The sequence below is a fragment of the Rhodococcus sp. WS3 genome (genome assembly GCF_003797085.1).
In the GTDB taxonomy this organism is placed as follows: Bacteria; Actinomycetota; Actinomycetes; order Mycobacteriales; family Mycobacteriaceae; genus Rhodococcus_F; species Rhodococcus_F globerula.
The window spans coordinates 748989-864331 of the sequence record NZ_RKMA01000002.1 but is presented as its reverse complement, the minus strand read 5'-3'; the positions used below and the strand labels follow the sequence as shown (position 1 = coordinate 864331).

Genomic DNA, 115343 nt, shown 5'->3' with positions numbered 1-115343 from the left:
GCCAATCGCGGCATGATCCTTCCGCACCCCGACAAGGTCTCGCACTTCCTCAACGACGTACATTTCGGTGAGCCGGACGGCACCAATCTTGTTGCCGGGCACGTCGACGACGGCGACCGCACCCACGGCGCGCTCTGGCCGTTGCACCAGATCAAACCGGGAACGCCGATCTACGCCACCGACGACGCGGGCACCATGTACACGTACACCGCGGCGAGTCTGAAGCTCTACGAGAAGGTGGCGTTGCCGGCCGAGTTCTTCGAGGACACGGGTGCACCGAGGCTGGTTCTGGTTACCTGCGGCGGCCCGACGGTTCCTGATCCGTCGATGCCCTCCGGATTCACTTATGAGCACAACCTGGTGGTCACGGCCTCACCGGCGTAAGGGTCCGGTAGGTCCGGATAGGATGGCGCCCATGGATTTCAGCAAGGGCCACGGCACTCAGAACGACTTTGTCGTGCTTCCCGATCTCGATGTCGCGATCGATCTCGAGCCGGCGCGCGTCGCCGCGCTCTGTGACCGTCGTCAGGGATTGGGCGCCGACGGGATTCTGCGTGTCGCGCGGGCCGGTGCACTCGCCGATGCCGGTGTCCTGACCGAGATTCCGACGGGAATTGCCGACGACGACTGGTTCATGGACTACCGCAACGGCGACGGCTCGATCGCCGAGATGTGTGGCAACGGTGTTCGGGTGTTCGCGCATTACCTGACTGCGTCCGGCCTCGAGAACCGTCGCGAGTTCGTGGTCGGCAGCCGGGCCGGAGCGAGGCCGGTGGTAGTTCACGCCACAGGCGCCACCGCGGGTGATGTGACCGTAGGCATGGGAACCGTCACCGAGCTGGGGACCAGCAGCGCCAGCATCGAGGGCAGGGCCTTCACCGGGCTGGGAATCGACGTCGGCAATCCGCACCTGGCCTGCGTCGAGAAAGATCTGCACGCCGAGCAGTTGGCGGCCCTCGATCTGTCTATCGCACCGGCATTCGATCCGGCGTTCTTCCCGCATGGCGTGAACGTTGAATTCGTGACGCCACTCGAAGACGGCGGCGTCAGCATGCGGGTGTACGAGCGCGGTGTCGGCGAGACTCGCTCGTGTGGCACCGGAACTGTTGCCGCAGCCGCTGCGGCGCTGCGCCACGACGGTCGCAGCGACGGCACCGTCACCGTCAAGGTTCTCGGCGGCGCGGTTCAGGTTGCGATCGACAAGGGTGTTGCCGAGCTTCGCGGACCGTCGGTTCTGCTCGCAGCCGGATCGATCAGCGATGACTGGTGGCGATCACTTGCGTGAGCTGCGTATGCCGTGCGCGAAAAGCGGATGCGCCGCTGTGAGGTTTCGTGGGAACATGGATCTTGTATGACGAAATCACATGACAATCAAGAATCCACTGCAGACGAGTCTGCAGAATCGTTTGCTGCCGACTCAGGTGCCGACTCTTCACCGGCAGGCGAGCAGGCCGAGTACACAGCCGACGAGTCCGACTACGCAGCGTCCTCCGGTTCGGGAAACCCGTCGGTTGGCGAGATGCAACTTTCCGAGCGTGGTGCATTGCGCCGCGTTGCGGGACTGTCCACCGAGTTGGAAGACGTCACCGAGGTCGAGTACCGCCAGTTGCGCCTCGAGCGTGTTGTCCTGGTCGGTGTCTGGACCCAGGGAACTGCTGAGCAGGCAGAGTCCAGCATGGCCGAGTTGGCTGCACTGGCGGACACGGCCGGATCAGAGGTTCTGGACAGCTTGGTACAGCGCCGCGACAAACCCGATACGGCTACGTACATCGGTTCCGGCAAGGCCCAGGAACTACGTGAAATCGTGCTCTCGACCGGCGCCGACACGGTCGTCTGCGACGGTGAATTGACACCTGCGCAGCTCACCGCGCTGGAGAAGATCGTCAAGGTCAAGGTCATCGACCGCACCGCCCTGATTCTCGATATCTTTGCTCAGCACGCCACGTCCCGCGAAGGTAAAGCTCAGGTCGCTTTCGCTCAGATGGAGTACATGCTTCCTCGCCTGCGTGGTTGGGGCGAGTCGATGTCGCGCCAGGCTGGTGGCCGTGCCGGCAGCAACGGCGGTGTGGGCCTGCGTGGTCCCGGTGAGACCAAGATCGAAACCGACCGTCGACGCATTCGTGAGCGCATGGCAAAACTGCGGCGCGAGATCAAGGCCATGAAGGCGGCCCGCGACACCAAGCGGACGCGTCGACTGCGCAGTGACATCCCCGCTGTTGCCATCGTCGGCTACACCAACGCCGGTAAGTCGAGCTTGCTCAATTCGCTCACCGGGGCAGGCGTACTGGTGGAAAACGCACTGTTCGCCACCCTGGATCCGACTACTCGTCGGGCGTCGCTCGAAGACGGCCGCGAGTACGTACTGACCGACACCGTCGGTTTTGTTCGGCACCTTCCTACCCAGTTGATCGAGGCATTCCGCTCGACCCTCGAAGAGGTTGCCGACGCGAATTTGCTGATGCACGTCGTGGACGGTTCCGATGCGTTGCCCACCGAACAGATCAAAGCTGTTCGGGAAGTGATCACGGACGTTCTGCGCGAGACCAATTCGCCTGCGCCGCCTGAGTTGATCGTGGTGAACAAGATCGACGCCGCAGATCCGGTGACGCTCACGCAATTGCGTGCGTTGCTTCCCGGCGCTGTGTTCGTCTCCGCCAAGACGGGCGAGGGAATTGCGGAATTGCGGGCCCACCTGGCCGAGGTTCTGGTGCGCCCCGACGTGGAAGTCGACGTACTGGTTCCGTACCACCGCGGCGATCTGATGGCCAAGATCCATTCCGACGGAACAATTCTGGAGTCGGCTCACGAGGAATCGGGAACCCGGGTTCACGCGCGCGTTCCACAGATGTTGGCGTCGGCTCTGGTCGAGTACGCACCGAGTGCGTAGTTGGTCGAGTACGCACCGAGTGCGTAGTTCTTACTTCGCAACTGCCGCTGCTACCGGCGCACTGGTAGTCCTGCTGTCCGGAAGTGCTGGAGCGCAATCGAATACACCCGCCCCGGAGACGGGTGTATTCGAGCCACTCTGCACACCGACCGATCCCGGACTCGAGGAACTCTCCGGCATGGTGGCCGTCGGCAACCGGATCTACGGGGTCGGCGACAGTGGAAACGACGAAGTTGTCCTGGAACTGGACACCGATTGTGTTGTGCGAAACTGGATTCCCGTGCCGATCGACCCGTACGACATCGAGGATCTCGCGTGGTACGACGGATCGCTGATTCTCGCGGACATCGGCGACAACCTCAGGACCCGCGAGACCGTCGCGTTCATCACGCTCGACCCCGCGTCGGGTAGCGCGTCGTTGCATCGCGCGACCTACCCAGACGGACCGCACGACGCCGAAGCAGTGCTGGTCGATCGAAGTGGCCGCGTATTCGTCGTCACGAAGGAACTTTTCGGAACGAGCAGTATCTACACACCAGCACAGGGCCAGAGTATTTCCGCGCTGGCCGAACCCGGGCCGACACCGCTGACGCGAGTCGGAACACTCAGCACAGGGGACGGGACTGCCGCTTCGATGTTCACCGGCGGCGCGGTGTCCGCAGACGGTTCGGTGGTGGCCCTGCGGAATTATTCGGATGTCTATCTCTACCGGGTCGGCGAGAAGGGGATCGGCGCCGCACTCACCGAGGGGCGGCCGCTACGCATCCCGACGCCGTATCAACCTCAAGGTGAGTCCGTCACCTTCACGGAAGCCGGCGATCTGGTGATCGGTTCCGAGTCGAAGGGTGAAGCGCTTCCGCCTCTGTACGTCTTGCGCGGCGCAGTCGAGATGGCACTCGCGTCGCAAAACGGAGAGTCAGCGGGCGAAGAGTCGAGCAACGCAGCGGTGTGGGGCATTGCCGGCGGTGTTGTTGTGATCGCCATCGGTGGTGGTCTGCTCGTCCGCTTCCGAAGGCGCAGATAGAAACACAGCAGATAGAAACACCAAAGCCGGACACTCATACGAGCGTCCGGCTCTGGTGACGGATATTCAGGCGTCGAGGTCGGCAGCAACCAACTCGGCAACCTTCTCGAGGGCGTCGATGTCGTCGGATTCGATGGTGACTTCGGCACCCTTGGCGGCGCCGAGCGTCATGATCATCAGCGCCGAGCCTGCGTCCACGGGTTCTTCGCCGGCAACGGCGAGAGTCACGGTGGCTCCGGAGGCGCCCACCGCTTCGGCGATGAGGGCAGCGGGGCGCGCGTGGAGGCCAACTGCGGAACCTACGGCAACTGTCTTACTTGGCATGAGAACTCCTCAGGGTGGTGGTGGGTGTGATGTCGATCATGCCGCAGCGGGCACGATTTCGGGGTCCAACTCGGCGTCTGTCGGGCCACTGCGGATGAACTGTTTTGCGCCGATGACCGCCAGCGCAGCTACGACGGTTCCGGCGGCGAGAGAAACCAGGAACCAGCCGATTCCGCCGACTGCGAAGAATACGAAGATTCCGCCGTGCGGAGCGCTCAGTGTGACGTCGAATGCCATGATCAGACCGCCGGTGATGGCGCCGCCGGCCATCATCGAGGGAATGACACGCAACGGGTCGGCAGCGGCAAAGGGGATGGCGCCTTCGGAGATGAAGGCAGCGCCGAGCAACCAGGCAGCTTTTCCGTTTTCACGTTCTGCTTCACTGAACAACTGGGGGCGCAGGACGGTGGATGCAAGTGCCATCGCGAGCGGCGGGACCATGCCGGCCGCCATGACGGCGGCCATGATGCGCAGCGATGCGGGGTCGTCGACGTTCAGACCGGCTACGGCGAAGGCGTAAGCAGCTTTGTTGACCGGTCCGCCCAGGTCGAAGCACATCATCAGGCCGAGGATGATGCCGAGGAAGATGGCGGAGCTACCCGAGAGTCCGTTGAGCCAGTCGGTGAGTCCGGTGGTGATCGCGGCCAAGGGGCGACCGAGGACCAGGAACATCAGTGCGCCGACGATCATGGTGGCGAACAGCGGAATGATCACGACGGGCATCAATCCGCGGAGCCACTGCGGTACGGAGATCCGGCCGATGTACAGCGCGACCACACCGGCGATCAGACCGCCGACGAGGCCGCCGATGAATCCGGCACCGACAAAGACGGCTACCGCGCCGGCCGTGAAACCGGGGGCGATACCTGGCCTGTCGGCGATGGCAAAGGCTATGTAACCCGCGAGCGCCGGCACGAGGAAGCTGAAGGCCAGCGAACCGATCTGGAAGAGTACGGCGCCGAGGTAGGTGGCGAGGCCGCCGTCAGGCAGGTTTGTCAGTGAGTTGTTGAGAACGATGTCCCCGGCGGGACCGGAGATTTCGTAACCGCCGAGGAGGAAGCCGAGTGCGATGAGCAACCCACCGGCGGCGACAAACGGAATCATGTAGCTGACACCGGTCAGAAGGACCTGCCGCAGGTGCGTGCCGAACCCGACGTCGCCGGTCTCGCCGTCATCCGCGCCGGCAGCGACAGTCCCGTCCACCGTTGCCGCTGAGGGATTGTCAGCGGCGCGGAGTGCTTCGGCCAGCATCTTGTCCGGTTCGTTGATCGCCCGTTTCACTCCGGACGCCACGACGGGTTTACCGGCGAACCGCTCGCGGCCCTTCACCCCGACATCGGTGGCAAAGATGACGGCCGCGGCACTTGCGATCAGCGACGGAGAGAGCGGTGTGCTGCCGCTCGAACCCTGTGTTTCCACGTGGACCGTGACACCGGCGCGTTCACCGGCGGCAACAAGCGAGTCAGCGGCCATGTACGTGTGGGCGATTCCGGTGGGGCAGGCCGTGACGGCAACGACGTGACGCTCGGCAGCGGCAGGCGGGGCCGGTTCCGGCGGCGTCGGCTCGGCTGAGTGTTTCGCTGTGGAAACAGCGGCAGCTGCCGGCTCTGGAGTAGACGGCTTTGCCGGTGCCGGATTGAGCACCTCGTCGACCAACCGCACGATCTCATCCGGCGTCGGGGCTTCCCGAAGGGATGTGACAAATGCGGGTCGCACCAGGGCGCGAGCCAGCGACGACAGGAGCTTCATGTGTTCTGCGCCGGCGCCCTCGGGGGCGGCGATCAGGAACACCAGGTCGGCAGGACCGTCCGGGGCTCCGAAGTCGACCTTCGGATCGAGGCGCGCAAACCCCAGCGACGCCGACGTCACGGCCTCGGCGCGGCAATGCGGGATCGCGATTCCGCCGGGTAGGCCGGTGGCGGACTGCGCTTCGCGGGCCAGGGCGGCGTCGACCAGACCGTCGGCGTTGTCGGCGCGTCCCGCCGCGGTCAGTCGCGCGGCCAGCGCACGGATGACGTCCTCTTTCGAGGCGCCGAGGTTGGTGTCGAGTGAGATCAGTTCTGGGCTGATGATCGGGGAGCCGGAACTGCGTGCGGTGGGTTCGGACATGTCGATTTCCTTACGGCGTCAGGCGAGTTCGGTGGGCAGGGCGGGTGCGGATGTGGCAGACGAGATCGTGACGCCTGCAAGATCGACTTGATCTGGAGTCGGGAGGGTAGTGCCGGGGAGGGAGGCGGCAGCGCTTCCGTAGGCGACAGCGTGGCGAAGGCATTCCCCTGGATCAGCCCCGGCGGTCGCGGCGAGGATGTATCCGGCAAGCGAGGAATCGCCCGCGCCGACGGTACTGACCGCGACGATCGGGGGAGCGGTGGCAATCCAGGTGCCTTCGGCGGTGACCAATACGGCTCCCGCTGCTCCGAGAGTTGCGAGCACCGCGCCGACACCGCGTTCGACCAGAAGAGTGGCCGCAGCGATCGCCGGCCCCGGATCGCCTTCTTGTGCAGCATTTTCCAGGGCATTGCCGTCGACGCCGGTGAGTTGCGCCAACTCCTCGCCGTTGGGCTTGAGGAGATCCGGCGCCGTGAGCGGAAAGTTCTCGGCAAGAGCGGACAGTGGCGCGTCGGAGGTGTCGACCGCGACCTTGCAGGGGTGATCGCGCAGTGCCGCAACAAGTTCGCCGTACCAGCCGGGATCGACGCCAGGTGGAATGGAACCGGACAGCACAATCCAGCTGGCTACATCTGCTCGTGAAACGAGTTCGCGTGCCAGGTTGTCGAGTGTTGTGCCGGAGAGGGCCGCGCCAGGTTCGTTGATCTTTGTTGTGGTTCCGTCCGGTTCGGCGACGGTGATGTTGGTGCGAGCGAGGCCCTCGGTTGCGACGCCGAGGTGGGGGATTGCGCCATCTGCAAGTGTGCTGAGAAGCGGGTCGCCCGGGTTTCCGGGAAGAATCGCGAGAACCTCGAGTTTCGCCGCGCTCAGGACGCGTGCCACGTTCACCCCCTTGCCGCCCGGATCGCTGCGCGTGGAGTGGGCTCGCAGGACTGAGCCACGCTGGAGTGGTTGCTCCAGTTGCACCGTTCGGTCGATGCTCGGGTTGGCTGTCAGGGTGACGATCATGCGATGACTACCTCGATTCCCTGGTCGTGGAACTCGGACGTGTCGGTCGGGGTGATGTCCTCGTCGGTGATGAGGACGTCAATGCTGCTCAACGGCGCGAAGCTGATGAGATGCTCGCGGCCCACCTTGCTTGAATCTGCCAGTACCACTACGTGATTGGCGGCCTTGACCATTGCTCGTTTGACTGCTGCCTCCTCGCTGTCCGGGGTGGACAGTCCGTGTCCGAGGCTGATGGCATTTGTGCCGATGAAGGCGACATCGACACGCAAGGTGCCGAGCAGTCGTAGTGCGTCCTCGCCGACCGCTGCTTGGGTGACTCCGCGAACCCGGCCGCCGACGAGGATGAGCGATACCGAGTTCATCGACGCGAGTCGCGCTCCGATCGGAACGGAATTGGTGATCGCAGTGAAGTCGAGATCGGTCGGAATTTCGGTAATCATCCGACCGGTGGTGGTGCCGGCGTCGAAGAGTGCGCTACCGCCGTTCGGCGGCAGGTACGACAGCGCGCAACGGGCGATGCGGTCTTTCTGTTCTGCGCGGGTTTGATCACGTTCGGCCATGCCGGGTTCGGTGACGTGCAGTGAAGCGGTGGGTACTGCGCCGCCGTGGACGCGTCGTACCTGCCCGATTCGTTCGAGGAAGGCCAGATCGCGTCTGACGGTTTCGGTGGTGACGCCGAAGGTCTCGGACAGTGCCGCCACGGACATGCGTCCTCGCTGCGACACCATCGTGCCTATCGCTTGTTGGCGTTCTTCCGCGTACACAGTCTCTCCGTTGCTGGTGCCGGTCGTGATTCGCGGGTGCGGTGCGAGTCACAGTCAATGTTGCTTTATGTTGTTTTACGCCCGAGTGTGTTGACATGTCAAGAGTTGCGAGTAATCTTCGTCACAACAAAGCTGAACAGGAAGTCGGCGCGGCGTGGGACCTACGGTTGGTGGCCAGTCGGGCAAATCGTTTCTAGGAGGACCGATGACCGAACAGATCGATATCGCGAGTGTGCATGGAACACCGGTTGTTCCCGGAGTCGCTTACGGCCCGGCAATCTGGCCTTCCCGGCGCCCCGAGTTGATCGCAGAAGCCCCACCGCTGGACGAGTCGGTTCGGGCAGCCGCCCAGGACGATTTCATCGCCGCGGCCAAGACAGTCGAAGGTCGACTGCTTGCCCGAGCGGCCTCTGCCACTGGCGCTGCCGCAGAGGTGCTGACGGCAAATGCGGCTATGGCAGCTGACCGGGGCTGGATCGGGATAGCGAAGAAATCCATCGCTGCCGGGGTGCCTCCGGTTCAGGCCACCATCGCAGCGACCGAACAGTTCGTGACGATGTTCACGAAACTCGGCGGGGTGATGGCAGAGCGTGTGACGGACCTCAAGGATATTCGCGATCGGGTGATCGCCGAGCTGTCCGGACTGCCGGAACCCGGAATTCCCGCGCCCGAGACGCCGTCCGTTCTGTGCGCCGACGATCTTGCGCCGGCTGACACGGCTGGTCTCGACGCGACCAAGATCATCGGGCTCGTCACGGTTCTTGGTGGTCCCACCAGCCACACCGCGATCATCGCGCGCCAACTGGGGATTCCGTGCATCGTGGCAGTCAAGGACCTAGAGACGGTGCAAGCCGGTACTCCCGTACTGATCGACGGGACCACCGGTGAGGTGATCAGCAACCCCGATGCAGACAAGGCAAAGGCACAGGTCGAGCAGTCCAGACTCGAGCGTGAACGGGTCAGCACCTGGGTGGGCCCAGGGCGCACAGCCGACGGTCGGCCCGTCGACGTACTGGCCAATGTCCAGGACGGTGCGGGTGCCCGGGCGGCAGCGCTCACCGCTGCCGACGGTATCGGACTGTTTCGGACCGAACTGTGTTTCCTCGGACGTGAGACGGAGCCGACGGTCGACGAGCAGGCGGCAATCTACACCGAAGTTCTGGAAGCGTTTGCGGGCAAGAAGATCATCGTCCGCACCCTCGATGCCGGGTCGGACAAGCCATTGAAGTTCGCCAATCATCAGGAGGAGGCGAATCCCGCTCTCGGTGTTCGAGGCGTCCGAATTGCCTGGCAGGACATGGGAATTCTCGATCGGCAACTCGACGCGATCGCCGCTGCAGCAGCTCGTACGGGCTCGTCGCCGTGGGTCATGGCGCCGATGATCGCGACCCCGGCGGAAGCCAAGCGCTTTGCCGAGGCCGTCCGAGTCCGTGGCCTCGTTCCCGGCGTCATGGTCGAGGTCCCGGCTGCGGCTTTGCTCGCTGATCAGATCCTCGAGCACGTCGAGTTTCTCTCCATCGGCACCAACGACTTGGCTCAGTACACGATGGCCGCCGATCGGATGTCGTCCGAACTCGCGGAGCTCACCGATCCGTGGCAACCGGCGGTGCTCGCATTGGTTGCTCGTACCGCGCAGGCCGGTCAGGCAGTCGGCAAGCGCGTCGGTGTGTGCGGAGAGGCGGCGGCGGACCCGTTGTTGGCGTGCGTTCTTGCCGGACTCGGTGTCTCGTCACTCTCGTGTGCTGCCGCGTCCGTTGCGGGCGTCGGCGCCAAGGTCGGTTCCGTCACCATGGAGCAGTGTGTCGCTGCGGCTGCCGCAGTACTTGCCACTGGCGATCCGGCGTCGGCACGAAAGGCTGCTGCACTCGCCCTGAGTTGAACCGAATGAGGTCGCAGTACCAGTACTGACCTAGTATTTCGGGCTGTGACTAAACGAGAAACGACGACCGGGGTCAGCGGAATCGGTTGGACTGTCCACGGTGACGGTAAACGAATTGCCGACGGCGCCGTGGTGCGCCCGGACGAACGGCTCAGTTGGCCCCGAACCGTCGGCATCGGGATGCAGCATGTCATCGCGATGTTCGGTGCGACACTGCTCGTGCCGACGATTACCGGCTTTCCGGTCACGACCACTTTGCTGTTCTCGGGTATCGGTACCGCGCTGTTCTTGATCATCACCAAGGGACGGATTCCGAGTTACCTCGGTTCGTCGTTTGCGTTCATCGCGCCGCTGACCGCGTCGGCTGGGTCCGGCCCGGCCGCGCAGCTCGGTGCGGTCATGGCGGTCGGTATCGTGCTGATGCTCATCGGTGTAGCCGTGCGCGTGATCGGCGGACGGGTGATCGACGCGGTCATGCCCCCTGTGGTGACCGGTGCTGTCGTGGCGTTGATCGGTCTGAACCTGGCGCCGACCGCAGCCGCGTCGTATCAGTCGCAGCCCCTGATCGCGACTGTGACGTTGTTCTCGATTCTTCTGGTCACCGTGGTCGGACCGGGCTTGCTCGGCCGGCTCGGAATCCTGGTCGGCGTCGTGATCGGCTGGGTTTTTGCCGCAATCTACGGTGGCCTCGACAGCGAGCGTGTTACTGCACTGCGCGAGGCCGACTGGTTCGGTGTCCCGAGCCTGCACGGCCCGTCGTTCGACTGGTCTGTCATCGTATTGGCGCTGCCTGTCGTGATCGTTCTGGTGGCCGAGAACGTCGGACACGTCAAGGCTGTGTCGGCGATGACCGGAAAGTCGTTGGACGACCTCGCCGGAAACGCACTCTTTGCCGACGGCCTCGCAACTACGTTGGCCGGCGCGGGCGGAGGATCGGGTACTACGACGTATGCCGAGAACATCGGCGTGATGGCGGCTACCCGCGTCTACTCGACTGCGGCGTACTGGGTCGCGGCGGCCACGGCGGTCGTCCTGGCTTTCTCGCCCAAGTTCGGCGCGCTGGTGTTCACGGTTCCCAACGGCGTCATCGGTGGCGCGACCATGGTGCTGTACGGCCTCATCGGCATTCTCGGTGTTCGGATCTGGATGGAAGCGAAGGTCGATTTCACCGATCCGGTGAATCTCACCGTGGCCGCTGCCGCACTGGTCGCCGGTATCGGCAACCTGACACTCACCATCGGCTCGGTGGAACTCGGCGGCATCGCCTGGGGCTCGATCGGCATCCTCGTCGCCTACCCGGTCATGCGCTATCTAGCTAAATTCCGTACTTCGAGTAACAGGTAACCGGTACAGTCACGAATCGTGATCGTTCGAGTCATCGACGCGTGCTCGCAGGAGTTCTACCGTCAGAACGACAGTCAGGTGGGACGAGTGGACATCCGTTCGCCCCGTGATGCATCGAAGCAGTAGGAGCTGGCGTGGAACGTACCCTGTTCGAACCGGAGCATGACCTTTTCCGGGAGTCCTTCCAGAAGTTCTTGGCACAGCATGTTGCACCCTTCCACGATCAGTGGGAGGAGCAGAACATCGTCGATCGTGGCGTGTGGGTCGAAGCCGGAAAGCAGGGCTTTCTGGGAATGGCCGTTCCCGAGGAATTCGGTGGCGGCGGTGTAAAGGACTTCCGCTACAACGCGATCATCACCGAGGAAGCCACCAAGGGTGGGTACAGCGGGCTCGGCTTCACCCTTCACAACGACGTTGTGGCGCCGTACCTACTCGATCTGTGCAACGACGAACAGAAGCAGCGCTGGCTACCGGGATTTGCATCGGGCGAGCTGATCTCCGCGATCGCGATGACCGAACCCGGCACTGGCAGTGACCTGCAGGGCATCAAGACCAAGGCAGTTCGCGACGGTGACCACTGGATCCTCAACGGGTCCAAGACGTTTATCACCAACGGCATCAACGCCGATCTCGTCATCGTGGTGGCATGTACCGATCCAGACAAGGGCGCACAAGGCTTCAGCCTCTTTGTGGTCGAGCGCGACATGCCGGGCTTCGATCGCGGACGCAACCTCGACAAGATCGGCATGAAGGCACAGGACACCGCCGAACTCAGCTTCACCGACGTTCGGGTGCCCGCTGCCAACTTGCTCGGTGAAGAGGGAATGGGCTTCCTCTACCTGATGAAGAACCTTCCGCAAGAACGTCTTTCCATCGCAGTGGTAGCTGCCGCGGCCATGGAATCCGTTCTCGAGAAGACCATCCAGTACTGCCGAGACCGCAAGGCATTCGGCAAGTCGATCGGCAGCTTCCAGAACACCCGATTCGTGCTGGCCGAATTGGCGACGGAGACCACCGCCGTCCGTGTTCTCGTCGACAAGTTCATCGAGCAGCTCAACGCCGAGAAACTGACGGTTCAGGAAGCCGCAATGGCCAAGTGGTGGACCACCGAGGCCCAGGTCAAGCTGATCGACCGTTGCCTGCAGCTTCACGGCGGCTACGGATACATGAAGGAATACCCGGTTGCCAAGGCGTACATGGATTCCCGCGTGCAGACCATTTACGGCGGCACGACTGAGATCATGAAGGAAATCATCGGACGGTCCCTGAACCTCTGATCGAAGCAGCGACAACTATGGCCCCGGCATCAGCCGGGGCCATAGTTGGTTTTTGATCTGTACGCGTCAGATCTTGCGCATCACGGTGACTACCTTGCCGAGAATGACGGCGTTGTTACCGGAGATGGGTTCGAACAGGGGATTGTGCGGCATCAGCCACACGTCCTTCTTGACCCGCTTGAATGTCTTGACCGTCGCCTCGCCGTCGATCATCGCAGCAACGATGTCGCCGTTCTCGGCGACATTCTGCTGACGCACGACTACCCAGTCACCGTCGCAGATCGCAGCTTCGACCATGGATTCACCGACAACCTTGAGCATGAACAGCGATCCCTGCCCGACCAATTCGCGGGGGAGCGGGAACACGTCTTCGACGGCTTCTTCCGCAAGAATCGGCCCGCCGGCAGCGATGCGACCGAGGACCGGCACAAATGCAGGCTCAGGAAGCGGATCGCCCGCGGCGCTACGAATCTCCGACGCATGCCTCGTCACCGAAGCGATAGCGGTGTCGGCGGCAACCTCGTCCAGTCCTCGGACATCCACCGCTCGAGGGCGATTGGGGTCGCGGCGAATGAAGCCCTTGCGCTCGAGTGTGCGGAGTTGATGCGCGACCGACGACGTCGACGTCAGTCCCACCGCATCGCCGATCTCCCGGATGCTGGGCGGGTATCCACGCTCGCTCACCGAATCCCGGATCACTTCGAGAACGCGGCGCTGCCGCTGGGTGAGAGCTTCGGCTGACGTCGCGGCAACGCCTGCCGTTGCGGCACTTGTGGAGCGATCGTCCTTCATGGCGTTGAGCCTTCCGTGTTTGCGGTGATTGCGGTGATTGCGGTGATTGCGTGTCTGCGGTGATTGCGGTGATTGCGTGTCTGCGGTGATTGCTTGTGGACGAGCGGTGGATATCAGGATTATCGGCGGTGCTGTGACTTATTCGGTCGAACTTTGTTGTCTCGGTCGAGCTTTGTTGTCGGTGGTGCGTGGTTCTCTGTGCGTACACGTCGCCCCGGGAGTCCCAGTTCGGAATTCCCATTGTGTGACCTGACACGAATCTAGTCGCAATTGCTCGCGGTTTCAAACATCTGTTCGACCTGTGTCGCTCGAATAGAAGACTTTGTCAGTCAGACGTGGTAGAAATTCGAACATGCGTTCCATCGAACGCAGGTTCGAACCGCTAACGAGTTCGAATGAGCCGGTGTAGATCCGCGGAGGTCAAGATGGGCAACGCAGCACTGAAGTACGACGCAGCTTTCGAGTACGACCCAGCTTCTGATCAGGCACTTCCGGATCCTCGGGTGGCGCCCAAGTATCACGCGTCGTTCTACGATGCCGCGCCATACGACGAGGCCGTCGGGGCGATGGCTTACCGCGTCCGCCGCGAGACGCCGGAATTCCGCGGACGTCGTGACTCCGTTCGTGAGCCGGTTGGTGATCGCCGATTCGATCGAGATTCGGATTCTTCACGGCCACATAGCGGGAACTTCGAACACCGCAATCGAGTGGGAGTGTCGCGGGCGCCTCATATTGTCCATGTCGATCGTGTCGGTTCCGACGGGGTTGGTTGGCGGAGCATGGCCACGGGAGTGCTGTTGACGGCCGTCGCGGTGCTCGGTTTGGTAGGGCTCGCGGCTGTGTCCACAAGTGGTGCTTCGGATCCGGTCGGTGCTACCTCCGTTGTGCGCGTCGCAGCGGGTGAATCGTTGAGCGACATCGCAGCCGATATTGCTCCCGGTCAATCGGTGGGGGTCGTCATCGAGCGGATCATGGATCTCAATGCAATGAATGATTCCAGGCTGAAGGTAGGCCAGACGCTGATTGTTCCTGCCGCGCAGGGGCGTTGACGTAAGCGCAGTGCAAGTCGAGGTCTCGGAGTGCGCGGGTGATCGGCACTCGGTGGCCGGAGAAGGACCGAGCATGCGTTCGGGTGGTGTCGAACGAGTAAGCTGTGAGCTTGACAGTCACACCACCTCGGGTGGTCGCGCATCTGCTCTGTGGATCCTCCGAAGATTTGCAGTTGGTGGGAATCTTCAATTGCGGCCATTCCTGGCAACGAAGAAGGAACCGCGATGCATTGCCCGTTCTGCCGGCACCCTGACTCCCGAGTGGTCGACTCGCGTGAGGCGGATGAAGGTCAGGCAATTCGCCGTCGTCGTTCGTGTCCCGAATGTGGTCGTCGCTTCACGACTGTCGAGACAGCGGTGCTGTCAGTTGTCAAGCGCAGTGGTGTCACCGAGCCTTTCAGTCGCGAGAAAGTCGTGAAGGGTGTGCGCCGCGCGTGCCAGGGTCGTCATGTCGACAACGATTCGTTGAATTTATTGGCTCAGCAGGTCGAGGATGCCGTGCGTGCTTCCGGTTCGGCCGAGATTCCGAGCAACGAAGTGGGATTGGCGATCTTGGACCCCTTACGCAACCTCGACGAGGTGGCATATCTCCGGTTTGCGTCGGTCTACAAATCCTTCAGCTCCGCAGAAGATTTCGAGCGAGAAATTACCGATATGCGTCATCGCGTGGATGCCAAGGCGTCCGGTGAAGAAGCTGTCGCCGTCGACTGAGTCACGTCGAGGGATCGTCCTTAGATAACGCTCCGAGAACAAATAGGGCTTTTGTCCCTATTTTTCGGCGACAGACGCCTACGCTCGACGAGTACGTTCAGCGGTCCGAGTCGGAATCGCAGCATTCGGGCCGAAAGTCCGCATCTGTCGTTACGGAGGCGTTATGCCCTTGAACGGAATTCTCGCAGTAGTCAACAGCCTGGTCACGTTAGGTCTGGCCAACACTGTCGCAACAATTGGTGGCTCGGTCGCCAATGTGAACATTGTGCAGTGAACCCCTGACGGTCAGCGTTTGATCGCCTCGATTGCTTTGAGCACCCGCTTCTCCGAGACTGGAGTTGGGGTTCCCAGAGACTGTGCAAAAAGTCCCACCCGAAGTTCCTCGATCATCCACGAGATGGCGTCGACATCTTTGGCAGTTCGACGCTCTTCCGGCAGCGAATTCAGCAATCTGTCGTACGCGGCGTACACCCGATCGAGAACGTCCATGGCTTGGTGGTCGCGATGAGCGCTGGCAGGAAGCGCTTCGAGCCGGAATGTCGCGGCCGCCAGGTACCGGGGTAGCTCGCGTAGTCTCGCCGAACCCAATTCTGCGACAAAGCCGGGGAAGAGGAGCGATTTCAGTTGCTCGCGAACGTCTTCGGCGGCTTCTCCGCGCGATCGCTGGAGGACGACATTCAAGCGGTGTGATTGTTCGAGGATTGGAACGATCATGCGCAGTATCGCGGACACGCGCCCGGCCAACTCCGATCGGGCTGCTTTGACGAGTGCCTCGAAAGCCTCCGGTGTCCGTACCGGTCCACCTTTGGCAGCGATGATCTCGTTGGCTGCGGCTACACGGCAGTCCTCGACCAACGCTTCCAGGCTTCCGTCCGGATTCTGTCCCAGCATGAGTCGGTGTGTATTCGACAGCCCTGATGTGACTGCCTTGAGTTGGGTTGGCACCGCCGTGAGAAGAAGAGCCCGAGTGCCCTCGCGCATCGCCTGTGCCTGCGCTGCAGGGGTACTGAGAACCCGTACTGCCACACCGCCGTTTTCCGGCACCAGCGCCGGGTATCCGGTGACCTGCTGGCCGCCGATGCTCCTGGTGATGGTCGGCTCCAGTGCGCCCAGCGTCTCGGAGGTCCACACCGTCGAGGCTGCCCGCTCGGTACCGGTCGCTGCTTTGGCAACTTCCTTCTGAACTCGCGGGGCGAGTGTGCGTCGTAGCTGAGCCAGATCCTTGCCCTTGGCCAGAACTTTTCCGGATTCGTCCTCGACCACAAACGTCATTCGAAGGTGATCAGGAAGGGCGCTCGGATCAAAATCCTTCGCGTCGATGTGCGTTGCGCCCAGACGCGACAGCTCGCGCGCCATTGCCGTGAGCAGTGGTTCGGATCGTGGTTTCACGGAAGCCAGTGCTGCGCTTGCATAGTCAGGCGCCGGAACAACCTGCCGCCGGATGGTCTTGGGCAGCGTCTTGATCAATGCCGACACCAATTCGACACGCATGCCCGGTACCAGCCAGTCGAACCCGACGGGTTGGAGTTGTGCGAGGAGACCGACGGGAATGTGCGCGGTGACGCCGTCGTCGTCCTTGCCTGGTTCGAATTGATAGGTCAGTGGCAACAGCATGTCGCCCTGACGCCAGGCATCGGGGTATTCGCCGCCCAGAACCGTTGCGGCATCGGAATTCACGACGGTTTCGGGCGTGAACGTCAACAGGTTCGGGTCTTGCCGGCGTGCTGTCTTCCACCACTTGTCGAAGTGTCGCGCGGACACAGCTTCGGCGCCGACGCGTGAGTCGTAGAACTCGTAGAGCGTCTCGTCGTCGACCAGGATGTCGCGTCGGCGGGCCCGGTTCTCGAGTTCTTCGACGTTGTCGAGCAGTGCGCGATTTTCGTGGAAGAACTTGTGCTGTGTAGTCCATTCGCCCTGCACCAGCGCATGGCGAATGAACAATTCGCGCGAGGTTTCCGGATCGATCGACGAGTAGGTGACAGCGCGTCCGGTGACCAGGGGTACGCCGTAGAGCGTCACGCGCTCGTACGCCATGGCCGAACCACGCTTGGAGGACCAATGCGGCTCGGAGTAGGTCCGTTTGACCAGGTGTGGTGCCAGTTTTTCGGCCCATTCCGGTTCGATGCGCGCGGACATGCGGGCCCAGAGCCTGGTTGTCTCCACCAGTTCGGCGGCCATTACCCAGCGGGGTGGCTTCTTGAACAGGCCCGAGCCGGGGAAGATCGCAAAACGGCTTCCGCGAGCACCGAGGTAGTCGCGCTTTTCGCCTTCGCGAAGTCCGATGTGGGAGAGCAGGCCGGCCAGCAAGGATTGGTGGACCGAATTCTCGGATGCGGGAAGTTCGTTGACCGACCAGCCGAGTCCGCGAGTAATCTGACGCAACTGCCCGTGCAGATCCTGCCATTCGCGGATGCGTAGCCAATGCAGGAACTCGTTGCGGCACATCTTGCGGAATTGGCTCGAGGACAGATCGTTTCGCTGCTCGCGGAGGTAGTCCCACAACTTCAGATAGGCGAGGAAGTCGGAGTTCTCCACCGTGAAGCGGGCGTGCTTCTCGTCGGCGGCCTGCTGGAACTCGGCGGGCCGCTCTCGTACGTCCTGAATGGACAGTGCAGCGACGATGACGAGCGTCTCGTGCAGCGCTCCGTTTGTCTTGGCTTCCACCAACATTCGAGCCATGCGAGGGTCGACGGGAATCTGCGCCAGTTCGCGGCCGATCGGAGTCAGTTCCGGATGCGACGCGTCGGATCCTCGTGCGATAGCGCCCAGTTCTTCGAGTAGTCCGATGCCGTCTTTGATGGCTCGCGAATCCGGGGGCTCCACAAACGGGAATGCGGCAATATCGCCGAGACCCAGCGCCGTCATCTGCAGGATCACAGACGCGAGGTTGGTGCGCAGGATCTCCGGTTCGGTGAACGCCGGCCGGGCTTCGAAGTCCTCTTCGGAATACAGACGGATGCAGATGCCCTCGGCGACACGGCCGCAGCGACCGGACCGCTGACGCGCCGACGCCTGGGAAATCGGTTCGATCGGCAACCGCTGCACCTTGGTGCGGACGGAATATCGCGAGATGCGCGCTGTTCCGGGATCGACGACGTAGCGAATGCCGGGAACCGTCAGAGATGTTTCGGCGACGTTGGTGGCCAGGACAACTCGTCGGCCGGTGTGCGGAGAGAACACTTTGTGCTGTTCGGCTGCCGACAGGCGTGCATACAGTGGAACGATTTCGGTACTGCGAAGTCTGCGGTCGCGCAATGCATCTGCGGTGTCACGAATCTCGCGTTCACCAGACAGGAAGACGAGGATGTCACCCTCGCCCTCTGCGCTGAGTTCGTCAACAGCTTCGCAGACGGCGTCGACCGGATCTCGGTCGTAGCTGATATCTCCGGATTCGACAGTCAATGGGCGGTAACGCATTTCCACCGGGAAGGTTCGCCCGGACACCTCGACGATCGGCGCGGGCTTCCCGTCGACGGCAAAGTGCTGAGCGAACCGCTCGGGGTCGATGGTCGCCGAGGTGATGATGACCTTGAGGTCGGGTCGGCGGGGGAGTAGCTGCGCCAGATACCCGAGGATGAAGTCGATGTTGAGGCTGCGTTCGTGAGCCTCGTCGATGATGAGAGTGTCGTACCGGCGCAACATCTTGTCGCGCTGAATCTCCGCAAGCAGAATGCCGTCGGTCATCAACTTCACGTACGTGCGGTCGGAAACTTGATCGGTGAATCGCACTGTGTAGCCCACGGCGTCGCCGAGTTCGGTGTCGAGTTCTTCGGCTATTCGCTCGGCGACCGTTCGCGCGGCAAGGCGCCGGGGCTGAGTATGGCCGATCAGGCCGCGAACTCCGCGTCCCAGTTCGAGGCAGATCTTCGGGATCTGAGTGGTCTTGCCAGAACCTGTCTCGCCGGCGACGATCACCACCTGGTTTTCGGAAATCGCGCGGGCAATGTCGTCTTTGCGTTGACTGACCGGCAGTGCCTCGGGGTAGGACACTGCGGGCACGTTCGCCGCGCGTTCGGCCAGCCGGATGCGCGCGGATTCGATCTCCTGGGCCAGTGTTGCCAGGTTCTCCGGCGTGCGGGCGCGGTCGAGTTTGCGCCGCAGACGGTTCTCATCACGGAATGAGACTTCGGACAGGGCGCGTTTCAGGTCGCTTCGTCGTGGTGAGAGCGGGGCCGGTGGTGTTGTAGACATGCTGACGGACAGCTTATCGAACGCCGGGAAATCTCACTCCCGCAGCGTGCGTTGTGACACGATCGGGCAGTGACGACATTTGCGACATCCACTCCGATGGCGGTACGCATTCTCCGCCTTGCGTTTGCGGTCTACGGGCTGACCGCCTTGTTATGGATCCCGCTACGCAACGCCGAGGGATTCTCCCTGGTGAACTATCTCAGCTACTTCACTATCGAGAGCAATATCGCCGCAGCCGTGGTACTGATTGTCGGAGGGCTGCGGGATCCGCAGTCGTGCACCTGGCAGACGGTTCGAGGCGCCGTGACGCTCTACATGGTGATCACAGGCATCGTCTACGCGGTGCTGCTCTCGGATGTCGATGTGACGCTGAACGACACCTGGATCAATGTCGCCCTGCATCAAATACTGCCGTTGGTGATGCTTGCCGACTGGGTGTTTTCGCCCTCGCGCCACCGCATCTCCGAAGGGTCGGCGTTGACCTGGCTCGCCTTTCCCGCCCTGTATGCCGTGTATTCGCTGGTTCGCGGAGCGATCGCCGACTGGTACCCGTATCCCTTCCTCGATCCGCGAGCCCATGGTTACGTAGCCCTGGTGATCGGGCTTGTTGTGCTTGCCGTGGCAATGGCGCTGATGGCGCTGGCGGTCAACGCCGTCGGCAAGCTGGGGGCGCGGTGGCGGTACGGCGACGCCGACCGGGACTCTGTCGCGATGTGAGATGTGGACCGCGGGCTGCTACTCCGCCGGAACTTCCTGCAGCCCGAGAGTGTTGCCGCTGGCAAGAACCTGATCGAGACGGTCGATGTTGGGGTGCTTGCCGCGGTTCGCGCGGGCATCGTCTGTGTGCTCGGCAAAAATCGCCAGCGCAGCCGTTGCGGCCTCAGGAGTGATTGCGCCGTAGACCTGGGCGAGGTGGTTGTAGACCTTGACCGAACCGGATTTGCCCGGCTTGTTCTCCACGGTGTCGATGACGGTGCCGTCGGTGTCGAGCACGTTGATGGCGGCGAGGTGATCGATCGAGGGGAGGGCAGCAAGATTCTCGGCAAAAGTCATGGTGATGAGATTACGTGCCCAGGGCGGCGATCCCCACGCAGGGCAGCATCACGCGGGAGACGATTTGTGGTGTCGATATAGTTGCTGCACATCGTGTGCACACCAGCATCGTTGGTATTCGTTTGGACTCGAAGGGGAAAAAGATGGCTTCGGCACTGTGGCACGGGTTCGCGGATATGGGCGCGGTCGAGAAGAACGGCGCATTTGTCGTCTCTCGCGGTGAAGGCGCGTACATCTGGGACTCGCAGGACAATCGGTACCTCGACGCAACTGCCGGGCTCTGGTTCACGAACGTGGGCCACGGCCGCACCGAGATCGCCGACGCCGTTGCCGCTCAGCTGTCGAAGATCGCTCACTTCTCCAACTTCGGCGATTTTGTCCCCGAAACCACGCAGGCACTGGCTGAGCGGCTCGCGAAGATCGCGCCGGTTGCAGGCAGCAAGATCTTCTTCACCTCCGGTGGTTCCGATTCCGTCGACACCGCAGCGAAGTTGGCGCGTCGGTACTGGCATGAGGTCGGCCAGCCCGACAAGAACATCATCGTCGGACGCCAGAAGGCCTACCACGGAATGCATGTTGCGGGAACAGCTCTCGCCGGTATCCCCGTCAATCGCGAGGGGTACGGCGAGCTGATGGCCGATGCTGCCACCGTCGGCTGGGACGACGCCAAGAGCCTCCTCGAACTGATCGAGAAGGTCGGCGCGAACAAGATCGCCGCATTCTTCGCCGAGCCCATCATCGGCGCCGGCGGGGTGTACCTTCCGCCCGAGGGATACCTGGCCGAGGTCCGAGACATCTGCCGTGAACACGACATACTGTTTGTCGTCGACGAGGTTGTCACCGGTTTCGGTCGTATCGGTGGCGAGTGGTTTGCATCCACTCGCTTCGATCTGCAGCCCGACATGATGACCACAGCAAAGGGTTTGACCTCCGGATACGTTCCGATGGGTGCCGTGTTCATCGCACCTCGCGTCGCCGAGCCGTTCTACAACGGTGCTTGGTGGCGTCACGGCTACACCTACGGCGGGCACGCCGGAGCGGCAGCTGCCGCCATGGCAAACCTCGACATTCTCGAGCGTGAGAACCTCCTCGCCGAGTCCAAGCGGCTCGAAGCGTCGTTGCACACGCACTTGCAGCCGCTGGCCGAGCATCCGCGGGTTTCCGAGGTCCGGAGTGGGCTCGGGGCCGTCGCCGCCGTTCAGCTGGCAGACCCGGCCGAGGCACTGCCGTTCGTGAAGACGCTGCGCGAGCACGGAATTTCAGGTCGCGCGGCAGGTCAAGGAGCTATGCAAATTTCCCCGACCTTCGTGATGACGGACGATCAGGTGGCCGAGATGGCTGCGGGAATCCTCGCCGCTCTCGGATAAATTTGCGAACTAGCTGCGGCGTCGGAAGAGCTTCTTCATCCGGCGTCGCAGTGTGCTCGGTACCGGCTCCAGTTCGATAGTGTCCTGCTCCGACGCCCTGGCATACGCCTGTGTGTATCGCTCGTGGAGGACGGAGCGAATCTCTTCGGGGGAGTACGCCCGACGCGCACGCTCGTTCCGCACAGCGAGGACTCCGGTGGCCGCGACCCCCATAGCGCCGGCGAGGCCCACGAGCTTCCATATGTGCGAGGCACGAAGTGTCATGCCTCTAGGCTAAAGGTTATGGACCGACGATCACGCTCTCAGGTGACCCTCGACGAGGCGGCCAGTGTTACCCGCACTGGCGATATCTGGATCTTCCGCGGAGATTCCACGGCCGACAAGGCAATTCAGACGCTCACTAACAGTCCGGTCAACCACGTCGGCATGTCGGTGGTGATCGACGATCTGCCACCGCTCATGTGGCATGCAGAGCTCGGTCATTCGTTGCAAGACATGTGGACCGGTCGTTTCCAGCGTGGCGTTCAGCTCCATGATCTGAAGGCCGCCGTGCAGGTGTGGGGAGCCAAGTACGGGCAGCAGGGTTGGCTTCGGCAGCTCGACACCCCGGTGACCCGTGAACAAGAGGATGCGCTGCTGCGCACCATAGCCCGCCTGGACGGCACGCCGTTTCCCTCCACCGCCAAGCTCGCGTCACGATGGTTCGGCGGGCGCGTCCCGAAGTTCCGGAAGAAGCCCGAATCGCCTGCGTCGGGCATCGAAAGTGCCTACTGCGCCGAGGTTGTCGCGCAGACGTACGAGGCAATGGGCCTGATGGTGGGAAACCGTCGCATCAACTGGTTCGATCCCGGCAAGTTCTGGAGCGGCGATCAACTGCCGCTTGCACCCGGAGTGGCACTCGGCGACGAAATTGCCGTGACGCTCAGCGCCGCAGACCTCGAGGCAGGACGGAATCCGGCAGGGCAGTCACAAAGTTCGTGACTGCTCGGCAACCACGCGTCCGCCCACTTCGAGCCATCCTTCGGGTGAGTAGGTGGTGTGCAGGATCGATCCCCGTCCCTGGGTGATCCGAAGCGATTTTCGCAGGTGATCAGTGATGCGCAGGGCTGCCGAGCCGGTAGCTTCGTCCTCGGGGATTCCCGTTTCCGGAGCGAACATCCGTGAGCGGATGGACGATTCGAGTTTGTCCTGCCACGCCCACAGGTAGGAGTGATCGGTTTCGTAGTCCGACGGAACCGCGTCGATTACGTCATCCACCGTTTCCAAGGGGTAGAGAGCAAACTCCGGTGCCCATTCGGCGCGGGCGCGAACCCATGTGAGGTTACTGCTGCGGCGTACGTCGAGTTCGCCGGCGGGGACACCGAGTGTGGTCACCGGCCGTGCCTGATCGTGCAGCCACCAGGTGAGGCCGACCGTGGGATGACCGGCAAAGGGGAGTTCTGCTGCCGGAGTGAAGATCTGGGCACTCGCCCGAGCGGCGCCCACTTCGGGGAGATCGACAAAAATCGTTTCGCTGTACCCGAGCGTCGCGGCGACTTCTTGCCGTTCGGATAGTTCGACCAGTGATGCGTCGACAATCCCGAGTGGGTTGCCGTGCTTTCCGTTCTCGTCCGTGAAGACCCGGACCACACTCACTTCGATGCCCATCGGTCCAGGGTAGCGCGCCGGAAAAACGAATAAACCCTCCCCACCATGGAAGGCGGGGAGGGTCTTTCGTCTACTGCGTCGGTCTGGGATCAGACCTGTGCGGCAGCGAGGATTTCATTGGCCTCGACAGCCTGCGCGACACCCATGACGATGGAACCGGCACGGATCGCTTCGAAGATGACCTCGCGGGAAACGCCTTCCTGACGGAGGGTGTTCTCGTGAGCTTCGAGGCAATGGTTGCAGCCGTTGATCGCGGAAACCGCGAGCGACCACAATTCGAAGTCGGCCTTGTCGACGCCCGGGTTGCCGATGATGTTCATCCGCAGGCCCGCACGAAGGTCGTCGTACTTACCGTCAAGGTAGCCCTTGGTGCGGTAGAAGACGTTGTTCATGCCCATGATCGCCGCTGCGCCGAGCGCTGCGTTGTACGCCTCAGCGGACAGGTTGTCTGCCGCCTCGGCTGCGATTTCCTTGAGCGTGGTCGCCGACTTGGTTGCAGCGGCCGTTGCGAGGAGGGTGCCCCACAGCTGCTGCTCGTTCAGAACCGTGGTGCGCGCAATGGAACTCAGGTTGAGCTTGAGATCCTTGGCGTACTCGGGAAGCGAATCTTTCAGGTTGTCGACGCTCATGATCAGACGCTCGCGTTCAGCAGCTCGCCGGCGTTGATCGTCGGGTCGCCCTTCTTCCAGTTGCATGCGCACAGCTCGTCGCTCTGCAGAGCGTCGAGAACGCGGAGAACCTCGTCGACGTTACGGCCGACGGAACCGGCTGTGACGGAGACGAACTGGATCTCGTTGTTGGGGTCGACGATGAACGTCGCGCGGTCTGCAACGCCGTCAGCGTTGAGGACGCCGGTGGCCTCGGCAAGCTCGCGCTTGAGGTCCGAGAGCATCGGGAAGGGGAGGGTCTTGAGCTCGTCGTGCTGTGCACGCCACTGGAAGTGAACGAACTCGTTGTCGACGGAAGCGCCGAGAACCTGTGCGTCGCGGTCTGCGAACTCGTCGTTCAGCTTGCCGAATGCTGCGATCTCCGTGGGGCACACGAACGTGAAGTCCTTGGGCCAGAAGAAGACGATGCGCCACTTGCCTGCGTAGTCGTCGCTCGTGATCTGAGTGAAGTAGTCGTCGGGCTGCTGAGCGTCGACCTTGGAGAGGTCGCCGCCGATAACGGCCTTCAGGTTGTATGCCGGGAACTGGTCGCCGATTGTCAGCAGAGCCATATGTCTCGTCCTCCTACTTGTCTTGTGAACAGGTTTTTCTCACACGCACGATCACGAATGTTTGTGATCGAAAGTTCTCGATACCGTCGAAGCGGGTCTCACCGTCATGGTGCGTGACCGGCGCTTTTTGGTATGAGTCCATTCTGCATCAAAGTGGTCAAAAGGTAAAGGTGATAGGTGGCACTACACTGATAGCCATGGCTGATCAGACTTATCAACCTTCCTTGTCACAGCTGCGTGCCTTCGTATCGGTGGCCGAACATCGGCACTTCGGCACCGCCGCAGCACGTTTGAGTGTGAGCCAACCCACACTCTCGCAGGCGTTGGCCGCACTCGAATCGGGCCTCGGCGTGCAATTGATCGAACGCAGCACCCGGCGTGTCCTCGTCACAGGCGACGGTCAGCGGCTTCTCAGCCAAGCGAAACTGATTCTCGAGGCTGCCGACGGATTTGTCGCGAGCGCCGCCGGAATGGGGGATCGATTGGCCGGCCCACTTCGGATCGGGCTGATTCCCACTGTCGCGCCGTACATCCTGCCGTCACTGCTGCCGGCATTGCGGACGTCCATGCCAACGGTTGCACCTCACGTCATCGAGGACCAAACCGCACGACTGCTCGACTCGCTCCGCTCCGGTGCCCTCGATCTGGCCTTGCTCGCCCTGCCGGCTGGTGCGCCTGGGTTGATCGAGATACCGCTCTACGACGAGGATTTTGTTCTGGTCGTCCCAGCAGACCACGCGCTGGCAGGACGCAGCGATCTCACCGCTGACGTCCTCGACGAACTGCCCTTGCTGCTTCTCGACGACGGGCATTGCCTGCGGGACCAGACACTGGATCTGTGCCGTTCCGTCGACGCCCACCCGCTCTCCGGGGATACGCGGGCAACATCCTTGGCGACGATCGTGCAGTGTGTTGCCGGCGGGCTCGGGGTGACCTTGGTCCCTGAATCGGCTGTGCCGGTGGAGAGTCGGCGGGGTGAACTCGCCACGGCGACATTCACCGCACCCGCCCCTGGTCGGACTATCGGACTGGTATTTCGCTCGTCCAGCGGCCGCGCCGAAGGGTTCAGGCAGTTGGCGGAGCTGGTGAAATCCGTGGCGCCGGGGCAGCCGATCCCTCAGTGACACTGTCATTGAGGCCGGAACCAATACTGTTTGATTCCCTCAGATCAGTATTTGACGGGTTTGGCATCCGGAAACCCCGGAAGAAACTCCGGAGCCTTGTGGAAATTCCACATCTCTCCGGGTTCAATGGTCTTGGCGTCGAATGTAGCCGGATTGGCCTCGAGGATTGGCCGACGAGGTGCAGTGTTGCTGTTCAGTCGGCGAATAGGCCTATTTCGTATTCGCGGTTCTCTGTTATCTCGATGGGTTTACAAGTGTATTTCGCGAACTCGAGTACTTTGTCGAGGGGAAAGCCACTCTGACGGGAAATTTGGAGTCGTGTCGTCGATCCCGAGGATTTCCTTCACGACCTCAACAGCCATATCATGCAGAGCGTAATCTTTGACTAATCGATTATTTCCATTGTCGAAAGCTTCGAGATGCCACATGTTTCACTTTCCATGTCTGCGGCTGGCGTCGGCGGGTTTAGTCGGGCGATCCGGCATTGGAGTCGAAATCGCCTAGATGCGTGCCGTTCTTACAGTACTCAGTCAGCGAATAGTCCAACGAAATATTCGCAGTTTTCGATTACGTCGATAGGTTCGTGGGTGTACTTCGCGAACTTGAGAACTTTGTCGAGTTGAACGCAACTGAAACGTGCGACGACGGGTAGATCGAAGTTGTTGTCGTCGATGCCGAGGATTTCCTTCACGATCTCGGCAGTCATGTCGTGCAAGAGGTATTTTTCGGTGCGAAATTCGGTCTCGTTGTCGAAAGCTTCGAGGTACCACATGTTTCACTTTCCTGCTCGACGACTTGGTGCGGCGCGGATGGTCTGGCCGCATCAATTGAACTTGTCGGGTTCGAGCTGACAATCGAGGCCCAGGCTCGGTTCAATCCGTTAGATCTGAGACTTCAAACTCACTATTTCGGTCTATCTTGAAGGGTTCGTTAATGTATTTAGTGAACTCGGGCACTTTGTCGAGGGGTACGTCATTCTAGGATCCAGACGGGTAAGTCGAAGCCGCTGTCGTCAACGCCGAGAATATCTTTCACGATTTCGGCAATCATATCGTGCAAAAGGTAGATCTCGGTTTGTAATTCGGCGTCGTTGTCGTAGGCCTGGAGATGCCACATAAACTTCTCTCCTGGTTTGCGGGTGGAGTGGCGGGTCCGGAGTCGTGAAGTCGATCTGATGAACCGTCGGGCTCGACTGGTATTCGAACTCTCGATGGTTGTTACTCAGTTAAGAATGCTACTTCGTATTCACAATTTTGGTCTATCTTGAAGGGTTCGTTAATGTATTTAGCGAACTCGGGAACTTTCTCAAGAGGTACGTCATTTTGACGTATCCCAACGGGTAATTCGAAGTCGCTGTCGTCGATATCGAGAATTTCTTTCACGATCTCAACGGACATTTCGCGTAAGAGGTACTCCCCGGCTAATAATTCAGTATCGTTGTCGAAAGCTTCTAAATACCACATGTCTCACCTTTCTGTTCGGCGGCTTGGGTCGGCGGGTTTGGTCTGTGTGCCTGTATTCGCATCGTATTCTCCTAGATGCGTGCCGTTCTTGTTGTATTTCTCGACGGCACCGTGCTGATAGTCCCATTCGTAGATGTTGCCTTTGTCATCTTTCCAGCGCTTTCGCTCGTTCATTCTTTTGACTAGTTTGGCATTCGGGAATCCGGGCAGGTGCCGCGGTGCGGGATAGTAACCGAGCGTGTTTCCTCCGCCGCCGGTGTTGGCATTGAAGGTAGTCGGGTTGGCTTCGAGCAGTGGTTGCAGCTCGTTGACCGCACCCACAGCAGCAGCCCCCGCCGCGGCGACGCCACCGACCACCGCTACGGCGACCGCGTCCACGGCGCCGAGTACCCCAACGACGCTGGCAGCGATCACACTTCCCGTCGCTCCGGCCGCGGCGACGGTACCAGCACCGAGGGTAAAGAGTGCGGTGACTGCGCCGGCCAAAGCCCCGACGATGATGGCTTTGCCGACGATGTCGAAGATCTTGCGGTGAGCCTCCTCGATTGTCTGTGCCCACTCGTCGCAGGCGGCGGCGAGTGTGTCGTACTGATCGGCGACGGCGTTGGTAGTGACGAAGACATTGTCGAGTTGAGCCAGGACCTGCGGCATCTCGTCGGAGTCGAGTTCCTCGAGGGCGACCCACGCTGTACCCGTTGCATCGTTTGCATCGCGCAACCCCTCGGCGGCTGTGCGCCACGCTCGCCCGAGTGCTTTCAATTTGTCGGGGTTCCCGTTGGGCCACATGTGTCCCTGCAGCCACGCAGTAATCAACTCCCACCCGAGCGGCAGGTCGGTATCGCCGCCGAGCGCCCCGTAAAACGCCGGCGCCGACACGGTCGGAAGCTGCGACGCCGGCCCCTCCGGGGGCTCCGGCGGGTTGGTATTCGATCGCTCGGTGTTGGCGTGGTTGACACCGGTCGCCGCGAGTAGATCGTGCAGTTTGCTGAACGCGTTGACAATGTTTGTTCCGGCGGCGACGGCATCAAATGCGGCGGGGTCATAGCTCGCGGCCCACCCGGCTCCCGCGTTGTCGGTTCCGGCGCACCCCCAGTTGGTTTGGAGCGTTTCACCGAGCAGACGGATCACACTGTCAGTGCTGTTGCTGACCGTTTTGTACTGTGTGGCAGCGTCGATGAGGACTGCGGGGTCCATTGTGATCGGCGCCATCAGGGCCACATCCCACTGTTGTGTCGCGCGTTGGCGAGATAGCGATCGTGCGCGCCCTGGGCCATCGATTCGAGTTCGGACAGTGCAGTGCGCATGTCTTTCAGTTCGCGGTGCAAGGTTTCGTGTTTGGTGCGGTGGGCATCGGCGGCATCGCCGTCCCAGTCGACGTTGAGGGCCACGACTTCCCGTTCGACGTCGGTGATGCGGGCTTCGACGCGCATGCCGATCTGCTTCGCCCTGCCGACGAGACCGAGGATTTGCTCGGTGTCGGCAGAGTACCGGCCCATCAGAAGTCCATGTTCAGTCGAGTACCCGAAATGCTGCCGGCATTCTGGTCGTCGGTCCTTCTGTACTCGGTAGCTGCTTGATGCAGCAGTCCGGCGTCCTCGGTGAGTGCGCCCGCGACCTGGCGGGCGGAGTCGACCCACTCGGCCCACAGTGCGGCGTGGGTTCGGGACGCGTCCCCGGTCCATTCGGCTGTCATCAAGGATTCGGCATCGCGGCGCAACGTTTCCACGTCGTCCCAGAATTCGTCGGCGAGGTCTGAAATTCGAGTCGCTGTTGCGTGCATCTGTTCGGGATCGCAGCGCATCATTGCCCGCCAATTGATTTCTGGTACAGGTATTTTGCCTTTTTTGCGCTGGTAATGCCCACGATGGATCTACGCATTTACTGGTCCCCCCGGTCAGTGTAAATCTCGATGGAGTCTAGACCAATGTCGTCGCATGTCACTAACGCGAGGTGTTTGTCCGGAGTGTGCGGGCAGAGGTTTGGGCATGCACATTTTCGCCGACGGGTGTCAGCGAAAGTGGACTCGAGATGTGTGACTACTTCGCAGCGATGACCGCTCCGGGATTGAGAATCCCTAGAGGATCGAGCGCATCTTTGATCTTCCGGTTCAACGCCATGACGTCCTCGCCAAGCTGAGCTGGCAACCAGTCGCGCTTGATCCGGCCCACTCCATGCTCGCCGGTAATGGTGCCGCCCAGTGCAATTGCCAGATCCATGACCCGACCGAATGCGATCTGGGCGCGCTCGGTCATATCGGGATCAGACGGATCGAACACGATCAGTGGATGAGTGTTTCCGTCGCCGGCGTGCGCCACGGTGCAGATAAGGACATCCAGGTCCGCGGCGATGGCTTCCACCCCCGTGATCAATCGTGGCAACGCTCGCATCGGAACGCCGACATCTTCGAGGAGCAGATTCCCCAACGCCTGAACAGCTGGAAACACCGCGCGTCGGGCCGCAGTGAATGCATCACCCTCGGCCTGGTCGTCTGTCGCGAAAACTTCGGTGGCCCCGTTGTTTTCACACGCTGCGACAATGCTCTCGATCTCGAGTACACCAGCGGCGCCGTGGGCATCGGATTGGGCCAGAATCAGTGCGCGAGCCTTCCGGTTGAGCCCCATCCGCACAGAATCCTCGACAGCGTTGATGCTGGCGTGATCCATGAACTCGAGCATCGCCGGACGCATTTTGCCGGTGATCGCCAAGACTGCGTCGGCAGCTTCCTCGACGGAATCGAACGACGCGACGACAGTTGAAGCGGGCGGCTGCGCCGGAATCAGACGCAAGGTGATCTCAGTGATGATGCCGAGAGTGCCTTCGCTGCCGACAAACAGTTTGGTAAGTGAGAGTCCTGCAACATCTTTCAGGAGCGGGCCGCCCAGTGACACTGCAGTGCCGTCGGCGAGCACTACCTTCAGGCCGAGCACATAGTCGGTGGTGACGCCGTATTTCACACAACAGAGTCCACCGGCGTTGGTAGCGGCATTGCCACCGATGGAACAGATCTCGAACGACGACGGGTCAGGCGGGTACCAGAGCCCATGCTCTGCGGCAGCTTTCTTGACCTCGGCGTTCATCAAGCCGGGCTGAGTTACGGCCACCCGAGCTACCGGGTCGATGGTGATCTCGCGCATTCGCTCGGTGCTGACCATGATGCAACCGTCGACGGCGCTGGATCCACCGGAGAGTCCTGATCCGGCACCGCGCGGAACCACGGGAATGCGATGTTCGGTGGCCCAGCGCATCACGGCCTGGATATCTTCGGTGCAGGTGGCCCGGACAACGGCCAGCGGGTTGCCTGCATTCGGATCGGCTGCCCAGTCTTGGCGGTAACCGGCCGTCAGGTCCGGATCGCGCAGGAGCGCACCATCCGGCAGCGCAGCGATCAGTTCTGCCAGGACCGTCGAATCAACCGAAGTCATAACTCCATCATGCGCGCAGAACTTGGGGATGCGAGGTGAGTTGGCGGAACTCCCCGCTAGCGGCCCTTCGGTTTGCCCGTGAACCGGCCACCCGAACTCTTGGTGCCGCCCGACTTGCCGCTACCCGCTTTGCCGCCGGCCTTGGCTTTGCCGCCGCTGGTATTGCGGCCCGAGACGCTCTTTGCCGTTCCGGCACTCTTGGCTTTGTGATCGGCTTTCGCGGCCTCGGCACGACGTTCCTTCGCTGCCTGCTTGGCCTTGACCGAACCCTTGATCTTCTCGGCGGGCTGACCATTGCGTCCGCGTGAACTCTGAGCGGTACGTCCTCGCACGATGCCGATGAGTTCTTCGACCAATTCTGTGGTCTTGGACTCCAGCCAAGCCAAAGCAATAGGGGACTCGGGAGCACCGGCAACAGGACGGAAAGTCAGATCCTTGCGGTGGTGCAACCGCGCCACCGAATGCGGAACAACAACAACGCCGATGCCGGCCGCAACCAACTCGATGGCGTCGGCGATCGTTTCCGGCCGCTCGGCTGCTGCCTTACCTGGACGCGTCGGCCACTCGAGGGTGTCTTCGAGAGGGTTGAGCACAATCTCGTCGCTCAGATCGGCGACGGAAATCTGGTCTACAGCGGTGAACACGTGATCTTTGGGGATCACCACGACCGGCGTCTCCGCATATAAGGAGATCGCGCTGAGCTCAGTGCGATCGATCGGCAACCGAACCAGGCCGGCGTCGGCTTCGCCCGCCCGTAGCGCTGCCACAACCTCGAGAACCGGAAACTGGATCAACTCGAGACGGACGTCCGGAAGCCGCTCGTGCCACACTCGAATCCACTTGGTCGGCGTTACCCCGGGGGCATACGCGAGTCGAAAAATTGCCGGACTATCCGCGTTGCTCACCCGGCAAGGTTACCGCCTTGGTAAAACGCGACGCGATGGCTGGCTACTCTTGTTGCATGACGTCGAACAAAACGCCCCAGACGATGAAGCCGACGACGGCTGCCAAGAAGCTGGGTGTGTACCTGGAAGCAACACCGAAAGAGTTCCAGGAAGGCGACGTGACCCGTGAAGAACTGACCGCGCTTCAGACCGAAGCTCCGGAGTGGCTGCTGGAACTGCGCCGCACCGGCCCGCACCCGAAGCAGGTCATCGCCGCAAAGCTGGGCATCTCCATCGCCGGGCTTGCTCGCGGCGGCGTCGAAGAGGCGCTCACCACGGATCAAGTTGCTGCCCTGCTGGAAGAAAAGCCCGAGTGGCTGGAGAAAGAACGCGCACTGCAAGCGGAGGTGCGCGCCGAGAACCTCCGTATCAAGGAGAAGCGCGCTTCGCGCCGCAATCAGCCGCGCAAGGCTCGTAGGGGCTAAAGCCCCCGTGCGCCTTTTTGGTAGTGCCCACTACCAGAAAGGCGCACAGGGTGTCAGCCCTCGACGATGCTGAGCTCGTCGAACACGATTTCACCCAACGCGTCGGACTCCGGGATATCGACGACACCGAGCAGTGCCCAGCCGTGATCACCTTCCGGGTCCTCGAGCACCTGACGCACTCGCCAGAACTCGCCTTCCTCGACGACCTGGAACAACGCCGGCCCACGCGCTGACGGTCCCGTTCCGATCGAGCTGTACTCCTCGAAGTAGGGGAGCAGTTGCTCTTCCCACTCGGCGGCGTCGATACCGTCGTCGAGGTTTTCCAGTTCGTTCCACTGTCGCCGCGACGCGAGGTCGATCCGACGGAACATCGCGTTGCGCACCATGACGCGGAACGCGCGCGGGTTTGCCGAGATCGGGCGCGGAATGTCGGCGCCGAATGCAACCTCTTCGGTGTCGGCTTCGGCTCCGGGGTCGGTCAGCGACTCCCACTCGTCGAGCAGGCTCGAGTCGACTTGTCGGATCAACTCACCCAGCCACTCGATGATGTCTTCGAGTTCTTCGGTGCGCGCTTCGGTGGGCACGGTCTGGCGCAGGGCGCGGTAGGCGTCCGCGAGGTAACGCAGAACCAGTCCTTCGGAGCGGGTGAGCCCGTAGTGACTGATCAATTCGGCAAAGGTCATTGCACGTTCGATCATGTCGCGTACGACGGATTTGGGGGAGAGCGCAAATTCGGTGATCCACGGATGGCCGCCGCGGTACATCTCGAAGGCGGGGAACAGTAACTCCGCCAACGGTTTCGGCCAGGTGACCTCTTCGAGGAGTTCCATGCGCTCCTCGTACTCGATGCCGTCCGCTTTCATCTGGGCAACAGCCTCACCGCGGGCGAAGTGCTGCTGACCCATCAACACCTGACGGGGGTCGTCGAGCGTCGATTCGATGATGGACACGACATCGAGTGCGTACGTATCGGATTCGACGTCGAGGAGTTCGAACGCAGCGAGAGCAAACGGCGAGAGTGGCTGATTCAAGGCGAAGTCGCGCTGCAAGTCCATCGTCAACCGCGCCATCCGGCCGTGCTCGTCCGGTTCGTCGAGGCGTTCCACGATGCCGGCGCTGAGCAATCCGCGGTACAGCGAGATCGCCTTGAGGATGTGCTTGCGCTGCGCCGGACGCGATTCGTGGTTGTCCTCCAACAGATGTCGCATCGCATCGAAGCAATTACCCGGTCGGGCAATGACATTGAGCAGCATGGAGTTGCTGACGGAGAACCGCGACACCAAGGGTTCCGGTGATGCCGCAACCAGGCGGTCGAATGTCGCTTCGCTCCACGAAACAAATCCTTCGGGAGCCTTCTTGCGTTGAATTTTCTTGATCTTCTTCGGATCGTCGCCCGCCTTGGCGACTGCTCGCAAATTGTCCACTTCGTGTTCCGGCGCCTGCACCACGACGGTACCCATCGTGTCGTAGCCGGCGCGGCCGGCGCGACCTGCGATCTGATGGAACTCACGAGCCTTGAGGTGGCGGGTGCGGACGCCGTCGTACTTGGCCAGACCCGTCAGCAACACCGTGCGGATGGGAACGTTGATGCCGACGCCGAGTGTGTCGGTGCCGCAGATGACCTTGAGCAGACCGTCCTGGGCAAGGACTTCGATGAGCCGTCGGTACTTGGGCAACATGCCGGCATGATGAACGCCGATGCCGTGGCGAACCAGGCGGGAGAGTGTCTTACCGAATCCCGTCGTGAAGCGAAATCCGCCGAGCGCCTCGGCAATTGCTTCCTTCTCCGTTTTGGAACAGAAGTTGACGCTCGTCAGCGCTTGCGCTCGTTCGAGAGCTGCGGCCTGCGTGAAGTGCACGATGTACACGGGGGCCTGGTTGGTGGTGACCAACTCTTCGATGGTCTCACCGACCGGCGTGGTGGCGTACGAGAACATCAGGGGGACAGGGCGTTCGGTACCAGACACGACGGTGGTGGGCTTGCCGGTGCGACGCGTGAGGTCCTCGGAAAAGAAGTCCACCTCTCCCAGAGTTGCGGACATCAGCAAGAACTGGGCGTGCGGTAGTTCGATCAGCGGGACCTGCCACGCCCACCCGCGATCCGGTTCGGAGTAGAAATGGAACTCGTCCATCACTACCTGGCCGATATCGGAATCGGGGCCCTCTCGCAGCGCGAGATTTGCGACGATCTCCGCTGTGGCACAGATGATGGGAGCCGACGAGTTGACGGCAGCGTCGCCGGTCATCATGCCGACGTTCTCCGCGCCGAACACCTCGCAGAGCGCAAAGAACTTCTCGCTCACCAACGCCTTGATGGGCGCGGTGTAGTACGTGCGCTTGCCCTGGGACATCGCGTAGAAGTGCGCGCCGATCGCCACCATCGACTTTCCGGAACCGGTTGGGGTCGCCAAAATGACGTTTGCACCCGAGACCAGTTCCATCACAGCCTCTTCCTGGGCAGGATAGAGCGTCAAACCACGCTCGATCGTCCAGGATAAGAAGGCGTCGAAAACGGAATCGGGATCCGCGTTGTCGGGGAGCAGTTCCGTCAGCAGCACTTGTACAGGTTAGCCGCTGGCGGTGATCAGGTTGCGCTGCGCTCGTCCGAGCCCATCGCATCGAGTACCGCCATGCGTGTCGACGACGAACCGGTGATGGTGTTTTCACCAACCCCGGCAATCAGCATGTGCCGCCAGTGCGCCTCGTCGAATACCAGTGGCGCGGTGCTCGCGAGGAACTCCTCGATCACCTGAAGGAAATGCATGGGGTCGTCGCGGAAGGGAAAGTGTCCGGATCCACGGAAAACTTCGAGTCGGGAGTTGGGCATCGCCGCATGCGCGAGGTGCGCGTGCGAGACGGGAATCACGGAATCCTCGTCACCCCAGATCAACTGAACCGGCAGATTCTCGGTCAGGTAACACCGATCGAGCATTGTGACGACCTGACCTCGCCAGTCGACTACCGCGCGCAACGTCCGCAGGTATGCCTCGTAGGCAGTGGGGTCTGGTAGTTCGGCGAGAACACGAATCAGGTCAGGAGTGTCGTGCAGCATGGTTCCCGGGCGCAGGTTCGATCCGTGAACGGCGCCGGCGAGACTACCGGCGAAACGCACGATCGGCATCGCTCCGGGAATGCGCAGAAGTTTGAGGACCTCGTTGACCACCGGCACCGACATCAACCGAAGAATCGGATGGACGTCTTTGGTGATGCCGCCGGTCGAGACCAACACGAGTCGATCGACCATGTCGGGGAACTGGTATGCAAATTGCATCGCCACGCCGCCGCCGAGTGAATGCCCGATGACACTGACGTGTTCGATGCCCAGAGTGGACAACAGATCGCGCATGCCGTTGGCGTAGGCCGCTACCGAGTAATCGGCACGAGGCTTGTCGGAGCGACCGTGCCCGAGAAGATCGGGGGCGATGACGGTGTAGTTCTTGGCCAGATGGGGGATGATCTCCGTCCACGTGGACGAGTTGTCGCCAATGCCGTGCAGGAGCAGAACTGCAGGGCCGTCGCCGGCAATGCGAAAAGCTCGACGGTAACCGTGAATCGTCCGAAACATCATCCGCGGTTCCTCGTCGGGAACTGGCCGGAGCTGCCGCGTTCGGGGTCTGCTCATGTCGCCTCCAGTATCAGCGCGTGACCGCTGTTGACTGAATCGCTCCGATTTGTTGAGCCGTCAACAAAAGTCACGCAGAATTTGAGGCTATCCGACAGATGTATCGAGAACAACATCTCAGGTAACGACGAGGTTGCGGAATGCGCACGATGTGCGCAATTCCGCAGCTCATATGTCAGTTTCGGTCGGATTCGCCGTCATCCGGCGTGTCGAACTCTCCATTGCCTGCCTGTTCGGCCAGGAACCGCTCGAATTCGGCACCGATCTCGTCTCCACTGGGAAGGTCGGCCTCACCCGCGAGCAGTGACGCCTGCTGTTCCTGCGCTGTCACGAAGGTGTCGTACTGGCGCTCGAGAGCGTGGACCACGGTCTGAACTTCTTCGTTTCCGGCAATGTGCTCGTTAACCTGTTCGAGGACGCGCGCCGAAGCCTCACCCAAAGCGGCGAGTGGCAATTCGAGCCCGGACACCTCTGCGACATTCTCCAGCAAGGTCTCGGACGCAGCCGGGTAATCGGTCTGTGCCAGGTAATGAGGAACGTGAACGGAGAAACCGACGGCTTCGTGGCCGTGCTGGCTCATCCGGAATTCCAGCAGCGACGACGCACTGCCGGGAACCTGAAGTTCGCCGGACCAGCGCTGGTGGTCGCCGATCAGGTCCTTGTTCGTGGAATGAGCCGTCAAGCCCAACGGGCGGGTGTGCGGAATCGCCATCGGGATCGCATTGAGCCCGATGGTCTGGCGTACGCCCAGCTGTTCGGCGAGCAAGCGGACAGCGGTGGTGAATCGCTCCCACTTGAGATCGGGTTCCATACCGGCGAGCAGCAGGAAGGGCGTTCCCACCGTGTCACGAAGCGCGTAAAGGTTCAGAGAGGGGGCGTCGTAGTCCGAGAAGTGATCGGCCTTGAACGTCATCGTGGGGCGGCGTGATCGGTAGTCGATCAACTCGTCCACGGCAAACGACGCGACAAGTTCGGTTTCGAGGCTCTCGCGCAAATGCTTCGTCGCAAGTTTCACGGCGTGACCCGCGTCGGAGTAGCCCTCGAGTCCGTGGATGAGAACCGGGCCCTGGCCGTCGGCAGCCGACAACTGGGGCGCCGGGAATTCCAGCTCGTACATTTTCGACTGGTCGTCCATCGCAGTCCCCTTCTTTCACGGTGCTTGTTTCCAGTGTCCACTATCGGCGGTTGCCGATTCGCAGTGGAGTCGGCAGTGGAGTCGTCTTTCGCCGAGGTTCCTTTGGTGGAACGTGTCCGGCATGCTCGGGCATTCCCGAATTCCGACGCGGATGCGTTCGCCAGGAGCGAAGCGTGCGGGTCAGGGTTCGACTTTTGGGGTTCGACTTTTGGGGTTCGACGTTCGGGGTTCGACACCGTCGCGCAGTGGGCGGAGATCCACGATCCGGGAGATAGGACATGGCAGAGTGACGAACAGGTACTGCCGTGGTGGATTTCTCCCATTCGGCTGCAGCCGAATGGAGGCACACGTGATGGTCGGTCGGGGATCGGGCAGGTCGAGGCTCGCAGACGTCGTGGTTGTGGTTGCTGCGCTCGGATTGTTATCGGGGTGTTCCTCGTCGATTTCCGGGGAAGCTCAGCCTGATGCCGGCGGACAGACACCCGCCGTAGCGGGGTCGATCGCTCCCAGTGCGGCAGGGTCGACGCCACCAAGCACAACGGCTTCATCCAAGGCTGCGCCGCTAGCGGACCTGTTGCTGACTCCTGCAGAGTTTCCGCCGCCATTCGACGCGGTAGTACTTCCCGCGCAAGCTGTTCCGATGGCCGCGCCGGATCTGGTGGGTGTTCCGCGCGGAGCAACCGTCGACCCCGCAGACTGCGCCCCACCCGAACAGGACTACGGGCCGACGGGCACCGTCATGGCTGTTGGCACCGACAATGCGAGTAGGTCGACAATCTCGGTGGAGCTCACTCGGAGTGACACCAGCCTGACCTCGTTGGAAGCGCAGACCGAAGACTGCACCTCGATGAAGGTGACCGCAAACGGAGTGACGTCGACGGTCACGACGGTCATTTTGCCGCCTTCGCCGATCAATGCCGATCAGACGTTGTCCTTGCGGCGGACGGTATCCACACCATCCTCGGCCACCGGGGACCAAACGATGTTGACGCTGATGGCCCAGGTCGGTGATGTGCGCATTGCTGCCACGCTGATGACATTCGGTGCAACCGAGCCGTCCACCGCGCCGCTGGACGAGGCTTTCACCGCCGCTGTTCAGAAGGTTCGCGCGGGCAGCTGAGAATCATGCACGACGCACCGACACTCATCGCGTAGTCGGTGCCTGTGTTCGTGATTCATCCACAACAAAATTGGTTCTGCACAGCTGAGCTTCATGAGCTTCGTTTTGCCAGGTCGAGCGCCGCGGGCTGGTGGTTGCTCTTGACATGGTCTACCCATGACAACATCACCGTTTTCCCGGGAATTCGAATCCTCCGACGACCAGGCGCAGAGTTGGGCGTCGCGTGAGTCCGAACACCTTTCGGAACCAGGCGAGCTGATCGCTGCGATCCCAGCGTTGATGGGGTTCAGCCCCGAAGATTCCGTCGTCGCGTTGTGCCTGATGGACACCACACCAAAAACACTCGGACCGATCATGAGGCACGACTACTTTCCGAACATCGGCTCCGAGCTCGCTCCGGCGATGCACTCGGCCCTCGAGCAATTTGTTCGAGTCTGTGCGACAGAAGGAACAGTCGCGGTGATCCTGGTAATGATCGGAGACCATCCGTTGGGGGAATTATTCGACATCGCAGCGGAATTCAACGACATGCTTACCGGCAATGGCGTCGAACTCGTCGATGTGTTCGCAGTACCGGTGATCGCGAGGGGTCGCGACTGGATGAGCATCCTCGCGCCGGATCGGCATGGGCGCCTGCCCGATCCCGGTTCGTCCTCTGTTGCGGCCGCCCAGGTCCTCGGCGGCCGTGTCATCCGAGCGTCGCGGAGCGAGTTGGTGCGCTCGGTTCGTGGGCAATCGAGTAACCACGCGACGATCGGGTCGTTGATCGACCGGGGGCGCGCGCAGATCGCGTCGGCGCGGTGCGAGGCGCACTGCTCGAACGATCCCTTCGCTCAGGTGCGCCGGGAGGTCGAGGAAGTTCTGGCGTTTGTCGAGCGGATGCGGCGCGGAGTATTTCCCGACGCCCGTGAATGTGCGCACCTGGCACTGGTGTTGTCGGACGTGCGCGTCCGGGACACTGTCATGGGTCTAGCGGCAACGGAGTACGCAGATTCCGCGGAAGCGTTGTGGATGATCTTGACGCACGAACTTCCGGTTCCCGAATGTTCTTATCCCGCTACACTTCTGGGATTCTTTGCCTATGCCCGCGGTGATGGCCCACTCGCCGGTATCGCGCTCGCATATGCACTGGAAGCGGACCCTGAATACAGTCTGGCCGGCTTGCTCGACAACTCGCTGCAGGCCGGCATGCGACCGGACGGAATTCGCAGGCTGGCGGAAGTCGGACTCGACCTCGCCCGGGACTTCGACGTGAGTGCGATGCCCGAGGCGAGGTGAGTTGGACCTGGAGGACTTAAGCGTCGCAGATCTACCGAGCGGAGTGCGATGCAGAACCGAGGTCTTGCAGGAACTGCCAAGCATCCGCGACGATCACATCGAGATCGGTGCGCGTCGGGGTCCACCCGAGTTCGGCAATTGCCTTGTCGCTGGACGCGATCAAGACGGCCGGGTCGCCGAGACGGCGTGGAGCGTCCTCGACATTGATCGGAAGTCCGGTCACCCGAGCACACGAAGCAATGACCTCGCGGACGCTGAATCCGGCACCGCTACCGAGGTTGTAGATGCGATGCTCGGACGGCGTGGACTTCTCCAAGGCGAGGAGATGAGCCTCGGCGAGATCGAGCACGTGGATGTAGTCCCGCACGGCAGTTCCGTCGGGCGTGGGCCAATCGGTGCCGAAGACCGAGATCTTGTCCCGCTGCCCGAGTGCAACCTGCAGCACCAACGGGATCAAATGTGTTTCGACAACCCGGTTTTCACCGGCAGACTTGTACGCACCGGCGACATTGAAGTAGCGCAAGCTGGTGGCGGCAAGACCGTGTGCGACGGAGTACGACGTGATCGCGTGGTCGATGGCGAGCTTCGACGCTCCGTACGGATTGGTAGGCCGAGTCGGAGCAGTCTCCATGATCGGAGTCTGCTCCGGCTCGCCATACGTCGCCGCAGTCGACGAGAACACCAACCTCGGAGTCCGAGAGTCGCGGATGGCCTCGAGGAGCGCGAGGGTTGTTACTACATTGCCCTGCCAGTACTTTTCGGGATGCAACACCGATTCGCCGACGAGTGACTGCGCGGCAAAATGCAGAACACCGTCGAAAATCGGGGAGTTGCCGAGGACCTTCGCCGCCGTCTTGGCTACGTCACCTTCGATGAAGTCGGCGCCGGCTGGGACGGCGTCGGCATTTCCGGTGGAGAGGTCGTCGATCACAACGACCTCATGTCCGCGTTCGAGTAGCACTGTGCTGCAGACACTGCCGACGTAGCCGGCGCCGCCGGTAACCAAAAGTTTCATGAAATTCCTCAGACCAGCTTTACCTGTACGGCGTGCGCCATTTCTTCTGCCAACTCCACACCGTCGTGTCCGGGCACGATGATCGTCACTGAACCCGGGCGGGTTTCGACGGTCACCCTGGCGTCCGGAACGACGCCGGCGTCTCGCAGTTGCGCGATCACATCGGGATCGGACTGCACGTGCTCGGCGAGCCTGCGCACAACCACAGCCGTCGGCTTGCCCGCCGGAACATCGGTGAGGCGCATCAAGGTTTCGGCGGGATTGCTCGGCCCGTCCAGGCCCAATTGATCCAGCCCGGGAATCGGATTACCGTACGGCGACGTGGTCGGGTTGTTCAGAACGACGACGAGTCGGCGCTCGACGTCCTCGCTCATCACATGCTCCCAGCGGCACGCCTCTGCATGCACGTCTTCCCACTTCAAGCCGATGATGTCCACCAACAGGCGTTCTGCCAAGCGGTGCTTGCGCATGACCGAAACGGCCAAGTCGCGGCCCTTGTCGGTGAGCTCCAGGTGTCGATCGCCGGCAACCATCAGCAATCCGTCGCGCTCCATGCGCGCAACGGTCTGGCTCACGGTGGGTCCGCTCTGCTCGAGCCGTTCGGCGATCCGCGCCCGGAGTGGGACAACGCCCTCTTCTTCCAAGTCGTAGATCGTCCGGAGATACATCTCCGTGGTGTCGACTAGATCCTTCACACTCAACCCCTTCGTCAACGGCCATTCTACCGTTCGGTTCCGGAAACTTGTGCCGCTCCATCAGCGGCGAGTCCGGCTGTTCGGCCGGTGGCGACATCCCTGGTGTGACGGGCTGGACACACTTTCGAGATCAGTGTGGTGCACGGCACCACACAGTGTGGTGCACGGCACCAGTCGAACACGAAGTAGCGTGTTCCCATGACCGCCTCGATCAGATCTGACGAGGACCCCACGATGCCTCGAGCGAATCGAGTTGTGGTGTGGAGTCCGGAGTACCTGAGTTATCGGTGGAGTAACGATCACCCGATGAATCCGACCCGCCTCGACCTGACGATGGAACTCTCGCGTGGCCTGGGACTGCTCGAGGGAATCGAGTTCCTCGAGCCGACACCTGCCAGTGACGTCGACCTCCTCCGCATACACACGCCCGCCTACCTCGCCGCCGTCAAATCAGCGGGCCACTCAGCATCCAACGGTGTTACCGGTGCGGATGTTCCCCACGGTCTCGGGACCGAGGACAACCCGGTCTTTCCGCAGATGCACGAGGCGAGCGCAATTCTTGCCGGTGGTTCCCTGGCCGCTGCCAAGGAAATCGCGTCGGGCCGCACACGTCGGGCGGTCAGTATCGGGGGCGGCATGCACCACGCGATGGCGGACTGGGCCTCGGGATTCTGTGTCTACAACGACGCGGCTGTCGCAATCTCCTGGCTGCTCGACAACGGGTACGACCGCATCGCGTACATCGACGTCGACGCACATCACGGTGACGGCGTGCAGCACGCTTTTCTCGGCGACCCACGAGTTTTGACGGTGTCTCTGCATCAGCATCCGGCAACGCTGTGGCCCAATACCGGTTGGTCCAGCGAAGTCGGGGACGGCGCGGCGGAGGGTACGGCTGTCAACATCCCGGTGTTGCCGGGAACCGTAGACGCATTGTGGCTGCGGGCATTTCACGCGGTGGTGCCCGGTGCGATCGCCGCGTTCCGGCCCCAGATCATCATCAGCCAGTGTGGTGTCGACTCGCATCGGGAAGACCCGCTCGCTGATTTGGCGTTGACCGTCGACGGTCAACGAGCAGCGTTCATCGCGATGCGTGATCTTGCCGACCGCTACTCCGAAGGACGATGGCTGGCGGTCGGTGGTGGTGGGTACGGGCTGGTGCGGATCGTTCCGCGGGCGTGGACGCATCTCATCGCGGCAGCGCTTGATCGTGACATCGATGTGAACACGCCACTTCCGGACGGTTGGAAGGAAAAGACCGGGGCGATGGCACCGGGCGTCGAACTTCCCGAGGTCATGGGGGACGGCGGCGACATCAACTTCTCGAAGTGGGACGGGCCGGGCGGTACGCCCGAAACCGGAGTGGCGTCGGTAGACAGAGCGCTCACCCGCATCGATTCCGCCATCATCGCGACGCGCCGCGCTGCGTTTCCCCTTCTCGGACTCGACCCGGAGGATCCCCGTGACTGAACAGTCCGACCCCAAGTCCGACCCTAAAAAATCCGACACCGAAGCCAAGACAGACGCTGCGGTCGACGCGGCACACAACTATCCGCACGAGTGGGTTGTCGACGTGCTCGCCTCGGACGGCGGCGCGGTTGCCCTGCGGCCGATCGTCCCCGAGGACGCGGACAAGCTTGTCGAATTCCACGGCAAGCTCTCCGAGCGCACGCGGTATCTGCGGTACTTCGGCCCTTACCCCACAATGTCAAAGCGCGACGTCACGAACTTCACGACGGTCGATCACCACAATCGGGTCGCGTTTGTCATGATGCTGGGCGACGAGATCATCGCCGTCGGCCGGTACGAGCGTCTCCTCGACGTCGGTGACGGCAAGTCGGCGGAAGTGGCATTTGTTGTCGCCGACGCTCATCAGGGTCGCGGCCTTGGCCCCATCCTGCTCGAGTACCTGGCAGCGGCAGCCGCGGAAAACGGGCTGACGATGTTCGTGGCGGAGGTCCTGTCCGAGAACCGCAACATGGTCACCGTCTTCCGCGAGGCCGGATATCAGGTCAGCCGAACGTTCGACGGGGGAGTGCTGCGCCTGGAGTTCGCGATCGACCCCACAGAAGCCCTTGTCTCCGTGCGTAATTCCCGTGAGCGGGCGGCTGAGGCCAGGAGTATGGGCAACGTGCTCAGTCCGCGGTCCGTTGCCGTGATCGGAGCGTCGGCCGACCCGGCGAAGGTCGGCAACGCCGTACTGACCAACCTTCTGCGTGGCGGGTTCACCGGCCCGGTCTATCCGGTCAATGCCGAACATCGTTCCGTACACGGAGTTCGGGCATACAAGACTGTTCGCGAGATTCCCGACGACGTCGATCTTGCGGTGGTTGCCGTCCCCGCCGAATCCATCAGTTCGGTTCTCGACGACTGCCTCGACAAGGGTGTCAAGGCGCTGGTTGTCGTGTCGTCGGGTTTCAGCGACAGCGGCCCGGACGGTCGCGCATCGGAGCGCAAACTTGTCCATGCGGCCCGCGCGCACGGGATGCGTCTCATCGGACCCAATGCGCTGGGGGTGGCAAACAACGATCCAGCGATTTCCCTGAACGCGACGCTGGCGCCGGTTCTTCCGGCGGCAGGCAACGTCGGGTTCTTCTGCCAGTCTGGTGCTTTGGGAATCGCGATCCTCGACGAGGCCGCGCGCAGTCGAATCGGGTTGTCGGCCTTCGTCTCTGCCGGTAACCGTGCCGATGTGTCCGGCAACGACCTTCTGCAGTACTGGGATTCGGATCAGTCCACCGAAGTGGTTCTCCTGTACTTGGAGAGCTTCGGTAACCCGCGAAAGTTCTCCCGGATCGCAAGGCGCGTGGCGCGTAAGAAGCCGATCGTGGCAGTCAAGAGCGGACGCCACGCAGTGCCACCCGTGCTGGCGGCCACCGGAGTCGAGATCGACGATTCCATTGTCCGCGCGCTGTTCGAGCAGGCCGGTGTCATCCAGGTCGGGTCGATCTCCCAATTGTTCGACTGCGCACTGCTGTTCGGTTATCAACCGTTGCCGGCCGGCCCGCGTCTGGCAGTCATCGGTAACTCCACTGCTCTTGGTGTACTGGCCGCAGACGCAGCCCGTAGCGAAGGGCTCCAAGTCAGCGATCCGATCGACCTGGGCGCGCAGGCCAGTCCCGAGTTGTTTGCGTCAGCGGTGCGTGATGCCTTGGCGTCCTTCGACGTCGACGCCGTCATCGCGGTCTTCGTTCCACCGGTCGCCATCCCGGTCGAACCCTTCGCGAAAGCGCTCAAGGATGCGGTAGCGGGATCGGACAAGCCCATTCTCACGACGTTCCTGGCCGCGGAGGGAGTGCCGGAGGTGCTGACTGTCCGCGATGACGCCGGCAATCCGACTCGGGGATCGGTGCCGTCGTATCCGGGACCGGAGCGTGCGGCACTGGCGTTGGCGCGGGCCTGGCGATATGCCGAATGGCGAAGCAAGCCCGCGTCCAAGGTGGTGCGGCCAGCCGGCATCGACTCCGAGCGGGCTCGCCAGATGGTTGCCGCCTGGCTCGAAAACTCGCCCGGTCGTTGGCTTTCCGACTTCGAGGCATCGGAACTTCTGGCGTGCTACGGCGTCGACGTCGTCGAATTCCGCTCGGTCCTGAGCGAAGACGAAGCCGTAGAGGCAGCAGACGCACTCGGGTACCCCGTGGTTGTGAAGGCAACCGGCGAACTATGGCGCCATCGCCCGGATCTTGGTGGTGTGCGCCTCGACCTTGTCGGGCCGGATTCGGTTCGACTCGCGTACAGCGACCTTGCTGCCGCGTCGGGGGAGCCGCTCCTGCATGTGCAGAAGATGGCGCCAAAGGGCATCGGGTGTGTTGTGGCCGTGCAGGACGACCCGTCGTTCGGTTCACTGATCTCGTTCGGCCTGGCCGGCGTGATCTCGGATCTCCTCGGTGACCGGGCTTACCGAGTCCTGCCGCTGACCGAGGACGCCGCCACCGAATTGATCGACGCTCCCAAAGCCGCGCCGCTGCTCTCCGGCTACCGCAACGCCGTCCCCGTCAACAAGGGTGCGCTGGTGGATCTAGTGCAGCGGATCTCGACGTTGGCCGACGATATCCCCGAAGTTCGGGAGCTTGCCTGCGAGCCGGTACTGGCGTCCGCTGTCGGCGCCGAGATCACGGACGCCCGGGTGCGCATCGGACCGGAACCGAGCGCCGTGGACCTGGGGCCCCGCCGACTGCGCTGAACCTCGCGTTCGACACCCAGCGTTCAATACGAAAAAGCCGGCCACCGTACGTTCCCGATGGGAGAACATACGGTGGCCGGTGAGTGTCACACGGCGCCGCGATCAGCTGGCGTAGGAGCGCAACTTCTCGGCACGATCGCCGACACGGAGCTTGCCCATAACCTCGCGCTCGATCTGGCGCACCCGCTCGCGGGAGAGCCCGAAGAGCTTGCCGATCTGGTCGAGGGTGCGCGGCTGGCCGTCGTCGAGGCCGTAGCGCAGGCGGATAACCTGCTGCTCACGCTCGTCGAGGGTGCCGAGCACGCTGCGGACGTCGCTGTGCAGCAAACCGGCGATGACGGCGTTCTCGGCCGACGTTGCCTCGGCATCTTCGATGAAGTCACCCAAAGGTGCTTCTTCGTCACTGCCGACGGGCATGTCCAGGCTTACCGGGTCGCGGCTGTGGTCGAGAAGATCGGCGATCTTGTGTGCCGGGATTCCCGACTCCTCCGCCAATTCGTCGTCGGTCGCTTCGCGTCCGAGCTGCTGATGGAGTTCGCGTTTGATGCGTGCCAGCTTGTTGACCTGCTCGACGAGGTGGACTGGCAGGCGGATGGTGCGGCTCTGATCAGCCATTCCGCGGGTGATGGCCTGGCGAATCCACCAGGTGGCGTACGTCGAGAACTTGAAGCCCTTTGCGTAGTCGAACTTCTCCATCGCGCGGATCAAGCCGAGGTTTCCCTCCTGAATCAGATCCAAGAGGGGCATGCCGCGTCCGGTGTACCGCTTGGCCAGCGATACGACGAGTCGCAGGTTCGCTTCCAGGAGGTGGCTGCGTGCCGACTCTCCCTCACGAACGATTGTTGCGAGATCCCTCTTCTTGGCAGCTGTCAGGCGCTTTCCCGTAGCCAGAACGTGGCTGGCGTACAGCCCCGCTTCGATCCGCTTCGCCAGTTCGACTTCGTCTGCTGCTGTCAGCAGTGCGGTGCGACCGATTCCGTTCAGATAGACACGGACCAGGTCTGCTGACGGGCTCTGGGCGTCCAGATCCGCAGCGCTCGGACGAATGCGAGTAGTGGTGCTGGGGCTTGTCATGACTTGCCTCCCTATCGGCGGTCTCTCACAAGGTTCAACGCGTGAGAGTTCCGAGATAGTTCCCGCAGCGATTTCGTCGAAATTGCTCTGACCTGCTGTGTTCCCCGGGCCGTCCTGAGAAGTTGCTGAGAACCCGAAAATCTGCAACCCAATCGGAACTCGACTAGGTGACCGGCAACACCAATCCGTGACGTACGAGTGACACGAGCAGAGTGACGACGCCGGCACTGAGAACTTCGGGGTCTTCACCGTTTGCGGCGGCAAGAAGCTCGACCAATTCCTCGACCACAAGTCCGTCGGCCCGCAGGCCCGCCAGTAGTGCGGCACCGAGGTCGTCGATCTCATGCTGCCAGTGTGGTCCGTTGCCACGGTGAATCCGAGTGACAACCTGCTGCCACCCTTCTTCGCCGGGAAGATAGACGCGTTCGAGGGCGGTGTTCGGATCGACGACAAACCGCTCCTGAAGCACGTCGTGTTCACGCAGCCAGGCAACCCGGTCGAAGTACGCCAGCGCCTCGGGCCCGAGCGGGTCGGAGAAACCGTGCAGGAGATCTTCGGCCATCAAGTCCGTCGGCGAGTCCGTTCGGCGCAAGAAGACGAAACCGAATCCCACACCTTCCACGTGCGATTCCTCGAGATGATCGAGCCACGCATTGGCGCGTTCCTCGGTGGCGGGGTCCCGCGGGTCCTGGCCGCCGTCCTTGAGCCACGTCCCGACGTACAGCGCGGGATCCGCGACGTCACGCTGCACCACCCAGGCGTCGACACCGTGTGCCGGCAGCCACGACGCGATCCGCGATCGCCAGTCTTCGCCCTCGACATGGACCCACGACGCCAGCAGCGCTGCGGTGCCACCGGGATTCAGATAGTCGACGGACCGCGAGATCATCAGTTCGCTGGCCCCGTCGAGATCGAGACCGGAATCTCGATATGTGTGGTGAACGCGGGCCTCGCCGACGACAAAGGGGGGATTGGCGACAACCTGGTCGAAGGTTCGTCCCTCGATCGGTTCGAACCACGAACCCTGATGCAATTCGACGTCGAGGCCGTTGAGCGCCATAGTTGCTGCGGTGAGATCGATCGCGCGCTGATTGATGTCCGTCGCGGTGACGGAATCAGCGTAGGTCTTGGCGTGCAGGGCTTGGATCCCGCAGCCGGTGCCCACATCGAGAACCGTTCCGACGCGAGACGTCGGTGTTGCCTGCAGCAAGGACAGTGAGGCGTGTCCAACACCGAGGACATGGTCGGCGGTCGTGGACTGCTTCGGACGAATCCCACCGTCCAGGTCCGAAATCACCCAATGATCGCCGGCACCGACGTCGATGGGCCGCAGATCCACGGCGGCACGCACAGCGGAGTCGGCTGAATTTTCGAGCAGACCGGCTTCGATCGCATCGTCGACGGTCAGCGGCGCCAACGCGGCGGCGACGTCCTCGCGAGCACAGTCGTCGGCGAGAAGGAACAACCGGATGAGAACACCGATTTCTCCGTGCTCACGGCTCGCGCGTCGCACCGGAACCGGTTCACTGCGACCGAGCGCTGCGTGAACTTCCGGACCGAGCAGCTCGAGCAGGGTGTCGGTGTCGAACCGATTGCGCAGCAGAGCCGTGCGCAGCGCAGGGGTGATGGACAGGAGAGTTGTGCTCACCCGGACATTCTCGCAGGCGACGAATTTCTACCAGGTGATGCGTCAGCTCTCGATGATGTGATGCGGACTCGACTCGATCTCGCCGGCGCCCCGGCGTCGGCCGTCGTAGCGACTCGGCTCGTCCTTCGTGCGCGGTGGTCGATCATTTGCGATGAGGACCGCGATCCACGGAAGTGGGATGGACGCACCGATAATCAGCATCGAGACCCAGCCGTTCTCCCAAATGCCATACGCGATGGCAGCCAGAATCAACGCGGGGAAACGGAAAGCCATGATCGTCATGTACTTCCGCACGCGCGCTTTGTGCTGCTCGTCGATGGACAGCTGTGCTTCGGTGATCAATACGGGATTGTCGGGTGTTCCGGCTTCGTCGGGGTGACCGAACGCGCCATTTCTTGCCATAGCTCCACTGTTCCACTCTCGGCCGACAATTGCACACGCGGCCCGACGCTCGCACCGCTGCCGCGTAGACGGCATTATTGGAGGTATGAGCACCCAAACCAAGGAACGTCCCGACGTCTCGACCGACGAAACGACCGATGACGACACCCCGAAGGTCTTTCACTACGTCAAGAAGAACAAGATCGCCGAAAGCGCCGTGATGGGCACCCATGTGGTTGCACTGTGCGGCGAGGTCTTTCCGGTCACCAAGTCTGCGAAGCCGGGATCGCCCGTGTGTCCCGACTGCAAGAAGATCTACGAAGGACTTCGCAAAGGCGAATGACCGGGCAATCGGGAACGGCGTCGTTGCGCCGGATCCGATCCGCAGTCCGAGCTCGGCGACTCGACAGTGTCAGTGCAGTCGGTCGCCGGGTTCGTTTCTGCTCCGATGCCGTCGCAATCCTTGACGTCTGAGCTGGCACGGCCGTCCGAGCTGGCACAGCCGTCCGAGTTGGCGCGCCGACTTCGCGGCCGACCGTAGGTCGGCACTGCCGCCGGATCGGACTTGTCACCGGACACCCGAATCGGACTTGTTGCCAGGTGCCACGTCAGAGTGGTCACCGGCCCGGCGCTGTTGTCGTCGTCCTGCTGTGCGGCCAGCCACTCGCGGACCTGTTCCAGGCGCGTCGCTCGCGCCGGCCAGAATTCTTGCACCGTCGCGTTGAACTCGGCGCCGAGCACCACTGCAAAGCCGAGGAAGAATGTGAACAGCAGGAAGGCGATCGGCGTCGCCAAGGCTCCGTAGGTGTAGCCGGTGCCCGTGACAAATCCCAGGTACCAGCGCAATCCGGTGCTCGCGGCCATGAAGAACACACCGGCCACCAGTGCGCCCGCGAGAAGTCGATGCCACGGCAGGGACTTCGGTAGCGCGACTTTGTACAGCGTTGTCAGGCCGATGATGACCAGCAGGCCTACGGCCGGGTAGTAGAACGTGTCGACCAGGTTGGAGCCCACGTCGTACCACGACGGCGGCAACACACGTCCGATCATGGTCGGGCCGAGCGCGACCATCGGCAGGATGAACACGGCCATCCCGAGGAACATCACGTAGAGCAGTAGCGCAAAAATTCGCTGCCAGATCGCGTTACGGGCATCCTTCTGCCCGTGCGCTTCGACAATCGAATCCACGAACGTCGAGATCGCCGACGAACCGGCCCACAGCGACAGCAGGAAGCCGACCGAGATGATTTCCGGCCGGCCGCGCTGGAGAACGTCGGTGACCGTCGGCCTGATGATCTGATCGACGACGTTTTCGCTGAATATCGTCCCGCTGAACGTGACGATCTTCGACTCGATGATCTCGACCGTGTTCGGTCCGAACCAGCCGCCGATGTAACCGATCATGCCGAGCAATCCCAGCAGTAGCGGCGCCAGTGAGAGTGTCTGCCAGAATGCAGCCGTTGCGGCTTTGCCGAAGATCGAGTCGTCCCAAGCCTTGCTCAGAGTGCGGCCGATCAGCTGGCCCGTGCGGCGCAGCGGATGCCATCTGCGGTGATGCAGATCACTTTCGTGCGTTTTCGGGCCCGCCTTTTCACTCATAATCACTCCAGCATTCCTGATGACACACCTCGTTGCCCAACCGTGGCGTCGCCGTGTCGCATATTTTTCCGCGGTGAGGTTGTGTCTCCGATCTCGCGAAACCTCGCCGCGGGGAGGGGATCGACAGTGAATCCGGCCATGCCCGGGCGCTTCGGGTGCGGCTTTCGTCGGTAGCGACAGTTAGGCTCGTCGCCGGACATTCATGAAAAATCTAGGAGCGCGAGGCAACAGTGCGATTCCAGCGGAGGCGCGCTTATGACGTCTGAGACAACGACGACAGAAGTGACAGGGGCAGCCGAAGTGAACAACTCGACCGAGAGTGCCGGAGCGCAACCGACGGCCTCGACAGGGTCGCTTCGCGCGTGGCAGCGGCGGGCACTCACCAAGTACTTGGCGAGCAGTCCTCGGGACTTTCTCGCGGTGGCAACACCGGGTGCAGGTAAGACGACATTTGCGCTGCGAGTGGCGTCGGAACTGCTTCGCGACCGGACTGTCGACCAGATCACCGTCGTTGCGCCCACCGAGCATCTGAAGCATCAGTGGGCGGAGTCGGCGCAACGTTCGGGCTTGTCGTTGGACTCGCGGTTCTCCAACTCCACCGGCCAGACGTCCAGCGACTATCACGGCGTCGTTCTGACGTATGCCCAGGTGGCGGCGCATCCTACTAAGCACCGAGTCCGGACCGAAGGTCGCAAGACCCTCGTGATTCTCGACGAGATCCACCACGGCGGTGACGCAAAAAGTTGGGGTGAGGCAATTCAGGAGGCGTTCGGCGACGCCACCCGGCGCTTGGCACTGACCGGAACTCCGTTCCGAAGTGACGACAGCGCAATACCTTTCATTCAGTACGAGCCCGACAAAGAGGGATTGCTCCGATCCAAAGCCGATCATTCCTACGGCTACTCCGACGCGCTCAAGGACGGCGTTGTCCGTCCGGTTGTCTTTCTCGCGTATTCCGGTGAGGCCCGCTGGCGCAACAATGCCGGCGAAGAGTTCACCGCCCGACTGGGTGAGCCGCTCAGTGCCGAGCAGACCGCCCGAGCCTGGCGCACCGCACTCGACCCTGCCGGCGATTGGATTCCCGCCGTCCTGCAAGCAGCAGACACCCGTTTGGGGCAGCTGCGTTCCACCGGTATGCCCGACGCCGGTGGGCTGGTCATCGCCACAGACCAGACTGTTGCTCGCGAATACGCCAAGGCGTTGACCGCGATCACGGGGGAGGAGCCCACCGTGGTCCTCTCCGACGATCCCACCGCGTCCAAGCGCATTGCGGAATTCGGTGCGAGCGACCAGAAATGGATGGTCGCCGTGCGCATGGTGTCGGAGGGCGTCGACGTTCCGCGTCTGGCCGTCGGCGTGTATGCGACCAGTGCATCGACACCGCTGTACTTCGCGCAGGCCATCGGCCGATTCGTGCGCTCACGGCGTAAAGGCGAGACCGCAAGCGTCTTCCTTCCGTCGGTACCGGTCCTGTTGGACCTCGCCGCTCAGTTGGAGGCCCAGCGCGATCACGTCCTTGGTAAGCCGCACCGCGAAAAGGACGGCCTCGACGACGATCTTCTCGCCGACGCCAACAAGCAGAAGGACGAACTCGGCGAGGAAGAGAAGGCGTTCACGTCCCTCGGCGCCGACGCCGAGCTCGACCAGGTGATCTACGACGGTGCCTCGTTCGGAACCGCCACGTTCTCCGGCAGCGACGAGGAAGCCGATTATCTCGGTCTGCCCGGTCTGCTCGACCCCGATCAGATGCGTGCACTCCTACGGCAACGCCAGGCAGAACAGGTGAACAACAACTCCGCCAAAGCGTCGGCTCCGGCGCCGACTGCCGCAGTGGTCGCCGAGCGCGCTGCTACCGCCGATCAACTGGGTGCCTTGCGACGCGAGCTCAATGGTCTGGTCGCGATGAATGTGCACCGCACCGGACGGCCTCACGGAATCATTCACGCCGAACTGCGTCGCGTGTGCGGTGGCCCGCCGACGGCAATCGCGACGGTCGATCAGCTCACCGAGCGCATTGCGATTCTGCGTAGCTGGTAGCAATCCTGAAGACGGCAAAACGGGCGATCACAGTGATTGTGATCGCCCGTTTCGGCGTTCATGGTGCGCCTCGCGAAGAGGCCACCCCCGGCTGACAGGTTAGTTTGCGGGTTCACTCTCGGAGACGACGGCATTCATCTCGCGAAGTCGATCCGCGTGTTCGGTTGCGTGGTGTCCGCAGAAGAGAAGCTCGCCGCCGGTGGGAAGCACGGCGCGTACGCGTGCTCCGGCACCGCACCGGTCGCACCGGTCGGCAGCGGTCAACTGTGGGCTGGTCAGTGTTCCGGGCATGACTCCTCCGTACTGGCTTGACGGCTTTCGTGCCGCGTGCCTGGGGCCTGGTCCGCCGCGTCGGAATGGCGCGGTAGATCCACTCTTACAGACGTTTGGCGTTCATGGGTTGTTCCCAGAAGAGTTTCTTAGTGTTGTGTCTCACTGGAAATGCGCTGGGCAGGCATTCTGTGTGCAGAATTGTTCGCTGAGAGCTGATTCAAATCCGCGTGTACAGAGCGATATTCTGGGGCGATGAACCAGGAAACCGGAACGGGCGCCGACGCATCGGCCGAGTTGCTCCATATGTGCACACGCGACGAATGGGAGCGTGCGCAAGAGGTCGGGCAGCGCGTTCCCGACGGATTTGCCGCCGAGGGTTTTGTGCATATGTCGACGCCCACCCAGGTTCATCTACCGGCTAACCGGATCTTCGCGGGCCGAGACGACATAGTGTTGCTCTCCCTGGATCCGGCTCTGCTGGGAGCTGAAGTCAAGTGGGAACCGGGGGTGCCGTCGGATCCTGATTCGATGCGTTTCCCGCATCTGTTCGGGCCGATTCCCGTCGCGGCTGTCACTGCCGTTACTGCGTACATTCGCGACGAGAACGGTGCATTTCCGTCCCTGCGGTGACGCGATGGAATACGCAGCGCAGCACCGGTCGACGATAATTTCGCCCTCCTGCGAAACTTGTCACAGATCGGCGCTACCGTTGATATATGAATGTAGAAGTCACCCCTCTGCCGGGCATCGGGACTCGTAAGGATTTTGTCCTGGCCTCCGGTCGCCGCGTGGGTGTCGTCACTCATCGTGACGGACATACGGACCTCATCGTGTCCAAGGAAAACGATCCTGATGCGTGCGCCGCGTCGTTGCCGCTCACCACGGAAGAGGCCGCTGCGCTGAGCAACCTGCTTGGGGCGCCGCAACTCGTGGCCCAGCTCGAAGACGAACACAGTGACATACCCGGGATCAGAACCAAACAGCTGTACATCAAGGACGGTTCCCGATACGACGGACAGACACTCGGCGACACCGGGATGCGGACACGCACCGGCGTCTCGATCGTCGCCGTGATGCGTGCCGGGCAGGTGAATCCGTCGCCGAACCCCGACTACACGTTCACCGGAGGTGATCTGCTGGTGGCAGTCGGTACACCCGACGGCTTGGCTGCCGCTGCAAAAATCCTGACCAACGGCTGACTGGCAGGTGGATACAACCACACTTGCACTCATCGAACTGGGCGCGGTCTTCTTCGCGCTCGGACTTCTGGGAAGGCTCGCAGCACGATTCGGGATGTCGCCGATCCCGTTCTACCTGATCGGTGGCCTGTGCTTCGGTCAGGGTGGATTCATCCAACTCGGCGACATCGGCGAATTTGCGCACCTCGCAAGCGAAATCGGCATCGTTCTCCTCCTGCTCCTGCTGGGACTCGAGTACACCGCAGCCGAATTGATGACCGGGCTCAAGCGGTCGAGGGTTGCCGGCATCGTCGACATCGTTCTCAACGCCACACCGGGCGCGGTAGTCGGTCTGATGCTCGGGTGGGGTGTTGTCGGCGCGACGGTCATGGCCGGTGTCACCTACATCTCGTCGTCGGGAATCATCGCGAAAGTTCTCAGCGACCTCGGACGTCTGGGCAACCGCGAAACACCCGTCGTTCTCTCGATCCTCGTGTTCGAGGATCTTGCGATGGCGGTGTACCTGCCGATTCTGACGGCGATGCTGGCGGGTGTCAGCTTCATGGGTGGACTCGAAGCTGTGGGAATTTCGCTGCTGGTCATCACCGTCGTTTTGGTGGTGGCCTTGCGATACGGACGGTATGTCTCGGCTCTGCTGGACAGTCCCGACAGTGAGACATTGCTCCTGAAGTTGCTTGGTGCTGCACTGCTGGTGGCCGGCGTCAGTTCCGCGATGCAGGTCTCCGCGGCGGTGGGGGCCTTCCTGCTCGGCATCGCGATTTCGGGTTCGACGGCACACAACGCCAGTCGGGTGCTCGAGCCCCTTCGTGATCTTTTTGCGGCGATGTTCTTCGTGGTGTTCGGACTCAGCACCGATCCAAGCACCATTCCGCCCGTGCTCGGGTGGGCTGCGATCTTGGCAGTCGTCACCGCGATCACCAAACTGATCACCGGGGCCTGGGCGGCAAAACGTCAGGGCGTGGCCCGCATGGGCCAGGCCAGGGCGGGCGCGGCACTGATCGCCCGCGGCGAGTTCTCGATCATCATCGCCGGTCTGGCAGTGTCCGCGGGTGCCGTAGAACCGGAACTCGCAGCGCTCGCAACGGCATACGTGCTTCTGATGGCCGTGATCGGTCCGGTTGCGGCGCGAGTTGTCGAACCGGTCACCTCGTTGTACATCAGAGTTCGCACAAAGTCCTGATTGCGACAATATTCTGGTTGGATGCCCAACGGATTCGCTCGTCCCGCCGCGACAGTGGCGTGTGCCTTCCTGATCGCGTGTGCTCCGGTTCCCGCGTTTGCGGGCGGGATTCCCACCACAGACCAAGGCGTGGCGGCAGCGCAGGTTGTGGTCGATCGATCGCTGCACCTCGAGGGTGCGTCGAATGCGAGGGACGTCGGCGGCTATCGAACGTCGGATGGACGTACGGTTCGGATGGGACAGGTCTTCCGGACCAATGCACTCGACAAACTGACGCCCTCGGATCTTGCGGTGCTGCACCAGCGCGGCGTGGCGTCGGTCGACGACTTCCGGACGGTCGTCGAACGCGCCATGTCCCCGGACCGCATCCCGGAGGGTGCCCGGAGCAATTGGTTCGACGTGATCGGGACCAACCCGGCGAACTTCCCGGCTCTGGCGGATATGCCGTCGATGTACACGGTCATGGTGAGTGATCCGGGAGCGAGCCGAGCATTCCACGACGCACTGGCGAGTATCGCTGACACGGACGGCGCTGTCCTGTACCACTGTTCGGCAGGCAAGGACCGAACCGGCTGGATGACTGCCGTTCTGCTGACACTGCTCGGTGTGTCCCGTGAAGACGTGAACGCCGACTACATGCTGAGCAACCAGTACCTGGCCGGTCCCCGCACCGGCATAGCCTTCGTGGACGGTGTCGAGCAGTCGTGGCTGGATACGTCGTTCGCGACAGTCGAGCGCATCTACGGCAGTTTCGACAACTACGTCCGGGACGGCCTTCAGTTGAGCCAGGACGATATCGCACGGCTCGAGGACAAACTCTTGGCCTGACGCTGTACGAAAGAAAAAGAGCCGCTCCCCGAAGAACAGGGGAGCGGCTCTTTTTGTGGAGCTGGTGTGACTAGTCGAGGTAGTCGCGCAGTACCTGCGAACGCGACGGGTGGCGCAGCTTCGACATCGTCTTCGATTCGATCTGGCGAATACGCTCACGCGTGACGCCGTAGACCTGTCCGATTTCGTCTAAAGTCCTCGGCTGGCCGTCGGTGAGGCCGAAGCGCAGGCGAACCACGCCGGCTTCGCGCTCGGACAGCGTCTCGAGGACCGACTGCAGCTGATCCTGCAGCAAGGTGAACGAGACGGCGTCAACCGCGACAACAGCTTCGGAGTCTTCGATGAAGTCACCGAGCTGGCTGTCGCCCTCGTCGCCGATGGTCTGGTCGAGAGAGATGGGCTCACGCGCGTACTGCTGGATTTCCAGCACCTTCTCCGGCGTGATGTCCATTTCCTTGGCGAGCTCTTCCGGCGTGGGCTCACGGCCCAGGTCCTGGAGCAGCTCTCGCTGGATACGGCCGAGCTTGTTGATGACCTCCACCATGTGCACCGGGATACGGATGGTGCGTGCCTGGTCGGCCATGGCGCGGGTGATGGCCTGACGGATCCACCACGTTGCGTAGGTCGAGAACTTGTAGCCCTTGGTGTAGTCGAACTTCTCGACTGCACGGATCAGGCCCAGGTTGCCTTCCTGGATGAGGTCCAGGAACGCCATGCCGCGGCCCGTGTATCGCTTCGCGAGCGAGACGACGAGTCGGAGGTTGGCTTCGAGGAGGTGGTTCTTGGCGCGATTGCCGTCGCGGCAGATCCAGCTCATGTCGCGGCGCTGAGCTGCAGGCAGCTTTTCGCCCTTGTCAGCAAGATCCTGCATGATCTGCACGGCGTACAGACCGGCTTCGATGCGCTTGGCGAGTTCGACTTCCTCTTCGGCGTTGAGGAGTGCGACCTTGCCGATCTGCTTGAGGTAGGCGCGAACGGAGTCGGCGGACGCCGTGAGTTCGGCATCCTTACGAGCCTGACGAAGTGCCTCGGACTCTTCCTCGTCCCAGACGAAGTCGCCGGACGCTTTGTCCTTGTCGGTCGGTTCCTCGGTGGCGGGCTCTTCGTCCTCGCCGACTGCGACGACCTCGACCTCTTCGAGGTCTCCGTCCGTGATGTCGATGTCTTCCAACTCGACGTCGCCGTCTTCTACATCAGGATCCCCGGCCTTCTTGGGGCCTGCCTTCTTTGCTGCGGCCTTCTTCGCCGGAGCTTTCTTGGCGGGGGCCTTCTTAGCTGCTGCCTTCTTGGCGGGGGCCTTCTTCGCCGGTGCCTTCTTGGCGGCCGGAGCTGTGACGGTGGCCGCCTCCACGGCTGAAGATTGTGGCTCTGACTCTGATGGAGAATCAGCAGTCTGACGTGTATCGGTGGCTGCCACGTACGCCCTTTCGTGACGGTGTCGTGCGGCGTCACGCCAGAGTGGTGATCCGGCGGAGAGGTCAATGGTTGTGGCCGGCGCGCAGCCGGACTCCACCATTGTAACGACTCTCAGGAAACTCTTACGTCACGACGGGCGTTAACGGCTTTTTTCGGACCGGATTAACCCCTTGTTTCACCTTTTCACTTGGCCCATCGCCAGCGGAATCACCCTAAATTTTTGATGCGGCGAGGGCGGCGCCTGCGATTCCGGCGGTGTTCAGGAGTGCGGCCGGAACGACTGGCGTGCGGTTGGTCAGCAGCGGAATCCACTTCTCGTGTTTGCGACTGATCCCGCCGCCGGCGATGAACAAATCGGGCCACGTCAGATCCTCGATCGTGGTGAGCACCTTCGAGACCTCGACGGCCCAGTGCTTGTAGCTCAGCTCTTTTTTCTCCTTCACCGACGACGCAGCTCGATGTTCGGCTTCCTTGCCGTCGACTTGGAGGTGGCCGAACTCGGTGTTGGGCAACAGAACTCCGTTGTGCAGAATCGCCGACCCGATGCCGGTTCCGAAGGTCAGCAAGATGACAACCCCGGACGCGTCCTTGCCGGCGCCGTAGGTGTCTTCGGCGATACCTGCGGCATCGGCGTCGTTCAGAACGGTGACGGCCCGGCCGTCGAGAGCCTTGCCGAACAGTGCAACAGCGTCGGTTCCGATCCAGGACTTGTCGATGTTGGCGGCGCTGCGAGCGACGCCACCGGTGACGACCGACGGCAGGGTGATGCCGACCGGTCCGGCCCAGCCGGCTTGCTCGACGATCTGCGTCACAGTCGTGGCGATTGCCTCGGGAGTCGAGGGTTGCGGGGTCAGGATCTTGATGCGCTCACCGATCATCTCGCCGGTGCTCAGATCGATGAGAGCGCCCTTGACTCCACTGCCGCCTACATCGATTCCGAAACCTGTCGTTGTCATCGTCCTGCGCTCCTGAGGGCTCGAATTCGAATGTCGCGATCTGACCGAATCAAACACTAACCCGATTGGGTACGCGTGGTGCGGCGCAACGAGGGATGTGTTGCGATGGTGGTGTGCGCCCACAAGAGATTTCCCTGTCCGAGTTGTCCACGGATTCGCTCGATCCTGCCGAACTGAGAGTGGTGGCGGTGGCCGTCGCGGAACGCGCTGCTGCGCACGTTCGCGCCCGTCGTCCGGAAGTGTTCGGCGTCGTCGGTTCGGGTGAGAGCGAGAACGGTTCCGACGCCGGAACCGTTGCGGCCAAGAGCACACCGACCGACCCGGTGACGATCGTCGACACCGAGACGGAACAGGTGATCCGGGATCTGCTTGCGACGCTGCGGCCGCACGATTCGATTCTCGGTGAGGAAGGTGGCGGAGACGCAGGCGACGTCGTAGGGGTCCGCTGGGTTGTCGATCCCATCGACGGAACTGTGAACTTCCTCTACGGAGTTCCGGCGTTCGCGGTGTCGGTAGCGGTGCAGATCGACGGAGTTTCCGTGGCCGGCGCGGTAGTCGATGTGTCTGCGGGGGCGACGTATTCGGCGCACCGCGGTGGCGGCGCCACGATGACCACCGAGGACGGTGCGGTCAGTGAGCTCGCCGCCAACCCGGTGACCGAGCTGTCAATGGCTTTGGTGGCTACAGGTTTCGGATACGGCGCTCAGCGACGCAAGGCACAAGGGCGGTTCATCGCGGAGATTTTGCCCCAGGTGCGCGACATCAGGCGGATCGGTTCTGCGGCGCTGGATTTGTGCATGGTGGCGACCGGTCGCGTCGATACCCATTTCGAGCACGGACTGAGCCCATGGGATTGGGCTGCCGGTTCGTTGATCGCCGAGGAAGCCGGTGCCGTGATCTGCATTCCGGGCCCGAATTCGACGTCTGCGGCGGGCGACATCGTCTACGCGTGCGCCCCGGGGATCGCCGACGAGTTCGCGGCGATGCTCACCGCATGCGGTGCGGACCGCCCGATCAGCACCTAGCGGTTCGCGCCGCCTTCAAGAGATCGATGTCCATTGCCGCGGCTTCGGCATTCGCGGGTTGCTCGGCGAGGGCGCGGAGCACCTCGCCGGCATCGGTGTTGGGGGAGACCTTGCTGAAGTACGTGCCCAGCGCAAAATCGACCGTGTCGTCGGTCCGGCCGTCCCTGATCAGTTCTGCACACGGAGCGACCAGCCACACGGCACTGGCCGCAGCGATTCCGTTCTCCCCGAAGCGGATCTGGCCCTGGCATTGCATGTTCTGATCAACGTAGACCGGGTCGTTGCCCACTTGTACGTCTGGAGCGCTGGCAAAGCCGTAGTCCTTCAGCTGGGCGGCTACCTGCGAGGCCTGACCGCTTTCACCGTTGGCGTTGAAGACTCGAACCTTGGTCGCAGCCAGCGGCGCCGGTTCCACGTCGAGCAGCGTGGTTCGGTCCACAACCGAACCGAGGGGCATCGGTTGTGGGGCGGCCGGATCGGACGATGCCTGCGGGCGATTGCAGGCGACCGTATCGCTGATTTTTGCGTCAGCCGTGAGGATCTTGATCCACAGCGCGCTGCCGAGGACGGCGAGTACCGCGAACACCGCGACGACCGGCCACACGCGTCGGCGCCGGAACGGACGACCTCGGTCGTCGGTCGCGCTGCCTTCGGTGATCAGAGAAACCACGGTATCCCTCGACTTTCTGGACGAGTTGGAGCTTCGTCGTCAAGCCGAGCAGAGCGGGCGTGACGTTCGGTGCCTACCTTAGAGGGCGCGCGGTTCAATCCCGTTCAGGTGTGTGGTGACTGGCCGTCAACCGAATTTCGCCGAGTTGATACGTCGGTGCTGCTGCGGTGATACCGCGGTGATTTCAGGGGAGTTTTCGGGGTCGAAGATCACAAAATGCTGTGTAGTTGGTGACGATTCGCAGACTTTTTTCGGAAATGACCGAATGGGTTACTACTTTCGCGCTTACTTCGGCTACTGTCTGGCGGCCCAGGTCGTTCGACTGGGCGTCGGCTCCATGCCGTAATGACAACCAAATGAGGCACAGATCACGTTCTCGGGAGAAGTTTCCGGGCACTTTTCCACCCGCTGCCACGTTGTGCAGCGACAGGGAATGATCTCCATGCCACGGCGGTTTCCATGCGCATGACGGGATCTACCGGATTCCAGGCGTTCATGGGACCGGGATACACGAGAAGGATGAGGGGTAAGCGACATGGCAACTGACTACGACGCACCGAGGCGTACAGAGTCCGACGAGGTTTCGGAGGATTCGCTCGAAGAGCTGAAGGCGCGGCGCAACGAGGCGCAGTCGGCTGTCGTCGATATCGACGAGACCGACACTGCAGAATCCTTCGAGCTGCCCGGTGCAGACCTTTCCGGCGAAGAGCTGTCGGTTCGGGTCGTTCCGAAGCAGGCCGACGAGTTCACGTGTTCGAGTTGCTTCCTGGTGCATCACCGCAGCCGTCTGGCGAGCGATGCAAACGGACAGCTCGTGTGCATGGACTGCGCAGCCTGATAGTTCTTCGCAGCTTTACATTGCGTCCCGACGGTCGACCCGATGTCTTCGGGTCGACCGAGGGATCAAGGCGGTCGTGAGACCGCCTACTACTTTGCTCAGTCTTCGCTGAGAGCTTTGACCAGTGCTTCGGGTCGACGTGAGCTCACGAGCCAGTACGGCGTCGGATCTTCCGGATCATCGAGGACGATCAAGACCATGGTCTTGACCCACGGTCGGTGCTGGACAAAAGCAGACGGGTCGAGCTGGCGACCCATCGCGGCACTCTTTGCCGAAGCAGGTACCGCAGCGGCGCGTGAGATCAGATTCACTGGAATGTGCGCTCGGCCAACATGCAATTCCTTGACCCCGCCGGTTTCGACAACCTCGACGCGGGTGCGGCTGAGCCAGAACGACAGCCAGATCGGGATGGGTAGCAGCACCACGTACGCGAGCAGCGACACCAGGCCCGGGCGCCCCATGTGGACTTCCGCTGCCAGGAGCGCGGCCACGGCGATTCCGGCGATCCACCACCCGATGGGCAGCCAGAGGCGCTCGGAATAGAGCGTCGTGGACGCAGGGGCTGTGGTAGCGACGTCAGGTCGAGATGATTCGGGCACGAGTCAAGGATAGTCCGTCTCGCGCAGTGGTCCTCTAGGTGCTCCGCGCCCAGTAGTCCTCTCTCCAGTCTGCGCCGAGTAGTCTTGGCCGACGTGAGCGATCATCTCTCCATCGCCTTGAAGCGACTGGACCCAGACCTGCCGGTTCCGCAGCGTGCACATCCCGGTGATGCCGGTGTGGATCTGTGCTCCACCAGCGATGTCACTATCGAGCCCGGCCGCCGTACCCTCGTTGGTACGGGTATTGCGATTGCCTTGCCGGTCGGCACTGTCGGACTCATCCATCCGCGTTCCGGACTTGCCGCAAAATCGGGTTTGTCCATCGTGAATGCGCCGGGCACCGTGGATGCAGGTTATCGAGGCGAGCTCAAGGTGTGTCTGATCAATCTCGACCCGGACACAGCGGTCGAGATTCGTCGCGGCGACCGAATTGCGCAGCTAGTGGTTCAGCGCGTCGAACTGCCGGTATTCGAGGAAGTGGAGTCTCTCGACGACACCGCCCGTGGTACCGGTGGATACGGTTCGAGCGGCGGACACGCGATACTCGACACCGATGCAGGTGTGAGTCCTGTCGTAGAGGGAGTCTGAAACATGTTCGGACGTAAGAAGAAGTCAGATGTAGACGAGGAACCGACAGGTTTCTTCGAGGACGAGGATGTCGATCACGTCGACGAATCCGACGACGCAGATGACACGGTCAGCGAAGAGTCCGAGGGCCCGTACGACATCGCGGACATCGAGTCCGACGATCCGACTGCCGGTCGGAACGGTCAGCGACTCGATCTCGGTTCTGTTCTGGTTCCGATGCCTCCTGGCGGTCAACTGCAGGTGGAGATGGCGCCAAACGGGTCACCCCAGGCCGTGCACCTGGTCACCGAACACGGACGGGTCACTGTCGCCGCCTACGCGGCACCGAAATCGCCTGGCCAGTGGCGTGAGGTTGTCGCCGAACTGGCGCAGTCCTTGCGAGACGACAATTCGCCGGTCAGCATCGAGAACGGTCCGTGGGGTCGCGAACTGGTCGCGGAGACCGCTGCCATGGATTTGCGTTTCATCGGTGTCGACGGTCCGCGGTGGATGGTTCGGTGTGTTGTGGCCGGTCCCAGTGGATCGACAGCCGCCGGCGCGCCGCTGGTTGCTATTGCGCGCGACATTCTGCGCGATACCGTCGTCAATCGCGGAGCGGAGCCACATCCGGTGCGGACTCCGCTGCCGGTGGTGCTGCCGCAGGCGTTGGCCGAGCAGCTCGCTGCCGCGCATGAGCAGCAGATGGTCGCGCAGCAGCAGGCCGCAGCTCAGCAACAAGTCGATCAGCAGATCGCTGCGAGCCAGCAGGTGCAGCAACAGCCGCCCACGCCGCCGGTCCCGCCGCAGCGCCGGGGCGAATCCGGTTCTGCCATGCAGCAATTGGGTCAGTAACTCACGTTTACTTCAGGCGCTCGCGGCGGTTGAGAGAATCCGGCCGCCGTGAGCGCCTCGAGGCAGGTGGCCCCGAGTATCGCGGCGTCGTGGCCGATCTGGTCGAGCTCGAGTGTGCCCACTTCGGCGCGGGGGAGCGCGGCCGCCCATTCGTAGCCGACGGTCGCCGGATGAACCGGATCGTCGAGCGCTATCGCGATTCCGACCGGAACGTCGATCTCCGCAAGAGCTGCTTCGGTCAGCGAGTAATACGTCGCGGCCTCGTCGAGAGCCGCCGGCAGATCCGGCCACTGCGAACGCCACGAACGTTCCAGTTCGTGTCCCAGCCAGGCCGGGCTGGAGGCGAGCATCGCTGCAATGACCGATTCCAGACCTTCGCTGCGCAGCTGTGACGAGGTGAACCGTGCGCTCGCCGCTGCCGGTGCGTGATCGGGTGCTCCGGTCCACGGTGGCAGCGCCGCCAATACTCCCGACGTCTTGTCCGGATTGAGCGCTGCCCACTGCAAGGCGACGGCAGCACCGATGGACACACCACCGACAAGGATTTTCCCGTATTCGGTGGCTGCGGCATCCATCGCGTCGAGGTAGCTGCCGACGACACGCCGAGGGTCCGGTTCGATTGCGACGGTGCGCACACTTCGAGCGCTGAGCGGCCCGCGGAACGCGTGGTCCACGAAGTGTGCGTCAGAGCCCGTACCAGGGAGAACGACGGCAACGGACGGTGAATGTGTGAGCGCCATTACCTGATCTTGCCTGGTGCCCCGAGATCACCGATCGACCGGTGTGGTTACCCGCTCGTAATGGGGCTACAGTGGCGAACACACAGCCCTTCCGTGACGCGAAACCCGTGCGTCACATTTGTTCGCAGGAGCGCGCAATGGCACCCGCCGCCGCAGGATATTTTCGCCGACTGACTCGTCGCCTCACCGAGGATGTCGATCAGTTGGATGCACAGGAAATGACCGAGTCCATCGAGGCCGTGGGAGGCCGGAAAGCATGCGACTGTCGGCGCGGTGAAGAAGTCACGATGGAGGGTCGACTCCGTAGCGTCGACGCGTGTCCGAAGTCGGGCAATGCCAGTATCGAGGCGGAATTCTTCGACGGCACCGAGGTCATCAACCTCGTCTGGATCGGCCGCCGCCGGATTCCGGGCATCGAGACCGGCAAGACCATCCTGATCCGTGGCCGCGTCGGCGAGCGGGACGGGCGCAAGGCAATCTTCAATCCGTACTACGAGCTGCGCGGCGAGTAGCCGCAGCCGTAGGACCAGACACAGCGCATTTGCCGCATAACGCGGCGCGTGTGGCACCCTCGACAGGTGAGCGAACCCAAACAGCAATCGGTGATGGACCAACTCGGTGGAGTGAGTGGTCTCGTCTACACGTCGCTGCCGATTCTGATCTTTGTTCCGGTCAACAGCATCTGGAACCTCACCGCTGCCATCTGGGCGGCAGTGGGCGTGGCCGTGCTGATCGCAGCGTGGCGCGTCTTCCGTAAAGAGTCGATCCAGCCGGCAATTTCAGGCGTTCTCGGTGTCGCCGTATCGGCGTTCATCGCGCACCGCACCGGAGATGCGAAGGGCTACTTCCTCTTCGGGATTTACACGAGCCTCGCCTATGGTGCCGCATTTGTAGTGTCGATACTGATTCGCTGGCCCCTGGTCGGCATCATCTGGGGTTTTCTCAACGGTCACGGCAACCTGTGGCGTCGACACAAAGGCGCGGTGCGGGCTTACGACATCGCTACCGCGGCATGGGCGTTGGTGTTCGGCGCCCGGTACGTCGTGCAGTCGCAGTTGTACGACACAGATCACACGGGTTGGCTCGCGGTGGCACGTATCGCGATGGGGTGGCCGCTCGCCGGCCTGGCGTTTGTGGTCACCATTTGGGCTGTGCGCAAGGCAGATCGGATTGTCGAGCCCCCGCCTACCGAGAGCGATATCGAAGCGGTAGGCGAGGAGCCAGGCGATCAGCCGGATCAGCGCGACGTCAGCTGACCAGATCCTGATACTCGGGGTGCTTGCCGACGAACTTCACGACGTACGGGCACACCGGGTGTACTTTCAGCCCGCGTGATCGCAGTTGGTCCAGTGCGCCGCTCACCAGGATTGCTGCCAATCCGAATCCCTCGAAACGGGGATAGATCTCGGTGTGATTGAACGAGAGCACGTCGCCGGCAGTGGTGTAGTCCTCGATCCCGGCAAGCTCGCCGTCGACGTGAATCTCGAAGCGGCTCTGAGCCGGATTGTCGACGACAACGGTATTTTCGGGTGCAGCGGCCATGATTGTCCCTTTCGTTGTGTGATGTCGGTGTCAGGCGTCGAGACGCAGCGCCGTTCGGAGCTGGTCCTCGGTGTCGATAGCCGCGACGAAAAGAAGTTCGTCGCCGCCTTCGATCGGGTCGTCGAGTTCGGGAACGATGACGCGGCCTCCGCGCAGGATCGTCACGAGCGCGCAGTCTCGGGGGAGTTCGAGCCGCTTGACGGGCTTGCCGGCGAGGGGAGTGTTGTCTGGCAGGGTGATCTCGACGAGGTTGGCCTGCCCCTGACGCAGAGTCATGAGTTTGACCAAGTCGCCGACCGAGACGGCCTCTTCGACCAGCGATGCCAGCATCCGGGGGGTGGAAACGGCGACGTCGACGCCCCACGACTCGTCGAACAGCCATTCGTTTCGCGGATCGTTGACGCGGGCGACAACGCGGCGCACGCCGAATTCCGTTTTTGCGAGCAAGCTCAGTACGAGGTTGGCTTTGTCGTCACCGGTTGCGGAGATCACCACCTCGTACTCCTCCAGCGAGGCCTCCTCGAGTCGGCTGAGCTCACAGGCATCGGCATGTACCCAGGTGGCTTCGGGCACTGACTCGGGTTCGACGTGTTCGATCTTGCGTTCGATCAGCATGACGTCGTGGTTACTGCGAATCAGCTCGCGCGCAATGGAGCGACCTACGGCACCTGCGCCGGCGATGGCGACCTTCACCTGGAACTTCCAATCACGTTGTGGTGCATCATGTTTTCGGGCAGTGCGGTCGGGTGTGACGTGTGCATAGCAGCCGCCTCAGTCGTCGCTCGGAGGCGGATTGCCGGCAAGTGCGATCGCTTCGGCGACGGTGCCGGACACCGCTGCGATGTACACCTGGTCGTCGGCTTGGATGACGGTCTTGCGATCGGGGAGAACGCCGGTACCGAAGCGGATGATGAATGCCACCCGGGAATTGGTCGCGCCTTCGAGAACCGAGATGGATTTACCGGCCCAATCCTCGTGTAGCGCAAGTTCGGTGATCGCGACGTTTCCCGACGGATCGCGCCACTTTGCCGTCTGGCTTTCCTTGGTCAACGTGTGCAGGAACCGGTCGGTCGACCATGGAACTGTTGCCACGGTGGGGATGCCGAGGCGCTCGTACACAGCGGCGCGCTTCGCGTCGTAGATTCGTGCGACGACGCGTTCGACACCAAAAGTCTCGCGCGCGACCCGGGCCGCGATGATGTTGGAATTATCACCCGACGAGACTGCCGCGAAGGCGTCGGCGCGCTCGATGCCTGATCGAATCAGTACGTCGCGGTCGAAACCCATGCCGAGGACTGTGGTTCCCGGGAAATCATGGTCGAGACGCAGAAATGCACTCTGATCGCGGTCGATGACCGCAACTTCGTGTCCGATCCTGGTCAGGGACGCGGCGAGGGAAGATCCCACACGACCGCATCCCATGATGACGACATACACGACCTACTCCGTTCATGGACTTTCGACGCGATTGCACGCCGAAACGAACCGTACATCGCTGAGCGGGAAGAGCAAGTCTCGACTGGCGCAATTCCGTTGTGATTGCGGGGATGACGGTGCAGTTCTACGGCGGATGACTCCATTTCAGGCTCGACGGCTTACGCTTTGGACGTGTCTAAGCTCTCGACCGCGACCAAGCGGCTCTTGCTCGGCCGGCCGTTCCGAAGTGACAAACTCGGGCACACGCTGCTACCCAAGCGGATTGCGCTCCCTGTGTTCGCGTCCGACGCCATGTCGTCCGTTGCCTATGCCCCCGAAGAAATCTTCCTGGTTCTCTCCGTTGCGGGCATTTCGGCGTACGCCTACACGCCGTGGATCGGCCTGTCGGTCGCCATCGTGATGGCTGTCGTGGTGGCGAGCTACCGCCAGAACGTCCACGCGTATCCGTCCGGTGGTGGTGACTACGAGGTGGCGACGGTCAATCTCGGGCCGACAGCGGGCTTGACCGTGGGCAGCGCGCTGATGGTCGACTACGTGCTCACTGTTGCTGTATCGATCTCGTCAGCGGCGTCCAACATCGGTTCGGCACTGCCGTTCGTGGCTCAGCACAAGGTGTTGTTCGCGGTGGCGGCGATCGTCCTGCTGACGGCGGTGAACCTACGCGGCATCCGGGAGTCGGGAACTGCATTCGCGATTCCGACCTACGCCTTCATCGTCGGGATGTTCTTGATGTTGGCGTGGGGGTTCTTCCGGATCTACGTGCTCGGTGAAGATGTTCACGCGGAATCGTCGTCGTTCACACTCAATGCCGAGGACTCGCATCTGTACGGAATTGCCTTCGCGTTCCTGATCGCGCGCGCGTTTTCCTCGGGTTGTGCCGCGCTGACCGGCGTCGAGGCAATCAGCAACGGTGTGCCGGCCTTCCAGAAGCCGAAGTCGCGCAATGCTGCCACGACCTTGCTGCTGCTCGGTTCGATCGCCATCGTCTTGCTGATGGGCATCATCATCCTGGCTCAGAAGATCGGCATCGTCTACGCCCACAATCCGGCAGAACAGCTGGTCGGTGCTCCTGAGGGTTACCACCAGAAGACCCTGATCGCGCAGATCGCCGAAGCTGTGTTCAACGGATTCCCGATCGGATTCTTCTTCATCGCGATTGTCACCGCGCTGATCCTCGTGCTGGCAGCGAACACCGCGTTCAACGGATTCCCCGTCCTCGCGTCCATCCTGGCTCAGGATCGCTATCTGCCGCGTCAGTTGCACACTCGCGGCGACCGCCTGGCATTCAGCAACGGCATTTTGTTCCTGTCGGCTGCAGCCATCGCGTTTGTGGTCATCTTCGGCGCTGAGGTCACCAAGCTCATCCAGCTGTACATCGTCGGTGTCTTCGTCTCGTTCGTGCTCAGTCAGACCGGCATGATCAAGCACTGGACGCGCCACCTGAAGTCCGAGACGGACAAGGCGCAGCGCGCGCGTATGCAACGGTCACGGGTCATCAACTCGATCGGTCTCGCCATGACCGGCGCTGTGTTGATCATCGTTCTGATCACCAAGTTCGCAGCGGGTGCCTGGATCGCAATCGTCGCGATGGTGGCCATCTTCGGCGTGATGAAGCTGATCAGACGCCACTACGACAGCGTTGCCGCCGAACTCGAGGAGCAGGAGTGGGACGGTGTGCTTCCCAGCCGCACGCACTCGATCGTGCTTGTCTCGAAGCTGCACATGCCGACGATGCGCGCCCTGGCCTATGCACGAGCGACACGACCGGACACGCTCGAGGCCATCACCGTCAACGTCGACGAACCTGACACCCGCGCGCTCGTTCGGCAATGGGAGAAGAGCGATGTGACTGTGCCGCTCAAGGTGATCGAGTCGCCGTACCGCGAAATTACGAAGCCGGTTCTCGACTACGTCAAGCGAGTGCGACGTGACGCACCCCGTGACGTGGTCACCGTGTTCATCCCCGAGTACGTGGTCGGCCATTGGTGGGAGCAGATCCTGCACAACCAGAGCGCATTGCGACTCAAGAGCCGTTTGCTCTTCCAGCCCGGCGTCATGGTGACGAGTGTTCCGTGGCAGTTGAGTTCGTCGGCAAAGGCCAAACCCCTCGATATCGAGAAGACAGCCGGCGCTACTCGTCGTGGTTACGACGCCGGAGAAAAATGATTGATCAAGAAAATGGAACGGCAGGCGTAGTTCGTTGAGTGAGAATTGGACCGGGCAGACCTTCGAGGCCGAACTGGGCAAGCCCGGTCACGGCGGGTTTGTTGTTGCCCGCCACGAGGGGCGTGTGGTGTTCGTCCGTCACGGCTTGCCAGGGGAGCGGGCACTGGTTCGCGTTACCGAGGACAAGGGCGGATCGTTTGCGCGCGCCGACGCGGTATCCATTCTCGAGGCGTCGCCGCATCGGATCGACCCGACGTGCCCTATCGCCGGACCCGGAGGAGCAGGTTGCTGCGACTACTCGCATGCCGATCTGCAGATCCAGCGAGAGATGAAATCTCTGGTGGTGGCCGAGCAATTGCAGAGACTGGCCGGCGTCGAACGCGACGTGCAGGTTGAGGAACTGCCGGGCACCGGCGACGGCACCGGGTGGCGGACTCGCGTTCGGCTCGCCGTCGACCGAAACGGTGAGGCGGGGTACCACGCGTTTCGTAGCAATCGCATTGTCACGGACCTGCGATGCACCCAGATCGAGGAACGTGCCTACGACGGATTGGCCGGAGATCAGTGGTCTCCGGGCAGTGAACTGCAGGTGGTCCTCGACGCCGCCGGTGCCAGGCATGTGGTCGAGATCAGTGCGCCCACCATCGCGAAGGCGGGGCGCCGTGCGCCCGGTCGGCGCGGGGCGACGGCTCGCCGTGCTGCGAGCAGCGGCCCGCGGAAAACTCGTGTTGCGATCGGTAATGACACCGTGCGTGAGCGCGTGGGAACCCGCGAGTGGGAATTGTCCGCGACGGGCTTCTGGCAGGCGCATCGTGGTGCCGCGCAAGCATATTCAGATGTTGTGCGAGACTGGGCCGGTGTCGGCTCCGGTGCTACCGCGTGGGATCTGTACGGCGGGGTCGGAGTGTTCGCGGCGGTACTGGCCGATCTTGTCGGATCGGATGGCGTCGTGGAATCCGTGGAGTTGTCGGCGCGGGCAACATCGGACGGCCGGGCAGCGTTGTCCGATCTGGAGCAGGTCCGATTCCACACTGACCGGGTGGAGAAGATCGTCGCAAGCGCGTCATTGTCTTCCGCGCCGGGTGTGATTGTTCTCGATCCGCCGCGAGCGGGCGCCGGCCGACCGGTGGTGGAGGCGATCGCGTCGACCGGCACCGAACGTGTGATTCATATCGGGTGTGATCCGGCATCGTTCGGCCGGGATATCGGTCTGTATCTCGAGCAGGGATTCCGCATCGGTGGACTCCGTGCCTTCGACGCCTTTCCCCAAACACATCATGTGGAATGCATAGCTCTGCTCGAGCGTTGAGTACTGTCAGGGTCTGATCGCTGTCGGTTAGCTGATTCCCGAATCGGGTGTGACCCTTATCGCGTCGCCAGAGGTTGCTTGAGCTATGCAACTAAATGTATAGTTGCGTTCTGCAAGTAGTTTTCGCGTAGATCGTTGTCAGGGGTTCTCAATGTCAGTGCAGCCGGATACGGCCCAAGCTCTTGTCGACACGGTTTTCCTGTTCGGCAGATCCTTGCGGGCCGTGGTGACGCACAGCGCTGAAAGCGTGTTGCCCCCGGCGCTGATCAGTGTGTTGTTCATGCTGGCAGCCAAAGGGGAGTGCAGACAGAACGAGCTGGCAGTAGACCTCTGTGTCAGCCAGTCCTCGCTCAGTCGGCAGATGTCCGATCTCGTGGATGCCGGGTATGTCGAGCGAAGTCCCGACCCCGCAGACAAGCGAGCGTTCCGAATCCGGGTCTCGGACGAGGGGCACAGCGTTCTCGAGGAAACGAAACAACGGCGAGCGGCGCGATTGCGCAGCATGCTCGAAGACTGGAGCCAGGAAGAGGCCATGGCCGCAGTGTCATCGCTACAACGTCTCAACGAGACGTTCGGCGCAGCGCTCCATCGTCAGGCTTCACCTGCAGTCCCGCACCCGGCCTTGCCGGTCGCGGGCGTAGAAACTATTGGGAGATAAGCACATGTCAGCCACAGTTGGAGAAACTCGGGCTAGTACCGAGAGCGGTGCGATGACGCACAGCGAAATTTTGAAAGTCCTCACCGGCCTCATCGCGGCACTCTTTACCGCGCTGCTGAGCAGCACGATCGTCTCGACGGCTCTCCCGACCATCATCGGTGAATTGCACGGAACGCAGACGCAGTACGCCTGGATCATCACGGCGGCACTGCTCGCGACGGCCGCGTCGACGCCCATCTGGGGCAAATTGTCTGACCTCTTCAACAAGAAGTTGCTGGTCCAGACGTCGATCGTGATCTTCGTGGTCGGTTCCATCATCGCCGGCGCAGCGCATAACGTGCCGCTGCTTCTTGGCGCCCGCGTGATTCAGGGCATCGGCATGGGTGGTTTGACTGCCCTCGTCGTGGCCATCATCGGCTCCATCATTCCGCCGCGTGATCGTGGTCGGTACTCCGGCTACATGGGTGCTGCCATGGCTGTCTCGATGTCCGGTGGACCCGTTCTCGGCGGTGTCATCGTCGACACGGTCGGTTGGCGCTGGTGCTTCTACGTGTGTGTTCCGTTGGCAGTCATCGCACTGTTCCTCCTGCAGCGCACATTGCACATCGAGACCGAGAAGAAGGAAAACGTCTCCATCGACTGGTTGGGTGCCACCTTGCTCACCGCCGGTGTCAGCGTTCTGCTGATCTGGGTCTCCTTCGCCGGTCAGGATGACTACTACGCCTGGTTCTCGATGCAGTCGCTGTACTTCGTCTTCGGCGGACTTGCCTTGCTGGCTCTGACGATGTTCGTCGAATCCAAGGTCAAGGATCCGATCCTGCCGATCAAGATCATCACCGAGCGCACCACCGCGTTGGCAATCATCGCGTCGGTCGCAGTGGGTGTCGGCCTGTTCGGTGCGACGACCTTCCTGACGCAGTACTTCCAGACAGCTCGCGGTTTCGATCCGACGGCAGCCGGACTGCTCACCATCCCCATGGTGGCAGGCATGCTCGTCGCCTCGGTTGGCTCGGGTCAGATGATCACCAAATTCGGTCAGTGGAAGCCGTTCGTTGTTTCCGGCGCAGTGCTGCTGCTCATCGGTTTCGGTCTGCTCTCGACGATCGACCACGCGACCAACCTGTGGACCATCGGAATCTTCATGGCCATCGTCGGTTTGGGTACCGGCATGCTGATGCAGAACATCGTGCTCGCGGTCCAGAACACCGTCAGCGTCGAAAACATCGGCGCGGCAAGCAGTATCGTTGCGTTCTTCCGTACCTTCGGTGGTGCGATCGGCGTGTCGGTACTGGGTTCCATCCTGGCAAGTCGCGTCGGCACCCTGACCAAGGAATCCGTGTCCGCACTGCCGCCCGAGCAGCAGATGGTTGCAGGCAAGAGCTTGCAGGACGGACTCGACCTGAACAACATGCCCGACTTCGTCGGACAGATCGTTCGATTCGCGTACGGCGACGCAACGGGACGCATCTTCCTGGTCGCAGCCGTTGTTGCCATCGTGACCTTGGTAGCGGTTTCCTTCATCCCGAACCGGGCACTGCGGACCACGATCGACATCGTTGTACCCGAGGCGGACGAGGTCAACCTCGAAAAGTCGGCTTCACGCTGATCACGCCATAGACCATCGAACACGGATCGAGATCGTTTCCTCGATCTCACCGTGTTCGACGGCTAGCGGAGCAGAATCTGCCCGAGCCGCGGCAAATACACCGTGCACCGGGACCATCTGGTCGGCGCCCTCGACAATCTCGAGGGTGTCGACCAGATTTTTCCGTGCCAGGGCCGCGAACTGTGCGGCTTTTGATTGTGCTGACGCCCAGGCAGATTCGCGGGCGAGCTCGGCCAGCGCCGTTCGATCCTCGAGGTCGAATGCCACGCTGTCGAGTCGGATCGCGTCGCCGGAGGCGGACACACAATCAGCGATAACGGCGGCGGGAGAATGCGAGCTGTTCGCAATCAACTCGCGCACTACTATTCGAAATGTCGTCGACGCAGTGAAACCGGTGGTTTCTGCTCGGCCGCCGTCCACCCACTGAGTCTGCGGGTGGATGCTCAATCCTGTTGTCACGAGGTCGGCTCCGCGGATGCCGTGTGCGTGCAGTACGTCCGTCAATGCGGTCGAGTGCCTGGCCAGGGCACCGAACGCGTCGGCAACTGCCGGGTCTGTCACCGAGATGCCAATCGACAACCGGGCAATGTCGGGAGTGGCTGTTGCGCGGCCGATTCCACTGACCGTCACGCTGGTCGCGTCCGACTGTTCCGAATGAGTGAAGGTCATGGGGCTTCTCCGATCAGATGCGTCCTGCGCCGATAACGCTGCGCAAGGTCATGTCGAGTTGTTCGTACGCGCCCGATGCCAGGCTCTCGAGCAGCGCAAGTTTGAGTTCCGGTGCCGCAGAGGTCAGTTCGTTGTACCGCGCAGTCGTGAGGACAGCCACAACCACAGTGGTGTCGGCCCGGACGTCGTTGAGGAAGCGGGAGTTCAGGAACATCGTCATCTCGCCGAACGTCATTCCGGCGGACAACGTCGCGATCCGGTGCGTGAGGCCTTGAACGTCGGTGAACGTCGTGCTGACCTGTCCTTGCAGAATCAAATAGAACCCTGACGCCGCATCACCGCGGCGGGCGATAGTTTCGCCCCTGGCATACGTTCGGCTCTCGAGCTGAGACACGAAGGCAGACACCTGTTTCGGTGACAACGCGTCGAGGACGGGGTGATCCTCGATCGACATGCTCGCCGGCTGACGCTGCTGTGAGCAGTGGAGCGTCAGGAGAGCGTCCTCGCACCACGCCATCGCCGCGTCGAGGTCGGCAAAAACCCGTCCGCCGCGTTGCGCGGGATTGATGCTCGAACTTGCCTGTCCGAGAAGCCCGCTCGGATCCACCAATGCCACGGCGCAACCCTTGTCGGCCAGTTGGGTCCGCAGAGCCGTGATCATGCGAATCGCCACGTCGCTCGCGTCGTCGACCCGTCGTACGTCGATCACGACCACTTCGAGTCCTTCGTCCACCGAACCGATCTCGCGCACGGCGGACTCCGCGCCGGTGAACAGGAGATCGCCGTGCAGTTCGTAGATCCGGCTCCGCTTGCCGACGTCTTCGAGAACAGCCTGTTCGGTGGGTGTGCGCCTGACTCGGGAAGGAGCCTGAGTCACGTTGTATCGCGCGCGGATCGACGACCTCGACGCACGCGTCACATGGAGGAAGTGAAGTTCCAACTCCTTGGACAGCGCCTTTGCCGCGGCCACACCACGAACGCTGTTTCCGTGAGCATCGAGTCTGGGGGAGTAGACGGCGATCCCGATCTGCCCGGGAAGAACTGCCATGACGCCGCCGCCGACGCCACTCTTGGCGGGTAACCCCACTTCGACCAGCCACTTCCCGGCGCCGTCGTACATTCCACACGTCGACATGACGCTGAGGACCTGTTCGACGCCGACGGCGGTGAGTGCGCGCTCGCGGGTCAACGGATTGACGCCGTTGTTGGCCATCGTCGCGGCCATCAGGCTCAGGTCGCGGCACGTCACGTCGATGGAGCATTGACGGAAGTACAGGTCGACGGCGTCGTTGGGGTCGCCGGAGATCACATCGAACGAGCGCAGCATGTGTCCGATCGCGCGATTGCGATGTCCGGTGCGCGCTTCGGATTCGTAGACGGCTTCGTTGAACGGCAACTCCCGGCCTGCGTAACGCGAATATGCTGCGCGAATTCGTTCGAAGCGGGTTGCTTGATCTGCCCCCGTCACCAGCGAGGCCGCGGTGATCGCGCCCGCGTTGATCATCGGATTCCGTGGTCGCTCGGTGAGGGGATCGAGGCTGATCTCGTTGAACGGCTCACCGGACGGTTCGACGTCGATCTTGGCGTCGACGGCCTCGGCACCGCGATCGGCGAGAGCGAGTGCGTACGTGAACGGCTTGGAGATCGACTGGATCGTGAAGGGATGCCGGGAATCGCCGATTTCGTAGACGTATCCGTCGATGGTGGCGAGGCAGATCCCGAACGAATCGGGGGCGACGGCAGCAAGTTCGGGTATGTAGTCGGCGACTTCTCCGGCATCGAGTGATCGGACGTCGTCGAAGACTCGGGCGATCAGATCGTCAACCACGTTTCCCATAGGATGACTGTAGGCGGACGAGTTCCACAATTTGTGGTCGCCGAGCGGATGTCTACAAGACCGGCCATCCGTTTTGTCTGTGATTGCAGTCACGGACCGCCGCCCCGGTGGTGCTGTAACTCGAAGTTATAGGTGAATACCGCCGAGTCCGCGTGTCGGTTCGCTGAGTCGCTCCGTAGACTGACAGAACTGTCGTACAGACAGCCGCGGCGCGCACCGGTGCAGCTGTGAAGCACGGAAGGAGCGATCTCGTTGGGTGTTCTTGCCCGCATTCAAGGTCCTGACGATCTGCGTCAGTTGAGCCACGCCGAGGTTTCGGAGTTGGCTGACGAGATTCGTGAGTTCCTGGTGCAGAAGGTCGCTGCCACCGGTGGTCACCTCGGCCCCAATCTCGGGGTTGTCGAGCTGACCCTTGCCCTGCATCGAATTTTCGATTCTCCGCAAGATGCCATCATCTTCGACACTGGGCATCAGGCGTATGTCCACAAGATCCTGACCGGACGCAAGGATCAGTTCGAGACCTTGCGCAAGCAGGGTGGTTTGTCGGGATATCCCTGCCGGGCCGAAAGTGAGCACGACTGGGTCGAGTCCTCCCACGCGTCAGCTGCACTGTCTTATGCCGACGGTTTGGCAAAGGCGTTTGCGCTGACCGGTCAAGATCGACACGTTGTCGCCGTTGTCGGTGACGGTGCGCTCACCGGCGGTATGTGTTGGGAAGCCCTCAACAACATCGCGGCCGGCAAGGATCGCTCGGTGGTGATCGTCGTCAACGACAACGGTCGTTCGTACGCGCCCACCATCGGCGGACTCGCCGATCACCTTTCTGCGTTGCGTACCGCCCCGAGCTACGAGCGGGCCCTCGACAACGGTCGCAGGATGGTCAAGAAGCTTCCCTGGGTGGGTCGCGCTGCTTACTCGGTGCTGCACGGAATGAAAGCCGGTCTCAAGGACGCGGTCAGCCCGCAGGTCATGTTCACCGACCTCGGCATCAAGTACCTCGGCCCTGTCGACGGCCATGACGAGCAGGCCATGGAATCGGCGTTGCGCCGGGCCAAGGCATACGGCGGACCGGTGATCGTTCATGCCGTCACCCGCAAAGGCAACGGTTACGCGCACGCCGAGAACGACATCGCGGATCAGATGCACGCAACCGGGGTCATCGACCCCGTGACCGGTCGCTCCGACAAGACGCCGGCACTCGACTGGACATCAGTTTTCTCCGCCGAGTTGATCGAGCAGGCTTCGCGCCGCGAGGACATCGTGGCGATCACAGCCGCGATGGCCGGCCCGACAGGCCTGGCCGCGTTCGCGGAGAAGTTCCCCGACCGCATGTTCGACGTCGGTATCGCGGAGCAGCATGCGATGACGTCGGCAGCTGGATTGGCGCTCGGCGGATTGCACCCGGTGGTCGCTATCTACGCGACCTTCCTCAACCGTGCCTTCGATCAGCTGCTCATGGATGTTGCGCTCCTGAAGCAGCCGGTCACGGTGGTTCTCGACCGTGCCGGCGTCACCGGGGTCGACGGCGCCAGCCACAACGGTGTTTGGGACCTGTCACTGCTCGGCATCATTCCCGGAATTCGTGTTGCGGCTCCACGTGACGCCGTCACGCTCCGTGAAGAATTGGACGAAGCACTCAAGGTCGACGACGGTCCCACCGTCGTTCGGTTCCCGAAGGGTGCTGTCCCCGAGGGGATTCCGGCGATCAAGCGGCTCGACGGAATTGACGTGCTTCGTGAATCCGACGGCGATCGCGGCGATGTGCTCCTCGTTGCCGTCGGTCCATTTGCCTCCTTGGCCCTCGCGATCGCCGATCGTCTCGACAAGCAGGGCATCGCGGTGACTGTCGTCGATCCGCGTTGGGTTCTGCCCGTCTCGGACACGCTGGTCAAGATTGCCGACAAGTTCGCGCTGGTTGTCACCCTCGAAGACGGCGGGGTGCACGGCGGTATCGGATCGACGGTTTCCGCAGCGTTGCGGGCTGCGGGTGTTCACACCGCGTGCCGCGACATGGGTGTGCCGCAGCAGTTCCTGGATCACGCCTCCCGTGAAGCCATCCATCAGGAACTGGGTCTGACGGCGCAGGATCTGTCCCTGAAGATCACCGGTTGGGTGGCCAGCATGGGTGGCTCCGCGGTTCACGTTAACGGGGATGCGCCTGCACGTGGCGACGCCCCTGCCCAAGGCTGAGTAACGCTTCATACAGATCGGCACTGCTGGAAATTGCTTCCCAGCAGTGCCGATACGTATCTGAGCTGGTGCTGCAATTACTGCACCGATTCGAGTGTGCTGCCTCGTGTTTCCTTTACGAATCTCAGCACCACGAACAGGGACAGCAGTGCCATTACCGCGTAGCCGCCGTAGGTGAGCGACAGATTCCAATCGGCCAGCGACGGGAAGGTCCAGGACACCAGGAAGTTGGCGACCCAGTTTGCTGCAGTGGCGAGACCGACTGCGGTGGCGCGCACACGGTTGGGGAACATCTCGGAGATGAGGACCCAGACGACCGGTCCCCATGACAGCGCGAAGAAGAACACAAACGCGTTTGCACCGATGAGGGCGATGGTGGCGTTGGCGCCGCTGAGTGTCGCGACGGATTCGCCGATCTCGTTCTTTGTCACTGTTGCCGAATGGAAACAGATAGCCGCGGTGCCGAGTGAGATTGCCATACCGGCGGAACCGACCAGCAGCAACGGCTTTCGCCCGACGCGGTCGATGACGGCAATCGCGACGAAGGTGCCGACGATGTTGACCAGCGCACTGACGACGCTGATCAGGAGCGAGCGGTCTGCGCCGAATCCGACGGCCTGCCACAGCGTGCTGGAGTAATAGAAGATGACGTTGATTCCGACCAGCTGCTGGAGTGCTGCCAAGGCGATGCCGAGCCAGACCAGGTACGAGACACCGAGGCGCTTCGAAAAGAGCTCGCGCACAGTGGTTTTGGCCTGCTTGAGTTTGAGAGACTCGCGAATTTCGTTCATCCGGCCGGTGACGGCGTCATGCTCGCCGCCTTCGAGGTCGGAGATGATCTTGCGCGCCCGATCATCCTTGCCTTGAGCGACGAGGAAGCGCGGAGACTCCGGGATCGTGGTGGTCATCACGAGATACAGAAGTGCAGGTACTGCCTCGAGCATCAGCATCCACTGCCAGGCTTCGAGGCCCGCGATCTGATTGCGCGCGCCACCGGCAGCGGCTTGCAGGGCGTAGTTGACCAACTGTGACACCGCAATTCCGAGCACGATGGCCAATTGATACATCGAACCGAGGCGGCCGCGGATAGCGGCCGGCGAGATCTCCGCGATGTATGCCGGCGCGATCACCGACGCAAAACCGACAGCGACGCCACCGACGATGCGCCAGAATGTCAGGTCGTAGACACTGAACGGAACGGCCGAACCGACGGCGCCGACAACAAAGAGCACTGCCGCGATCTGCATGACGCGGATGCGACCGAGTCGATCAGCTAGTGACCCCGCTATCCAAGCGCCCAAGGCTGCGCCGAGCAGGGTCAGGGACACGGTCAGGCCGGTGGCACCTGCGCCGATGTCGTATTTGTCGCGGATCGCTCCGACGGCTCCGTTGATGACAGCTGTGTCGTATCCGAACAGGAATCCGCCGAGCGCGGCAGCGCCGGCAAAGAGAACTGCATGTCCGACGGCGGCGCGTGTAGCGCCGGAACCGCCACTGTCGGTGGTACCGCTGAATGCCATTCCTGCCCCCTCCGGGCCAAGTGAACGATGCCCCGCTGCGTCGTCCGCGTGTAAAAGCACTCTGGACGCTACGCCCACCACGCGCGATTTGGCGGTTAGTCGAGTCTTGTTATCCACCTGAGTTGTTCGGGACATTCATCGGCGACGCCGATCGCGCGTCAGGTTGATGCGATCCGTTCGGCCTTTGCGGCGAAGTCCGCGAGATCCGCAGCCATCATCTTTCGGGTGATTCGAAGCCCGAGGCGCCCGAATACAGCACCGAGGACTTTGGACACGGCCGACTGGGCTTCGGAAACACCGGCGAAGTTCATTTCGAGGAGCGTGCCGCCGGGTGCGGGCTTCAGCGTGAATCCGGACGTGTAGTCCATGCCATTCGAATGTGCTTTCACCACAGTGCGAATGGGCGCCTCGACCTCCACGACCCACATTTCCTCGGATGCTTCCTTGCCCATCAGCTTGCGGGTTTCACGCCACCTGGTGCCCACGGCGTACCCCTCACCGGCAAGCCGTTCGATATGGGTTACGCCGGTGAGGGTGTCGACCGCGCCGTCGAGGTCGGTGACGACCTGCCACACGGTGTCCACGGGTGCATTGACAACTCTGGTCACGGAAGCAGCAAGTTCAGCCATGCGCAGAGCCTAGGTCGTGACACCGACACGCGGCGGTTACTTACTGTCAGCCGGCGCGGTTGGCAGCTTCCGTCAACGACGGCGTGATCTGATCGAGGACCCACGGGGTGCTCAGTACGTTGACGTTGCTGAGGCCGCCGATGACTCTGGTGTCGCTGAGGAAGACCGTCGATCCGCGCTTGACGGCGTCGAGTGCGCTGACCGCGGGAATGCTTGCCGGGTCGGTGGTTCCGTCGGTGAAGCCGACAATCACGTCGGCGTCGATGTCGGCGATGTTCTCGTAGGAGAGCGTCGTGAAGAACGATCCACCGGCATTGGCAGCGCCGAGCTTTTCGACGCCGGGAGCGTTGACAAACCCGAGTTCGTTCAACACCTGCACACGGGGATCCGTCGGGAGGTACACGTTGACGTTGCTGGCGTCGGTGTCGAAGTTGACGACGGCAATGGTCTTTCCGGCGTATTCGGGATGCGCAGCGGCAGTGTCGGCGAGAGTGGTGTCGAGGCCCTCGATCAATGCGTCGGCTTCGGTCGGCTTGCCTACGGCCTTTCCGACAATGCGTGTCTGGTCCTGCCAGGTTGTCTGCCACGCATCGCCGGGATAGGCGACAGTCGGCGCAACCTTGCTCAGCTGTTCGTAGACCGATTTCTCGAATCCTTCGTATGGGGCAAGGATCGCGTCGGGAGTCAGGGAAGCCACGATTTCGACGGGCGGCTCGCCAGTGGCCGGCATGTCGAACAGCGTGGTCTTGTCAACGTCGAAGTATTCCTGTGCCCACGGCATCACTCCGTTGTCGTCGGCCCCGTATGTGTACTTGGGCTGTCCGACCGGAGTGAGACCGAGGGCGTAGAGGATGTCCTGAGCGTTCCAGCCGAGGGTGACCAACCGTTCCGGTTGGGTTTCGATCGTGGTGGTGCCGAAGACGTTGTCGATGCTGACCGGGAAACCCTCCGAGTTCGCCGGAGCAGACGAGGAGTCCGAATCGGATGAGCAGGCTACGAGTGCGGTGGCGGTGAGTGCAGCCAGACCCAGTGCTGCCCATCCGCGAACGGTAGTTTTCATGTAGGAAAGCCTAACCTGTTCCGGCGGCCTGAGAGCGACCTCTTCGGGATCAGTCGAACTGGCATCCACTCACCGGTACTCCATTGAAGCGATCGCGGAGGTAGTCGAATGCGTTGTTCGGGCCGAATCCGTCGATGATTTCCGGACCGAAGTGGTTAACAAAGGTTGTACCGGGTGCGATCGGTGGCAGGTCGTTGGTTCTGAAGGTGACCGTGGCACCGCGTGAGCACCACGACTGCGCAAGGCTGCGAGCCTGGGAATAGGGGATGGTGTCGTCGTTGATTCCGCTGGTCACGAGAACTGGAGACGTAGGCGTCAGGTTGCCGACCTGTTGTTCATCGAGAATCGTTGCCGCTTCAGGGATCTCGTCCAAGTGTGCAAGGAGGGGCCGGCCGTCGACCGTCAGTGCGTCGGTGCGCATGAAGGGGTGTTTCACGATGATGTCGCCGACACATTCGGTGGACAGTTGATCAAGAACCGCGCGCCCTTGCGGCGTGATTCGCTTGTCCAGCGATGTATTCAGGTCAGGATAACGCGCGAGCAATCCGTTGATGTTGAATCCGACGACCCCGCCGATCAGGTTGCCGTCGATCTGTCCGAGTACCGATCGCAGATCAGCGGGAGGAGCGCCAGCCCAGGTTCCCGCGAGATTGAGTTCCGGTGCGTAGCTCGGCTGGAGTTCGGCCGCTGCTGCAGCCGCTCCGCCGCCCTGCGAGTATCCCCAGAAAGCCAAGGGAGTGTCGGAGCCGGTTCCACTGAGAATGTTCGCCGCCCGGGCGGCGTCGAGCATTGCGTGTGCTTCTTCGATTCGATTGACGTAGGTGTGGACGCCGGGGGTGCCCAGACCGATGTAGTCGGTGACAAAAACGCGGGCCCCCAATGCATTCCAGGTTCCGGCGGAGAACAGTTCCTGATTTGCGGACATGGACAGTGGATCGGTTTGGATCAGCAGTGCGTCGGGAAAGGCACGCGATGGTGCGCACTGGTCGCCTTGGCCCATCGTGCCCGGTCCGATGACAACGGTTGGTCGCTCGCCGGTGCCTTGCCACGGCTTCGACGAGTCGATGTAGGTGCCCGTCACCGCGGCGGGCGTGCCGTCCTGGAGTCGTGATGTGTACATGACTCGTTGCGCCGGCGCGGGCCACGGACCGTTGTACGGGGGTAGTGATGCCCGCAGGGTCATCGGCTCAGTGCGAATGACACTTCCGGGAACTTCTGGGAATTCCGCCGGCGGTTGATAAAACTCGGGGATCGCCGGAGCGGCAGCGGCCGGGTTGATCGCGGTGACGGTGCAGAGCGATGTTGCGACGACGGACATGCCGACCAATGTGGCCATCCGGAGTCGTCGAGTGGACGTGCGCCGAAATGCTGCGGACAACTTCTTCATGGAAGCCTCTCGATGCGTGTCGACGACAGCGCACGAGTTGCTGCGATCGACAGAAAGAAGTGTGAAAGACGGTCCTCGGCAGAGTCCCGCGTGCCGGATCGGAACGCCGTACGCATAGGTGCGGCAATCGATCTCGGCAGTGCTCGGAAGGTGTGGTGCGGAGCTCACCCCTATGAGCTACCGGCGAGTAACAACATAGCCCATAATTTCGTGAACTGGGTCACGAACGTGTGATTTCGCCCGAAAATCTTCACGAGTGGTTCGAAAATCGTCGTGACCTGCGGCCTTGTTGCAATCCTGGTTTGGGTGAATCGGGTAGTAATAGGCGATAATTGTCCGGTGCGGTCGCAGCAGAAGATCTTGAACGCCACGCTTCGACTGATCGAGGGTGGCGGGTTCGAGGCCGTCAACATGGCGGCGATCGCTCATGAAGCCGGTGTGTCGCGCCAGACTGTGTACTCCAACTTCGGGTCCCGTGAAGAAGTGGTGTCGAAGGCGATGTCCGATCTTACTGTCGAGATGTTGAGTGGTATCAAGGCTCGACTGGCTACTGTGGAGAGCGCCTGCGAATACGTCGTCGAATTCATCGTGGCGTCGCGGGCCGAGGTGCGGGCGCACCCGGTGCTGACGACGTTGTTGCTTGCCGAGCGGGGTGATCCGGTGTTCTCGGCGGAGATGATGGTACGTGCCAAACCTGTTGCACACGAGTTTCTTTCACCCATTGTCGAGCGAGGGCTCGCAACCGAGGAGGAGTTGGACGGCATTATCGAAATTTCCGTTCGACTGGGTTTGTCGGTCATCGCGTTCGACAGTGAGTCCATCCACTCCGACGACGATTTACGAACCTTTCTCACCCGCTGGCTTCAACCCGCAATGGGTTCCACAGCCTAGATATCAGCTTTCTCTTCAACTTTTCTTGACACTTTTCCGGTAAGTGTCTAGTTTTGGACTCGCTCGGTTGTTTTGTCCATACGGAACTAGGCACTTCCCCCTGATTATCTGGTGCCCCGTGAGTTTTCGCCGCCGGCACATCGGCGATTCACCAAGGGAGCACAGCTATGTCTGCACTGAAACGGCGAGCCTTTCTGTCCGGAGCCGCCGCGGCAATGGCCGCAGTGGCCATACCGAGTGTTGCCCGGGCCGATGCCGGTACCGCTGCCAGAACCGTCGGGGTGCCGCTCACCCGCGAAGAACACCGCGTTGTCGTGATCGGTTCGGGATTCGGTGGCGGCGTGACCGCGCTTCGTCTGGCCGAGGCGGGCGTTCCGGTTACGGTGCTGGAGAGGGGAATTCGGTGGCCGTCGGGCCCGAACGCCGAGACATTTCCCCATCCGGCCAGTCCTGACAAACGGATCCTGTGGCACCAGTCCAATCCGACGCTCTTCGGGAGAGAAGTTGCTTTCGAGCCGTACGTCGGGTTGCTCGAGACGGTGTCCGGGGAGAACATGACATCGATCTGCGCGGCCGGCGTTGGCGGTGGATCGTTGGTGTATCAGGGTATGACGCTGCAACCTGCCGAATCCGTCTTCAACGAGCACTTTCCCGAGCAGTTGGACTACGCGACGATGGATCGCGTCCACTATCAGCGCGTGGCATCCATGCTGCAACTCGCAGTAGCGCCGGACGAGTTGGTTGCGAGTCCGAACTACGAGGCAGCCCGTGTATTCGCCCGCAATGCAACGCGTTCGGGGCTTCCGGTGTCCAAAATCCCGATGCCGATCGACTGGGACTTTGCGCTGGCCGAACTGCGCGGTGAGATGAAAGCCTCGTACACCAACGGCGACGGCGCACTGGGCGTGAACAACGGCGGTAAGCACTCGGTAGACGTCACCTACATCGCCGCCGCAGAAGCCACAGGATTGGTGAAAGTCGAGACGTTGCACCAGGTTACCGACGTCGAACGCGCGGAAGACGGCCGGTGGCGGGTATATGTGAACCGCACCGACACAGCCGGTCAGGTGCTCGAGAACAAGATCCTGACGACAAAGGCACTGGTCATGGCCGCGGGCAGCGCCAACACGACCAAGTTGCTCGTGCGGGCCGGTGCGCAGGGGCGGATTCCCGATCTGCCCGGCGAGTTGGGCGGCGGCTGGGGCACCAATGCCGACCGCATCTACATCTGGTCCGACCCCACTGAGAATTTCGGTAGCACCCAAGGCGGCCCGGTTGTCTACGGAAGCCGGAACTGGGACGACCCGGATTCGGCGTTCACCCTCATTCAGGCGTCGTTCCCGCCGGTGCCGTTCGATGCGCACAGCACGGTGATGGTCGGATTCGGTGTCAGTAGAGACCGAGGCCGGTTTGTGTACGACTCCGCGCGGGACGAGGCAGTGCTCCGTTGGCCGAAGGACGGCGACTCTGCCATCCAGCTCGGCCACATCGGGCCGGCCGCCCACAAGATCGCCGGGAACACCGGCATCCTCACTGACACGAATGCGCTGCTGTCGTCGACGTGGCATCCGCTCGGCGGCGCGTGTATGGGAACGGTCTGCGATCTCGAAGGTCGCGTGCAGGGCCAGCGCGGACTGTACGTGCTTGACGGTGCCTTGATGCCGGGTAATGCTGCTGCGTGCAATCCGTCGATGACTATCGCTGCCGTGGCGGAGCGGGCACTTGACTACATTGTGAAAGAGGATGTCGGAACAGTGTTTTGAGCTGCGCACAGTGTGAACTATCGCGAACGGCGCACCCGGAAAATTCGAGTGCGCCGTTCGGCTTCGTCAGAGCGAGAGAATCAGATGCTTGCAACACCAGGCGCGAGGAAGCGCTTGCCGTTGACGGCCTCGGAGGTGCCGGTGCGGTCCAGGTACGGCGTGATGCCACCGTTCCAGAATCCGAATCCGCCGCCGAGCAGCAGGCAGAGGTCGATGTCCTCGGCTGCCGCTACGACGCCTTCGTCGAGCATGATCTGGATTTCCTCGGCGAAGGCACGGCGTGTGCGCTCGAGTACTTCTTCCGAGGTGGACACCTTGTCGCCTCGAGGCCACAGCGCGGCAACCTCGGGATCGACAGCTTGGCCGTTCTCGCCCCAGGTCCAGACGCCGGGCTTGCGGGCTTCGACGAGTGCTTCGAGACCGGGCGAGCTCTTGAACCGGTCCGGGTACGACGCCTGCAGGGTCTCGCCGGTGTGCAGAGCCACTGCGGGTCCGACGAGGGCCAGCAAGGTGAACGGCGACATGGGCATGCCGAGTTCGGCGATGGCATTGTCCGCGACGTCGAAGGGGGTGCCTTCGTCAACGGCGGACATGACCTCACCCAACGTGCGGGTGACGAGACGGTTGAAGACGAAGCCGGCCTTGTCGCCGCACAGGACAGCAGACTTCTTCAGTGACTTTGCGGTGGCGAAAGCCGTTGCAAGCGTGGCGTCGTCGGTCTTGCTGCCCTTGATGATCTCGAGGAGCGGGAGAACGGCAACCGGGTTGAAGAAGTGGAAGCCCACCACGCGCTCGGGATGCTTCAGCTCGGACGCCATCTCCGTGATGGAGAGCGACGAGGTGTTGGTCGCGAGGATGGTTTCGGGAGCGATGAACTGCTCGAGTTCCGCGAAGACCTTCTTCTTGACATCCATGTTCTCGAAGACGGCTTCGATGACGAAGTCGGTCTTGGCAAACGCGGCCTTGTCGAGTGAGCCGGAGACGAGGGCCTTGAGACGGTTCGCGGCGTCGGGGGACAGGCGCCCCTTGCCGAGGAGCTTGTCGATTTCGGTGTGGACGTAGCCGACACCCTTGTCGATGCGCTCCTGGTCGATATCCGTCAGAATGACCGGCACCTTGAGCTGGCGGACGAACAGCAGCGCGAGCTGGCTGGCCATGAGACCGGCACCGACTATGCCGACGCCGTTGACCTTGCGGGCCAGCGAACGGTCGGGCGCTCCGGCGGGACGCTTGGCGCGCTTGTTCACCAGATCGAAGGCGTACAGGCCGGCGCGGAGCTCGTCGGTCAGGAGGAGATCGGCAAGCGCCTCGTCCTCGGCCGCAAAGCCCTTGTCGAGCGAAGCCGCATCCGTGATGTCGGTGGTGCGAGCCAGTTCGAGCAGCTCGACAGCCTTGACGGCGCCGGGAGCGTTGCCCTTGGTCTTACCGTCGACGATGGCCTTCGCACGGGCGATCGCGTCGTCCCAGCCCTGGCCGCGATCGATCTCGGGGCGAGCGGGAGTGACGGTACCTGCCAGAACCTGCGCGGCCCAGGCGAGTGACTGCTCGATGAAGTCGGCGGAATCGAGAACGACGTCGACGACGCCGAGTTCGAGTGCCTTCTTGGGGGAGAGCACCTTGTTCTGGTTGAGCGAGTTCTCGATCACCACGGTGACGGCGTTGGACGGGCCGACGAGGTTGGGGAGCAACTGCGTGCCACCCCATCCGGGGACTAGGCCGAGGAACGCTTCAGGCAGGCCGAGGGCACCGGCGTTGGCCGCAACGGTTCGGTAGTGGCTGTGCAGGCCGACCTCGAGGCCGCCGCCAAGGGCGACGCCGTTGATGAAGGCGAACGTGGGAACGGAGGACTCACGCAGGCGTCGGAACACCTTGTGGCCCAAGCGGCCCAGCTCGAGTCCCTGCTCACGTGAGGTGATCGCGGGAACACCCTTGAGGTCCGCACCGGCGGCGAAGATGAACGGCTTTCCGGTGACGGCGATGGCCACCGGGTTCGCGGCAAAAGCTTCGTCCAGTGCGGCGTCGAAGGATGCGAGCCCGCCGGGGCCGAAGGACGACGGCTTGGTGTGGTCGAAGCCGTTGTCGAGGGTGATCAGTGCAAACGGGCCCTCGATGCCGGGGACCGAGATGATCTTGGTGTACGCGTTCGTCACGACCTCGTCGGCGAATGCTGTTGCAATATCAGACATTTAGTTAACTCCTGCCTGGTAGTCAGCGTGGTTCGGGTTCTCCCAGATGACGGTGCCGCCCATGCCGAGGCCGATGCACATGGTGGTCAAGCCGTAGCGCACGTCGGGACGCGTCGCGAACTGGCGGGAGAGTTGCGTCATCAGGCGCACGCCCGACGAGGCGAGGGGGTGGCCACACGCGATGGCGCCGCCCCACTGGTTGACGCGGGGGTCGTCGTCGGCGATGCCGTAGTGCTCGAGGAACGCGAGAACCTGAACCGCGAACGCTTCGTTGATCTCGAAAAGTCCGATGTCCTCGATCTTCAGACCGGTGCGTGCCAGAAGCTTCTCGGTGGCGGGGACCGGTCCGATACCCATGACCGCGGGGTCGACGCCCTGGTAGGCAAAGCCGACCATGCGCATGCCGACGGGCAGTCCGAGCTCCGCTGCGGTGTCTTCACCGGCGAGAAGTGCTGCCGTGGCGCCGTCGTTGAGGCCTGCGGCGTTACCGGCGGTGATGCGCCCGGCGGGGCGGAACGGTGCTTTGAGCTTCGCGAGGTCTTCGACGGTAGTTCCGGGGCGCGGCGGCTCGTCCTCGGTGGCGAGGCCCCAACCGGCTGCACTGCGGGTCGCGACGGGAACCAGCGTGTCGGCGATGAAGCCGGCCTTCTTGGCAGCGTCGTACTTGTTCTGGCTGTTCACGGCGTAGGCGTCCGTGCGGTCTTTGGTGATGGTCGGGAACCGGTCGTGCAGGTTCTCTGCGGTGTTACCCATCACGAGTGCGCTCGGGTCGACCAGACGGTCGGCGAGGAAGCGCGGGTTGGGGTCTGCGCCCTCACCCATCGGGTGGTGGCCCATGTGCTCGACGCCACCGGCGACAACAACGTCGTACTGGCCGAAGCCGATGCCCGACGCGGTGGTAGTGACGGCGGTCATCGCGCCGGCGCACATGCGGTCGATGGCAAATCCGGGGACGGTTTCGGGCAGGCCGGCGAGGATCGCGGCGGTGCGGCCGATGGTCAGTCCCTGGTCACCGGTCTGAGTGGTGGCAGCGATCGCCACTTCGTCGATCCGCGCGGGATCCAGCTGCGGGTTGCGACGAAGCAGTTCGCGGATGGCTTTGACGACCAGGTCGTCTGCACGCGTCTCGGCGTACATGCCCTTGGGGCCTGCCTTGCCGAACGGGGTGCGAATGCCGTCGACAAAGACGACGTTGCGTTGGTTGTGTGTGGATGGAGCCACGCGAATTCCTCCTGATGGAGATGCCCACCACGCGCTGGGCGGATGGGACTTACGGTTCGGCAATCACGGCCAAGCGTCCGGCCTTGTAACAAGCGTACTACTGCCCATTACTCACCGGTAACTTAACGGGTCGAATTGCTCCACCCACACCCGCAACCCCGTCAGGATTCGCCGGTTGCCGCTGCTTCCTCCTCGGCCGCGACCGCGTCGTCCTCTGCCGGAACTACCGAGTTCAGCGCCTCGGCGAGGACCGGCACGGTCAAGGTGCGCTGCCACAATCGGGCGCCGCCGGACGTGAGCTTCGTCTCGATCGCAGCCGTGACCACGGCGATGTCCGATCCCGGCTCGATTGTCCAGTCCCAGCACAGACGACGCACCAGCTCCGGTTGCAGCAGATTCTCGACGGGGACCGATACCTCGGAACTGAGATCCGACAAGGCTGCGCGGGCTGCGGTCAGACGATCGGCGGCTTCGGGATCCTGACGCGCCCACCGTCCGGGAGCTGGCGGGCCGATGTTCGGCGGAGTCTTCGGGGGAAGCTCGCTGTCCGGCAGGGACCGAGCTGATTCCAATGCAGTCATCCAGATTCGTGAATAGCGTCGTTGCCTCGGTCCGCCGAACACGGGCAGCGACCGCAGCGCATCCATCGACCGGGGATCCTTGAGCGCCGCGTCGATGATCGCCGAATCCGGCAGCACTCGGCTGGGAGACACGTCGCGCTTACGTGCGAGATCTTCACGCGCCTGCCACAGCGCCCGGACCGCAGCCAATTGGCGAGTGGTCTTCAGTGACGTGATGTGCGACGTGCGGCGCCAGCGATCCGGCTTCGGCTTCGGCGGGCCGGCAAGTCGAATGTGCTCGAATTCTTCTTTCGCCCAATCCAATTTGCCTTGTGCACGCAGTTCGGCTTCCATGGCGTCGCGCAATTCCAGCAGCACTTCGACGTCGAGCGCGGCGTAGTTCAGCCATGGTGCCGGCAGTGGCCGTGTCGACCAGTCGGCGGCGCCGTGGCCCTTGCGAAGCTCGACATGCAACGTGCGTTCCACGATCGCGGCCAGACCGACCCGTTCGAATCCGGCCAGTCGGCCCGCCAATTCAGTGTCGAAAAGTACAGCCGGATACAACCCCAACTCGGCCAGTCCGGGCAGATCCTGATCTGCGGAATGCAGAACCCACTCCAGAGGGTTGATCGCCTCGGCCAGCGGTGCCATGTCCGCGGCGGTGGGGATCGGATCGATCAGAAACGAGCCGGCGCCCTCACGTCTGAGCTGAATCAGATACGCACGGGCGGAGTACCGGAATCCCGACGCACGCTCGGCGTCAACAGCCAAAGGCCCGGTGCCCGCTGTCAATTCAGCGGCAGCCTTCGCGATCCCGTCTGCGGTGGTGATGACATCAGGCACACCGTCACGCGGCACCAGGAGTGGTTCGACATCGGACGTGGGCTCGGTTGCATCATCGGTGACTTCGGACATGATCGATAACTCTACGTCGCAGAAGGCGTCGTAGTTGCGCAACCTTCCCCGTCACTTTCTTCGTCGCCTTTCTCGGCTGCTCCCAGGAGTTCGTCGAGCGCCAGGGCGAATCCTTGCGCGAGTTCGTGCAATTGGGGTGCCAGGTCCGTGCAACTGACAATGCCCACATCTACTTTGCCGTCGAGCGACATCACCGTCACATTGAGTCCGGCGCCGTGAAAGATGGGTCCCAGTGGGAACATTCCCGTAATGCGTGCGCCCAGGAAGTACAGCGGAACCGGCGGGCCGGGAACGTTCGACACCACGAGATTCGACACGACGGGGTGCCGTTCTGCGAGCTTGAGTGAGGAGTAGACGCGCATTGCGGCGCCGAAAACTGCCGGCGACGCAAATTGTGACCAGTCTTGAAGCATGTTTGCGCCCAACGCCTCGTTATGGTTTTTCGAGGTCGCGTTGTATTCGCTGATCGCGCGCAAGCGGTCGAGTGGGTCGACGATCTGGGTGCCCAGTTGCGTGAACATACCGGAGATCTGGTTTGTGCCGGCGCGGTCGGATTTCCCGTGAACCGACACGGGAACCATCGCGACCAACGAATCCTCGGGAAGCTCGCCGCGCTCCTCGAGGTAGTTGCGCAGCGCTCCGGCGCACAGCGCAAGAACGACATCGTTGACCTTGACGCCGTGACGGTCCTTCACGGCTTTCACTTTGGCCAGGTCGAGCTGGGCGAAGGCAATATTGCGATGACCGGTGATGGCGCCGTTGAACGACGTTCGAGGGGCGGTGAACGGCGCAGGCATCGCTCTGCCTTTGCGCGCGCGGGTCACCCATTTGGGCAGCAACGCGATACCGCCGGGGACGAGGCGCGCCAGCCGCGCAGGCCTGGAAATTACGGCGAGGAGGCCGCCGACAGCGATGTCGAGTGTGCCGGCGTCACCGGCGCTCTCGGTTGTGGTGTCTACCAGTGCGGGGGATTCCGGTTCCAGACTGCACAGTTGAGCCAGGATGTTGGCACCGGTAATGCCGTCAGCGGCACTGTGATGGATCTTCGACATGACGGCGATGGTTCCGTCGGCAAGTCCTTCGATGACCCACATTTCCCACAGCGGACGGGAACGGTCCAACGGTTGGCTCGCGATATGTCCGGCAAGTTCTGCCAGCTCGTCGTGGCCACCTGGCGCCGGTACCGATGTGCGATGGCAGTGTCGTTCGATATCGAAGTCGTGGTCGTCCACCCAGACGGGGTAGTCGAGGTTCAAGCGTGAATCTTTCAGCTTGCGCCGGAACGTCGGCATCGCTGCCATGCGGGAGTCCAACTCGCCGAGTAGTGATCGGTAGCGGTAACCGCCCGGGATGGTCGACGGGTCCAGTATCACCAGGCCGCAGACGTGGAGTAGCTGTGTCGACGTTTCCAGGTACAGGAAGGTGGCATCAAGTCCGCTGAGACGCTGCATCTACCGATTTTAGAACGGGTTCTAGTTAGATTTTGGTGGAATGATCAAACCGGCGTTGGGGATCAGTCGTTCTTTCGCGACAATTCTGTTACCCCGGCGGGTGGTAGGCCCGCGGCGTAGGCCAGCACTTCGCAGAATGCCTCGACGTGATGTCCCAATTCCGTTGACGTGGCAGTCCAGGAGGCCCGCAGTTCCAGTTGATGCGCCCGCGGAGGCCCCGCGATGTCGCCGTAGCGAACCGACGTTGTTGCCGTGACCGTGCCGCCGAGCGCTACAAACGGAGCGCCGCCGGCTTCGAGAGCATCCACCAGCCAACTCCACGCAACTTCGGGCAATAGTGGATCAGCGGCAAGTGATTCATCGAGATCGGCCTGGATGTAGGCGACCAGACGCATGGTGCCGTTCCAGGCTTCGTCCCCGTCGGGGTCGAAAAGCAAGATGAGTCGGCCGAAGGCATCACCTTCCGATTGCTCGGACACGGTGTCCGATTCGGGGTGAAGCACCTCGGCGCCGATTGCGTGGCTGTACGGGGCAAGTCGTTGTGGCGGGCGTATCGGACCGACTTCGATCTCGGACCGGACCTGTGCTGAGCCCATTGCGGCGATTGCGGCACGGAATTCGGCCGGGTCAGCGGTGGATCCGGAAGTTGTCACAGGTCAGGACGTTAGTCGGGGAAAAGGTCCCTGAGGTGGAGGCGCGCCGATCAACTGTGACGTGCTCCGCACAGATAAGTGTGAGCACCGTCACGAAATGTGACGTGGACTTTTCTGCGCGCCGAACATGGCAGCATTGGGAGCGGTCGAATACACATGTTGGCGGAGAGCGCGAGGATTGATGAGCGGGTTGGACAACTTGAATTCAGGCACCATCGGGTCAGCGGAGTACAGCGCACGGCGCGTGCTTCCGGATGCGCCGTTGTTGGCGGCGGCCACCGGTCGGTCGCCGGTGCGGCGTCCGGTGTGGTTCATGCGGCAGGCCGGCCGCTCGCTGCCCGAGTATCGCGAGATCCGCGCCGGGATCGGAATGTTGGAGTCCTGCTTCGATCCGGCGTTGGTCTGTGAGATCACGATGCAACCGGTGCGTCGCCACGACGTCGACGCCGCAATTCTCTTCTCGGACATCGTGGTGCCGCTGAAAGCAGCCGGCATCGACCTCGACATCGTTGCCGGTGTCGGTCCGGTGGTTGCCAATCCTGTTCGCTCGATCGACGATGTCGCGTCCCTGCCACGGTTGGTGCCCGACGAGGTCGGCGCAATTGCGCAGGCTGTGCGTCTGCTCACCGCCGAGTTGGGTTCGGTGCCGTTGATCGGGTTTGCCGGAGCGCCCTTCACGTTGGCGTCGTACCTGGTCGAAGGTGGACCGAGCCGCAACCACGAGAAGACCAAGGCGCTCATGCTGTCGGATCCGGCGACGTGGCACCAGCTCCTCGGCAAGATCGCCGACATCACGATCTGCTTCCTGCAGGCGCAGCTCCACGCCGGTGTCGACGCTGTTCAGCTGTTCGATTCCTGGGCCGGAGCCCTCTCGCTCGCGCAGTACCGCGAGTTCGTACTTCCACACTCCGAGCGCGTGTTGGCCGAGGTGGCGAGCGCAGGAGTGCCGCGTATCCACTTCGGTGTTGGCACCGGTGAACTGCTCGGCGCCATGGGTGAAGCCGGGGCTGACGTCGTAGGCGTCGACTGGCGTATTCCGCTCGACGTTGCCGCGAGGCGAGTCGGTCCGGGCAAGGCGCTGCAGGGCAATCTCGATCCGGCAGTGCTGTTCGCGGGTCCCGAGGCGGTCGACCGTGAGGTCAGACGCATCGCGGCTGAAGGTGACCGCGCTATCGAGGCCGGCGCCATCGGGCACATCTTCAACCTCGGACACGGTGTTCTTCCGGATACCGATCCGGCGGCAATCACGGCGGCGGTGGAGCTGGTGCATTCGCTGTGAGGACAACGCGTCCGTCGGTAGCGGTGATCGGGGGCGGAATCTCCGGCCTGGTCGCCGCCTACCGGCTTCGCCGTAGCCTCGGAGCAGATGCCGAGATCACGATCGTCGACCACAGCCGCAGGCTCGGCGGAAAGTTGCGAACGGTCGATATCGGCGGCGGGCCGATCGATGTCGGCGCCGAGGCGTTCATTGCGCGTCGGCCCGAGGTTCCGGCACTTCTGGCCGAGCTCGGTCTCACCGACCAGATCGTGTATCCGGCGGGACGCACTCCGTTGATCTGGTCGCAGGATTCGTTGCATCGTCTCCCCATAGGCACGTTGATGGGCATTCCGGCGAGCGCCGACGCGGTCGATGATCTTGTCGACGACGCAACCCTGGCGCGAATCGCGGCCGAACCGGAGCGCCGGATCGACTGGACTCCGGGTTCGGATAGCAGTGTGGCCCAACTTGTTTCGGATCGATACGGCGATCAGGTAGTCGCCCGCTCGGTTGATCCACTGCTCGGGGGTGTGTACTCCGGATTGGCGGAGAACATCGGAATACGGGCCGCATTGCCGACCCTCGCGGCGGCGTTGGACGCCGGAGCGCGGAGCCTGTCCGAAGCCGTGACAGCGGCGCTGCCGACGCCGGCTCCCGGGCCGGTCTTCGGTGCGTTGAAGGACGGATACGGAGTGCTCCTGGATGCACTCCGAGAGGCAGCTGCCGCGCATGTCGTTCACGCGGAGGCCGGAGTCGTGCGCGCCGACGGGAGCCGCTGGTTCATCGATCCGGTCGGCGCGGTCGACGCGATTGTCCTGGCAGTTCCCGCTCCGAACGCCGCAGTGCTCCTCGCTGACGTCGCGCCACAGGTCGCCCGGATCGCGGCTCGGATCGAGCTGGCGTCCTCGGCTGTCGTGGCGATGCGTCTGCCGGGCAATGTCGAGTTGCCGGAGAATTCGGGAATCCTCGTCGCAACGGACGCAGATCTCACGGCCAAGGCATTCACGCTGTCCAGTCGCAAGTGGACGCATCTCGCCGATCGGGGTGAGCATCTCGTGCGGGCGTCGTTCGGCCGCTTCGGTGCCGCAGACATAGTCGATCGCGCAGACGACGAACTGATCGCTCTGGCCCGCGCTGATCTTGCAACAGTGACGGGAATCACTGCGAGTCCGGCTGCGTCCTTTGTCCAGCGCTGGCATGGGGGACTGCCGCAGTACGCACCAGGTCACGTGCAGAAAGTGGCTGAAATCGAACAGTCGGTCGCAGCGTTGGACGGTATCGAGGTGGCCGGTTCGTGGCTACACGGCGTCGGCGTTCCGGCGTGTGTTGCCACTGGCACGACGGCGGCGACACGGATTTTCGAACGGGTGGCACGATAGAGGTATGGCACGCCTTGATTTCGACAAACTGAACTCTGAAATCCGATACCTCATGTTCTCCGTGTTCCAGGTGGAACCCGGTGTGCTGGGCGACGATCGGGAAGCTGCGGTCAAGGACGCCCGCTTGTTCTTCGAAGGTCTCGAAGACAAGGGCGTCGTGGTTCGCGGAATCTACGACATCGCCGGCATGCGCGCAGACGCAGACTTCATGATCTGGACCCATGCAGCCAGCATCGAGCAGCTGCAGGCCGCGTACTCGGACTTCCGCCGCACCACGACACTGGGCAAGATCAGCGCTCCGGTGTGGAGCAACTCCGCCGTGCACCGTCCGGCCGAGTTCAACAAGAGCCACGTGCCGTCGTTCATCGCGGGCGAGGATCCGGGCGACTACATCTGCGTCTACCCGTTCGTTCGGTCGCTCGAGTGGTACCTGCTTCCCGACGAGGACCGTCGCAAGATGCTCGCCGATCACGGTATGGCGGCACGCGGATACAAGGACGTTCGCGCCAACACGGTGCCGTCGTTTGCGCTCGGCGACTACGAGTGGATTCTTGCCTTCGAGGCACCGGAACTCATTCGCATCGTCGATCTCATGCGCGACCTGCGCGCCACCGAGGCTCGTTTGCACGTGCGCGAAGAGGTTCCGTTCTTCACCGGACCGCGTGTCGACATCGAGAAGCTGGTTCTTTCCCTTCCCTGATCGAAAGTAGCTGCTGTGGCCACCACGCCGAATCGGCGTCATCAGCACATGTCTCACTGGGGCATGTTCACTGCCGAATCGGTAGCCGGCGAAGTCACTGCGGTGCATCCGTACGAGGGAGATTCCAATCCTTCGCCGATGCTCGGCAACTTCGCCGGTTCGGTGCGCAGTCGCAGCAGAGTGGCCGGCCCGGCAGTGCGTCGTGGCTGGCTCGAGAACGGTCCAGGCCCCACGGAAAAGCGGGGCTCTGACGAGTTCGTCTCGGTCGAGTGGGACGAACTGACAGAACTGCTGTCCCGCGAATTGCGCCGGGTCGTTGACACTCACGGCAACAACGCGATCTTCGGTGGTTCATACGGATGGGCCAGCGCCGGTCGATTCCACCACGCGCAGAGTCAGGTTCACCGGTTCCTGAATCAACTCGGCGGTTACACCAAATCGGTACACAGCTACTCGCTCGGAGCAACGGGCGTCATCATGCCCCGTGTGGTCGGGACCCACAGTCAATTGTTCGAACGCTCCACGTCGTGGGACGTCATCGCGCAACATTCCGATCTGTTGGTGTGCTTCGGTGGGGTGCCGATCAAGAACACTGGCGTCAATGCCGGTGGTACCAGTGAGCATCCGACTCGCGGCGCGATCGACGCATTCCGTCGTCGCGGCGGAAAGATCGTCTCGATCAGCCCGTTGCGTGACGATCTCGACGGTGAATGTGACTGGATCGCACCGATTCCCGGGACCGACGTGGCGATCATGTTGGCGCTGGCGTATGTCCTCGCTTCGGAGGGTTTGCATGACATCGCATTCTTGAACCGGTACTGCGTCGGCTACGAGCGATTCGAGGAGTACCTGCTCGGACGCAGTGACGGTATCGCGAAGGATCCTCACTGGGCCCAGGAGATTTCAGGAATCCCTGCCGAGATACTGGTCGACCTGGCCCGCCGCATGGCCGCCGGTCGCACGCTGGTCTCTGTCACCTGGTCACTTCAACGCATCAAACACGGTGAGCAAGCCCCGTGGATGGGGGTGACTCTCGCCGCGATGCTGGGTCAGATAGGGCTTCCCGGAGGGGGATTCGGACACGGCTACGGTTCGATGAACGAGCCGGGAATGACGTCGATCCCGTACCCGCTGCCCACCTTTCCGCAAGGACGGAATCCGGTCACGGACTTCATTCCGGTCGCTGCGGTATCGGATCTTCTGCTCTCGCCCGGCGAAGACTTCGACTACGACGGCAGACGCCTCACCTATCCCGACATTCGCCTGGTCTACTGGGCAGGCGGCAACCCGTTCCACCATCATCAGGACATCCCGAGGCTGCGGCGGGCTTTGGCACGTCCGGACACGATCGTCGTTCATGATCCGTACTGGACGCCGATGGCCAGACACGCCGACATCGTGGTGCCATCGACCACGTCATTCGAACGCTCCGATCTCAGTTGTACGCGCAACGACGCGTTGCTGGTCGCGATGCACCAGGTCACCGAACCGTTTGCAGGTGCGCGCGACGACTACGAGACTTTCGCGGCACTTGCCGACGCGCTGGGATTCGGTGACACGTTTACCGAGGGACGATCGTCGCAGCAATGGATCGAGCACCTCTACGGTCAGTGGCAGCCGAGCGTCGACGCGGACGGTGGCAACACCCCGTCGTTCGAGGACTTCTGGGCAGATGGTCACTACCGGATGCGTACGCGCGGCGACGAGGTTCTGTTCGGCGACTTCCGCGAGAATCCCGAGAAGTATCCGCTTGGCACACCCAGCGGGAAGATCGAGATATTCTCCGAAACCGTCGAATCTTTCGGCTACGACGACTGCGTCGGCCATCCCCGATGGTACGAGCCTGATGAATGGCTGAAAGGTCCACGTGCGGAGGCTTTTCCGCTGCACCTCATCGCCAACCAGCCCAAGACGCGGCTGCACAGCCAACTCGATCACGGTGCCGTGAGCCAGGCGTCGAAAATTCACGGGCGAGAACCGATTCGGATGCATCCCGATGCAGCGGCAGAGCGAGGCATTGTCGGCGCGGACGTGGTGCGGGTGTTCAATGATCGCGGCGCGTGCCTGGCAGGTGTTGTCGTCGATGCAGACCTTCACCCGGGCGTTGTCCAACTTGCGACGGGAGCCTGGTACGACCCACTCGATCCGGCCGACCCGGACTCGCTGTGTGTCCACGGAAATCCCAATGTTCTGACCCCGGACGTCGGCACGTCGCTGCTGTCACACGGATGCACCGGACAACACGTCCTGGTGCAGATCGAGAAGTTCGAGGGGGAACTTCCCCCTGTTCGCGCATTTGATCCGCCGGTGCTGAATCCACGCTGACGGAACCGATCGAGGCCAGGCCGCGTCGAACTTGGTGAGCACCTGATATCCGGGTGAGCACGTCGAGCGAGGTGGGGGGGCCATCGTGAGTACAGCGCAGTGGAATTCGGCACGGGGGAGATCGGAAGTCCTTCGCGGGCAGATTGATTCAATGATGGAGGACCTGCACGAGCGGACGCGGTTACTTGCGCTCGCGCAGGAGAAGATCGCGTTATCGACTGCGCGTGCTCTGTCGGCTGACGGGTTGGTGGAGGTTGTCGTCAATGCCTCCGGAGCCGTTGTCGGCGTGAAATTCTCATCGGACGCGTGTGCGAAATCAACGCCGAAAAAGCTTGGTGCGTCGGTGCTGGCGGCGTCGGCGGCAGCGTCGGCAGACATGCGTCGCCAAAACGCCGAGATATTGAGGCCGTTCACAACTGCGACGCAGTTGGATCTTCCGGATCTGATAACCGGAGCGCCCAGCGTGCGCGGTCTGTCCGCAGTGCCTCAGATAGCCGAGCACATGGAACAGGATTGGGATCAGACCGTTCTGAGGAGCGCGGGCAATGTCTGAACTGTGGATCGATGTTCAGATTGTGCGTGCATTGGCACCGCGATTCGTGGGACTCGCGGAAGACATCGAGAGGTCGAAAGCGGATCTCGAACGGGAAATGACTGCCGAAGGTTCGAGCTGGGGAAATGACGAGGTCGGCAACACTTTTGCCGCCGCCTACCTTCCGGGCTCGGAGTCGGTGATTGCCGGTATCTCGATGATGGCCGGCGTCATGCGGAATCTCACGGATGCGCTGTACCGGACATCGGACAACTTCGAGGGCGTCGACGCAGAACTTGCCGACAACTTTGCAGGTGGTCTCTGATGGGAATCGAGATACCGGGATACCTGCAGGCCGTTGCCAGTGTGGCAGTGGGTAGCGACTGGCCGGAGGGGGACGAGACTTCCTTGTGGCGATTGGGTGACGCGTGGACCGAGATTGCAGACCATCTGACCAGTGCATCCATGGGTGGTGATGTCACACTGAGAGGAGTACTGACAGCAATCACCGGTGAGACGCACGATTCACTCGATGCATTCTGGCAGGATTCCGGTGGCGTCGCTGATGTCTTTGATCGATTGATTGCTGCCGCAACGGAATTAGCGGAATCCTGCAACGCTACGGCGACGGAGATCGAGTACACCAAACTTGCGATCATCGCGGCGTTGGTCGCGCTGGCGCTCGAGTTGGCGGCCATGGCAGCGGCAGCGATTCCCACTCTCGGGCTGAGTGCGGTAGGAGCAGGCGCAGCGGAGGTCGCTACCGCGGTTACTGTCCGAATGCTGTTGCGGCAATTACTGACCGGGGTGCTCGAAGCCGCTGCGGTGGAAGCAGCGTCGGCCGTCTTCTCCGGCCTGGCCATTCAGCTGGGCCAGATAACAATGGACCATCGCGAGTCCGTGGATGTCGGCAAGGTCGTGACCGAGGGGCGCGAGGGGTTTGTCACGGGCGCGGTGGATGAGTTGTCCACATCCGGCGGCGCACTGAACTGGAATTTCTGACGCAGTAACCGGGCCTGAGTGCACACAACGTTCACTCGCGTGCGGCCACGAGCCCGCTTTCCGCGGTGGATTTCACTCCGATGAGTGGAAGCAACGCGACGGCGGCAATCAGTGCGAGTGACCCGCTGACCACGAGAAATCGCCAATCGGCGAGCCACGCTCCGAGCAGTGGTGAGCCGGCTCGGGCCAGCGCTGTCGGAATGGTGATCGCGGCAAGGACACTCGCGAAGTGGGTAACGCCGAAGTTGTCGGCCAATATCGACGGCCGCGCGATGACGCCGACGCCTTGGCCGAGACCCACAGCAGCAACGCACAGCAACGTCAGGGGTATCGACAAGCCCGCGAGTGGTAGCAACAGTAGGCCGAACCCCTGTATGGCGAAGGCGCACGACGTGACCGGTGTGATGGCCAGTCGGGTGCCCGCCACTGTGAGTATCAGCCGCGAGAGAATCTGCAGGACACCGACAGCGATGGGCACTGATGTTGCGACCGCAACAGAGTGACCTTGGTCGAGCAAGTATGCGATCACGAGTAGGAGGAAGGCCGACGCCGATCCTGCCTGAGCGACGAAAGCGATCAGCAGCAACCAGAACCGGCGCTGCCGCAGTGCTGCACCGAAAGGCGTTCCTGACCTTGCCCGGACTCGGTTGCGATGAGCGGCGCGCGACGGTACGGCCCACAGATGACCCGGAACCGCGGTAGTGACGAGTATGGCCGACAGGATGATCAAGGTTGTGCGCCAGCCGAATTCGCTGTTCATCCAACCGAGGAGTGGATACACCAGATATGTCGACAGTCCGGCGATCATCGTGACGGTGAGAATCGCCTGATTTCGTTGATACGCTTCGGTCGCCACCACGATCACCGCGAAGGTCGACTCGTACGTCGACATTGCCAGTGCCAGCCCGATCAAGGCAAACGCAACATACAGCGACATCAGGTTGGTTGCCTGTGACCACATCAGTACCGAGCCTGCTCCGATCACCGAGCCGGTGGCCATGAGCATGCGTCCGCCCCGCCGGTCGAGGATGCGACCGACGGGCAAAGCGGCCAGTCCGCCCACCAGCGTCGATACTGTGGAGGCACCTGCCACGGCGGTGCGTGAGACATCGAGATCGGTGGCGATGGGAATGAGGATCACCGGCAGGATCTGGATCATCGCGATGAAACTGATGGTGTTCGTGAGCGCGAAGACCATCACCAGATGGCGTCGATACTTAGGGCTGAGAGAAGTTGGAGTGTCGGTCTCGGCGGTCATCCGCGAAGTAGCGGAAGCAGCTGGCTGCCTTGGCGTTCGATCTCGGGCAAGTACGGGGTGTCGGACAGAACGAAGTGACTGATCCCGAGATCTTCGTATTTACGTAGCGATTTTGCAACGTCTTCGGCGGAACCGACCAGCCACGTGGTTGCCGCGCCACCACCGCCCACTTTGCCGGGCGTGGTGTAGAGGTTGTCATCGAGTACCTCACCGCGCGAGGCCAGATCGAGCAGGCGTTGTTGGCCAACTGCGCTTCGACGGTGTGGATTCTGTGCCAGCGATTCGGGTGCACCTTGTTCGCGCTGGCGGGCTGCCATCTGTGCGACTTTTTCCTCGGCTTCTTTCCACGCCTGCTCTGTTGTGTCTCGGACAAAGGTGGTGATCCGCAAACCGTATTCCAGTGGGGCGTGTTGCCGTTCGATCTGTCGACTCAGTGCCTCGAGTCTGTCGATGCGTTCGGCGACACCGTCAAGTGTTTCGCCCCAGAACAATTGGACATCGGCCTCCGCGGCTGCGACTTTCTCGGCGGCTTCCGAGGCGCCGCCGAAGTAGAGCTTCGGGTGTGGACGGCCGGGCCGAGTCTCGATGCGCGGCCCAATGGTCGAGTTCTCCACGTGGAAATGCTCGCCGCGGTAGGTCACGTTCTCTTCGGTCCACAGTTTGCGAACGAGTTGGAGGAACTCCTGGGTCCGCGCGTAGCGATTCGCTTGATCACCATCGGTATCTCCGTAGGCAGCGAGATCGTCCTTGCCGGATACGATGTTGACGCGGACGCGACCGCCGGTGAGGTGATCGAGTGCCGCCGCAGACGCCGCAAAGTTAGCCGGCCGCCAGTATCCGGGGCGGATCGCGATGAGTGGCTCGAATGTGGTTGTCCGCGCGGCCAGTGCAGTAGCCACCGTGAAGGTGTCCGGACGCCCCCAGCCTGCGCCGATCAGGGCACCGGTCCAACCGTTCTGCTCCAGCGCGAGTGCCTGGCGAGTGAGGGTTTCGAGGCTGTTGTGACCGGCCTGCGTGTTGTCGCCGCGGTGGCCGGGCTCAACCTGATTGGGGATGTACCAGAGGAATTCGGTGCTCATTGCTTCTTCCTGATCTGTGCGAGATGGGACAACTGCGCGTCACGTACTTCGGCTGTTTGTCCTTGCACCAGGACGAAGAGGGCTGTGCGCGCGTACAACTGCGCAGTGTTGTCGCGAACGATGCCCCGTCCCGCTCGGGCTATGACAAGGGCGTGAGTGAGGGTGACGAGTGCTTCGCCCATGGCAACTTTTGCCGCCAGCCGCTCATCGATTCGGTGCCTTTCGTTCCCCGTGCTCTTGGCTGCGTCGGAGAGTGCGTATGCGTCGGTCCGAAGCTGCGCGATCCGGGGGCGCCACAGGTCGGCGAGCTCACGGGAAGTGGGATGAGCCTGCTCGAGTTCGCCGAGGACTCTGTCGGCAAGCCCGAAATGATGTGGCCGGGCGTCGCTTGCCGTGCTGAAATCGGTTGTGCGGTACTTGGATAGAGGAACCCTGCTGATGACATGCGCTTCCGGTACGAACACTTCGGACAATGTCACTCGTTCCGTTCGACTACCGGCCACGGCACTCAACTCCAGGTCGGAGGACTGAACACGCTCGTTGATCGGTACCAGTGCGGTCACAACGGTGCGGGTCGAGCTTTCGACAGCAGCCACCATCAAGACGGTGTTCAGGCCCCAACCGCTGACCCACGAGATAGTGCCGGAGAACGTCCAGCCGGCAGATTCACGCGTCGCCGCGATGAAGTGGTCGGGGTATCGCCGGACGTCGCTGATCGCCGCTCCGGTCAGTAGGCGTCCGCGCAGAATCTGGTGGGCGATCGGGGGTAACTCGGTGCCTGCCGCGTGTGCATCGGCCAGTCGCCCGACCACTGGTGCATGCTGCGCCCATACGAGCCACGTGTTCAGGCAGGCACCGGCCAGGACTTCGTGGAGGAGTCGATCACTGTGTCGGTCGACATGTGCCCCGTCGAACTCGGCCGGCGCCAGATGGTTCAACAGGTGGAGGTCGGAGAACTCGACAATGCGTTCAGGGGTTACTCCGTGCCGATCCGTTTCGAGCGCGGTCGGTAGCAGTACGGCGTCGGCATACTGCTTGGCACTGGCCACCAACGGATGCGTGTTGACAGCCGTAACTGCCTGAGCTCTCACGTGTGTGGCGAGTTCGGAGACAGTCATACAGGCACGATTCCTCTCGAGGTGTACTGGATTTCGGCAGCGGCGAAGAGGGGATTCGGATCGTCGCGAGAAAAACTCGCTGTTGCGATCGCATGTGTCCCTACAGAGAAATCTACTGCGGCGGAGCAATTTTCACCAGATTGTGATCATCGTGAATGCAAGAGGTGACGTTTGCTCCTGGATCGGGTTGACTTCCATTCAGTGTCTACCAGACCTCGACGGGCTGCGTTCTCGTTCAGTCGCGACGGTGATCGTCCGTCTCTCCCTTCGGAGCCCTTCAAGAAAGGCAAATTCCTTTGTTCACCAATAGTTTTCAACGTGCCGTCAAGTCTGCGGCGGCCGTGACAGTACTGGCCGTAGCACTTGCCGCCTGTGGTGGCGCGTCGGCGTCGGACGGCACCGCCGGAACACCGGTGGACGGCGGGACGCTGACCTTCTACGACCCTGTCGATTACGCGGCGTGGAAACCTACGAACTCGCTGTGGTCCAACAGCCAGGTTTCCAACAATCTTGCTGAGCGGCTGATCTGGCAGGACCCTGAAACGGGTGAATACAGGCCATGGTTGGCAGAGTCGTACCAGGTCAGCGATGACCATCTGTCGTACACATTCACGCTGAAGTCCGGCGTTACATTCAGCGACGGCACTGCGCTGAATGCCGGAGTGGTCAAGGCGAACTTCGATCAGCACGGCATCGGCGACCCGCAGAAGGGCATCACCGTGGATCCGTTCTGGACCGATTACGCCGGCACCGATGTGGTCGACGATCGGACGGTTGTCGTCAAGCTGGCGAAGCCCAATGTCGGCTTCATTCAGATCTTGTCGAACTACCGTGCCAGTTCGATCCTCGGGCAGTCGCTGCTGGATCGAGATCTCAACGGTCAGAGTGATATTCGTAACTGGGTGGGAACAGGCCCCTTTGTGGTCGAGTCGGTGAACGGAACCAGCGGCGTCACTCTCGCACGACGCGACGATTACAACTGGGCGCCCGAAGGTTCGGGTCATTCCGGCCGAGCCTACTTGGAGAAGATCGTCTTCAAGACAGTTCCGGAAGCCGGAACGCGAGTCGGCGCATTGCAGTCGGGTGAGGCACAGATCGCGCGCAACATCGCGCCGTACGACGAGGAAACTGTGGCAGCGGGCGGCGGAGTCCTGCTACCGATTTCGGTGCAGGGTGAGACCAACGACCTGACCCTTCAGTTGAAGGATCCGGAAGCGCCAACTCAGGACAAGCGGGTCCGTCTCGCGTTGCAGGCGGCCACCGATCGCACGGAGATCAACCAGACTGTGCTGTCCCCGAACTACCCGGTTCCGTCCAGTGCACTGGTTCAGGGAACGCCGCTTCGTGGTGATTCGAGCAGCTATCTCACCTACGACCTCGACAAGGCCAAGTCGCTGCTCGACGAAGCGGGTTGGAAGCCGGGAGCAGACGGGGTCCGGGAGAAGGACGGCAATCGATTGGCCTTCCACTTGCGGGTGGCACCCTACTATCAGGTCTCGCAGTCGGTTCTGGAAGTTGTTCAGTCGCAGTGGCGAAAGGCCGGCGTCGACGTCACGCTGACGCGCCCGTCGTTGACGGAATACGAGTCCCAACTGGCTTCCGCGCCGGACTGGTACTTCACGCAAGGTCAGACGTCCACCGCGGAACCCAGTGTCCTGCGCACGTCGTATGGCAGTGACCGCCAGAACGGGACCAAGAACTTCCAGAAGGACGAAAAGTTCGATCAACTCTTGGCGGCGCAGTCGTCTGCATTCGATCCGAATGATCGCAAGACCGCGATCCAGGCGATCGAAGATCACATCTTCGGCGAGGGCTACTCGATACCGCTCTACGACGAGACCCAGGTCTTCGGCCTCGCTTCCAGCGTCCACGGTTTTGCCACTGAATCCACCGGCCGGTCGTGGTTCTACGACACATGGGTTTCGCAGTGAGAGGCAACGGAGGAATGCGCAATTACACCCTGAAGCGAATCGGGCAGTCGATCTTGGTGATGTGGGCCGCCTACACCCTGTCCTTCTTTCTCCTCAGCGCATTACCTGGGGACGCGGTGAACAACCGCATCCAGAACCCGGAGGCCCAACTGTCCCCGGAGTCCGCGCGGGCGCTGGTCGAGTACTACGGACTTGATCGGCCGTTGCTGGAGCAGTATGTCAGTGGTCTGGGTGGAATCCTGCGGGGAGACTTGGGGTATTCGCTCACCAATGGCACACCGGTGACCGGCCTCATCGGCGATGTCCTACCGAGCACGCTCCAACTTACCGGTCTGGCATTGGTTTTCGGCCTCGTCCTGGCAGCTGTCATCGCCGTGGTCGCGAACTATGCTCCGTGGGCGTCGGTGCGAAGTGTGGTTGGTTCGGTACCGGCGCTGTTCGGTTCGGTACCCACCTTTGTGGTGGGAATCCTTGTACTGCAATTCTTGTCGTTCAAGTTGCATGTGATTCCGTCGTCCGACGACGGTTCGTTCCTGGCACTACTGGCTCCGGCCGCGACATTGGCTATTCTCATCGCTGCACCGCTAGCGCAGGTGTTCAGCACCTCGATAACCACAACCCGCGACTTGCCATTTGTTCACGTACTGCATGCAAAGGGCGCTGGGGAGGGGTATGCCTTCCGCCGGGGCGTACTACGAAACTCTGCATTGCCGGTACTGACGCTTCTCGGACTTGCCTGCGGCGAACTGATCGCCGGATCTGTGGTGACCGAGGCAGTCTATGCTCGACCCGGACTCGGCCAGCTGACCGTGAATGCGGTCGGTACCCAGGATCTCCCGGTTCTCCAGGGAGTGGTGTTGGTTGCGGCTTTGGCATACGTGGCGGTCAACCTCGCGGTCGACCTGGCGTACCCGTACATCGACCCGCGGGTTCTTGTGGACGGGCAAAACTCACGCGTCACCGCTCGTAGAACCCGAACGAAGCTGGTACTTCCCGGATTCGGCGTCAAGGCAACTGGCGTCGCCCCTGTACCCGTTTCGGTTCAGCGCCGGCTGCCGGCGGAGGTGTCGATGCCATGACCGTCATCATCGACGACACAACGGCGCAGAATACGCCGCCGACGAGCGGTGCAGAGCCAGACGCAACTGCGTCGATCGTTCGAGAAACGGTGCGATGGGCTGCCCGGAACTGGGGTTTGGTGCTGTCGACCGCCATTTTTGTACTCGCGCTGCTGTGGGCGCTCCTGCCAGGGGTGTTCACCAGCTTTGATCCGATTGCCGTCGACAACGGCCGTAAGTTACTACCTCCGTCCGGCGAACACTGGTTTGGTACCGACCTTCTCGGTCGCGACATGTACGCACGTGTCGTCTACGGCGCACGGGCGTCGCTACTGGGCGCCAGCATGGCGGTCGCCGTCGCGGTGATCGTCGGTTCGGTGCTCGGCGCAGTTGCCGGTTGGTTCGGTGGGTTCGTCGACACCGTGGTGATGCGACTCATCGACGTTGTGCTGTCCGTCCCCGGTTTCTTGCTCGCTATCACGATCGTGGTGGTGTACACGGCAAAAGTGGGGCAGGCGGGCTTGATTCCCGCCGCGATTGCAGTGGGTCTGACCTCGGCGGCGACGTTCGCGCGATTGATCCGGTCCGAGGTACTCACCGTGCGGGCAAGTAACTACGTCGAGGCGGCGATCACCAGCGGCGCAACCACGTTCACGGTTCTGCGGCGCCACGTGGTTCCGAACTCGTTGGCGCCGACCGTATCGCTGATCGCCGTTCAACTCGGGATCGCCATCATCTGGATTGCCTCACTGAGCTTCCTCGGACTCGGTGCTCAGCCACCGAATCCTGAATGGGGACTGCTTGTTTCGGATGGGCGGCAGTTCATTGCCACTCGAGGATGGCTCACACTCTATCCCGCACTCACCATCATCGCGGTGGTTCTGGCGACCAACAACATCGCTCGTCACCTCACGACAAGGAGTTCGCGATGAGCCTGGATCCAGTCTTGTCCGTCAAAGGACTCACCGTTGGCTATCGGACGAATCGCACGCTTGCGCCAGTGGTGCACGATGTCAGCTTCGACGTCGGCCCCGGTCAGGTTCTGGCGCTGGTGGGGGAGTCGGGATCGGGTAAGACCACCACCGGCCATGCGATCCTCGGCTTACTCCCCACGAACGGCGAAGTGATCTCGGGTTCGATCGTCTTCCGTGGTCAGGAGCTGACCGCGTTGAACCCCAAGGGGTGGCGCGAGATCCGTGGCCGGTCGGTGAGTCTGATTCCGCAGGACCCGACGGTGTCCCTCGATCCGGTCCGCCGGGTGGGGCATCAAGTCGAAGACGTGGTGCGTCTTCATACCGACCTCGGCGCGGATGCGCGGCGTGAGCGTGTTCACGAACTGTTCGCGCTCGTCGGTTTCGACGATGTCGAACGCCGATACGGGCAGTATCCGCACGAGTTGTCGGGGGGAATGCGGCAACGAGTGCTGGTTGCAGCCGCAGTGGCCGCGGAACCTGATCTGATCATCGCCGACGAACCCACGTCGGGACTCGATGCGACCGTGCAGAAACAGGTCCTCGATCTCATCGACAGCCTGCGGGCTCGATCGTCGACGAGCATGGTTCTGGTTACCCATGATCTTGGTGTTGCCGCAGACCGCTCCGATCTCATCGGAGTCATGCGCAACGGGCATCTGGTGGAAGTCGGACCGACAGCGGAGGTTCTCGCGAATCCACGGCATGCCTATACCCGGCATTTGTTGAACAGCGTGCCATCGCGGTTGTCGGTGCGCGAGAATCGAGGCTCTGTGCTCGCGGCACGGAAGACGGTTATCGAGGTCGCGGACCTGCACAAGGATTACGGCGAAGTCCCTGCCGTGGACGGTATTTCGTTCCACGTTCGGCAAGGCGAGACTTTTTCGATCGTCGGCGAATCCGGTAGCGGAAAGTCGACCACTGCCCGAATTCTCGCGGGGTTGACCACTGCGACGTCCGGGCGCGCGTCCGTGCTTGGTTCGGACATCACTGCACTGAGCCGCTCGGAGTTTCGGCCACTGCGCCGTGACCTGCAAATCGTGTATCAAAACCCGTACTCGTCGTTCGATCCCCGGTTTACAGTCTTCGACGTAGTCGAAGAACCGCTGCGGTCTTTCCAGAAGGCGCACTGGGGACGACGCCGGGGAAACGTCGACCGCGTGGCGGCTGCGTTGGAAGCCGCGGCACTACCAGCTGACTTTGCGCGCCGTCATCCACGTGAACTGTCCGGTGGCCAACGCCAACGTGTGGCAATCGCCCGTGCGCTGGTGGTCGAACCGAAAGTTGTCGTGCTCGACGAGCCGATCTCGGCGCTGGACGTGTCTGTGGCCGCACAGATTCTCGAACTCCTACAGCGCCTTCAACAAGAGCGCGGGCTCACTTACGTTTTCATCTCGCACGACTTATCTGTTGTTTCCGCAATCTCAGATCGAGTTGCGGTGATGCAGCGCGGACGAATTGTCGAACAAGGATCCGTGGAACAGGTCTTTTCGAATCCCACGGACGACTACACCGTCCGGTTGCTCGAGGCGATCGCCGGACGCGAACTCACCACTACCCGAGGAACCCCATGACTACTCGACCCGACACCTTCGATGCCGCTCTGATCCGGTTCAGGTCCATCTTCGGTGAACTGGCAAAAGGTGCCGGAGAACGTGATCTGTCCGGCGAACACCCGTATGAACTGGTACAGGAGCTTGCCGACGCCGGATTCGGCAAGCTGCGAGTCCCCCGCGAGTACGGCGGATTCGACGTCGATTTGCCGACCTTGTTCGCCCTGCTCGCGGAGGCCGGGCAAGCAGACGCCAACGTGCCGCAGATCTGGCGTGGGCACTTCACCACCACCGAGATTCTGCGGCTGGAAACCGATTCCGAGGTGAGGGGGTATTGGTTGACTACGGTCGCCGGTGGTGCGGTGTTCGGCAATGCGCAGTCGGAGCCGGCCGACCGTCTTGCCGGCCTTGATTCGGGCGGCGGATGGGGCACGATCACCACACGGGTCAGGCGCAGTGACGCGGGCGAGCGGGTTGTCTCCGGTACCAAGTTCTATTCGACAGGCTCCCGCTTCGCGGATTACATTCGGGCGGCGGTCGTGGACGGCGACGGGCACCGGGAGTTCGTGGTGCTCCCCGCCCGGCACCAGGGCGTTGAGCATGTCGACGACTGGGACGGTGTCGGACAACGCCAGACCGGTAGTGGTACAACAATTTTCACTGATGTCCCAGTGGAGTCCAACGGCGAGATCGGCCGCTATACCGAATCTTTGCGTGGGCTGGACTCGTTCGTTCAGATCGTGCATCTGGCGAACCTGGTCGGGATTGCGCGGAGTGTCCTGGCTGAGACCATCGATATCGTCCGTAACCGAACCCGCACCAGTCGGCATGCCCTGACGCAGGATGCAGTCGCCGATCCGGACGTGCTCGGTGTTGTCGGAACTCTCTACTCCCGCACGCTGACGGCGGAAACTCTGCTCGGTCACGCCGCGCGTCGGTTGGACGAGGCGCATGCCACCGGTGACGAGGCGGTGTATTCCGACGCCTATATCCAGGCCTCTGCTGCGCAGGTAGCAGTCATCGACGCTGTTCTGGCAGCCTCCAGTGATGCGTTCAACGCGGGCGGTTCGTCCACAGCTCGTAGGCGAGCGCACCTGGATCGACATTGGCGCAACGCGCGCACGCTCGCGTCACACAATCCGGTCATCTACAAGCCGCGGGTGATCGGCGACTACTACGTCAACGGAAATGCGCCGGTATCAGGCTATTACGCCGATCGGCCGTCGGCAGCCAACGCTGCCGACCAGAGCGAAAGGGTTCAGCTGTGAGCGGGCAACTGCATCTGAACGTCAACATCCTCAATGCCGGTGTCTTCGGAGGCTCCTGGCGGTTCCCCGATACCGACGCGCTGGCGAGCTACACGATCGAGCACTACACAGCAATCGCCAAAAAGGCCGAGGCGGCCAAGCTCGACGCGGTTTTCCTCGCCGACGGTCCTCTACTGGACCCGAGTATCAGGCACCGATCCGGCAACAACCTGGAGCCCACAACAGTATTGGCGCGGGTGGCCGCACAGACCGAGAAGATCGGACTGATCGGGACACTGTCGAGTTCGTACAACGATCCGGAGGAAATCGCCAGGCGACTCGGAGACCTCGATTACGTCAGCGGTGGGCGATTCGGTTGGAACGTAGTGACAACGGCGGGGCCGGTCGCAGCGCGCAACTTCGGCCATATCGGCGAGCCGGAGCACGGTCTCCGCTATCGCCGAGCCGCGACTGTGGTCGACCAGGTGGTCACCAAGTGGGGAGCGCGAACTGAACTCGTATCACCGCAAGGACGGCCTGTCATAGTGCAGGCAGGAGGCTCCAGTGACGGAAAGCGGTTGGCCTCGCAGATCGGTGAAGTGATCTTCTCCGCGGAACAGGACCTGGACAAGGCGCGAGCATTTCGCACCGAGATCCGCGAAGGTGCAAGGAAGTTCGGTCGTTCGCCGGACGAGGTGGTCGTTCTTCCCGGGCTGTCGACAGTGTTGGGCAGCACGGAGGCGGAGGCTAGAGCGCGGCGCGAACTCCTCGACGAGTTGCTGCCCGATGCGTACGCCCGCGATCGGCTTGCCGGACAACTCGGATTCTCCCTGGACGGACTCGACGACAATGCGCCGATTCCTCCTGAGCTACTGAGAAATCCGGATCACGCCGGCGGATCTCAGACGTTCTACCGGGTTGTCCTCGGCATCATCGAGCGCGAGAATCCGACCCTGCGTCAACTGTTGAAGAAGCTGTCCGGAGGTGGCGGGCACCGCATAGTCGTCGGCACTCCGGAACAGATCGCCGACGACATCGAGCGGTGGTTCCGCCATGGCGCGGCCGACGGATTCAACGTGATGCCGGATGTATTGCCTTCGGGGTTCGACGATTTTGCCGACCATCTCGTGCCGGAGTTGCGCCGGCGAGGCCTGTTCCGCACCGATTACGAGGGGACCACTCTGCGTGATCACCTCGGGCTCGGTGTGCCTGGCGTCCCATACACCACCACAGACGAGTACCCGCTCGTGAGCGCGGAATGAGGAGAAACAGATGACCGTGTTCGTGGAGTTGGCGGTGGGTGAGTCGGCGGGACAAGTATCAGTCTCCGCCGCAGATGCAATCGCACGAGTTGCCCAGAGCGTGAACGCAAGTGGCATCAGACTTGTCGACGAGGTCGAGAGCCTGCGCACGATCGATCCTTCGATTGTCGGCAGCTACCTCGCTGGTCGGTACGGACACCTCGGGTACCTGATCGATGCGCGGACAACGCACAATGCGCCGTACAACCTGGCTCGGCGAGTGCTGTCGCTGGATCGTGCGACAGACGGCCGCGTGGGTGTTGTCCTCGCGCCGGGGGAGGGCGACGAGGTCAGCGATGCGACAACCCCAGACCCCCAGGCATCGGAGACATCCGAACGGTGGGTCGAGTATGCGGACATCGTCTCGCGGCTGTGGGAGTCGTTCCCGCGCGCGGCACTGCTCGGAGACCAGGAACGTGCCACCTTTGTCGACGACACGTTGATCGCACCGATCAATCACGAAGGTCGGTTCTATCGCGTGGCCGGACCGTTGGACGGACCGGCGTCGGTGCAAGGTCGCCCCGTGGTCGTGGCTGCCGATCCCGACGCTCTGGGATGGTCGCGGATCGCTGCGGTTGCGGACGTCGTCATCGTGGAGCGCAACAACATCGACGGGGCCGACGCTGCCCTGTCGGGCGCACTTCATTCCGTTGGACGCCGGCGATCCGATGTTGCGCTGCTGGCCCGGTTGACCGGTGCCGTCAGTGCGGTAGAACTCAAGCAGTGGGCGCCTGACAACGGTGTCGACGGATTTGTCCTCGCGACAAGTGGACGTGACGAAGCTGCGATTGTGGACCTTGTCAGGGACGTGGTGCCTCAACTTGCGGGACCGATAGGGCGCACGCTGCGTTCGACACTCGCACTGCGTGAGAGCGCAGAGGTGTTTGCATGACCGCCGTACATGTGTCTCCGGCACCCGTACCGGAGCACGGCGTGGAGCGTCGGGAGGAATCTTTGACTGTCGCCGGGATCCGAGCAGCTGCCGCTCCGGTGTTGACCCGCCTCGGTGCCACTGCTCGGGCTCGCGAAGAGACACGGGACTATGCGTTCGATGATGTCCGTGAACTTGCCGATCTCGGAATTGCCCTTACCGGCATCGCCACTGCCGAAGGTGGCGGCGGAGGAACCGTCAGAGATGTCGTGGAGCTGGTCATCGACATTTCCCGTGCGGATTCCAATGTCGCGCAGGCGCTTCGGCCGACATTTTTGGCTGCGAACCAGGTCGCCAGTCGTGAGGACGTTCCGCTTCGGGAGATCAATCTGGAGCGTTTGCGTCAACGCGCGTTGTTCGTGGGTACCGGCAACGAGCGCAACGGCGGGGCGAGTGGAAGCGTATCCACCACAGCCCGGCGCCACGGTGATGGTTATGTCGTCAACGGACGAAAGTTCTATTCGACGGGCGCGTTGTACGCGACGTACTTCTCGTCGCAAGCAGTCACCGAGGACGGCACCATCATCCGATTCACGGTGCCCGTTGATCGCGCGGGCGTAGACCGACGTGACGACTTCGACGCTATCGGCCAGCGGCTGACGCAGAGCGGTTCCACCTGGTTCAACGATGTGTGGGTCTCGGATGACGAGGTTGTCGTCGCGGAGGACTCGCGTCCGGACAATCCGTGGCAGGGCTCCTTCGCGCAGCTCTATCTCGCGGCGGTACAGGCGGGCATTGCGGCGCGCGCGCTCGATGATGCGGTGTGGTTCGTGCGGGAGCAGGCTCGTCCCATCAAGCACAGCTCGGCGACACAGAGCGTCGATGATCCGTACGTGCGGGCGACCGTCGGAGAACTCGGTGCGCGGGTACGGGCAGCACGCGCGGTGGTGTTGTCGGCTGCCGAAGAGCTCCAGAACTTGCGGGGATTGGCGGGCGAGGATGCGCGGCGGGCCGGCGCGAATGCCGCCGTTGTCGTCGCCGAATCAGGCGTCATCGCGATCGAGTCTGCGCTTCGCGCTTCGGAATTGCTCTTCGATGTCGGTGGCGGTTCGATTACGAACCGCGAGTGGGGTTTCGACCGTCACTGGCGTAATGCCCGCACGGCTGCGAACCACAATCCGCGTCAGTGGAAAGCGGCAGTCGCCGGCGCCTATCACCTCACCGGGGAAGAGCCCCCTCTCACGGGGTTGTTCTGAACAGATTTGTGCACAGCACCATTCATGTGAAAGGAAATCAATGACCATCGAGGTTGACCGCGTACTCGGCCGAACCGGTGTCCGGATCACTCCACTGACGCTCGGGACGATGAACTTCGGCCGCTGGCAAGAGGAAGGGGAGAGCCTTCGGATCATTTCGTCCGCTCTGGATCTCGGTGTCTCGGCTATCGACACCGCGGACGTGTACGCCCTGGGTGTTTCCGAAGAGATCGTCGGGAAAGCGCTCACAGGTCGGCGCGACGACGTGTTCCTCGCGACGAAGTTCCACGGCCAGATCGGGACCGACCCTCGTCACGCGGGCAATTCACGCCGCTGGATCACGCGGGCGGTCGAGGACAGCTTGCGCAGGCTGCGTACCGATTACATCGATCTCTATCAGGCACATCGCCCGGATCCGGATACGAGCCTGCTCGAGACGTTGCAGTCACTCAACGACCTGATCCGTCAGGGCAAGATCCGGTACTACGGAACCTCCGCGTTTCCGGCACATCAACAGGTCGAAGCCCATTGGCTTGCCGAGAAGTACGGTCTTGTCGCCCCTCACACCGAGCAGCTTCCTTACTCGCTGCTGGTGCGTGGCGTCGAGCGTGAGGTGTTCCCTGTGGCGAGGAAGTACGGTGTTGGCGTCCTCTCCTACGGCCCGCTTGCCGCCGGGTGGTTGTCCGGCAAGTATCGGTTGGGCGCGCAGCAACCGGAATCGGCTCGTGCCGAACTGATCCCGGGTCGCTTCGACGTGAGTGCCGAGCGCAACCAACGCAAACTGGTGGCAGCTGATGCACTTGCCCAGCTTGCGGAGGACAACGGACTCACACTTGTCGATCTGTCGATCGGATTTGCCCTCAATCATCCGGCGATCAGCAGTGTCATCATCGGCCCCCGAACGCAAGAACATCTCGAAGCGTATGTGAAGGCCGCGGCGGTGCAGCTGAGCGATCAGATCCTGGATCGCATCGATGAGATCGTCGACCCGGGTACACAATTCTCCGAGCGAGACACCGGGCGAGACACTCCGTCGTTGACACCGGCCGAGCTTCGCCGCGACCACCGCTGACCTACTGAAAACTACTGAAAACTACCGAAAGACATTCACACTCATGAGCTATGGCACTTTCGAAACCACCTACACTGCTGATGCCGAGCGCTACACCAAGATTCCGTACCGCAGAAGCGGTGCGTCGGGGCTCGACCTTCCCGCGTTCTCTTTCGGGCTGTGGCAGAAGTTCGGTACCGACTACGCGTTCGAAACGCAGCGGGAGATCATCCTGCACGCTTTCGACCTGGGGATCACCCATTTCGACAACGCGGACCGGTACGGCCCGCCGCACCGCGCCGCGCAACAGAACTTCGGAAGGGTTCTGGCGAAGGATCTGGCGTCCTACCGCGACGAGATCATCCTCTCGACGAAGGCAGGCAACGCGATCGGGCCCAGCCCGTATCTGAAGGGTGGATCCCGCAAGTCCTTGCTGGCCTCGCTCGATCACAGTCTGCGTGATTTCGGCACTGACTACGTCGACATCTTCTACAGCCACAGCCCAGACCTGTCGACTCCCATCGAAGAGACTGTCGGAGCCCTGGTGTCAGCTGTGCAGCAGGGCAAAGCGCTCTATGTCGGACTCTCGAACTATCTACCAGAGCGTGCGCACGAAGCCGCAGTGTTGCTCCGCGAGGCCGGCGTTCCGTTGCTCATTCACCAGCCGAGGTATTCGATCTTCGATCGGCGTATCGAGCAGAACGGATTGCTCGAACTGGCGCAAGAGGACGGCTTCGGGCTGATCGTGTATTCGCCGCTGGCTCAGGGTCTGCTCACGAACAAGTACCTCGAGACGATCCCCGCCGATGCCCGAGCAGTCAACAGCACCTTCCTCAGTCCCGATGTCCTCACCGACACCTATCGGCAGCGTGCATCCGAGCTCAACAAACTGGCGGAATCACGTGGACAGTCGTTGGCGCAGTTGGCGCTTCAGTGGGTCTTGCGGCAGCCAGCAGTCACGTCGGCGTTGGTGGGGGCCAGCTCGACGTGGCAGCTCGACCACAATCTGCAGGCACTGAGCTTCCCGGAGTTGACCGACGAGGAACTCGCCATCATCGAAGAGCACGGTGTTCACGGCACCGGGCTGAACCTCTGAGATGACGTCCGTCGCAGCGCCGATCGGTGCGGGCATCGAGGATGGACGACCGTTCCGGCTCAATTTCCTCCTCCATCTGGACCGGGATCTGTCACCAGCGCAGGCCTACCGCGAGGCGATCGAATTGTTCGTTGCCGCTGAGGAATTGGGCTACGACTCCGGGTGGGTGATCCAGCGTCATTTCCGTCAGGGCAACGAACATATCTCGGCTCCGCTGGTCACGCTTGCGGCGATCGCCCAGCACACCAGCAGAATTCGATTGGGCACCGGGGTATTGGTGCTTCCCCTCGAGGATCCGCTGAAGGTTGCCGAAGACGCTGCGACGCTTGACGTACTCAGTAATGGACGGTTGGAACTTGGCCTGGGTTCAGGGCCTTTCCCGGGGGCCTGGGAAGCGTTCGGGCGAGATCTCTCCGACAAACAGCGGTTGGTTGGCGAGTCGATCGACCGACTGCACGGCGCACTCGAGGGGAAGTCTCTCAACAGTGCCGGGGAGGTCCTGTACCCACCTGGTCACGGCGTACGGGATCGATTGTGGCAGGCCACGACGAGTGAACCCACGCACGCTCACGATGCGGCCAGAGCAGCGGCTCTCGCCGGCGACGGCTTGCAGTTGTCCAGGGCCACAACGTTTCGGGGTGGGAGCGCGCGAGAGGCACAGGAACGACAGGCGGCGTGGATCGACAGCTACCGCGGCGCCTGGAATGACCCCGTGCGCTCGCCACGGGTACAGGTGTCGCGCGCGGTGTATCCACATCCGGATCGGGAAGTGGCAACACGATTGGTGACCCCGGGTGTGCAGCGTTGGCAGAGTTGGAGCACGTCGGGAAAACAGACCCGCAGCCAGAGCGTCGAGGACTATCTGGCGGCTGACAACGCACTGATCGGACCCAGCGAGACACTGGCAGCTGAACTTGCCGCCGACCCGGCACTGCGTGACATCACCGATTTGCTGGTGAGCTTTGTTCCCGGGGTGCCAGACCGGGATGAACATCTCCGATTGCTCGAAACCAGCGCCCGGGAGCTGGCCCCTTTGCTGGGCTGGCGATCGGCCGCTGCGTCCGTCCCTTCATAACCCGATTGTGAGACTTCTGCGATGACTGGATTGCACCTGAACTTGTCCCTCATGACGCCGGGTCATTTCCGGCACGCGTGGCGGTTACCGCACGCTGATCCACTGGCCTATCTCGATATCGATCATTTTGTGCGGCTCGCTCAGATCGCAGAATCGGCCAAGATCGACGCCGTCTTCCTCGGCGATGGGCCGGCGTTGCGCGGCGAGATCGAGGAGGCACCTGGAACCGGAATCGATCCGCTGGTGCTACTCGGCCATCTGGCGGCGATCACCGAGAACCTTGGTGTCGTAATTACCAGTTCGACGACCTATAACTCGCCGTACAACTTGGCACGTCGATTTCAAGCACTCGACCATGTCACCAAGGGGCGTGCCGCCGTCAACATCGTGACCACCGGGACACCGGCGGCAGCTGCGAACTTCGGCCTGTCCGAGCACCCGGACAAAGAATCTCGTTATCGGAGGGCGTGGGAGTTTCTCGAGGTGGTGACTGGTCTGTGGGACAGCTGGGGACCGGATTGGCTTGTCGCGGACAAGAAGTCAGGTCAGTACGCGGACGTCTCCCAAATCCGCTCCAGCGACCATGTCGGGGAGTTCTTTTCGGTGGCCGGCCCGCTTCCTGTCCCGCCGGGGCCACAGGGTCGTCCGGTGTTGGTGCAGGCAGGCGGGTCGGAAGGCG

At 62.3% G+C, this 115343-nt stretch carries 106 protein-coding genes (2 of these 106 cut by a window edge); 56 read left to right on the top strand and 50 right to left on the bottom strand.

Annotated elements, in window-relative coordinates:
- From EEB13_RS18080 to EEB13_RS18065, 4 genes are all read left to right on the top strand, one after another.
- Positions 1-384 carry the 3' portion of a class F sortase gene (locus EEB13_RS18080; protein WP_261984583.1) on the top strand. 333 nt of this gene lie to the left of the window's left edge, so the window shows 384 of its 717 coding nt (coding positions 334-717); its start codon lies beyond the left edge, outside the window; its stop codon occupies positions 382-384.
- Positions 385-415: 31 nt separating this feature from the next.
- Positions 416-1285 carry a diaminopimelate epimerase gene (gene dapF / locus EEB13_RS18075; RefSeq protein ID WP_141485964.1) on the top strand — a complete coding sequence of 290 codons (870 nt, stop codon included), beginning with the start codon at positions 416-418 and terminating at the stop codon, positions 1283-1285.
- Between the two features lie 66 nt (positions 1286-1351).
- Positions 1352-2887, top strand: a complete 1536-nt coding sequence (hflX, locus tag EEB13_RS18070; RefSeq protein WP_092808422.1) for a GTPase HflX — start codon at positions 1352-1354, stop codon at positions 2885-2887.
- Between the two features lie 19 nt (positions 2888-2906).
- Positions 2907-3911: a hypothetical protein gene (locus EEB13_RS18065; protein ID WP_261984582.1), complete on the top strand. Its 1005-nt coding sequence runs from the start codon at positions 2907-2909 to the stop codon at positions 3909-3911.
- A 66-nt stretch (positions 3912-3977) separates the two neighbouring features.
- Here the strand turns inward: EEB13_RS18065 and EEB13_RS18060 are convergent, their stop codons facing one another.
- The 4 genes from EEB13_RS18060 to EEB13_RS18045 are packed head-to-tail and all read right to left on the bottom strand — an operon-like array spanning position 3978 to position 8116.
- Positions 3978-4235 carry an HPr family phosphocarrier protein gene (locus EEB13_RS18060; RefSeq protein ID WP_033234824.1) on the bottom strand — a complete coding sequence of 86 codons (258 nt, stop codon included), beginning with the start codon at positions 4233-4235 and terminating at the stop codon, positions 3978-3980.
- Positions 4236-4271: 36 nt separating this feature from the next.
- Positions 4272-6344: a fructose-specific PTS transporter subunit EIIC gene (locus EEB13_RS18055; protein WP_095886070.1), complete on the bottom strand. Its 2073-nt coding sequence runs from the start codon at positions 6342-6344 to the stop codon at positions 4272-4274.
- Positions 6345-6362: 18 nt separating this feature from the next.
- Entirely contained in the window at positions 6363-7352 is a 990-nt protein-coding gene (gene pfkB, locus EEB13_RS18050) for a 1-phosphofructokinase (protein WP_033234822.1), read from the bottom strand.
- Positions 7349-8116 carry a DeoR/GlpR family DNA-binding transcription regulator gene (locus EEB13_RS18045; RefSeq protein ID WP_045067396.1) on the bottom strand — a complete coding sequence of 256 codons (768 nt, stop codon included), beginning with the start codon at positions 8114-8116 and terminating at the stop codon, positions 7349-7351. The genes pfkB and EEB13_RS18045 overlap by 4 nt, the downstream gene beginning before the upstream one ends.
- A 205-nt stretch (positions 8117-8321) precedes the next feature.
- On the opposite strand from EEB13_RS18045, the gene EEB13_RS18040 reads away from it, so the two are divergent.
- From EEB13_RS18040 to EEB13_RS18030, 3 genes are all read left to right on the top strand, one after another.
- Positions 8322-9995 carry a phosphoenolpyruvate--protein phosphotransferase gene (locus EEB13_RS18040; protein ID WP_141485963.1) on the top strand — a complete coding sequence of 558 codons (1674 nt, stop codon included), beginning with the start codon at positions 8322-8324 and terminating at the stop codon, positions 9993-9995.
- A 45-nt stretch (positions 9996-10040) separates the two neighbouring features.
- Complete coding sequence (locus EEB13_RS18035) at positions 10041-11339, top strand: uracil-xanthine permease family protein (RefSeq protein ID WP_187328580.1); 1299 nt, start codon at positions 10041-10043, stop codon at positions 11337-11339.
- Between the two features lie 134 nt (positions 11340-11473).
- Positions 11474-12616 carry an acyl-CoA dehydrogenase family protein gene (locus EEB13_RS18030; RefSeq protein WP_033234819.1) on the top strand — a complete coding sequence of 381 codons (1143 nt, stop codon included), beginning with the start codon at positions 11474-11476 and terminating at the stop codon, positions 12614-12616.
- Between the two features lie 66 nt (positions 12617-12682).
- Here the strand turns inward: EEB13_RS18030 and lexA are convergent, their stop codons facing one another.
- Positions 12683-13408, bottom strand: a complete 726-nt coding sequence (gene lexA / locus EEB13_RS18025) for a transcriptional repressor LexA (RefSeq protein WP_033234818.1) — start codon at positions 13406-13408, stop codon at positions 12683-12685.
- A gap of 425 nt (positions 13409-13833) precedes the next feature.
- Between lexA and EEB13_RS18020 the strand changes: the two genes are divergently transcribed.
- Both EEB13_RS18020 and nrdR read left to right on the top strand, forming a co-directional pair.
- The gene (locus EEB13_RS18020; protein ID WP_051730546.1) at positions 13834-14457 is read left to right on the top strand and encodes a LysM peptidoglycan-binding domain-containing protein; all 624 of its coding nucleotides are present in this window, start codon (positions 13834-13836) and stop codon (positions 14455-14457) included.
- A 225-nt stretch (positions 14458-14682) separates the two neighbouring features.
- Positions 14683-15168 (top strand): transcriptional regulator NrdR, encoded by a 486-nt coding sequence (gene nrdR / locus EEB13_RS18015; protein WP_033234817.1) that lies wholly within the window; start codon positions 14683-14685, stop codon positions 15166-15168.
- Positions 15169-15453: 285 nt separating this feature from the next.
- On the opposite strand, the gene hrpA is transcribed toward nrdR, so the two are convergent.
- Positions 15454-19359, bottom strand: a complete 3906-nt coding sequence (hrpA, locus tag EEB13_RS18010) for an ATP-dependent RNA helicase HrpA (protein WP_141485962.1) — start codon at positions 19357-19359, stop codon at positions 15454-15456.
- Positions 19360-19455: 96 nt separating this feature from the next.
- Between hrpA and EEB13_RS18005 the strand changes: the two genes are divergently transcribed.
- Complete coding sequence (locus EEB13_RS18005) at positions 19456-20076, top strand: Pr6Pr family membrane protein (RefSeq protein ID WP_141486195.1); 621 nt, start codon at positions 19456-19458, stop codon at positions 20074-20076.
- 18 nt (positions 20077-20094) lie between these two features.
- Here the strand turns inward: EEB13_RS18005 and EEB13_RS18000 are convergent, their stop codons facing one another.
- Positions 20095-20412: a DUF2322 family protein gene (locus tag EEB13_RS18000; RefSeq protein ID WP_033234814.1), complete on the bottom strand. Its 318-nt coding sequence runs from the start codon at positions 20410-20412 to the stop codon at positions 20095-20097.
- Positions 20413-20555: 143 nt separating this feature from the next.
- Between EEB13_RS18000 and EEB13_RS17995 the strand changes: the two genes are divergently transcribed.
- Positions 20556-21779 (top strand): aspartate aminotransferase family protein, encoded by a 1224-nt coding sequence (locus EEB13_RS17995; protein ID WP_033234813.1) that lies wholly within the window; start codon positions 20556-20558, stop codon positions 21777-21779.
- A gap of 9 nt (positions 21780-21788) precedes the next feature.
- Here EEB13_RS17995 and EEB13_RS17990 read toward each other — a convergent pair whose 3' ends face one another.
- Entirely contained in the window at positions 21789-22043 is a 255-nt protein-coding gene (locus tag EEB13_RS17990; RefSeq protein ID WP_045067403.1) for a hypothetical protein, read from the bottom strand.
- A gap of 18 nt (positions 22044-22061) precedes the next feature.
- On the opposite strand from EEB13_RS17990, the gene EEB13_RS17985 reads away from it, so the two are divergent.
- Positions 22062-22760 (top strand): hypothetical protein, encoded by a 699-nt coding sequence (locus EEB13_RS17985; RefSeq protein ID WP_033234811.1) that lies wholly within the window; start codon positions 22062-22064, stop codon positions 22758-22760.
- Here the strand turns inward: EEB13_RS17985 and EEB13_RS17980 are convergent.
- The 3 genes from EEB13_RS17980 to EEB13_RS17970 form a co-directional block, all read right to left on the bottom strand.
- Positions 22746-23426 (bottom strand): PhzF family phenazine biosynthesis protein, encoded by a 681-nt coding sequence (locus EEB13_RS17980; protein ID WP_141485961.1) that lies wholly within the window; start codon positions 23424-23426, stop codon positions 22746-22748. The two genes, EEB13_RS17985 and EEB13_RS17980, sit on opposite strands and share 15 nt — an antisense overlap.
- Positions 23427-23515: 89 nt before the next feature.
- On the bottom strand, positions 23516-24055 hold the full coding sequence (locus EEB13_RS17975; RefSeq protein ID WP_033234809.1) for a carboxymuconolactone decarboxylase family protein: 540 nt from the start codon (positions 24053-24055) through the stop codon (positions 23516-23518).
- Between the two features lie 2 nt (positions 24056-24057).
- The gene (locus EEB13_RS17970) at positions 24058-24645 is read right to left on the bottom strand and encodes a peroxiredoxin (protein WP_033234808.1); all 588 of its coding nucleotides are present in this window, start codon (positions 24643-24645) and stop codon (positions 24058-24060) included.
- Positions 24646-24842: 197 nt separating this feature from the next.
- Between EEB13_RS17970 and EEB13_RS17965 the strand changes: the two genes are divergently transcribed.
- Entirely contained in the window at positions 24843-25769 is a 927-nt protein-coding gene (locus tag EEB13_RS17965) for a LysR substrate-binding domain-containing protein (RefSeq protein ID WP_092808412.1), read from the top strand.
- A gap of 526 nt (positions 25770-26295) precedes the next feature.
- Here the strand turns inward: EEB13_RS17965 and EEB13_RS17960 are convergent.
- The 7 genes from EEB13_RS17960 to EEB13_RS17935 form a co-directional block, all read right to left on the bottom strand.
- Positions 26296-26541, bottom strand: coding sequence for a hypothetical protein (locus EEB13_RS17960; RefSeq protein WP_033234806.1), 246 nt, complete (start codon positions 26539-26541; stop codon positions 26296-26298).
- Positions 26542-26741: 200 nt separating this feature from the next.
- Complete coding sequence (locus EEB13_RS31585) at positions 26742-26885, bottom strand: hypothetical protein (protein ID WP_155276686.1); 144 nt, start codon at positions 26883-26885, stop codon at positions 26742-26744.
- 350 nt (positions 26886-27235) lie between these two features.
- On the bottom strand, positions 27236-28441 hold the full coding sequence (locus EEB13_RS31580) for a colicin E3/pyocin S6 family cytotoxin (protein ID WP_222839808.1): 1206 nt from the start codon (positions 28439-28441) through the stop codon (positions 27236-27238).
- The gene (locus EEB13_RS17950; protein ID WP_033234803.1) at positions 28441-28728 is read right to left on the bottom strand and encodes a WXG100 family type VII secretion target; all 288 of its coding nucleotides are present in this window, start codon (positions 28726-28728) and stop codon (positions 28441-28443) included. Before EEB13_RS17950 ends, EEB13_RS31580 begins: the two co-directional genes overlap by 1 nt.
- On the bottom strand, positions 28728-29051 hold the full coding sequence (locus EEB13_RS17945; RefSeq protein ID WP_255285224.1) for a WXG100 family type VII secretion target: 324 nt from the start codon (positions 29049-29051) through the stop codon (positions 28728-28730). Before EEB13_RS17945 ends, EEB13_RS17950 begins: the two co-directional genes overlap by 1 nt.
- 217 nt (positions 29052-29268) lie before the next feature.
- The gene (locus EEB13_RS17940; RefSeq protein ID WP_033234801.1) at positions 29269-30654 is read right to left on the bottom strand and encodes an FAD-binding oxidoreductase; all 1386 of its coding nucleotides are present in this window, start codon (positions 30652-30654) and stop codon (positions 29269-29271) included.
- A 56-nt stretch (positions 30655-30710) separates the two neighbouring features.
- A complete protein-coding gene (locus EEB13_RS17935; protein ID WP_141485960.1) occupies positions 30711-31559 on the bottom strand; it encodes a LysR substrate-binding domain-containing protein in 849 nt (282 codons plus the stop codon).
- Between the two features lie 56 nt (positions 31560-31615).
- Between EEB13_RS17935 and EEB13_RS17930 the strand changes: the two genes are divergently transcribed.
- The gene (locus EEB13_RS17930) at positions 31616-32023 is read left to right on the top strand and encodes a DUF5997 family protein (protein WP_033234799.1); all 408 of its coding nucleotides are present in this window, start codon (positions 31616-31618) and stop codon (positions 32021-32023) included.
- Positions 32024-32076: 53 nt separating this feature from the next.
- On the opposite strand, the gene EEB13_RS17925 is transcribed toward EEB13_RS17930, so the two are convergent.
- The 3 genes from EEB13_RS17925 to EEB13_RS17915 all read right to left on the bottom strand — a co-directional run bounded on the left by EEB13_RS17925 (position 32077) and on the right by EEB13_RS17915 (position 36780).
- Positions 32077-34581 (bottom strand): DEAD/DEAH box helicase, encoded by a 2505-nt coding sequence (locus EEB13_RS17925; protein ID WP_033234798.1) that lies wholly within the window; start codon positions 34579-34581, stop codon positions 32077-32079.
- A 26-nt stretch (positions 34582-34607) separates the two neighbouring features.
- Complete coding sequence (locus tag EEB13_RS17920) at positions 34608-35645, bottom strand: alpha/beta fold hydrolase (RefSeq protein WP_033234797.1); 1038 nt, start codon at positions 35643-35645, stop codon at positions 34608-34610.
- Positions 35646-35820: 175 nt separating this feature from the next.
- Positions 35821-36780, bottom strand: a complete 960-nt coding sequence (locus EEB13_RS17915) for a proteasome assembly chaperone family protein (RefSeq protein WP_033234796.1) — start codon at positions 36778-36780, stop codon at positions 35821-35823.
- Positions 36781-37132: 352 nt separating this feature from the next.
- Between EEB13_RS17915 and EEB13_RS17910 the strand changes: the two genes are divergently transcribed.
- On the top strand, positions 37133-37900 hold the full coding sequence (locus EEB13_RS17910; RefSeq protein ID WP_141486194.1) for a DUF5642 family protein: 768 nt from the start codon (positions 37133-37135) through the stop codon (positions 37898-37900).
- A 156-nt stretch (positions 37901-38056) separates the two neighbouring features.
- Positions 38057-39178, top strand: coding sequence for a DUF4192 domain-containing protein (locus EEB13_RS17905; RefSeq protein WP_141485959.1), 1122 nt, complete (start codon positions 38057-38059; stop codon positions 39176-39178).
- A gap of 31 nt (positions 39179-39209) precedes the next feature.
- On the opposite strand, the gene galE is transcribed toward EEB13_RS17905, so the two are convergent.
- Together galE and EEB13_RS17895 are read right to left on the bottom strand one after the other, a co-directional pair.
- Positions 39210-40193, bottom strand: a complete 984-nt coding sequence (gene galE / locus EEB13_RS17900) for a UDP-glucose 4-epimerase GalE (RefSeq protein WP_045067413.1) — start codon at positions 40191-40193, stop codon at positions 39210-39212.
- Positions 40194-40201: 8 nt separating this feature from the next.
- Complete coding sequence (locus EEB13_RS17895) at positions 40202-40888, bottom strand: metal-dependent transcriptional regulator (protein WP_033234793.1); 687 nt, start codon at positions 40886-40888, stop codon at positions 40202-40204.
- Positions 40889-41086: 198 nt separating this feature from the next.
- Between EEB13_RS17895 and EEB13_RS17890 the strand changes: the two genes are divergently transcribed.
- Both EEB13_RS17890 and EEB13_RS17885 read left to right on the top strand, forming a co-directional pair.
- A complete protein-coding gene (locus EEB13_RS17890) occupies positions 41087-42358 on the top strand; it encodes an acetoin utilization protein AcuC (protein WP_045067415.1) in 1272 nt (423 codons plus the stop codon).
- Positions 42351-45071, top strand: a complete 2721-nt coding sequence (locus tag EEB13_RS17885) for a bifunctional GNAT family N-acetyltransferase/acetate--CoA ligase family protein (protein WP_033234791.1) — start codon at positions 42351-42353, stop codon at positions 45069-45071. Before EEB13_RS17890 ends, EEB13_RS17885 begins: the two co-directional genes overlap by 8 nt.
- 102 nt (positions 45072-45173) lie before the next feature.
- Here EEB13_RS17885 and EEB13_RS17880 read toward each other — a convergent pair whose 3' ends face one another.
- The 3 genes from EEB13_RS17880 to EEB13_RS17870 all read right to left on the bottom strand — a co-directional run bounded on the left by EEB13_RS17880 (position 45174) and on the right by EEB13_RS17870 (position 48195).
- Positions 45174-46145, bottom strand: coding sequence for a sigma-70 family RNA polymerase sigma factor (locus EEB13_RS17880; RefSeq protein WP_033234790.1), 972 nt, complete (start codon positions 46143-46145; stop codon positions 45174-45176).
- A 163-nt stretch (positions 46146-46308) separates the two neighbouring features.
- Positions 46309-47793, bottom strand: coding sequence for a methyltransferase (locus EEB13_RS17875; RefSeq protein ID WP_141485958.1), 1485 nt, complete (start codon positions 47791-47793; stop codon positions 46309-46311).
- Positions 47794-47835: 42 nt separating this feature from the next.
- A complete protein-coding gene (locus EEB13_RS17870; RefSeq protein WP_033234788.1) occupies positions 47836-48195 on the bottom strand; it encodes a DUF3099 domain-containing protein in 360 nt (119 codons plus the stop codon).
- An 85-nt stretch (positions 48196-48280) separates the two neighbouring features.
- On the opposite strand from EEB13_RS17870, the gene EEB13_RS17865 reads away from it, so the two are divergent.
- Positions 48281-48517: a DUF3039 domain-containing protein gene (locus tag EEB13_RS17865; RefSeq protein WP_033234787.1), complete on the top strand. Its 237-nt coding sequence runs from the start codon at positions 48281-48283 to the stop codon at positions 48515-48517.
- On the opposite strand, the gene EEB13_RS17860 is transcribed toward EEB13_RS17865, so the two are convergent.
- Positions 48490-49773 carry a YihY/virulence factor BrkB family protein gene (locus tag EEB13_RS17860; protein WP_141485957.1) on the bottom strand — a complete coding sequence of 428 codons (1284 nt, stop codon included), beginning with the start codon at positions 49771-49773 and terminating at the stop codon, positions 48490-48492. The genes EEB13_RS17865 and EEB13_RS17860 overlap by 28 nt on opposite strands.
- A gap of 255 nt (positions 49774-50028) precedes the next feature.
- On the opposite strand from EEB13_RS17860, the gene EEB13_RS17855 reads away from it, so the two are divergent.
- Complete coding sequence (locus tag EEB13_RS17855) at positions 50029-51810, top strand: DEAD/DEAH box helicase (protein ID WP_033234785.1); 1782 nt, start codon at positions 50029-50031, stop codon at positions 51808-51810.
- A 99-nt stretch (positions 51811-51909) separates the two neighbouring features.
- On the opposite strand, the gene EEB13_RS17850 is transcribed toward EEB13_RS17855, so the two are convergent.
- Complete coding sequence (locus EEB13_RS17850) at positions 51910-52101, bottom strand: hypothetical protein (RefSeq protein WP_033234784.1); 192 nt, start codon at positions 52099-52101, stop codon at positions 51910-51912.
- Positions 52102-52335: 234 nt separating this feature from the next.
- Here EEB13_RS17850 and EEB13_RS17845 point away from each other — a divergent pair, with 234 nt between their 5' ends.
- From EEB13_RS17845 to EEB13_RS17830, 4 genes are all read left to right on the top strand, one after another.
- The gene (locus EEB13_RS17845; protein WP_141485956.1) at positions 52336-52713 is read left to right on the top strand and encodes a DUF952 domain-containing protein; all 378 of its coding nucleotides are present in this window, start codon (positions 52336-52338) and stop codon (positions 52711-52713) included.
- An 86-nt stretch (positions 52714-52799) separates the two neighbouring features.
- On the top strand, positions 52800-53282 hold the full coding sequence (locus EEB13_RS17840; RefSeq protein ID WP_033234782.1) for a cation:proton antiporter regulatory subunit: 483 nt from the start codon (positions 52800-52802) through the stop codon (positions 53280-53282).
- A 7-nt stretch (positions 53283-53289) separates the two neighbouring features.
- Complete coding sequence (locus EEB13_RS17835; RefSeq protein WP_033234781.1) at positions 53290-54462, top strand: cation:proton antiporter; 1173 nt, start codon at positions 53290-53292, stop codon at positions 54460-54462.
- A 21-nt stretch (positions 54463-54483) separates the two neighbouring features.
- Positions 54484-55290, top strand: coding sequence for a tyrosine-protein phosphatase (locus EEB13_RS17830; RefSeq protein ID WP_141485955.1), 807 nt, complete (start codon positions 54484-54486; stop codon positions 55288-55290).
- 70 nt (positions 55291-55360) lie between these two features.
- Here EEB13_RS17830 and EEB13_RS17825 read toward each other — a convergent pair whose 3' ends face one another.
- Positions 55361-56806, bottom strand: a complete 1446-nt coding sequence (locus tag EEB13_RS17825; RefSeq protein WP_202025569.1) for an RNA polymerase sigma factor — start codon at positions 56804-56806, stop codon at positions 55361-55363.
- A gap of 112 nt (positions 56807-56918) precedes the next feature.
- Positions 56919-57662 carry a polyphosphate--glucose phosphotransferase gene (gene ppgK / locus EEB13_RS17820; RefSeq protein WP_141485954.1) on the bottom strand — a complete coding sequence of 248 codons (744 nt, stop codon included), beginning with the start codon at positions 57660-57662 and terminating at the stop codon, positions 56919-56921.
- 95 nt (positions 57663-57757) lie between these two features.
- On the opposite strand from ppgK, the gene EEB13_RS17815 reads away from it, so the two are divergent.
- Positions 57758-58687, top strand: coding sequence for an inositol monophosphatase family protein (locus tag EEB13_RS17815; protein ID WP_045067426.1), 930 nt, complete (start codon positions 57758-57760; stop codon positions 58685-58687).
- Here EEB13_RS17815 and cei read toward each other — a convergent pair.
- A complete protein-coding gene (gene cei / locus EEB13_RS17810) occupies positions 58677-59357 on the bottom strand; it encodes an envelope integrity protein Cei (protein WP_033234778.1) in 681 nt (226 codons plus the stop codon). The genes EEB13_RS17815 and cei overlap by 11 nt on opposite strands.
- 535 nt (positions 59358-59892) lie before the next feature.
- On the opposite strand from cei, the gene EEB13_RS17805 reads away from it, so the two are divergent.
- Positions 59893-60195 carry a DUF4193 domain-containing protein gene (locus EEB13_RS17805; RefSeq protein WP_003942593.1) on the top strand — a complete coding sequence of 101 codons (303 nt, stop codon included), beginning with the start codon at positions 59893-59895 and terminating at the stop codon, positions 60193-60195.
- Between the two features lie 98 nt (positions 60196-60293).
- Here EEB13_RS17805 and EEB13_RS17800 read toward each other — a convergent pair whose 3' ends face one another.
- Positions 60294-60794, bottom strand: coding sequence for a DUF3093 domain-containing protein (locus tag EEB13_RS17800; RefSeq protein WP_141485953.1), 501 nt, complete (start codon positions 60792-60794; stop codon positions 60294-60296).
- A gap of 93 nt (positions 60795-60887) precedes the next feature.
- Here EEB13_RS17800 and dut point away from each other — a divergent pair, with 93 nt between their 5' ends.
- Both dut and EEB13_RS17790 read left to right on the top strand, forming a co-directional pair.
- Positions 60888-61382, top strand: coding sequence for a dUTP diphosphatase (gene dut, locus EEB13_RS17795; RefSeq protein ID WP_033234988.1), 495 nt, complete (start codon positions 60888-60890; stop codon positions 61380-61382).
- Between the two features lie 3 nt (positions 61383-61385).
- The gene (locus tag EEB13_RS17790) at positions 61386-62213 is read left to right on the top strand and encodes a DUF3710 domain-containing protein (protein WP_141485952.1); all 828 of its coding nucleotides are present in this window, start codon (positions 61386-61388) and stop codon (positions 62211-62213) included.
- Here the strand turns inward: EEB13_RS17790 and EEB13_RS17785 are convergent.
- A complete protein-coding gene (locus EEB13_RS17785; protein ID WP_045067430.1) occupies positions 62207-62953 on the bottom strand; it encodes an alpha/beta fold hydrolase in 747 nt (248 codons plus the stop codon). The two genes, EEB13_RS17790 and EEB13_RS17785, sit on opposite strands and share 7 nt — an antisense overlap.
- 137 nt (positions 62954-63090) lie before the next feature.
- Here EEB13_RS17785 and EEB13_RS17780 point away from each other — a divergent pair, with 137 nt between their 5' ends.
- Complete coding sequence (locus tag EEB13_RS17780) at positions 63091-63465, top strand: OB-fold nucleic acid binding domain-containing protein (protein WP_033234775.1); 375 nt, start codon at positions 63091-63093, stop codon at positions 63463-63465.
- Positions 63466-63531: 66 nt separating this feature from the next.
- Entirely contained in the window at positions 63532-64209 is a 678-nt protein-coding gene (locus EEB13_RS17775) for a DUF3159 domain-containing protein (protein WP_045067432.1), read from the top strand.
- Here the strand turns inward: EEB13_RS17775 and EEB13_RS17770 are convergent.
- The 3 genes from EEB13_RS17770 to EEB13_RS17760 all read right to left on the bottom strand — a co-directional run bounded on the left by EEB13_RS17770 (position 64202) and on the right by EEB13_RS17760 (position 65932).
- A complete protein-coding gene (locus tag EEB13_RS17770; RefSeq protein ID WP_033234773.1) occupies positions 64202-64495 on the bottom strand; it encodes a GNAT family N-acetyltransferase in 294 nt (97 codons plus the stop codon). The genes EEB13_RS17775 and EEB13_RS17770 overlap by 8 nt on opposite strands.
- A 30-nt stretch (positions 64496-64525) precedes the next feature.
- Positions 64526-65188, bottom strand: coding sequence for a potassium channel family protein (locus EEB13_RS17765; RefSeq protein ID WP_033234772.1), 663 nt, complete (start codon positions 65186-65188; stop codon positions 64526-64528).
- Between the two features lie 78 nt (positions 65189-65266).
- Positions 65267-65932 (bottom strand): potassium channel family protein, encoded by a 666-nt coding sequence (locus EEB13_RS17760; protein ID WP_033234771.1) that lies wholly within the window; start codon positions 65930-65932, stop codon positions 65267-65269.
- Positions 65933-66103: 171 nt separating this feature from the next.
- On the opposite strand from EEB13_RS17760, the gene EEB13_RS17755 reads away from it, so the two are divergent.
- From EEB13_RS17755 to EEB13_RS17740, 4 genes are all read left to right on the top strand, one after another.
- Positions 66104-68098 (top strand): APC family permease, encoded by a 1995-nt coding sequence (locus tag EEB13_RS17755; protein WP_033234770.1) that lies wholly within the window; start codon positions 66104-66106, stop codon positions 68096-68098.
- Positions 68099-68132: 34 nt separating this feature from the next.
- Positions 68133-69407, top strand: coding sequence for a class I SAM-dependent RNA methyltransferase (locus tag EEB13_RS17750; protein WP_141485951.1), 1275 nt, complete (start codon positions 68133-68135; stop codon positions 69405-69407).
- A 151-nt stretch (positions 69408-69558) separates the two neighbouring features.
- Entirely contained in the window at positions 69559-70065 is a 507-nt protein-coding gene (locus EEB13_RS17745; protein WP_033234768.1) for a MarR family winged helix-turn-helix transcriptional regulator, read from the top strand.
- Between the two features lie 4 nt (positions 70066-70069).
- Positions 70070-71671, top strand: coding sequence for an MDR family MFS transporter (locus EEB13_RS17740; protein ID WP_052683516.1), 1602 nt, complete (start codon positions 70070-70072; stop codon positions 71669-71671).
- On the opposite strand, the gene EEB13_RS17735 is transcribed toward EEB13_RS17740, so the two are convergent.
- Both EEB13_RS17735 and glsA read right to left on the bottom strand, forming a co-directional pair.
- Complete coding sequence (locus tag EEB13_RS17735; protein ID WP_141485950.1) at positions 71672-72340, bottom strand: SIMPL domain-containing protein; 669 nt, start codon at positions 72338-72340, stop codon at positions 71672-71674. It lies immediately after the preceding gene.
- Positions 72341-72353: 13 nt separating this feature from the next.
- Entirely contained in the window at positions 72354-74177 is a 1824-nt protein-coding gene (gene glsA, locus EEB13_RS17730; RefSeq protein WP_033234765.1) for a glutaminase A, read from the bottom strand.
- Positions 74178-74429: 252 nt separating this feature from the next.
- On the opposite strand from glsA, the gene dxs reads away from it, so the two are divergent.
- The gene (gene dxs / locus EEB13_RS17725) at positions 74430-76367 is read left to right on the top strand and encodes a 1-deoxy-D-xylulose-5-phosphate synthase (protein WP_045067438.1); all 1938 of its coding nucleotides are present in this window, start codon (positions 74430-74432) and stop codon (positions 76365-76367) included.
- A 77-nt stretch (positions 76368-76444) separates the two neighbouring features.
- On the opposite strand, the gene EEB13_RS17720 is transcribed toward dxs, so the two are convergent.
- From EEB13_RS17720 to EEB13_RS17705, 4 genes are all read right to left on the bottom strand, one after another.
- On the bottom strand, positions 76445-77887 hold the full coding sequence (locus tag EEB13_RS17720) for a sugar porter family MFS transporter (protein WP_045067439.1): 1443 nt from the start codon (positions 77885-77887) through the stop codon (positions 76445-76447).
- Positions 77888-78045: 158 nt separating this feature from the next.
- Positions 78046-78516, bottom strand: coding sequence for an SRPBCC family protein (locus EEB13_RS17715; protein ID WP_045067441.1), 471 nt, complete (start codon positions 78514-78516; stop codon positions 78046-78048).
- 46 nt (positions 78517-78562) lie between these two features.
- Positions 78563-79576 (bottom strand): iron-siderophore ABC transporter substrate-binding protein, encoded by a 1014-nt coding sequence (locus EEB13_RS17710; protein ID WP_045067442.1) that lies wholly within the window; start codon positions 79574-79576, stop codon positions 78563-78565.
- Positions 79577-79625: 49 nt separating this feature from the next.
- Positions 79626-80963, bottom strand: coding sequence for a lipase family protein (locus EEB13_RS17705; RefSeq protein WP_052683556.1), 1338 nt, complete (start codon positions 80961-80963; stop codon positions 79626-79628).
- Between the two features lie 339 nt (positions 80964-81302).
- On the opposite strand from EEB13_RS17705, the gene EEB13_RS17700 reads away from it, so the two are divergent.
- Together EEB13_RS17700 and EEB13_RS17695 are read left to right on the top strand one after the other, a co-directional pair.
- A complete protein-coding gene (locus tag EEB13_RS17700; protein ID WP_045067444.1) occupies positions 81303-81854 on the top strand; it encodes a TetR/AcrR family transcriptional regulator in 552 nt (183 codons plus the stop codon).
- A gap of 167 nt (positions 81855-82021) precedes the next feature.
- Positions 82022-83617, top strand: coding sequence for a GMC oxidoreductase (locus EEB13_RS17695; RefSeq protein WP_141485949.1), 1596 nt, complete (start codon positions 82022-82024; stop codon positions 83615-83617).
- 80 nt (positions 83618-83697) lie between these two features.
- Here EEB13_RS17695 and EEB13_RS17690 read toward each other — a convergent pair whose 3' ends face one another.
- The 5 genes from EEB13_RS17690 to EEB13_RS17670 form a co-directional block, all read right to left on the bottom strand.
- On the bottom strand, positions 83698-85803 hold the full coding sequence (locus tag EEB13_RS17690) for a 3-hydroxyacyl-CoA dehydrogenase NAD-binding domain-containing protein (RefSeq protein WP_141485948.1): 2106 nt from the start codon (positions 85801-85803) through the stop codon (positions 83698-83700).
- Entirely contained in the window at positions 85804-87024 is a 1221-nt protein-coding gene (locus tag EEB13_RS17685) for a thiolase family protein (protein WP_033234758.1), read from the bottom strand. It abuts the gene before it with no gap.
- Between the two features lie 161 nt (positions 87025-87185).
- Positions 87186-88499 carry a ribonuclease D gene (locus EEB13_RS17680; protein WP_045067965.1) on the bottom strand — a complete coding sequence of 438 codons (1314 nt, stop codon included), beginning with the start codon at positions 88497-88499 and terminating at the stop codon, positions 87186-87188.
- Between the two features lie 11 nt (positions 88500-88510).
- Complete coding sequence (locus EEB13_RS17675; protein WP_141485947.1) at positions 88511-89950, bottom strand: WS/DGAT/MGAT family O-acyltransferase; 1440 nt, start codon at positions 89948-89950, stop codon at positions 88511-88513.
- A gap of 62 nt (positions 89951-90012) precedes the next feature.
- Positions 90013-90603, bottom strand: a complete 591-nt coding sequence (locus tag EEB13_RS17670; protein WP_033234757.1) for a DUF3000 domain-containing protein — start codon at positions 90601-90603, stop codon at positions 90013-90015.
- A 181-nt stretch (positions 90604-90784) separates the two neighbouring features.
- Between EEB13_RS17670 and hemE the strand changes: the two genes are divergently transcribed.
- The 7 genes from hemE to EEB13_RS17635 all read left to right on the top strand — a co-directional run bounded on the left by hemE (position 90785) and on the right by EEB13_RS17635 (position 97799).
- Entirely contained in the window at positions 90785-91882 is a 1098-nt protein-coding gene (gene hemE, locus EEB13_RS17665) for a uroporphyrinogen decarboxylase (protein WP_141485946.1), read from the top strand.
- Positions 91879-93240 carry a protoporphyrinogen oxidase gene (locus tag EEB13_RS17660; protein ID WP_141485945.1) on the top strand — a complete coding sequence of 454 codons (1362 nt, stop codon included), beginning with the start codon at positions 91879-91881 and terminating at the stop codon, positions 93238-93240. Before hemE ends, EEB13_RS17660 begins: the two co-directional genes overlap by 4 nt.
- 4 nt (positions 93241-93244) lie before the next feature.
- Positions 93245-93940, top strand: a complete 696-nt coding sequence (gene hemQ, locus EEB13_RS17655) for a hydrogen peroxide-dependent heme synthase (protein ID WP_033234754.1) — start codon at positions 93245-93247, stop codon at positions 93938-93940.
- A gap of 48 nt (positions 93941-93988) precedes the next feature.
- Complete coding sequence (locus tag EEB13_RS17650) at positions 93989-96265, top strand: molybdopterin-dependent oxidoreductase (RefSeq protein ID WP_141486193.1); 2277 nt, start codon at positions 93989-93991, stop codon at positions 96263-96265.
- Between the two features lie 151 nt (positions 96266-96416).
- Complete coding sequence (locus EEB13_RS17645) at positions 96417-96818, top strand: YbaB/EbfC family nucleoid-associated protein (RefSeq protein WP_141485944.1); 402 nt, start codon at positions 96417-96419, stop codon at positions 96816-96818.
- Positions 96811-97122: a WXG100 family type VII secretion target gene (locus tag EEB13_RS17640; RefSeq protein ID WP_033234752.1), complete on the top strand. Its 312-nt coding sequence runs from the start codon at positions 96811-96813 to the stop codon at positions 97120-97122. Before EEB13_RS17645 ends, EEB13_RS17640 begins: the two co-directional genes overlap by 8 nt.
- Positions 97122-97799: a hypothetical protein gene (locus tag EEB13_RS17635; protein ID WP_141485943.1), complete on the top strand. Its 678-nt coding sequence runs from the start codon at positions 97122-97124 to the stop codon at positions 97797-97799. The genes EEB13_RS17640 and EEB13_RS17635 overlap by 1 nt, the downstream gene beginning before the upstream one ends.
- Before the next feature lie 31 nt (positions 97800-97830).
- Here EEB13_RS17635 and EEB13_RS17630 read toward each other — a convergent pair whose 3' ends face one another.
- Genes EEB13_RS17630 through EEB13_RS17620 form a run of 3 tightly spaced genes read right to left on the bottom strand, consistent with a single transcriptional unit; the run spans position 97831 to position 101254 of the window.
- The gene (locus tag EEB13_RS17630; protein ID WP_141485942.1) at positions 97831-99057 is read right to left on the bottom strand and encodes an MFS transporter; all 1227 of its coding nucleotides are present in this window, start codon (positions 99055-99057) and stop codon (positions 97831-97833) included.
- Positions 99054-100136, bottom strand: coding sequence for an LLM class flavin-dependent oxidoreductase (locus EEB13_RS17625; protein WP_095886094.1), 1083 nt, complete (start codon positions 100134-100136; stop codon positions 99054-99056). The genes EEB13_RS17630 and EEB13_RS17625 overlap by 4 nt, the downstream gene beginning before the upstream one ends.
- The gene (locus EEB13_RS17620) at positions 100133-101254 is read right to left on the bottom strand and encodes an acyl-CoA dehydrogenase family protein (RefSeq protein WP_141485941.1); all 1122 of its coding nucleotides are present in this window, start codon (positions 101252-101254) and stop codon (positions 100133-100135) included. The genes EEB13_RS17625 and EEB13_RS17620 overlap by 4 nt, the downstream gene beginning before the upstream one ends.
- Positions 101255-101550: 296 nt before the next feature.
- Here EEB13_RS17620 and EEB13_RS17615 point away from each other — a divergent pair, with 296 nt between their 5' ends.
- The 12 genes in view from EEB13_RS17615 to EEB13_RS17560 are tightly spaced (at most 43 nt apart) and all read left to right on the top strand, a layout consistent with a single transcriptional unit that may run on beyond the window.
- Positions 101551-103185, top strand: a complete 1635-nt coding sequence (locus EEB13_RS17615) for an ABC transporter substrate-binding protein (protein WP_141485940.1) — start codon at positions 101551-101553, stop codon at positions 103183-103185.
- Positions 103186-103199: 14 nt separating this feature from the next.
- On the top strand, positions 103200-104264 hold the full coding sequence (locus EEB13_RS17610) for an ABC transporter permease (protein ID WP_141485939.1): 1065 nt from the start codon (positions 103200-103202) through the stop codon (positions 104262-104264).
- Positions 104261-105175 (top strand): ABC transporter permease, encoded by a 915-nt coding sequence (locus tag EEB13_RS17605; protein ID WP_141485938.1) that lies wholly within the window; start codon positions 104261-104263, stop codon positions 105173-105175. Before EEB13_RS17610 ends, EEB13_RS17605 begins: the two co-directional genes overlap by 4 nt.
- Complete coding sequence (locus EEB13_RS17600) at positions 105172-106788, top strand: dipeptide ABC transporter ATP-binding protein (protein ID WP_116104031.1); 1617 nt, start codon at positions 105172-105174, stop codon at positions 106786-106788. Before EEB13_RS17605 ends, EEB13_RS17600 begins: the two co-directional genes overlap by 4 nt.
- Complete coding sequence (locus EEB13_RS17595) at positions 106785-108035, top strand: acyl-CoA dehydrogenase family protein (protein WP_141485937.1); 1251 nt, start codon at positions 106785-106787, stop codon at positions 108033-108035. The genes EEB13_RS17600 and EEB13_RS17595 overlap by 4 nt, the downstream gene beginning before the upstream one ends.
- Positions 108032-109276, top strand: coding sequence for an LLM class flavin-dependent oxidoreductase (locus EEB13_RS17590; protein WP_141485936.1), 1245 nt, complete (start codon positions 108032-108034; stop codon positions 109274-109276). The genes EEB13_RS17595 and EEB13_RS17590 overlap by 4 nt, the downstream gene beginning before the upstream one ends.
- Before the next feature lie 10 nt (positions 109277-109286).
- Entirely contained in the window at positions 109287-110207 is a 921-nt protein-coding gene (locus EEB13_RS17585) for an LLM class flavin-dependent oxidoreductase (RefSeq protein WP_033234742.1), read from the top strand.
- Entirely contained in the window at positions 110204-111442 is a 1239-nt protein-coding gene (locus EEB13_RS17580) for an acyl-CoA dehydrogenase family protein (protein WP_080711750.1), read from the top strand. The genes EEB13_RS17585 and EEB13_RS17580 overlap by 4 nt, the downstream gene beginning before the upstream one ends.
- Positions 111443-111482: 40 nt before the next feature.
- A complete protein-coding gene (locus EEB13_RS17575; RefSeq protein WP_141485935.1) occupies positions 111483-112514 on the top strand; it encodes an aldo/keto reductase in 1032 nt (343 codons plus the stop codon).
- A gap of 43 nt (positions 112515-112557) precedes the next feature.
- Positions 112558-113589, top strand: coding sequence for an aldo/keto reductase (locus tag EEB13_RS17570; RefSeq protein ID WP_033234740.1), 1032 nt, complete (start codon positions 112558-112560; stop codon positions 113587-113589).
- Between the two features lies 1 nt (position 113590).
- The gene (locus tag EEB13_RS17565) at positions 113591-114664 is read left to right on the top strand and encodes an LLM class flavin-dependent oxidoreductase (protein ID WP_095886104.1); all 1074 of its coding nucleotides are present in this window, start codon (positions 113591-113593) and stop codon (positions 114662-114664) included.
- Between the two features lie 21 nt (positions 114665-114685).
- A protein-coding gene (locus EEB13_RS17560; RefSeq protein WP_033234738.1) for an NtaA/DmoA family FMN-dependent monooxygenase crosses the window boundary here: on the top strand, positions 114686-115343 show its start. The gene runs 704 nt beyond the window's last position; only the first 658 of its 1362 coding nucleotides appear in the window; its start codon is at positions 114686-114688; its stop codon lies off the right edge, out of view.

Excerpts from the sequence above, each read along its gene's own strand:
- dapF (WP_141485964.1), top strand. The coding sequence starts at position 416 with ATGGATTTCAGCAAGGGCCACGGCACTCAGAACGACTTTGTCGTGCTT.
- hflX (WP_092808422.1), top strand. The coding sequence starts at position 1,352 with ATGACGAAATCACATGACAATCAAGAATCCACTGCAGACGAGTCTGCA.
- EEB13_RS18060 (WP_033234824.1), bottom strand. The coding sequence starts at position 4,235 with ATGCCAAGTAAGACAGTTGCCGTAGGTTCCGCAGTTGGCCTCCACGCG.
- EEB13_RS18055 (WP_095886070.1), bottom strand. The coding sequence starts at position 6,344 with ATGTCCGAACCCACCGCACGCAGTTCCGGCTCCCCGATCATCAGCCCA.
- pfkB (WP_033234822.1), bottom strand. The coding sequence starts at position 7,352 with ATGATCGTCACCCTGACAGCCAACCCGAGCATCGACCGAACGGTGCAA.
- EEB13_RS18040 (WP_141485963.1), top strand. The coding sequence starts at position 8,322 with ATGACCGAACAGATCGATATCGCGAGTGTGCATGGAACACCGGTTGTT.
- lexA (WP_033234818.1), bottom strand. The coding sequence starts at position 13,408 with ATGAAGGACGATCGCTCCACAAGTGCCGCAACGGCAGGCGTTGCCGCG.
- EEB13_RS18020 (WP_051730546.1), top strand. The coding sequence starts at position 13,834 with ATGGGCAACGCAGCACTGAAGTACGACGCAGCTTTCGAGTACGACCCA.
- nrdR (WP_033234817.1), top strand. The coding sequence starts at position 14,683 with ATGCATTGCCCGTTCTGCCGGCACCCTGACTCCCGAGTGGTCGACTCG.
- hrpA (WP_141485962.1), bottom strand. The coding sequence starts at position 19,359 with ATGTCTACAACACCACCGGCCCCGCTCTCACCACGACGAAGCGACCTG.
- EEB13_RS18005 (WP_141486195.1), top strand. The coding sequence starts at position 19,456 with ATGGCGGTACGCATTCTCCGCCTTGCGTTTGCGGTCTACGGGCTGACC.
- EEB13_RS18000 (WP_033234814.1), bottom strand. The coding sequence starts at position 20,412 with ATGACTTTTGCCGAGAATCTTGCTGCCCTCCCCTCGATCGATCACCTC.
- EEB13_RS17995 (WP_033234813.1), top strand. The coding sequence starts at position 20,556 with ATGGCTTCGGCACTGTGGCACGGGTTCGCGGATATGGGCGCGGTCGAG.
- EEB13_RS17990 (WP_045067403.1), bottom strand. The coding sequence starts at position 22,043 with ATGACACTTCGTGCCTCGCACATATGGAAGCTCGTGGGCCTCGCCGGC.
- EEB13_RS17985 (WP_033234811.1), top strand. The coding sequence starts at position 22,062 with ATGGACCGACGATCACGCTCTCAGGTGACCCTCGACGAGGCGGCCAGT.
- EEB13_RS17980 (WP_141485961.1), bottom strand. The coding sequence starts at position 23,426 with ATGGGCATCGAAGTGAGTGTGGTCCGGGTCTTCACGGACGAGAACGGA.
- EEB13_RS17975 (WP_033234809.1), bottom strand. The coding sequence starts at position 24,055 with ATGAGCGTCGACAACCTGAAAGATTCGCTTCCCGAGTACGCCAAGGAT.
- EEB13_RS17970 (WP_033234808.1), bottom strand. The coding sequence starts at position 24,645 with ATGGCTCTGCTGACAATCGGCGACCAGTTCCCGGCATACAACCTGAAG.
- EEB13_RS17965 (WP_092808412.1), top strand. The coding sequence starts at position 24,843 with ATGGCTGATCAGACTTATCAACCTTCCTTGTCACAGCTGCGTGCCTTC.
- EEB13_RS17960 (WP_033234806.1), bottom strand. The coding sequence starts at position 26,541 with ATGTGGTACCTCGAAGCTTTCGACAACGAGACCGAATTTCGCACCGAA.
- EEB13_RS31585 (WP_155276686.1), bottom strand. The coding sequence starts at position 26,885 with ATGTGGCATCTCCAGGCCTACGACAACGACGCCGAATTACAAACCGAG.
- EEB13_RS31580 (WP_222839808.1), bottom strand. The coding sequence starts at position 28,441 with ATGGCGCCGATCACAATGGACCCCGCAGTCCTCATCGACGCTGCCACA.
- EEB13_RS17950 (WP_033234803.1), bottom strand. The coding sequence starts at position 28,728 with ATGGGCCGGTACTCTGCCGACACCGAGCAAATCCTCGGTCTCGTCGGC.
- EEB13_RS17940 (WP_033234801.1), bottom strand. The coding sequence starts at position 30,654 with ATGACTTCGGTTGATTCGACGGTCCTGGCAGAACTGATCGCTGCGCTG.
- EEB13_RS17930 (WP_033234799.1), top strand. The coding sequence starts at position 31,616 with ATGACGTCGAACAAAACGCCCCAGACGATGAAGCCGACGACGGCTGCC.
- EEB13_RS17920 (WP_033234797.1), bottom strand. The coding sequence starts at position 35,645 with ATGAGCAGACCCCGAACGCGGCAGCTCCGGCCAGTTCCCGACGAGGAA.
- EEB13_RS17915 (WP_033234796.1), bottom strand. The coding sequence starts at position 36,780 with ATGGACGACCAGTCGAAAATGTACGAGCTGGAATTCCCGGCGCCCCAG.
- EEB13_RS17910 (WP_141486194.1), top strand. The coding sequence starts at position 37,133 with ATGGTCGGTCGGGGATCGGGCAGGTCGAGGCTCGCAGACGTCGTGGTT.
- EEB13_RS17905 (WP_141485959.1), top strand. The coding sequence starts at position 38,057 with ATGACAACATCACCGTTTTCCCGGGAATTCGAATCCTCCGACGACCAG.
- galE (WP_045067413.1), bottom strand. The coding sequence starts at position 40,193 with ATGAAACTTTTGGTTACCGGCGGCGCCGGCTACGTCGGCAGTGTCTGC.
- EEB13_RS17890 (WP_045067415.1), top strand. The coding sequence starts at position 41,087 with ATGACCGCCTCGATCAGATCTGACGAGGACCCCACGATGCCTCGAGCG.
- EEB13_RS17880 (WP_033234790.1), bottom strand. The coding sequence starts at position 46,145 with ATGACAAGCCCCAGCACCACTACTCGCATTCGTCCGAGCGCTGCGGAT.
- EEB13_RS17870 (WP_033234788.1), bottom strand. The coding sequence starts at position 48,195 with ATGGCAAGAAATGGCGCGTTCGGTCACCCCGACGAAGCCGGAACACCC.
- EEB13_RS17865 (WP_033234787.1), top strand. The coding sequence starts at position 48,281 with ATGAGCACCCAAACCAAGGAACGTCCCGACGTCTCGACCGACGAAACG.
- EEB13_RS17860 (WP_141485957.1), bottom strand. The coding sequence starts at position 49,773 with ATGAGTGAAAAGGCGGGCCCGAAAACGCACGAAAGTGATCTGCATCAC.
- EEB13_RS17855 (WP_033234785.1), top strand. The coding sequence starts at position 50,029 with ATGACGTCTGAGACAACGACGACAGAAGTGACAGGGGCAGCCGAAGTG.
- EEB13_RS17850 (WP_033234784.1), bottom strand. The coding sequence starts at position 52,101 with ATGCCCGGAACACTGACCAGCCCACAGTTGACCGCTGCCGACCGGTGC.
- EEB13_RS17845 (WP_141485956.1), top strand. The coding sequence starts at position 52,336 with ATGAACCAGGAAACCGGAACGGGCGCCGACGCATCGGCCGAGTTGCTC.
- EEB13_RS17840 (WP_033234782.1), top strand. The coding sequence starts at position 52,800 with ATGAATGTAGAAGTCACCCCTCTGCCGGGCATCGGGACTCGTAAGGAT.
- EEB13_RS17830 (WP_141485955.1), top strand. The coding sequence starts at position 54,484 with ATGCCCAACGGATTCGCTCGTCCCGCCGCGACAGTGGCGTGTGCCTTC.
- EEB13_RS17825 (WP_202025569.1), bottom strand. The coding sequence starts at position 56,806 with ATGGTGGAGTCCGGCTGCGCGCCGGCCACAACCATTGACCTCTCCGCC.
- ppgK (WP_141485954.1), bottom strand. The coding sequence starts at position 57,662 with ATGACAACGACAGGTTTCGGAATCGATGTAGGCGGCAGTGGAGTCAAG.
- EEB13_RS17815 (WP_045067426.1), top strand. The coding sequence starts at position 57,758 with ATGTGTTGCGATGGTGGTGTGCGCCCACAAGAGATTTCCCTGTCCGAG.
- EEB13_RS17805 (WP_003942593.1), top strand. The coding sequence starts at position 59,893 with ATGGCAACTGACTACGACGCACCGAGGCGTACAGAGTCCGACGAGGTT.
- EEB13_RS17790 (WP_141485952.1), top strand. The coding sequence starts at position 61,386 with ATGTTCGGACGTAAGAAGAAGTCAGATGTAGACGAGGAACCGACAGGT.
- EEB13_RS17785 (WP_045067430.1), bottom strand. The coding sequence starts at position 62,953 with ATGGCGCTCACACATTCACCGTCCGTTGCCGTCGTTCTCCCTGGTACG.
- EEB13_RS17780 (WP_033234775.1), top strand. The coding sequence starts at position 63,091 with ATGGCACCCGCCGCCGCAGGATATTTTCGCCGACTGACTCGTCGCCTC.
- EEB13_RS17770 (WP_033234773.1), bottom strand. The coding sequence starts at position 64,495 with ATGGCCGCTGCACCCGAAAATACCGTTGTCGTCGACAATCCGGCTCAG.
- EEB13_RS17745 (WP_033234768.1), top strand. The coding sequence starts at position 69,559 with ATGTCAGTGCAGCCGGATACGGCCCAAGCTCTTGTCGACACGGTTTTC.
- EEB13_RS17740 (WP_052683516.1), top strand. The coding sequence starts at position 70,070 with ATGTCAGCCACAGTTGGAGAAACTCGGGCTAGTACCGAGAGCGGTGCG.
- EEB13_RS17735 (WP_141485950.1), bottom strand. The coding sequence starts at position 72,340 with ATGACCTTCACTCATTCGGAACAGTCGGACGCGACCAGCGTGACGGTC.
- glsA (WP_033234765.1), bottom strand. The coding sequence starts at position 74,177 with ATGGGAAACGTGGTTGACGATCTGATCGCCCGAGTCTTCGACGACGTC.
- EEB13_RS17720 (WP_045067439.1), bottom strand. The coding sequence starts at position 77,887 with ATGGCATTCAGCGGTACCACCGACAGTGGCGGTTCCGGCGCTACACGC.
- EEB13_RS17715 (WP_045067441.1), bottom strand. The coding sequence starts at position 78,516 with ATGGCTGAACTTGCTGCTTCCGTGACCAGAGTTGTCAATGCACCCGTG.
- EEB13_RS17710 (WP_045067442.1), bottom strand. The coding sequence starts at position 79,576 with ATGAAAACTACCGTTCGCGGATGGGCAGCACTGGGTCTGGCTGCACTC.
- EEB13_RS17705 (WP_052683556.1), bottom strand. The coding sequence starts at position 80,963 with ATGAAGAAGTTGTCCGCAGCATTTCGGCGCACGTCCACTCGACGACTC.
- EEB13_RS17695 (WP_141485949.1), top strand. The coding sequence starts at position 82,022 with ATGTCTGCACTGAAACGGCGAGCCTTTCTGTCCGGAGCCGCCGCGGCA.
- EEB13_RS17690 (WP_141485948.1), bottom strand. The coding sequence starts at position 85,803 with ATGTCTGATATTGCAACAGCATTCGCCGACGAGGTCGTGACGAACGCG.
- EEB13_RS17680 (WP_045067965.1), bottom strand. The coding sequence starts at position 88,499 with ATGTCCGAAGTCACCGATGATGCAACCGAGCCCACGTCCGATGTCGAA.
- EEB13_RS17675 (WP_141485947.1), bottom strand. The coding sequence starts at position 89,950 with ATGCAGCGTCTCAGCGGACTTGATGCCACCTTCCTGTACCTGGAAACG.
- hemE (WP_141485946.1), top strand. The coding sequence starts at position 90,785 with ATGAGCGGGTTGGACAACTTGAATTCAGGCACCATCGGGTCAGCGGAG.
- hemQ (WP_033234754.1), top strand. The coding sequence starts at position 93,245 with ATGGCACGCCTTGATTTCGACAAACTGAACTCTGAAATCCGATACCTC.
- EEB13_RS17650 (WP_141486193.1), top strand. The coding sequence starts at position 93,989 with ATGTCTCACTGGGGCATGTTCACTGCCGAATCGGTAGCCGGCGAAGTC.
- EEB13_RS17645 (WP_141485944.1), top strand. The coding sequence starts at position 96,417 with ATGATGGAGGACCTGCACGAGCGGACGCGGTTACTTGCGCTCGCGCAG.
- EEB13_RS17640 (WP_033234752.1), top strand. The coding sequence starts at position 96,811 with ATGTCTGAACTGTGGATCGATGTTCAGATTGTGCGTGCATTGGCACCG.
- EEB13_RS17635 (WP_141485943.1), top strand. The coding sequence starts at position 97,122 with ATGGGAATCGAGATACCGGGATACCTGCAGGCCGTTGCCAGTGTGGCA.
- EEB13_RS17630 (WP_141485942.1), bottom strand. The coding sequence starts at position 99,057 with ATGACCGCCGAGACCGACACTCCAACTTCTCTCAGCCCTAAGTATCGA.
- EEB13_RS17625 (WP_095886094.1), bottom strand. The coding sequence starts at position 100,136 with ATGAGCACCGAATTCCTCTGGTACATCCCCAATCAGGTTGAGCCCGGC.
- EEB13_RS17620 (WP_141485941.1), bottom strand. The coding sequence starts at position 101,254 with ATGACTGTCTCCGAACTCGCCACACACGTGAGAGCTCAGGCAGTTACG.
- EEB13_RS17610 (WP_141485939.1), top strand. The coding sequence starts at position 103,200 with ATGCGCAATTACACCCTGAAGCGAATCGGGCAGTCGATCTTGGTGATG.
- EEB13_RS17605 (WP_141485938.1), top strand. The coding sequence starts at position 104,261 with ATGACCGTCATCATCGACGACACAACGGCGCAGAATACGCCGCCGACG.
- EEB13_RS17600 (WP_116104031.1), top strand. The coding sequence starts at position 105,172 with ATGAGCCTGGATCCAGTCTTGTCCGTCAAAGGACTCACCGTTGGCTAT.
- EEB13_RS17595 (WP_141485937.1), top strand. The coding sequence starts at position 106,785 with ATGACTACTCGACCCGACACCTTCGATGCCGCTCTGATCCGGTTCAGG.
- EEB13_RS17585 (WP_033234742.1), top strand. The coding sequence starts at position 109,287 with ATGACCGTGTTCGTGGAGTTGGCGGTGGGTGAGTCGGCGGGACAAGTA.
- EEB13_RS17580 (WP_080711750.1), top strand. The coding sequence starts at position 110,204 with ATGACCGCCGTACATGTGTCTCCGGCACCCGTACCGGAGCACGGCGTG.
- EEB13_RS17575 (WP_141485935.1), top strand. The coding sequence starts at position 111,483 with ATGACCATCGAGGTTGACCGCGTACTCGGCCGAACCGGTGTCCGGATC.
- EEB13_RS17570 (WP_033234740.1), top strand. The coding sequence starts at position 112,558 with ATGAGCTATGGCACTTTCGAAACCACCTACACTGCTGATGCCGAGCGC.
- EEB13_RS17565 (WP_095886104.1), top strand. The coding sequence starts at position 113,591 with ATGACGTCCGTCGCAGCGCCGATCGGTGCGGGCATCGAGGATGGACGA.